105 protein-coding genes, 4 pseudogenes and 1 riboswitch (1 of these 110 running past the window's edge) are annotated in these 110,000 nt (G+C 64.5%); of the genes and pseudogenes, 74 read left to right on the forward strand and 35 right to left on the reverse strand.

The window, feature by feature from the left end; translation table 11 throughout:
- Nucleotides 1–231: 231 nt before the first annotated feature.
- The 3 genes from dnaA (at nt 232) to recF (ending at nt 4,012) form a co-directional block, all read left to right on the forward strand.
- Complete coding sequence (dnaA, locus tag ALVIN_RS00010; RefSeq protein ID WP_012969249.1) at nt 232–1,593, forward strand: chromosomal replication initiator protein DnaA; 1,362 nt, start codon at nt 232–234, stop codon at nt 1,591–1,593.
- A gap of 98 nt (nt 1,594–1,691) precedes the next feature.
- Nucleotides 1,692–2,792 (forward strand): DNA polymerase III subunit beta, encoded by a 1,101-nt coding sequence (gene dnaN, locus ALVIN_RS00015; protein ID WP_012969250.1) that lies wholly within the window; start codon nt 1,692–1,694, stop codon nt 2,790–2,792.
- 143 nt (nt 2,793–2,935) lie between these two features.
- A complete protein-coding gene (gene recF / locus ALVIN_RS00020) occupies nt 2,936–4,012 on the forward strand; it encodes a DNA replication/repair protein RecF (RefSeq protein WP_012969251.1) in 1,077 nt (358 codons plus the stop codon).
- 49 nt (nt 4,013–4,061) lie between these two features.
- On the opposite strand, the gene ALVIN_RS00025 is transcribed toward recF, so the two are convergent.
- The 5 genes from ALVIN_RS00025 to ALVIN_RS00045 form a co-directional block, all read right to left on the reverse strand.
- Entirely contained in the window at nt 4,062–4,523 is a 462-nt protein-coding gene (locus tag ALVIN_RS00025) for a hypothetical protein (protein WP_012969252.1), read from the reverse strand.
- Nucleotides 4,524–4,569: 46 nt separating this feature from the next.
- Complete coding sequence (locus tag ALVIN_RS00030) at nt 4,570–5,571, reverse strand: hypothetical protein (protein WP_012969253.1); 1,002 nt, start codon at nt 5,569–5,571, stop codon at nt 4,570–4,572.
- Between the two features lie 75 nt (nt 5,572–5,646).
- Complete coding sequence (locus ALVIN_RS00035; protein WP_012969254.1) at nt 5,647–6,762, reverse strand: lipocalin-like domain-containing protein; 1,116 nt, start codon at nt 6,760–6,762, stop codon at nt 5,647–5,649.
- Entirely contained in the window at nt 6,762–9,275 is a 2,514-nt protein-coding gene (locus tag ALVIN_RS00040; RefSeq protein ID WP_012969255.1) for an FtsX-like permease family protein, read from the reverse strand. The genes ALVIN_RS00035 and ALVIN_RS00040 overlap by 1 nt, the downstream gene beginning before the upstream one ends.
- Nucleotides 9,272–9,925, reverse strand: coding sequence for an ABC transporter ATP-binding protein (locus ALVIN_RS00045; protein ID WP_012969256.1), 654 nt, complete (start codon nt 9,923–9,925; stop codon nt 9,272–9,274). The genes ALVIN_RS00040 and ALVIN_RS00045 overlap by 4 nt, the downstream gene beginning before the upstream one ends.
- 349 nt (nt 9,926–10,274) lie before the next feature.
- Here ALVIN_RS00045 and ALVIN_RS00050 point away from each other — a divergent pair, with 349 nt between their 5' ends.
- The 10 genes from ALVIN_RS00050 (at nt 10,275) to ALVIN_RS00095 (ending at nt 20,841) form a co-directional block, all read left to right on the forward strand.
- A complete protein-coding gene (locus ALVIN_RS00050; protein WP_012969257.1) occupies nt 10,275–10,745 on the forward strand; it encodes an Hsp20 family protein in 471 nt (156 codons plus the stop codon).
- A gap of 114 nt (nt 10,746–10,859) precedes the next feature.
- Nucleotides 10,860–11,210, forward strand: a complete 351-nt coding sequence (locus ALVIN_RS00055) for a PepSY domain-containing protein (RefSeq protein WP_012969258.1) — start codon at nt 10,860–10,862, stop codon at nt 11,208–11,210.
- A 16-nt stretch (nt 11,211–11,226) separates the two neighbouring features.
- Nucleotides 11,227–11,886, forward strand: coding sequence for a response regulator transcription factor (locus ALVIN_RS00060; RefSeq protein ID WP_012969259.1), 660 nt, complete (start codon nt 11,227–11,229; stop codon nt 11,884–11,886).
- Nucleotides 11,883–13,235, forward strand: a complete 1,353-nt coding sequence (locus tag ALVIN_RS00065) for a sensor histidine kinase (RefSeq protein WP_012969260.1) — start codon at nt 11,883–11,885, stop codon at nt 13,233–13,235. The genes ALVIN_RS00060 and ALVIN_RS00065 overlap by 4 nt, the downstream gene beginning before the upstream one ends.
- 42 nt (nt 13,236–13,277) lie before the next feature.
- Nucleotides 13,278–14,522: a TolC family protein gene (locus tag ALVIN_RS00070; protein ID WP_012969261.1), complete on the forward strand. Its 1,245-nt coding sequence runs from the start codon at nt 13,278–13,280 to the stop codon at nt 14,520–14,522.
- Nucleotides 14,522–15,637, forward strand: coding sequence for an efflux RND transporter periplasmic adaptor subunit (locus ALVIN_RS00075; RefSeq protein ID WP_012969262.1), 1,116 nt, complete (start codon nt 14,522–14,524; stop codon nt 15,635–15,637). The genes ALVIN_RS00070 and ALVIN_RS00075 overlap by 1 nt, the downstream gene beginning before the upstream one ends.
- Nucleotides 15,637–18,783, forward strand: a complete 3,147-nt coding sequence (locus ALVIN_RS00080; RefSeq protein ID WP_012969263.1) for an efflux RND transporter permease subunit — start codon at nt 15,637–15,639, stop codon at nt 18,781–18,783. Before ALVIN_RS00075 ends, ALVIN_RS00080 begins: the two co-directional genes overlap by 1 nt.
- Nucleotides 18,776–19,081: a DUF3240 family protein gene (locus tag ALVIN_RS00085; RefSeq protein WP_012969264.1), complete on the forward strand. Its 306-nt coding sequence runs from the start codon at nt 18,776–18,778 to the stop codon at nt 19,079–19,081. Before ALVIN_RS00080 ends, ALVIN_RS00085 begins: the two co-directional genes overlap by 8 nt.
- A 60-nt stretch (nt 19,082–19,141) precedes the next feature.
- Nucleotides 19,142–19,543: a hypothetical protein gene (locus ALVIN_RS00090; protein WP_012969265.1), complete on the forward strand. Its 402-nt coding sequence runs from the start codon at nt 19,142–19,144 to the stop codon at nt 19,541–19,543.
- A 104-nt stretch (nt 19,544–19,647) separates the two neighbouring features.
- Nucleotides 19,648–20,841 (forward strand): cytochrome-c peroxidase, encoded by a 1,194-nt coding sequence (locus tag ALVIN_RS00095; protein ID WP_223295233.1) that lies wholly within the window; start codon nt 19,648–19,650, stop codon nt 20,839–20,841.
- 18 nt (nt 20,842–20,859) lie between these two features.
- Here ALVIN_RS00095 and ALVIN_RS00100 read toward each other — a convergent pair whose 3' ends face one another.
- Genes ALVIN_RS00100 through ALVIN_RS00110 form a run of 3 tightly spaced genes read right to left on the reverse strand, consistent with a single transcriptional unit; the run spans nt 20,860 to nt 23,024 of the window.
- Complete coding sequence (locus ALVIN_RS00100; protein WP_012969267.1) at nt 20,860–21,777, reverse strand: cation diffusion facilitator family transporter; 918 nt, start codon at nt 21,775–21,777, stop codon at nt 20,860–20,862.
- A gap of 2 nt (nt 21,778–21,779) precedes the next feature.
- Nucleotides 21,780–22,358: a diheme cytochrome c gene (locus ALVIN_RS00105; protein ID WP_012969268.1), complete on the reverse strand. Its 579-nt coding sequence runs from the start codon at nt 22,356–22,358 to the stop codon at nt 21,780–21,782.
- A 39-nt stretch (nt 22,359–22,397) separates the two neighbouring features.
- Complete coding sequence (locus ALVIN_RS00110) at nt 22,398–23,024, reverse strand: cytochrome b/b6 domain-containing protein (protein ID WP_012969269.1); 627 nt, start codon at nt 23,022–23,024, stop codon at nt 22,398–22,400.
- A 213-nt stretch (nt 23,025–23,237) separates the two neighbouring features.
- Between ALVIN_RS00110 and ALVIN_RS00115 the strand changes: the two genes are divergently transcribed.
- The 6 genes from ALVIN_RS00115 to ALVIN_RS00140 all read left to right on the forward strand — a co-directional run bounded on the left by ALVIN_RS00115 (nt 23,238) and on the right by ALVIN_RS00140 (nt 28,162).
- Complete coding sequence (locus ALVIN_RS00115; protein WP_012969270.1) at nt 23,238–23,594, forward strand: DUF1924 domain-containing protein; 357 nt, start codon at nt 23,238–23,240, stop codon at nt 23,592–23,594.
- 16 nt (nt 23,595–23,610) lie between these two features.
- Complete coding sequence (locus ALVIN_RS00120) at nt 23,611–24,159, forward strand: cytochrome c (RefSeq protein WP_012969271.1); 549 nt, start codon at nt 23,611–23,613, stop codon at nt 24,157–24,159.
- 23 nt (nt 24,160–24,182) lie between these two features.
- Nucleotides 24,183–24,512, forward strand: a complete 330-nt coding sequence (locus tag ALVIN_RS00125) for a PepSY domain-containing protein (RefSeq protein WP_148217420.1) — start codon at nt 24,183–24,185, stop codon at nt 24,510–24,512.
- Nucleotides 24,512–25,189, forward strand: a complete 678-nt coding sequence (locus ALVIN_RS00130) for a response regulator transcription factor (RefSeq protein ID WP_012969273.1) — start codon at nt 24,512–24,514, stop codon at nt 25,187–25,189. The genes ALVIN_RS00125 and ALVIN_RS00130 overlap by 1 nt, the downstream gene beginning before the upstream one ends.
- A 25-nt stretch (nt 25,190–25,214) precedes the next feature.
- Complete coding sequence (locus ALVIN_RS00135; RefSeq protein WP_012969274.1) at nt 25,215–26,594, forward strand: sensor histidine kinase; 1,380 nt, start codon at nt 25,215–25,217, stop codon at nt 26,592–26,594.
- A 122-nt stretch (nt 26,595–26,716) separates the two neighbouring features.
- The gene (locus ALVIN_RS00140; protein WP_012969275.1) at nt 26,717–28,162 is read left to right on the forward strand and encodes a potassium transporter TrkG; all 1,446 of its coding nucleotides are present in this window, start codon (nt 26,717–26,719) and stop codon (nt 28,160–28,162) included.
- Between the two features lie 17 nt (nt 28,163–28,179).
- On the opposite strand, the gene ALVIN_RS00145 is transcribed toward ALVIN_RS00140, so the two are convergent.
- Nucleotides 28,180–28,800 (reverse strand): TusE/DsrC/DsvC family sulfur relay protein, encoded by a 621-nt coding sequence (locus tag ALVIN_RS00145; RefSeq protein ID WP_223295234.1) that lies wholly within the window; start codon nt 28,798–28,800, stop codon nt 28,180–28,182.
- 159 nt (nt 28,801–28,959) lie between these two features.
- On the opposite strand from ALVIN_RS00145, the gene ALVIN_RS17735 reads away from it, so the two are divergent.
- The 5 genes and pseudogenes from ALVIN_RS17735 to ALVIN_RS18365 form a co-directional block, all read left to right on the forward strand.
- Nucleotides 28,960–29,127, forward strand: a complete 168-nt coding sequence (locus tag ALVIN_RS17735) for a hypothetical protein (RefSeq protein WP_012969277.1) — start codon at nt 28,960–28,962, stop codon at nt 29,125–29,127.
- 2 nt (nt 29,128–29,129) lie between these two features.
- On the forward strand, nt 29,130–29,771 hold the full coding sequence (locus ALVIN_RS00150) for a trimeric intracellular cation channel family protein (RefSeq protein WP_012969278.1): 642 nt from the start codon (nt 29,130–29,132) through the stop codon (nt 29,769–29,771).
- Between the two features lie 135 nt (nt 29,772–29,906).
- Nucleotides 29,907–31,481, forward strand: a pseudogene (locus ALVIN_RS18355) (DNA gyrase subunit B); the annotation flags it as partial.
- 150 nt (nt 31,482–31,631) lie between these two features.
- A pseudogene (locus ALVIN_RS18360) lies at nt 31,632–33,068 on the forward strand (LAGLIDADG family homing endonuclease); the annotation flags it as partial.
- A 27-nt stretch (nt 33,069–33,095) separates the two neighbouring features.
- Nucleotides 33,096–34,022, forward strand: a pseudogene (locus ALVIN_RS18365) (DNA gyrase subunit B); the annotation flags it as partial.
- A gap of 71 nt (nt 34,023–34,093) precedes the next feature.
- Here the strand turns inward: ALVIN_RS18365 and ALVIN_RS00160 are convergent.
- The 3 genes from ALVIN_RS00160 to ALVIN_RS00170 form a co-directional block, all read right to left on the reverse strand.
- Nucleotides 34,094–35,560 (reverse strand): glutamate synthase subunit beta, encoded by a 1,467-nt coding sequence (locus ALVIN_RS00160; protein WP_012969280.1) that lies wholly within the window; start codon nt 35,558–35,560, stop codon nt 34,094–34,096.
- On the reverse strand, nt 35,553–40,208 hold the full coding sequence (gene gltB, locus ALVIN_RS00165; protein WP_012969281.1) for a glutamate synthase large subunit: 4,656 nt from the start codon (nt 40,206–40,208) through the stop codon (nt 35,553–35,555). Before gltB ends, ALVIN_RS00160 begins: the two co-directional genes overlap by 8 nt.
- Nucleotides 40,209–40,568: 360 nt before the next feature.
- A complete protein-coding gene (locus ALVIN_RS00170) occupies nt 40,569–40,907 on the reverse strand; it encodes a hypothetical protein (protein ID WP_012969282.1) in 339 nt (112 codons plus the stop codon).
- Between the two features lie 155 nt (nt 40,908–41,062).
- Between ALVIN_RS00170 and ALVIN_RS00175 the strand changes: the two genes are divergently transcribed.
- From ALVIN_RS00175 to ALVIN_RS00250, 16 genes are all read left to right on the forward strand, one after another.
- On the forward strand, nt 41,063–42,067 hold the full coding sequence (locus ALVIN_RS00175; RefSeq protein WP_012969283.1) for a helix-turn-helix transcriptional regulator: 1,005 nt from the start codon (nt 41,063–41,065) through the stop codon (nt 42,065–42,067).
- Nucleotides 42,060–42,755 carry a 16S rRNA (guanine(527)-N(7))-methyltransferase RsmG gene (rsmG, locus tag ALVIN_RS00180; protein WP_012969284.1) on the forward strand — a complete coding sequence of 232 codons (696 nt, stop codon included), beginning with the start codon at nt 42,060–42,062 and terminating at the stop codon, nt 42,753–42,755. The genes ALVIN_RS00175 and rsmG overlap by 8 nt, the downstream gene beginning before the upstream one ends.
- A 7-nt stretch (nt 42,756–42,762) precedes the next feature.
- Nucleotides 42,763–43,557, forward strand: a complete 795-nt coding sequence (locus ALVIN_RS00185) for a ParA family protein (protein WP_012969285.1) — start codon at nt 42,763–42,765, stop codon at nt 43,555–43,557.
- Between the two features lie 25 nt (nt 43,558–43,582).
- On the forward strand, nt 43,583–44,557 hold the full coding sequence (locus ALVIN_RS00190; RefSeq protein ID WP_012969286.1) for a ParB/RepB/Spo0J family partition protein: 975 nt from the start codon (nt 43,583–43,585) through the stop codon (nt 44,555–44,557).
- 115 nt (nt 44,558–44,672) lie between these two features.
- Complete coding sequence (locus tag ALVIN_RS00195) at nt 44,673–45,050, forward strand: ATP synthase subunit I (RefSeq protein ID WP_012969287.1); 378 nt, start codon at nt 44,673–44,675, stop codon at nt 45,048–45,050.
- A gap of 13 nt (nt 45,051–45,063) precedes the next feature.
- Nucleotides 45,064–45,933: a F0F1 ATP synthase subunit A gene (atpB, locus tag ALVIN_RS00200; protein ID WP_012969288.1), complete on the forward strand. Its 870-nt coding sequence runs from the start codon at nt 45,064–45,066 to the stop codon at nt 45,931–45,933.
- Nucleotides 45,934–46,030: 97 nt separating this feature from the next.
- A complete protein-coding gene (gene atpE / locus ALVIN_RS00205) occupies nt 46,031–46,282 on the forward strand; it encodes a F0F1 ATP synthase subunit C (RefSeq protein ID WP_012969289.1) in 252 nt (83 codons plus the stop codon).
- An 81-nt stretch (nt 46,283–46,363) separates the two neighbouring features.
- Entirely contained in the window at nt 46,364–46,834 is a 471-nt protein-coding gene (locus tag ALVIN_RS00210; RefSeq protein ID WP_012969290.1) for a F0F1 ATP synthase subunit B, read from the forward strand.
- A 9-nt stretch (nt 46,835–46,843) separates the two neighbouring features.
- Nucleotides 46,844–47,383 (forward strand): F0F1 ATP synthase subunit delta, encoded by a 540-nt coding sequence (locus ALVIN_RS00215; RefSeq protein WP_012969291.1) that lies wholly within the window; start codon nt 46,844–46,846, stop codon nt 47,381–47,383.
- 13 nt (nt 47,384–47,396) lie between these two features.
- Complete coding sequence (gene atpA, locus ALVIN_RS00220; protein ID WP_012969292.1) at nt 47,397–48,938, forward strand: F0F1 ATP synthase subunit alpha; 1,542 nt, start codon at nt 47,397–47,399, stop codon at nt 48,936–48,938.
- 136 nt (nt 48,939–49,074) lie between these two features.
- Nucleotides 49,075–49,938 carry a F0F1 ATP synthase subunit gamma gene (atpG, locus tag ALVIN_RS00225; protein WP_012969293.1) on the forward strand — a complete coding sequence of 288 codons (864 nt, stop codon included), beginning with the start codon at nt 49,075–49,077 and terminating at the stop codon, nt 49,936–49,938.
- Between the two features lie 102 nt (nt 49,939–50,040).
- On the forward strand, nt 50,041–51,423 hold the full coding sequence (gene atpD, locus ALVIN_RS00230) for a F0F1 ATP synthase subunit beta (protein WP_012969294.1): 1,383 nt from the start codon (nt 50,041–50,043) through the stop codon (nt 51,421–51,423).
- A 15-nt stretch (nt 51,424–51,438) separates the two neighbouring features.
- Nucleotides 51,439–51,864 carry a F0F1 ATP synthase subunit epsilon gene (locus tag ALVIN_RS00235; RefSeq protein ID WP_012969295.1) on the forward strand — a complete coding sequence of 142 codons (426 nt, stop codon included), beginning with the start codon at nt 51,439–51,441 and terminating at the stop codon, nt 51,862–51,864.
- A 92-nt stretch (nt 51,865–51,956) separates the two neighbouring features.
- Entirely contained in the window at nt 51,957–53,321 is a 1,365-nt protein-coding gene (glmU, locus tag ALVIN_RS00240; protein WP_012969296.1) for a bifunctional UDP-N-acetylglucosamine diphosphorylase/glucosamine-1-phosphate N-acetyltransferase GlmU, read from the forward strand.
- A gap of 94 nt (nt 53,322–53,415) precedes the next feature.
- Complete coding sequence (gene glmS / locus ALVIN_RS00245) at nt 53,416–55,248, forward strand: glutamine--fructose-6-phosphate transaminase (isomerizing) (RefSeq protein ID WP_012969297.1); 1,833 nt, start codon at nt 53,416–53,418, stop codon at nt 55,246–55,248.
- A 348-nt stretch (nt 55,249–55,596) separates the two neighbouring features.
- On the forward strand, nt 55,597–57,804 hold the full coding sequence (locus ALVIN_RS00250; protein ID WP_050750258.1) for a DUF1631 domain-containing protein: 2,208 nt from the start codon (nt 55,597–55,599) through the stop codon (nt 57,802–57,804).
- On the opposite strand, the gene ALVIN_RS00255 is transcribed toward ALVIN_RS00250, so the two are convergent.
- The 4 genes from ALVIN_RS00255 to hypB form a co-directional block, all read right to left on the reverse strand.
- Nucleotides 57,761–58,795, reverse strand: a complete 1,035-nt coding sequence (locus ALVIN_RS00255; RefSeq protein WP_012969299.1) for an NAD-dependent epimerase/dehydratase family protein — start codon at nt 58,793–58,795, stop codon at nt 57,761–57,763. The two genes, ALVIN_RS00250 and ALVIN_RS00255, sit on opposite strands and share 44 nt — an antisense overlap.
- On the reverse strand, nt 58,792–59,691 hold the full coding sequence (locus tag ALVIN_RS00260; protein ID WP_012969300.1) for a glycosyltransferase family 2 protein: 900 nt from the start codon (nt 59,689–59,691) through the stop codon (nt 58,792–58,794). Before ALVIN_RS00260 ends, ALVIN_RS00255 begins: the two co-directional genes overlap by 4 nt.
- A gap of 169 nt (nt 59,692–59,860) precedes the next feature.
- Nucleotides 59,861–60,322 carry a hypothetical protein gene (locus ALVIN_RS00265; protein ID WP_012969301.1) on the reverse strand — a complete coding sequence of 154 codons (462 nt, stop codon included), beginning with the start codon at nt 60,320–60,322 and terminating at the stop codon, nt 59,861–59,863.
- Between the two features lie 96 nt (nt 60,323–60,418).
- Nucleotides 60,419–61,297 (reverse strand): hydrogenase nickel incorporation protein HypB, encoded by an 879-nt coding sequence (gene hypB / locus ALVIN_RS00270; RefSeq protein ID WP_012969302.1) that lies wholly within the window; start codon nt 61,295–61,297, stop codon nt 60,419–60,421.
- 279 nt (nt 61,298–61,576) lie between these two features.
- On the opposite strand from hypB, the gene ALVIN_RS00275 reads away from it, so the two are divergent.
- Nucleotides 61,577–62,257, forward strand: coding sequence for an SOUL family heme-binding protein (locus ALVIN_RS00275; protein ID WP_012969303.1), 681 nt, complete (start codon nt 61,577–61,579; stop codon nt 62,255–62,257).
- A gap of 53 nt (nt 62,258–62,310) precedes the next feature.
- Here the strand turns inward: ALVIN_RS00275 and dtd are convergent, their stop codons facing one another.
- The 3 genes from dtd to thiC are packed head-to-tail and all read right to left on the reverse strand — an operon-like array spanning nt 62,311 to nt 65,615.
- Nucleotides 62,311–62,748 carry a D-aminoacyl-tRNA deacylase gene (gene dtd, locus ALVIN_RS00280; RefSeq protein ID WP_012969304.1) on the reverse strand — a complete coding sequence of 146 codons (438 nt, stop codon included), beginning with the start codon at nt 62,746–62,748 and terminating at the stop codon, nt 62,311–62,313.
- The gene (pip, locus tag ALVIN_RS00285) at nt 62,745–63,707 is read right to left on the reverse strand and encodes a prolyl aminopeptidase (RefSeq protein ID WP_012969305.1); all 963 of its coding nucleotides are present in this window, start codon (nt 63,705–63,707) and stop codon (nt 62,745–62,747) included. Before pip ends, dtd begins: the two co-directional genes overlap by 4 nt.
- A 15-nt stretch (nt 63,708–63,722) precedes the next feature.
- On the reverse strand, nt 63,723–65,615 hold the full coding sequence (gene thiC / locus ALVIN_RS00290; RefSeq protein ID WP_012969306.1) for a phosphomethylpyrimidine synthase ThiC: 1,893 nt from the start codon (nt 65,613–65,615) through the stop codon (nt 63,723–63,725).
- 176 nt (nt 65,616–65,791) lie between these two features.
- Nucleotides 65,792–65,899, reverse strand: a riboswitch (TPP riboswitch).
- A 107-nt stretch (nt 65,900–66,006) separates the two neighbouring features.
- Here thiC and ALVIN_RS00295 point away from each other — a divergent pair.
- Together ALVIN_RS00295 and ALVIN_RS00300 are read left to right on the forward strand one after the other, a co-directional pair.
- Nucleotides 66,007–68,091 carry a GGDEF/EAL domain-containing response regulator gene (locus ALVIN_RS00295; RefSeq protein WP_012969307.1) on the forward strand — a complete coding sequence of 695 codons (2,085 nt, stop codon included), beginning with the start codon at nt 66,007–66,009 and terminating at the stop codon, nt 68,089–68,091.
- 7 nt (nt 68,092–68,098) lie between these two features.
- Nucleotides 68,099–68,683, forward strand: a complete 585-nt coding sequence (locus ALVIN_RS00300) for a hypothetical protein (RefSeq protein ID WP_223295236.1) — start codon at nt 68,099–68,101, stop codon at nt 68,681–68,683.
- 154 nt (nt 68,684–68,837) lie between these two features.
- Here ALVIN_RS00300 and ALVIN_RS00305 read toward each other — a convergent pair whose 3' ends face one another.
- The gene (locus ALVIN_RS00305) at nt 68,838–69,905 is read right to left on the reverse strand and encodes a class III poly(R)-hydroxyalkanoic acid synthase subunit PhaC (RefSeq protein ID WP_012969309.1); all 1,068 of its coding nucleotides are present in this window, start codon (nt 69,903–69,905) and stop codon (nt 68,838–68,840) included.
- A gap of 57 nt (nt 69,906–69,962) precedes the next feature.
- Nucleotides 69,963–71,036 (reverse strand): class III poly(R)-hydroxyalkanoic acid synthase subunit PhaE, encoded by a 1,074-nt coding sequence (phaE, locus tag ALVIN_RS00310; protein ID WP_012969310.1) that lies wholly within the window; start codon nt 71,034–71,036, stop codon nt 69,963–69,965.
- 150 nt (nt 71,037–71,186) lie between these two features.
- Here phaE and ALVIN_RS00315 point away from each other — a divergent pair, with 150 nt between their 5' ends.
- The 10 genes from ALVIN_RS00315 (at nt 71,187) to ALVIN_RS00360 (ending at nt 79,216) form a co-directional block, all read left to right on the forward strand.
- A complete protein-coding gene (locus ALVIN_RS00315) occupies nt 71,187–72,371 on the forward strand; it encodes an acetyl-CoA C-acetyltransferase (RefSeq protein WP_012969311.1) in 1,185 nt (394 codons plus the stop codon).
- Between the two features lie 146 nt (nt 72,372–72,517).
- Nucleotides 72,518–72,979 (forward strand): polyhydroxyalkanoate synthesis repressor PhaR, encoded by a 462-nt coding sequence (gene phaR, locus ALVIN_RS00320; RefSeq protein ID WP_012969312.1) that lies wholly within the window; start codon nt 72,518–72,520, stop codon nt 72,977–72,979.
- A gap of 96 nt (nt 72,980–73,075) precedes the next feature.
- The gene (locus ALVIN_RS00325; RefSeq protein ID WP_012969313.1) at nt 73,076–73,438 is read left to right on the forward strand and encodes a phasin family protein; all 363 of its coding nucleotides are present in this window, start codon (nt 73,076–73,078) and stop codon (nt 73,436–73,438) included.
- Nucleotides 73,439–73,626: 188 nt separating this feature from the next.
- Complete coding sequence (phbB, locus tag ALVIN_RS00330) at nt 73,627–74,367, forward strand: beta-ketoacyl-ACP reductase (RefSeq protein ID WP_012969314.1); 741 nt, start codon at nt 73,627–73,629, stop codon at nt 74,365–74,367.
- A 161-nt stretch (nt 74,368–74,528) separates the two neighbouring features.
- A complete protein-coding gene (locus tag ALVIN_RS00335; protein WP_043795740.1) occupies nt 74,529–75,281 on the forward strand; it encodes a Nif3-like dinuclear metal center hexameric protein in 753 nt (250 codons plus the stop codon).
- A 206-nt stretch (nt 75,282–75,487) separates the two neighbouring features.
- Complete coding sequence (gene petA, locus ALVIN_RS00340; protein ID WP_043795448.1) at nt 75,488–76,081, forward strand: ubiquinol-cytochrome c reductase iron-sulfur subunit; 594 nt, start codon at nt 75,488–75,490, stop codon at nt 76,079–76,081.
- A complete protein-coding gene (locus tag ALVIN_RS00345) occupies nt 76,081–77,325 on the forward strand; it encodes a cytochrome b (protein WP_012969317.1) in 1,245 nt (414 codons plus the stop codon). Before petA ends, ALVIN_RS00345 begins: the two co-directional genes overlap by 1 nt.
- Nucleotides 77,322–78,056 (forward strand): cytochrome c1, encoded by a 735-nt coding sequence (locus ALVIN_RS00350; RefSeq protein ID WP_012969318.1) that lies wholly within the window; start codon nt 77,322–77,324, stop codon nt 78,054–78,056. Before ALVIN_RS00345 ends, ALVIN_RS00350 begins: the two co-directional genes overlap by 4 nt.
- A gap of 69 nt (nt 78,057–78,125) precedes the next feature.
- Nucleotides 78,126–78,734, forward strand: coding sequence for a glutathione S-transferase N-terminal domain-containing protein (locus ALVIN_RS00355; RefSeq protein ID WP_012969319.1), 609 nt, complete (start codon nt 78,126–78,128; stop codon nt 78,732–78,734).
- Entirely contained in the window at nt 78,731–79,216 is a 486-nt protein-coding gene (locus tag ALVIN_RS00360; protein WP_012969320.1) for a ClpXP protease specificity-enhancing factor, read from the forward strand. The genes ALVIN_RS00355 and ALVIN_RS00360 overlap by 4 nt, the downstream gene beginning before the upstream one ends.
- A 54-nt stretch (nt 79,217–79,270) precedes the next feature.
- On the opposite strand, the gene ALVIN_RS00365 is transcribed toward ALVIN_RS00360, so the two are convergent.
- Both ALVIN_RS00365 and ALVIN_RS00370 read right to left on the reverse strand, forming a co-directional pair.
- On the reverse strand, nt 79,271–79,585 hold the full coding sequence (locus ALVIN_RS00365; protein WP_012969321.1) for a DUF3301 domain-containing protein: 315 nt from the start codon (nt 79,583–79,585) through the stop codon (nt 79,271–79,273).
- Entirely contained in the window at nt 79,582–80,052 is a 471-nt protein-coding gene (locus ALVIN_RS00370) for a hypothetical protein (RefSeq protein ID WP_012969322.1), read from the reverse strand. Before ALVIN_RS00370 ends, ALVIN_RS00365 begins: the two co-directional genes overlap by 4 nt.
- Nucleotides 80,053–80,241: 189 nt before the next feature.
- Between ALVIN_RS00370 and ALVIN_RS00375 the strand changes: the two genes are divergently transcribed.
- Nucleotides 80,242–81,444, forward strand: a complete 1,203-nt coding sequence (locus ALVIN_RS00375) for a TraB/GumN family protein (protein ID WP_012969323.1) — start codon at nt 80,242–80,244, stop codon at nt 81,442–81,444.
- A 23-nt stretch (nt 81,445–81,467) separates the two neighbouring features.
- Here ALVIN_RS00375 and ALVIN_RS00380 read toward each other — a convergent pair whose 3' ends face one another.
- Entirely contained in the window at nt 81,468–82,391 is a 924-nt protein-coding gene (locus tag ALVIN_RS00380; RefSeq protein WP_043795742.1) for a hypothetical protein, read from the reverse strand.
- A gap of 156 nt (nt 82,392–82,547) precedes the next feature.
- Between ALVIN_RS00380 and ALVIN_RS00385 the strand changes: the two genes are divergently transcribed.
- From ALVIN_RS00385 to prpF, 3 genes are all read left to right on the forward strand, one after another.
- The gene (locus ALVIN_RS00385) at nt 82,548–83,318 is read left to right on the forward strand and encodes a spermidine synthase (protein ID WP_043795449.1); all 771 of its coding nucleotides are present in this window, start codon (nt 82,548–82,550) and stop codon (nt 83,316–83,318) included.
- A 387-nt stretch (nt 83,319–83,705) separates the two neighbouring features.
- Complete coding sequence (acnD, locus tag ALVIN_RS00390) at nt 83,706–86,297, forward strand: Fe/S-dependent 2-methylisocitrate dehydratase AcnD (RefSeq protein WP_012969327.1); 2,592 nt, start codon at nt 83,706–83,708, stop codon at nt 86,295–86,297.
- A 66-nt stretch (nt 86,298–86,363) separates the two neighbouring features.
- Nucleotides 86,364–87,557 (forward strand): 2-methylaconitate cis-trans isomerase PrpF, encoded by a 1,194-nt coding sequence (gene prpF, locus ALVIN_RS00395; protein WP_012969328.1) that lies wholly within the window; start codon nt 86,364–86,366, stop codon nt 87,555–87,557.
- A gap of 85 nt (nt 87,558–87,642) precedes the next feature.
- On the opposite strand, the gene ALVIN_RS00400 is transcribed toward prpF, so the two are convergent.
- From ALVIN_RS00400 to ALVIN_RS00410, 3 genes are all read right to left on the reverse strand, one after another.
- Nucleotides 87,643–88,098, reverse strand: coding sequence for a YqaA family protein (locus ALVIN_RS00400; RefSeq protein ID WP_012969329.1), 456 nt, complete (start codon nt 88,096–88,098; stop codon nt 87,643–87,645).
- Nucleotides 88,099–88,143: 45 nt separating this feature from the next.
- Nucleotides 88,144–89,484 (reverse strand): peptide-methionine (S)-S-oxide reductase MsrA, encoded by a 1,341-nt coding sequence (gene msrA / locus ALVIN_RS00405; protein ID WP_012969330.1) that lies wholly within the window; start codon nt 89,482–89,484, stop codon nt 88,144–88,146.
- 111 nt (nt 89,485–89,595) lie between these two features.
- Complete coding sequence (locus ALVIN_RS00410; protein WP_012969331.1) at nt 89,596–89,802, reverse strand: YjfB family protein; 207 nt, start codon at nt 89,800–89,802, stop codon at nt 89,596–89,598.
- Between the two features lie 307 nt (nt 89,803–90,109).
- Between ALVIN_RS00410 and ALVIN_RS00415 the strand changes: the two genes are divergently transcribed.
- The 3 genes from ALVIN_RS00415 (at nt 90,110) to ALVIN_RS00425 (ending at nt 92,183) form a co-directional block, all read left to right on the forward strand.
- Complete coding sequence (locus ALVIN_RS00415) at nt 90,110–90,412, forward strand: hypothetical protein (RefSeq protein ID WP_223295237.1); 303 nt, start codon at nt 90,110–90,112, stop codon at nt 90,410–90,412.
- A complete protein-coding gene (locus tag ALVIN_RS00420; RefSeq protein ID WP_012969333.1) occupies nt 90,409–91,716 on the forward strand; it encodes a replication-associated recombination protein A in 1,308 nt (435 codons plus the stop codon). Before ALVIN_RS00415 ends, ALVIN_RS00420 begins: the two co-directional genes overlap by 4 nt.
- A gap of 71 nt (nt 91,717–91,787) precedes the next feature.
- Entirely contained in the window at nt 91,788–92,183 is a 396-nt protein-coding gene (locus ALVIN_RS00425) for an HIT domain-containing protein (protein WP_012969334.1), read from the forward strand.
- Nucleotides 92,184–92,251: 68 nt separating this feature from the next.
- Here ALVIN_RS00425 and ALVIN_RS00430 read toward each other — a convergent pair whose 3' ends face one another.
- The gene (locus ALVIN_RS00430; RefSeq protein ID WP_043795746.1) at nt 92,252–92,632 is read right to left on the reverse strand and encodes a YchJ family protein; all 381 of its coding nucleotides are present in this window, start codon (nt 92,630–92,632) and stop codon (nt 92,252–92,254) included.
- A 578-nt stretch (nt 92,633–93,210) separates the two neighbouring features.
- On the opposite strand from ALVIN_RS00430, the gene ALVIN_RS00435 reads away from it, so the two are divergent.
- The 6 genes from ALVIN_RS00435 to ALVIN_RS00460 all read left to right on the forward strand — a co-directional run bounded on the left by ALVIN_RS00435 (nt 93,211) and on the right by ALVIN_RS00460 (nt 96,687).
- Entirely contained in the window at nt 93,211–93,987 is a 777-nt protein-coding gene (locus tag ALVIN_RS00435) for a CHAP domain-containing protein (protein WP_223295238.1), read from the forward strand.
- 110 nt (nt 93,988–94,097) lie between these two features.
- Nucleotides 94,098–94,241, forward strand: coding sequence for a hypothetical protein (locus tag ALVIN_RS00440; RefSeq protein WP_317623699.1), 144 nt, complete (start codon nt 94,098–94,100; stop codon nt 94,239–94,241).
- Between the two features lie 218 nt (nt 94,242–94,459).
- Nucleotides 94,460–95,254, forward strand: coding sequence for a c-type cytochrome (locus ALVIN_RS00445; protein ID WP_190275508.1), 795 nt, complete (start codon nt 94,460–94,462; stop codon nt 95,252–95,254).
- A gap of 46 nt (nt 95,255–95,300) precedes the next feature.
- Complete coding sequence (locus tag ALVIN_RS00450; RefSeq protein WP_012969338.1) at nt 95,301–95,933, forward strand: hypothetical protein; 633 nt, start codon at nt 95,301–95,303, stop codon at nt 95,931–95,933.
- 62 nt (nt 95,934–95,995) lie between these two features.
- Entirely contained in the window at nt 95,996–96,352 is a 357-nt protein-coding gene (locus tag ALVIN_RS00455; RefSeq protein ID WP_012969339.1) for a hypothetical protein, read from the forward strand.
- Nucleotides 96,349–96,687 (forward strand): cupin domain-containing protein, encoded by a 339-nt coding sequence (locus ALVIN_RS00460; RefSeq protein ID WP_012969340.1) that lies wholly within the window; start codon nt 96,349–96,351, stop codon nt 96,685–96,687. The genes ALVIN_RS00455 and ALVIN_RS00460 overlap by 4 nt, the downstream gene beginning before the upstream one ends.
- Before the next feature lie 73 nt (nt 96,688–96,760).
- On the opposite strand, the gene prpC is transcribed toward ALVIN_RS00460, so the two are convergent.
- The 3 genes from prpC to ALVIN_RS00475 are packed head-to-tail and all read right to left on the reverse strand — an operon-like array spanning nt 96,761 to nt 99,647.
- Complete coding sequence (gene prpC / locus ALVIN_RS00465) at nt 96,761–97,909, reverse strand: bifunctional 2-methylcitrate synthase/citrate synthase (RefSeq protein ID WP_012969342.1); 1,149 nt, start codon at nt 97,907–97,909, stop codon at nt 96,761–96,763.
- Nucleotides 97,910–97,939: 30 nt separating this feature from the next.
- Nucleotides 97,940–98,830, reverse strand: a complete 891-nt coding sequence (prpB, locus tag ALVIN_RS00470) for a methylisocitrate lyase (RefSeq protein WP_012969343.1) — start codon at nt 98,828–98,830, stop codon at nt 97,940–97,942.
- A 46-nt stretch (nt 98,831–98,876) separates the two neighbouring features.
- The gene (locus ALVIN_RS00475; RefSeq protein WP_148217422.1) at nt 98,877–99,647 is read right to left on the reverse strand and encodes a GntR family transcriptional regulator; all 771 of its coding nucleotides are present in this window, start codon (nt 99,645–99,647) and stop codon (nt 98,877–98,879) included.
- Nucleotides 99,648–100,077: 430 nt separating this feature from the next.
- On the opposite strand from ALVIN_RS00475, the gene ALVIN_RS00480 reads away from it, so the two are divergent.
- The 3 genes from ALVIN_RS00480 to ALVIN_RS16380 are packed head-to-tail and all read left to right on the forward strand — an operon-like array spanning nt 100,078 to nt 102,377.
- Nucleotides 100,078–100,929, forward strand: coding sequence for a RepB family plasmid replication initiator protein (locus tag ALVIN_RS00480; protein WP_050750259.1), 852 nt, complete (start codon nt 100,078–100,080; stop codon nt 100,927–100,929).
- On the forward strand, nt 100,930–101,388 hold the full coding sequence (locus ALVIN_RS00485) for a GIY-YIG nuclease family protein (RefSeq protein ID WP_012969346.1): 459 nt from the start codon (nt 100,930–100,932) through the stop codon (nt 101,386–101,388).
- Nucleotides 101,385–102,377, forward strand: coding sequence for an NYN domain-containing protein (locus ALVIN_RS16380; protein WP_012969347.1), 993 nt, complete (start codon nt 101,385–101,387; stop codon nt 102,375–102,377). The genes ALVIN_RS00485 and ALVIN_RS16380 overlap by 4 nt, the downstream gene beginning before the upstream one ends.
- A 95-nt stretch (nt 102,378–102,472) precedes the next feature.
- On the opposite strand, the pseudogene ALVIN_RS00495 reads toward ALVIN_RS16380, so the two are convergent.
- The 4 genes and pseudogenes from ALVIN_RS00495 to thiD all read right to left on the reverse strand — a co-directional run bounded on the left by ALVIN_RS00495 (nt 102,473) and on the right by thiD (nt 107,244).
- Nucleotides 102,473–104,355: pseudogene (locus ALVIN_RS00495) on the reverse strand (propionyl-CoA synthetase).
- Between the two features lie 111 nt (nt 104,356–104,466).
- On the reverse strand, nt 104,467–105,753 hold the full coding sequence (gene hemL / locus ALVIN_RS00500; protein ID WP_012969348.1) for a glutamate-1-semialdehyde 2,1-aminomutase: 1,287 nt from the start codon (nt 105,751–105,753) through the stop codon (nt 104,467–104,469).
- Between the two features lies 1 nt (nt 105,754).
- Nucleotides 105,755–106,393, reverse strand: coding sequence for a thiamine phosphate synthase (gene thiE, locus ALVIN_RS00505; protein ID WP_012969349.1), 639 nt, complete (start codon nt 106,391–106,393; stop codon nt 105,755–105,757).
- Between the two features lie 32 nt (nt 106,394–106,425).
- Nucleotides 106,426–107,244, reverse strand: a complete 819-nt coding sequence (thiD, locus tag ALVIN_RS00510) for a bifunctional hydroxymethylpyrimidine kinase/phosphomethylpyrimidine kinase (RefSeq protein WP_012969350.1) — start codon at nt 107,242–107,244, stop codon at nt 106,426–106,428.
- Between the two features lie 138 nt (nt 107,245–107,382).
- On the opposite strand from thiD, the gene ALVIN_RS16805 reads away from it, so the two are divergent.
- The 5 genes from ALVIN_RS16805 to erpA form a co-directional block, all read left to right on the forward strand.
- Nucleotides 107,383–107,547 (forward strand): rubredoxin, encoded by a 165-nt coding sequence (locus ALVIN_RS16805; RefSeq protein WP_012969351.1) that lies wholly within the window; start codon nt 107,383–107,385, stop codon nt 107,545–107,547.
- Between the two features lie 95 nt (nt 107,548–107,642).
- Nucleotides 107,643–108,158 (forward strand): DUF5063 domain-containing protein, encoded by a 516-nt coding sequence (locus ALVIN_RS00515; RefSeq protein ID WP_012969352.1) that lies wholly within the window; start codon nt 107,643–107,645, stop codon nt 108,156–108,158.
- 108 nt (nt 108,159–108,266) lie between these two features.
- Complete coding sequence (locus ALVIN_RS00520; RefSeq protein WP_012969353.1) at nt 108,267–108,632, forward strand: HesB/IscA family protein; 366 nt, start codon at nt 108,267–108,269, stop codon at nt 108,630–108,632.
- 22 nt (nt 108,633–108,654) lie between these two features.
- Nucleotides 108,655–109,677 (forward strand): N-acetyl-gamma-glutamyl-phosphate reductase, encoded by a 1,023-nt coding sequence (gene argC, locus ALVIN_RS00525; RefSeq protein ID WP_012969354.1) that lies wholly within the window; start codon nt 108,655–108,657, stop codon nt 109,675–109,677.
- 282 nt (nt 109,678–109,959) lie between these two features.
- Nucleotides 109,960–110,000 carry the 5' portion of an iron-sulfur cluster insertion protein ErpA gene (gene erpA / locus ALVIN_RS00530; RefSeq protein WP_012969355.1) on the forward strand. The gene runs 310 nt beyond the window's last position, so only the first 41 of its 351 coding nucleotides appear in the window; the start codon lies at nt 109,960–109,962; its stop codon lies off the right edge, out of view.

Below are 110,000 nucleotides of genomic sequence, written 5' to 3' on the forward strand. Positions count from 1 at the left end.
AAAAGGGCTGGAAATTTAGGCAATTTTTCATCCAAAGTCAATCGAAACGCGCGTCCGATTGGTTCGGGCTGTGGATAAGTCCGCGCAAGGGCGCTAGACTTGCACGTTGGCTCAGGGAGCGAACCCACGTCCGGCCGCCCTGCTCGCCGGCGCCCTCATCCAGTTCCAGTCCTTCGCAATCATCCGGGCGGCGCCGTCGCGCGCGCCGCCGCATCCGAACCGAGACGACGCATGTCGGGAAACGCCGTGGCCCTGTGGGAGCACTGTATCAATCAATTGAAGGCCGAACTGACGTCCGCCGAGTTCAATACCTGGATCCTGCCCCTGCAGGCGCGTGTGGATGGTCCCTTGCTCAGGCTGCTGGCGCCGAATCGATTCGTGCTCGACTGGACACGCAAGCATTATGCCGATCGTCTGCTCGAGCTCTGCGCGCGCCACAGTCAGGGTGAGGTTTCGGAGATCCATTTCGAGGTCGGCGAGTTCGCACGTGAGTCCGGTCCCGCGAAAGGGAAGGGCGCGCGCGCCGGCTCGAAGGCCTCCGTGATCGACTCGGATCTCGCCACGCGCCGCGCCGCGGCCAACCTGAACGCCGACTTCAATTTCGATACCTTCGTCGAGGGCAAGTCCAACCAGCTCGCGCGTGCGGCCTCGATCCAAATCGCGCGCAATCCGGGCGGTACCTACAATCCACTGTTCATCTATGGCGGCGTCGGGCTGGGCAAGACCCATCTGATGCACGCGGTCGGCAATGTCATCCTGGCCTCCAATCCGAGCGCGCGGGTCGTCTATCTGCACTCCGAGCGCTTCGTCGCCGAGATGATCAAGGCGTTGCAACACAATCGCATCGAAGACTTCAAGAAGACCTATCGCTCGGTCAACGCGCTCCTGATCGACGATGTGCAGTTCTTTGCCGGCAAGGAGCGCTCGCAGGAAGAGTTCTTCCATACCTTCAACGCACTGCTGGAGTCCGGGCAGCAGATCGTGCTGTCCAGCGACCGCTTTCCCAAGGAGGTGACGGGGCTGGAGGAGCGTCTGCGCTCGCGCTTCGGCTGGGGGCTGACGGTGGCCATCGATCCGCCGGATCTGGAGACCAGCGTGGCCATCCTGCATTGCAAGGCCACGCAGCTCGGCGTGGAACTGCCCGAGGACGTGGCCTTCTTCGTCGGGCGGCGCATCCGTTCCAACATCCGCGAACTCGAGGGGGCGCTCAGGCGTCTGGTGGCCAACGCACACTTCACCGGCAAACCGATTACGCTGGAGTTCGCCAAGCAGGCGCTGCGTGATGTACTCGTGGCCCAGGATCGACAGGTCAGTCTGGAAAACATCCAGCGCACGGTTGCCGACTACTACAAGTTGCGCACCTCCGATCTGCTCTCGGCCAAGCGCAGTCGCTCGCTGGCACGCCCGCGCCAACTGGCGATGGCGCTCGCCAAGGAGCTGACCAAGCACAGTCTGCCCGAGATTGGCCAGGCTTTCGGTGGGCGGGATCACACCACGGTTCTGCACGCCACGCGTAAGATCAAGAGTCTGCGTGAGAGCGACGCGACGATCGAGGAAGATTACCGGAACCTACTGAGAATGCTGACGCTGTAGCGCGACTCCATCCGACTGAATCGACACACTATCCCTATACTCAATGGCTAGCCTGCCAAGCTAGCGCTATCCATCTCCGCGAGATCATGGAGCCACCGATGGAATTCGTTGCCAACCGAGAAATCGTCCTGCCCGCGCTCAATAAGGTGATCGGCGTCGTCGAGCGCCGTCAGACCCTGCCGATCCTGGGTAATCTGCTCGTGGTCGCCCGCGCGGGGCGCGTCACCCTCACGGGTACCGACCTGGAGGTCGAGGTCAAGACCAGCTTCGAGGCCGAGATCCAGCAGGAGGGCGAGACCACGATTCCTGCCCGCAAGCTGGTCGACATCTGCCGCAATCTGAGTGAGGGCGCCGAGATCCGTCTGCGCGTCAAGGATGAGCGTTGTGTCGTCACCTCGGGACGCGGACGTTTCACGCTCGGGCTGCTGCCGGCGGCGGATTTTCCGACCATGGATCTGGAGGAGGGCGGTTTCGACTTCCAGATCCAGGAAAGCCAGCTCAAGCGGTTGCTGGACAAGACCGCCTTCGCCATGGCGCAGCAGGATGTTCGTTACTATCTGAACGGTCTGCTGCTGGAGCTGCATGCGACTGTCCTGATCGCGGTGGCCACTGATGGACATCGGCTGGCCAAGTTCGTCACCCCGCTCGATCTGACCCTGGACACCGAGCGTCAGGTGATCGTGCCCAACAAGACGGTCATGGAACTGAAACGTCAGCTAGGCAGCTCGGACGATCCGATCTCTATCCGTCTGAGCGAGCGCAGTCTGCGCGTGGTGGTCGGTGCCATGACCATGACCTCCAAGCTCGTCGACGGCCGCTATCCCGAATACGAACGTGTGATTCCGGGCCATAGCGGACGCACGGCCACGGTCGAGAAGGATGCACTCAAGCGCGCGCTCTCACGCACCTCGATCCTGTCGAACGAGAAGTATCGCGGCGTGCGTCTGAGCTTCGATCCGGGCACGCTCAAGTTGCTGGCGCACAACCCCGAGCAGGAGGAGGCCGAGGAAGAGATCGAGCTGGAGTACGACGGCGAGCCGATCTCCATCGGTTTCAACGTCGCTTATTTGATGGATGTGCTCGGCGTGATCGACGAGACCGCAGTGATCATCCATTTTCAGGATGCCAACGGTAGTTCGATCTGGCGCGGCGTGGGGGGCGAGAGCGAGACCTTCGTCGTCATGCCGATGCGGCTGTGATCCGTCTCCGTGTGCTGATTCGAACGTCCTGATCCACGCTATCTGGAGGAAGGTTCCACGTGGAACATTCGGACGCCGTTTCAGAGTTTCCCGGTCCGGCGTTTCACGGATCACGCTCGATGTTCCACGTGGAACATTCGGGCGTGGATCCGGAACCTGGACTGCGCTCACTTCGAATCGAGTCGCTGCGCAACATCCGGCGGCTCGACCTTGCTCCCGATACGCGGACCCTGTTGCTGACAGGGGCCAATGGCGCCGGCAAAACCAGTGTTCTGGAAGCCATCTACCTGCTCGCGCGCGGCCGAACCTTTCGTGGAACCAAGGCCGGGCCGCTCACCACTCAGGGCGAATTCTACACGCGTGTTGAGGGACGCTATCAGCCGTCCGACCGTGACGTGGTGCGCCTGCGCTATGTCAAGGAAGGAGCCACGGCCGTGCGTGACATCCATCCGCCGCTCTGGGCGGAGACAGGCGGTGCGGATTGGCGTTCACCCTTGCAGGTCAAGCTGGTCGGCGAGAACGCCCAAATCCTGCTCGATGGCGACCCGAGTCTGAGACGTCGCTTTCTGGACTGGAATGTGTTCCACGTGGAACATCGCTTTGCCCAGGTTCAAAAGGATTTCACGCGCGTTCTGATGCAACGTAATGCGGCCATTCGTTCGGGTGGCAGTCAGCTTGGGCTATGGGATCGCCGTTTCATCGCGCTGGCCGAGTCCGTGGATCGGCAGCGCGCTGCGTTCCACGCTGAATGGCGCACGTGCTTTTTGGATCTGTGCGGCGACTATCCGTTTTTGCATGGAACCGATTTGCGCTATCGGCGCGGCTGGCCGGATGGTCGAGAGCTGGGCGAGACCCTGGTCGCGCTGGCCGATCAGGAGCTGGCGCGCGGCTACACCCTGGCCGGCCCCTCTCGCGCCGATTTTCGCATCGATCCGGGCGAGGGGCGGCGCGGCTTTTCGCGCGGACAGACCAAGATTGTGGTTGCGCTATTGCAACTAGCCGCCGAGCGCGTCCATCGCGCCCATGGGCGTGAGCCTGTGATCTGGCTGCTCGATGACCTCGAAGCCGAGCTGGACCGAACCCTGGCTGAGCGTCTGTGGAGCGCCTTTGGCGCCACGGGCAATCAGGTCATCGCGACGCGCGTTGCGACCGATGGCGATCCGGGGATTTTTGGCAATACCGAATCCTTGACGATGTTCCACGTGGAACATCCCGGCTGAGGTGTTCGAGACCATCCAGACCGAGATGGCCGAACAAGGTAGGCGAGTGCTAGCGATAGAACAGCGACACGATCGTCAGCCCCGGTGCGCTGGAATCACCGTGAACATAGTGGAGCGAGGCCGTGCGATAGTCGGGCCAGTCCCAACCATAGACCGACTGGCGTCGATCCTGACTGTGTGGTGGTCCAAGTGCGCGCGAGACCGCCGGGAGCAGGGCGCGGGTCTGATCCGGACCGGGGATCTGGAGCAGAAGCGAGGCGACACGCGGACTGTCGGGATGGGTTTCGACCTGGATGGCGACGGCGCCGTACCGCCCCTCGAACGCCGCGCATCCGGGGTTGATGGGGGCGACAGGGTGCAGATAGTCCAGTCTCGGCAACGGCTGATCCTGGCGAATGTCGCTGAGGATCCGCTCGACTTCGGCGGTGGAATCGGCCTGAACGGTCCCGAAGGTCAGGAGCATGAGCAGCAAGCCCCACAGCGCCCCGCTTGACAGTGTCGTGAATGGCATGTGTTCTGTTCTCCAGTGGTCTTGTCGTGATCGTGCGTGGAATACCTCAGCCACCCGGTCCGGTCTGATCGTCCTGATCGCGCATCAGCAGCGACAGCAGACGTCCGCGTGCCGCCCGCCACGCCAGCCAGGACAGATACCCCAGCGCCAGGAGGCCGAAGCCGAGCAACGCCCAGTCGGCGTCGGAGAAAACCTCGTAGTGACGGTAGCGTTCCGACGGGCGGATGTAGGAGACCCGCTCCTCCAGGGAGGCCATCACCAGGGACGCCAGGATACCGGCATTGACCAGCAGCACGACATAGCCGAACAGCGGAATCAGCCACAGCGTCGCCAGCGCAAAGGCCATGACCAGGATCGGCGCGAAGAGGTCCAGGTCGAATTCATCGTGCACGGTGAACAGGATGAAGGCCGCCAGCAGGATCAGCATGGAGTGCCCCAGATAGGACGGCAGGGGTGAGCGCGCCGGCGTTCGCTCGGAAGTGTGGTGCTGGCTCATGAAATGGCGTGCCAGCGCCTCGATCTGCACGAAATTCTCGGGTGTGCAGTAGACCTCCATCAGCGGTCGCCAGGCGTTGCGGAAGATCAGCCGATGGGCACGCGGTTGGACCTGGAGGCTGAAACCGCCGCGCCAATCGAGCCGCTCGCTCTCACGGGCGCGGGCGGTCAGTCCGGCGCCCGTTGGGCCGGGTTGTCCGCTCGCCGCGCCGCCGAGTACGGTGAGGCGGTTGACGAGCCGACTGGTGCGGTCGATGGTCTCCTGGTGGATCCCTTGGGCATCGAGCGTATAGCGCGTGCGCAGACGGTTGCCGAAGACGATCAGGGCGATCAGCACGAAGCTGACGAACAGACCCACGCCGACCAATGCAAAAAGTCCCGCCAGGGCCGGAATGCCGTCCCACTCTCCCTGGGCGGCCAGAATGACGCTCATGAAGAGGCTGGGAATCAGCGCCGCCAGTCCGGCGACCAGGGCCAGTGTCTTGAGCAGACGCGGGTTGGTTGCCAGTGGGATGTCGATCTCCCAGCGGATCTGGGGAGGAGGTGGTTTCATGGATTACGGGTCTCGAAGCCGATGAGCGTCATGGCGTCCTGCGAGCGGTGATGGCGTATCGGCCTGGATTGGCCGTCAACCCACCTGAATCCTGTCTCCATATCCGGTCATTTCCAGATAGCCGCGCCCGATCTCGCGTCCGGCCTCGAGAATATGAATCGCGCCCTCCCAATACAGGGTGTTCGTTGAGCGACGACTGTCGAGCTCCTGGTCGTCCATCAGCGGGCGGAGGTCGTAACGACGACCGCCGATACGCAGGCTCCACTCGACCGGGTACTCGATGCCGGTGCGTGGCGACCGCCAGCGTCGAAGCGGGAGCCATTCGACCTGCTCCGGTGCAAGCGACCGAGTACGGCCATCGGGGAAGCGCCGAGTAGCCCCCGCCCAGAGTGCTGTGCCGTCAGGTCGACGCATTCGAAAGGCCATGAGCGCGCCGCCATCATCCAGGTTCAGGCCGACCCAATCCCAGCCGTCGGCGCCTTCCGGGCTGTAGGCGCTCGACCATTCGTGATCCATCCAGGCGCGCCCGCTCACGGCGTGTCGGCGACCGTCGAGCGTCAATTGACCCTCGACCTGCAAGTGTGGCCGGCTGTAATAATAGCTGGCATGGCGTGGGTCGGGCGCCTTGCGGCTGAACCCATGGTCGCCGTTGAGCATGGGCGCTCCAGTGAAGGCCAGCCGGAGGTCATAGGCGAAGTCCTCCGCATTCACACGCGTGGCATAGTGCTGATCGCTTTGCTCGAACGACCAATCATCGAGCCAGACGTGCGTCCGATCCGTGGCGTATCCAGCGCGTTCGAAGCCCACGCGGGCGGCGCGTTGATCGTGACGCAAGCGGCCCAGTCGAGGATCGGCGATGGCCGCATGGGCCAGTAGCAGCTGGCGTGGAGCGAAGGCGCTCGGGTTGTCCTCACCGATTCCGGTACGCACGCGGAAGAAGGTGATCTGAAAGCCGAGTGGATCGTCGTCCGCTCCCTTGAGCCAACCGGTCACATACCACCATTCGGTGCGGAATCCGGGGTGGGCTCCCTCATCGTCCGGGAAGCGGAGAACGCGACCGGGGAGTACGGCGTCGAAAGCGATCGCCGGGTCGGTCTCCGCGCCGGCAGAGTCGGTGGCCGGCGCAGTCGCCGCCACGATGCGGGTCAGGGGCAGGCCGGCGAGAGCCAGCAGACAGGTGCGTCGATGCATCACCAATCCTCACGTACGGCCAGCACGGCATCCTCGCGCATGGCCTGCCGGCCAGCGAGCACGGCGGCGAGGCTGGCCAGGGTGGCGAGCGTGCCGGCAAATACCAGGAGTGACAGCCAGGGGACGCTCAGGTCCATGCTCCAGTGAAAACTCTGACGATTCACGACCTCGATCAGAATCCAGGCAATGGCGCCGCCGACCGTCAGTCCGCCAAGTATCCCGACACCGGCCGCCAGACTGCCTTCGAGAGCGAGCAGAACGCCGATCTGACCGCGCGTCAGCCCCAGGTGGCGCAGCAGACCGAACTCCCGACGCCGCGCGGCCGCGAGCGCGGCAAAGCTGGCGGCCACACCGGCCAGACCAATGATGACGGCGGCGGCCTCCAGAACATAGGTCACGGCGAAGGCGCGATCGAAGATTCTCAGGCTGATGGCGCGTATCTCACCTGGCACCGTGACCTCCAGTGCACCCGAACCGCCCGCCGCCTTGAGTGCCTCGGCCACGCTGAGCGTGTCGACACCGGGCGCCAGCCAGATGGCAGCGTCCTGCGCCGAGTGATCACCGCTCAGGCGCCGGTAGTCGGCGAGATCCAGCATGAGACTGCCGGTCTGGCGTGCATAGTCGCGCCAGATCCCGGCGACCTGGACCGGCACCTCGGAGCCGGCCAGTGGCAGCCGAACACGATCACCCGGACGCCAGCCCTGGAGGTCGTGCAGCGCCTCGGAGATCCAGATCGCCGTCTCGCCCTCGGCTACCGCGTGGGCCGAGCCGACCAGCGGGAGTTCGCGTCCATCGGGCGACACGGGTCGGGCCAGCAGCGCGACCGGCGGTTGGCCGGAGGCCAGTCGCAGACTCTCATGACGGGTGAACTCGATTCGAGCCACACCGGGTACGTCCGCGAGTCGCGCCTGTAGCGCTTCGTTCAGAACACCGCCGCTCTGGGCGCGTCCGGCGCGCAGATAGAGGTCAGCGGGAAGGATCTGGCCGAGCCAGACATCGACCGATCCACGCAGCGAATTGACCATGATCGCCATGGCGACCACCAGGGCCACACTGGCGAGGACGCCCGTGGCGGCGACCGCACTCATCCCAGGGGCGGCCCGCAACCGGGCGGCGGCAAGCCGCACAGGTACCGGTCCCCGCAGCGGCACGACCCGCGCGAGTCCGGACGCGAGCATCGGCAGCCACAGGATGCTTCCCGCCAGCAGGCCGAAGATGGCCAGGTAGCCGCCGATCGGCAGTCCCTGGATCGGAGGCAGGGCACAGAGCGGCAGACCCGCCGCCATCAGTATGAGTCCCAGTCTGGGGTATCCACGCCGCTGGGACAGGACCGAATCGTCAGTGGCTTTGAGCGCCTGGGCCGGCGCGATGCGGGCGGCCTCGCGCGCCGGGAGCCAGGCTCCGGCCACGCCCGCCCCGACACCGAGCAGGACGTACACCCCAGTGGCCCAGGGGTCGATTCTCAGGGTCGGCGACAGGCCGGCGAAGAATCCAGCCCCCAGATCGCCGCCGAGAAGCCTGAGCAGACCGAAGGCGAGACCATGACCGAGCATGACACCGACCACCGCGCCCAAGAGTCCAACGATCGCCCCTTCTGCCAGCAGCCAGGCCAAGAGCTGACGGCGGCCCACACCGATTGCGCGCAGGAACGCCAGCTCAGTATGCCGCCGCACGACCGACAGCGCTTGCGCCGAGAAGACCAGGAAGGCGCCTGTCACCAGTGCCATGGCCGCCAGCAGGGTGAGATTGACCCGGTAGGCGCGCGAGAGATTCGACGCCTGGCCCTCGGCGGCTTGCGGGACTTCCAGCCACACGCCCGCCGGCAGCCGTGGCTCCAGCACGGCGCGGGCGGCCTGGACGTCGAGACCCTCGACCAGTCTCAAATCGATGCGCGTCAGCCGCCCGATCCGGGCGAAGTGTTTCTGAACCGCCGCGATGTCCATGACGGCGAGCCGGCGATCTTCGGCGGCTCCCGGTATATCGCCGGCCACCCGTAGCTCCAATGGCTGGGAACCGGCATAGACGCTCAGCCGGTCGCCGGGTTTGACCGCGAGGGCCGTCTGAGCGGCAGCACTGAGAAAGAGGCTGTCTTCGGCGAGGGCTGCAAAGCGCGCCTCATGCCCGGATTGACCTTCGATCTCTGCCGGGCGCGGCCAGAGCGCGGGCGTGACGGCGCCGATCACGAACAGATCGAGGCCAAGGAGGCGGAGCGTATCCGTACTGCCGATGCGTTCAGTCCAGACTTCCAGCACCGGACTCGCCTGCGCGACCTCAGGGCGTGCCGCCAGTTGCGTATAGAGCGCCTCGTCGAAGCCGCCGCGCGGCCCGACGACCTGGAGGTCAGCGGCTCCCGCCAGGGTTCGCAGGCCGCGACCGAACTCAGTCAGTGCGGCTTGGTTGACCGCCTGCACCGCCATTCCGAGCGCGACCCCCAGCGCGATAGCGGCGAAGGACAGAAGCGTCGCGGCGCGACGCCGCGTCAGCGAACCGAAAAAGACGGGGGCGAGCCTCACTCGTGCAGTCCTTCTGGCGTGAGCTGCAACACGCGATCGGCGCTCCTGGCCGCTTCCGGGGAGTGCGTGACCAGGATTCCCATGGCTCCGGCGCTACGGATCCGCTCGCCCAGCAACCTCAACACGCGAGCCGCGTTGGTGGGATCCAGGTTTCCCGTGGGTTCGTCGGCCAGAATCAGGCGTGGCTTGTGTGCCAGAGCGCGGGCGATCGCGACGCGCTGCATCTCGCCCCCGGACAGCTCGCGTGGCCAGCTCTCGGCACGGTCGCCCAACCCCACGGCGTCGAGCAGATGCTCGGCCTGACGATCCGCCCGCCGGCCGCCCTGACCCTTGAGCCAGAGCGGTAGAGCCACATTCTGACGCAGTGTGAGATGCGGCAGGATATGGAACGCCTGGAAGACGAAGCCGAGTTTGTCGCGCCGCAGGCGTGTCAAGGCGTCCTCGTCGAGCGCCGCGTAGTCTTCGCCGTCGAGCACCAGACGGCCGCGATCGGGCCGATCCAGACCGGCGATCACATTCAACAGCGTGGACTTCCCGACGCCGGACTCGCCGGTGATGGCGACATATTCACCAGGCTTCAGACGCATTGAGATGCCCTGAAGGACCGGGCGGCCATTGAACTGGCGGTAAAGGTCGCAGATTTCGAGCATGGAGGCTGTGGAGAACCGGGGCGGATGGAGGGCGCTTGGCCACGACATCCCATAGGGTGGTGTCACGATCACGCAACAACAAGACCACCAGGATTTGCCGCCGTCCTCTCGTGCATAAGGTCGCGCGTTGGGTGTTGTCCAGCAGGCGACCGGAATCAACAGGGGGAGGGCGCATCAGTCATGATGCCTCCTCGACTTCGAGCAAGAACAGAATTAGCACTCCCCTTGACAGAGTGCTAACCCGTTGCTACGTTACATAATGCAAGCGGTCGCCCACATGGGGGCCGTGGAACCGGCGGTTCGACCGAACGCCAAATCGTTGTTCATATTGCTCACTGGAGAATATGTCATGTCCACACTCGACTTCTCACCGCTGTTTCGCTCCATGATCGGTTTCGATCGTCTGGCCAATGCGCTGGAGACGGCCTATCGCACCGAGCCGGGCGGCTATCCGCCCTACAACGTCGAGCTGCTCGACGAGAATCGTTATCGCATCACGCTCGCCGTGGCCGGCTTCACCGAGGCCGAACTGGGCATCGAGGCCAAGGAGAACCTGCTCACCGTCACGGGGCAGCGTCAGGCGAACGAGAGCGAGGGTAACTTCCTCTATCGCGGCATTGCCAATCGCGCCTTCGAGCGCCGCTTCCAGCTCGCCGACTATGTGAAGGTCCAGGAGGCGCGTCTCGAGAATGGTCTGTTGCACATCGATCTGGTCCGCGAGGTGCCCGAGGCGATGAAGCCGCGGCGCATCGAGATCCGCGCAGCGGGTGCGAGTCCGGCCATCGAGCATGCGTCGACTGAACGGCCGAAAGCCGCCTGAGGTCTGCGCACCTGACAGGTCGACTCATTCAGGCCGGGGTAGCCCGGCCTGTTCGCGTTTAGGCGTCAAGCTGTTCAGCGGCAATTCAGCTTGCCGGATCAGACTACTCCTCTCTTGGTCAATCATCTGGTCAACGAGGCCCTGGTCATCACCATGACGCCTGTCGCTCATCTGTCATGCCTCCTTCTCATCAGTGCGCTGACCTTCAATGTCTCGGTTCTGGCCGATCACCTGGATCACGACAGCGTCAAACGTCTGCGTGATGACGGCCGTATCCTGTCGATGTCCGAGGTGATGCGACGGGCCGCACGGATTCGGCCGGGGCAGTTGCTGGAGGCGGAACTGGATCGGGATGACGGGCGCTATGTCTACGAGATTCTCATCCTCGACGCGACAGGCCGGGTCCATGAACTCGAACTCGATGCCGCCAGTGGCGTGCTGATCGAATCGTCGTACGACGACTGAGCGGGAGACATCAGCGATGCGCTTGTTACTGGTCGAAGACGATCCCGCACAGATCGCCGCCCTGTTGCCGGCTCTGAATGCTGCCGGCTTCGCGGTCGATCAGGCGCAGGATGGTGCGATCGGCGAGCGCTTGGGCGAGACCGAACCCTATGACGTCATCGTGCTCGATCTCGGTTTGCCCAAACGGCCCGGCCTGGAGGTGCTACGGCACTGGCGTGCCCGTGGTCTGAGCCTACCGGTCCTGATATTGACCGCGCGCGATGCCTGGCCTGAGCGTGTCGACGGACTCAAGGCCGGCGCCGACGACTATCTGGGCAAACCCTTTCATGTCGAGGAGCTGATCGCACGTCTCAATGCCCTCACACGCCGCGCGGCGGGCAACCTGCGCCCGGCGCTTGCCGTCGGCGGTCTGTCGCTCGACGCGGATCGACAGCAGGTCATCTGCCCCGACGGCGAGGTTCGCGAACTGACCGGAACCGAGTTCCGGCTGTTGCGCTATCTGATGCTCAATCCAGGGCGCATCCTGTCGAAGGCGCAACTCCTGGAGCACGTCTATGAGCTGGAGGCCGAGCGGGGCGACAATCTGATCGAGGTCTACATACGGCGCCTGCGCGAGAAGATCGGTCGCGATCGCATCCAGACCCTGCGCGGTCAGGGATACCTGTTGAAACGATGACCTCTCTGGAAGGCCGACTCCATCTGGGACTGGCGCTCAGTCTGGCGCTGCTGATCGGCAGTGCCTGGTGGCTCGGGCACGCCGCCCTGCATCACACGGCCAACGCCTTCGTGCTCTCGCGTCTGGAGCACGACGCCGAGGGACTGCTCGGTGCGCTCAGGTTCGATGCGCCGGGTATCCCGCGTCTGGAATCACCGCGCCTGACGCCCGTCTATGAGCAACCCTACTCGGGACACTATTTCGTCATCGTTCCGGCGACGGGCGAGCCTCTGCGCTCACGTTCGCTGTGGGATACGGATCTCGAGAGTCCAGCGCTTCAACCCGGAGAGACACGACACTGGACGTTGCAAGGGCCGAACGAACAGTACCTCGTGGCCTGGGCGGAAGGCTACCGCTTTGGCGATCGCGATCTGGTCGTGGTCATGGCCGAGGACATCAGGCCACTGAGTGCTGAGCTGCGTCACTTCGAGCGCCTGTTCGCGATCATGGCGGTGGCAGGGTTGCTGCTGAGTCTGCTGATCCAGCGCCTCATCGTGCGCCGCGCCTTCGCCGGACTGCGGCCCATCTACCGCGACATCGAGCAGCTCGAACACGGGCGTATCGTCACCCTGAGCGAAGACGTGCCGCGCGAGATGCAGCCGTTGGTGCGCAAGCTCAACCGTTTGCTGGTTCTGCTCGGTCAGCGTCTGGAACGCTCGCGGACGGCGGCAGGCAATCTGTCGCACGCGCTCAAAGGTCCGCTGGTGCTGCTGCGCCAGTACCTGAGTGATCCCAAACTACATCTGACGCCCGAGACGCGCGCCGGACTGCTCGATCAGGTCGAGCATCTGCGCCGGATTGCTGAGCGTCAGCTCAAGCGCGCGCGTCTGGCTGGGGCGGGCGGTGTGGGTGAGTTCTTCGAGCCAGCCGCCGAGCTACCGGTGCTCAAGCGCCTGCTCGAACGCATCCATGCCGGGCGGGCGTTGCGGATCGATCTGGAGTGCGTGATCGATGCGCCCCTCGCCCTTGATCGCGAGGACATGCTGGAGCTGCTCGGCAATCTGCTCGACAACGCCTGCAAGTGGGCGCGCGAGCGCGTGCGCGCCCGACTCCATGTCGAGGCCGGGACACTGGTCTTGCTGGTCGAGGACGATGGTCCGGGCTGTTCGGAGGATGCCATCGCCGACATCACCGAACGCGGGGTGCGACTCGATGAAGAGGTCGGCGGGCATGGTCTGGGGCTGGCAATCGTCAAGGAGATCGTCGCCGGCTATCAGGGGGTTCTGGGCTTCGAGCGCGCGGGTGAACTCGGTGGGTTGCGCGTAGATGTCCGGTTGCCGCTCCAGGACCAGGGACTCGACGGACGCTGACCGATTCAGTTTGGTTTCAGCTTGGCGCTCTAGCATGGCGCCATGGACTCACATAGCCCTCTCACATCAAAGACCGGTCATCGCCGCCGAGCGCGGCTGATCCTGTTCTGCCTGCTCCTGACTTCGGCCACGGCGAGCGCCGGCACGCTGGGCGAGGCGATCGACTCGGCGCTCGATCTGGAAGGCCAGCGTGCGCGGGTCGGTGCGCTTCGCGACGAAGGCGAGGCCACGCGCCGTCAGGCCGAAAGCCTGGTGGCCGGCGATCCGGGACTGCGCGTCAAGCACCTGAGCGATCAGGCGATCGCGAACGAAGGTGCCTACGAATGGGAGGCGATGGTCGAACTGCCGCTCTGGATGCCGGGACAGCGCACGGCGCGTCAGGCCGTCGCCGCCGCGCTCGGCGAGCAGGCCGAGACGCTCGCCGGACTCCTGCGCTGGGAGATGGCCGGACGGGTGCGCGAGGCGGTCTGGAACGCGCGTCTGACCCAGGGTCGGGCCGATCAAGCGGCTCAGGCGCTGGCGAATGCACGCGCCCTGGCGACGACGGTCGACAAGCGTCTGGCGGCCGGCGATCTGGCGCGCGTCGATGCCCTGGTGGCCCATCAGGCCGTGCTCGATCGCGAGGCCGAACACCAGTCGGCGCGGATGGAGGCCGAGGAGGCGCTCGCGCGCTATCGCCATCTGACGGGACAGACGACTCTGCCTGACGACAGCGATGAGGCCGTGCCACCGGACCTGAGCGACCAGCTTCCGCCCGATCATCCGCTCATGCGCGAGGCCGACAGTGCCGTCGGGGTCGCGCGTCGTCAGCGCGACCAGGCGCGCAGCGAACGCACCGGCCATCCCGTCCTGAGCCTGGGTACCACAGTCACACGGGACGCGCGCGGTGCCGATCAAAACACCGCGCTCCAGCTCGAACTCTCCATTCCCTTTGGACTCGCCAGCCAGTCCGCGCCAAGCATCGCCGCCGCCGAACGGGTCTATACCGAGCAGGCCAGCGAACGCCAGAGTCTGCTCCGTCAGGCCGAAGCCGAGCTCATCGCCGCACATCTCGGCCGGCGCGGTGCTGCCGAATCGCTCGCGATCGCCGAACGGCGCCAGGAGGCTGCGCGCGAGGCGTTCGCCCTGGTGCGACGCGCCTTTGAACTCGGCGAGGCCGATCTCACGACCCGGCTACGCGCCGAGGACAGCGCCCGCGAGGCCAATGTCGCGCTGGAATTGCGACGCCTCGAACAGGGCCGCGCCCGCGCCCGACTCAATCAAGCCCTGGGAGTCATTCCACAGTGATGCCGACGACTCGATTCAAACGGGCGTGGCCCGGTCTGGCGCTCTTGTTCCTGCTCGCTCCGCTCGGCGGCCGGGCGGGCGACACCATCCCCATGAGCGCCGAACAGCAACAGGCGTTCAAGATCCAATGGACCGCGCCCCAGGCCGCCACCGAACAGCATTCACGCCGGTATCCCGCCGCCGTGGTCGTCCCCAATCCGCAACTGCGGGTGGTGGCCGCGCCCTGGAGCGGTGTGCTCGAACGTCTGCGGGTTGCCGAGGGCGAGGTGGTCAGCGCCGGTCAGATCCTGGCCGAGTTGCGCAGCCCCGCCTTGATCGAAGCCCAGAGCGCCTATCTGGAGTCGCTGATCCGGCTCGAACTCGCCGAGCGTGAGCGCAACCGTGACCGCACACTCCAGCGCGAGGGACTCATCGCCGAGCGGCGCTCGGTCGAAAGCGAATCCAAATACCGCGAACAGGCGACCCTGGTCGATCACAAACGCCAGTTGCTCGAACTCGCCGGACTCTCGGCCGAGGACATCGCGACCCTGACCCGGACCCGGCGTCTGACCAGCGTGCTGCCGGTCCGTGCCCCGATCGGCGGCGTGGTCCTGGAGCAATTGGTGAGCACCGGCCAGTCGGTCGACGGCGCCACCGCGCTCTATCGTCTCGGCGATCTCGATCCGCTGTGGCTGGAGATCCATGTCCCCGCCGACCAGGTCGCCGGTCTCCAGATCGGCGCGCGGGTGTGGCCGACCGCCCAGCCGGATCTCGCCGGACGGCTCATCACCATCGGTCAGTGGGTCGACGAGCGCGATCAGGGCGTGGTGGTGCGCGCCGAGATCCACGATCCGAGCGGCCAACTGCGTCCGGGGCAGTTCGTGGAGGTGCAGTTGGCGACCGCGACGGCGACCGAGGCGGCAGGCTGGCGGCTACCGGCGGCGGCCCTGGTGCGTCAGGGTGCGGAGGTCTACGTGTTCGTCGCCCGTCCCGGCGGCTTCGAGGCGCTGCCCGTGACCCTGATCGCCCGCGAGGAACAGGACGCCGTGGTGAGTGCGGCCGCGTTGAGCACCGAGGATCGCGTGGCCATCACCGGCGTGGTGGCGCTCAAGGCCGCCTGGCTGGGAGGCGAGTGATGCTCGCGCGTCTGATCCAGTTCGCGCTCACTCAGCGGCTGCTGATGCTGCTGGTCGTGGCGCTGCTCATCGGCGGCGGCTGGCGCGCCGTTCAACTCACGCCCATCGACGCCTTTCCCGACGTCTCGACCACTCAGGTCAAAATCATCGTCAAGGCGCCGGGCATGACTCCCGAGGAAGTGGCCGCGCGCATCACCAGTCTGATCGAGGTCGAGATGCTGGGTCTGCCGCGTCAGACCATGCTGCGCTCGATCGCCAAGTACGCGCTCACCGACATCACCATCGATTTTGCCGAGGGGACCGACATCGTCTGGGCACGCCAACAGGTCGCCGAGCGGCTCAACAGTGTCTGGGGCAATCTGCCCGAGGGCATCGAGGGTGGGATCGCGCCCATGACCACGCCCCTGGGCGAGATGTTCATGTTCAGCATCGAGGGCGGTTCGCTCAGTCTCGCCGAGCGGCGCGACCTGCTCGACTGGACCATCCGTCCCGCCCTGCGCTCGGTGCCCGGCGTGGCCGACGTCAACGCGCTCGGCGGTTTCGTGACCACCTTCGAGGTGGTGCCGGACAATGCGCGGCTGGCGGCGCGCAGCCTCAGTCTGGAGCAGTTGCGCGCCGCCATCGCGGCCAACAATCGCAACGACGGGGCCGGCCGGCTCGACGAGGGCGAGGAAGTCCTGCTGGTACGCAGCGCCGGCGCCATCCAGACGCTCGACGACCTGGGCGCGATCGTGGTCGGCGGCGACACCCGCCAGCCGGTGCGCGTGGCCGATATCGCCGAGGTCCGACTCTCGGCCCTGACCCGCTACGGCGCCGTGACCCGCAATGGTCAGGGCGAGACGGTCCAGGCGCTGGTGCTGGCGCTGCGCGGCGCCAATGCGCGCGCCCTGGTCGACGGTATCCAGGCCAAGCTCGACGAACTGGCGCCCAGCCTGCCCGAGGGCGTCAGGCTCGATGTCTTCTACAACCGTGGCGTACTGGTCGAGCGCGCGGTCCAGACCGTCTCCAAGGCGCTGATCGAGGCCACGATCCTGGTCATCGTGCTGCTGGTGCTCTTTCTCGGCGACGCGCGCGCCGCTCTGACCGTGGCCCTGATCCTGCCGCTGGCGGCGCTGGCGACCTTCATCCTGATGCAGCAGTTCGGACTCTCGGCCAACCTGATGTCGCTCGGCGGACTGGCGATCGCCATCGGTATGCTGGTCGATGCCGCCGTGGTGGTGGTCGAGAACGTCGTCACCCAGCTCGCTCAGAGCGGATCGGGTCGGCGTCTGCCGCGCCTGCACCTGATCTATCGCGCCACGCGCGAGGTGGCGGTGCCTGTGTCCTCGGGCATCCTGATCATCATCATCGTCTTTCTGCCGCTGCTGACGCTCCAGGGTCTGGAAGGCAAGCTGTTCGTGCCGGTGGCCCTGACCATCGTCTTTGCGCTCGCCAGTGCGCTCCTGCTCTCGCTCACTGTCATCCCCGTGCTGGCTTCCTATCTGCTCAAGGCCGGGCACGGCGAGCACGAACCCTGGCTGCCGCGCATGCTCGGGCGTCTCTATGCCCCGGTGCTGACGACGGCTCTGCGTCATTCGCGCTGGGTCATCGCCGCCGCCATCCTGCTGCTGGTGGTCGCCGGCTATGTCTACACCCTGATCGGCAAGGCGTTCATGCCGACGCTCGACGAGGGCAACCTGATCGTGCAGCTCGAAAAGCTGCCCTCGATCACCCTGGCCGAGTCGATCGCCATCGATCAGCGGGTCCAGCGCGCCATTCTCGAAGAGGTGCCCGAGGTCGAGTCCATCGTCGCCCGCGCCGGCTCGGATGAACTGGGCCTCGATCCCATGGGTCTCAATCAGACCGACAGCTTCCTCGTGCTCAAGCCGATGGAAGAATGGCGCGTGCCGGACAAGGAGGCGCTGGTCGAGTCGATCCGCCGGGTGCTCGAACGCTTCCCCGGTGTCGAGTACGCCTTCACCCAGCCGATCGAGATGCGCGTCTCGGAGATGCTCACCGGCGTGCGCGGCGATCTGGCGGTCAAGATCTTCGGCCCGGACCCGGCGCGGCTCGACCAGCTCGCCGAGTCGGTGGTCGGCGTGCTCCAGGGCCTCGACGGCGCTCAGGATGTCTACACGCCACGCAACGCGGGTGCGCAATATCTGAATCTGGTCGTCGATCGTCTGGAGACCGGACGGCTCGGCATCGACGCCGACACGCTCGCCGGGACGCTGCGCGCCCAGGTCGAGGGCGTCACGGTCGGCACCGTCTATCTGGAAGGCAAGCGGCGACCCGTGGTGATCCGCGGCCCCGAGGATCTGCGCCAGTCGCCGGTTCGCTTCGCCAGTCTGCGCGTGGCCCCGCCCGAGGGCGGCTCGGTTCCGCTGACCAATCTGGCGCGACTCGAGCGCATCGAGGGGCCGGTGGCCCTGACCCGCGAACGCGGCAACAATCTGTCGGTGGCTATCGCCAACGTCGGGGGGCGCGATCTGGTCGGTTTCGTCGAGGAGGCGCGGCGCGCCGTGAGCGCGCAGGTCGAGCTACCGCCCGGCTACTGGCTCGAATGGGGCGGCGAGTTCGAGAACCAGCAGCGTGCCGCCGCGCGTCTGGCGCTGGTGGTGCCGATCGCCCTGGGGCTGATCTTCCTGGTGTTGTTCTCGACCTTCGGCTCGGTCAGTCAGGCGTTGCTGGTGCTCTCGAACGTGCCCTTTGCGCTCATCGGCGGGGTGTTCGCGCTGGCGCTCACCGGGGAATATCTCTCGGTGCCGGCCTCGGTCGGCTTCATCGCCCTGCTCGGTATCGCGGTGCTCAACGGCGTGGTGATGCTGACCTATTTCAATCAACTGCGCGCGCTCGGGCGACCGATGGACGTGGTCGTGGTCGAGGGCGCACAGCGGCGTCTGCGTCCGGTGTTGATGACGGCCAACATCGCCGCCTTCGGACTCGTGCCACTGCTGTTCGCCACCGGCCCAGGTTCAGAGATCCAGCGCCCGCTGGCCATCGTGGTCATCGGCGGCCTGCTCAGCGCGACCCTGCTGACCCTGATCCTGTTGCCCATCCTCTATCGGCGTTTCGGTGATCGGCAGCGCGTGAAGCGCGCCTCCGCGCCGCCCGCCGTAGAGCAAGGGGCCACCGCCACCCAGCCGGGAGACATCGATCATGTCTGACACCGTGCTTTATCTGGTCATCCCGCCGCGCGCCGAGGATCTGCTGACCGAATGGCTGCTCGAACGCGAGGACGTGCCCGGATTCACCAGCCTGCCGGTGTCCGGTCATGGTTCCTCGGAGTCCTCGATGAGTCTCGCCGAACAGGTCGCGGGGCGCAGTCGGCGGGTGCTGTTCATGCTCCATCTGCCGCTGTCGGTCGCCGAGGCGCTGCTGGCGGCGCTGGCCGAGGAGTTCCGGGGCGGCGATCTGCATTACTGGCTGGTTCCGTCCTTGAAGGCCGGGCGGCTCAATGCCTGATGGGATGCGCTCGACACCGAGCCTGATCCATTCAATGACGATGACAGAAGGTAAGACACCATGCGTTTGAAGACCCACTCGATCATGGCCGGCCCGCTGGCCCTGGCCCTGCTACTCATGAGCACCACTCCGGAGGCGGCGAGTCCGAGCGCGTCGCTCAGTGTCGACCGTTCGTCATCGAGCCGCTTCACGGTCGGATTCGTCCAGGTCGACCCGGACGCGGCGGCGTCCACCCTGACCGTGCGTGGGACGGTCAGGCCACGGATTTCGGCGCGCGGCGCCATTCCAGGGCAGGTGCATATCACAGTTCTAGACGCCGAAGGGCGCACGCTGGCCGAAACCGATGCCAGCCTGATGCGTCGCAATCGTCAGGCGCAAGCGGCACATTTCCATGCGCAACTGGCCATCGATCCGCCTCCCGGCAGCCGGGTGCGCGTCGAGCATCGACTCGACCGTCCTTGAGTCGGTCGGGCTGGGAGGCCATCCTGAAGCCCGACGATGTGTTGGTGAACATGATCGACGAGGATGGTATGCAGACGACAAAGCGGACGAAGCCGATTCACTCCTTGACCCTGGCCGGCCTCCTGGCCGCCGCACCGATCGCCCAGGCCGACGCGGATCTGGTGGCGCTCGGCAAGGCGCTCTTCTTCGATGCCACGCTCTCCGAGCCGCCCGGACAGTCCTGCGCGAGCTGTCATGCGCCGATCGCCGGCTGGACCAGCCCGGACAGCGCGCTCAATGCCGCCGGCGGTGTGCATGAAGGCGCGGTCGCCGGACGCTTCGGCAACCGCCGTCCACTGATGGCGGCTTACGCCAGCTTCAGTCCGCCGCTGCATCTCGATGGCGAGGAAGACCATTTCGTCGGCGGCAATTTCTGGGATGGTCGCGCCACCGGCTGGCTGCTCGGTCATCCGACGGCCGAACAGGCACAGGGGCCGTTTCTCAATCCGGTCGAACAGAATCTGACGGATGATGCCGAACTCGTGCGGCGTGTCTGTGCCGGACCCTCGGGCGGCGCGCTGCGTGCCTGGTTCGGCGAGTCGGCGTGTGCCAATCCGACCGATGGTTTCAACGCCATCGCCCAAGCGTTGCTGGCCTTCGAATCATCGCCGGAGATGAACGCCTTCAGCTCCAAGTACGACTACCACCTCAAGGATCCGCAACGCTATCCGCTCACCGAGCAGGAACAGCTCGGTCTGATGCTCTTCGAACGCAAGGACAAGGGCAACTGTGCCGCCTGTCACCCGCACACCCCCGGATCCAATGGCGAGCCGCCGCTCTTCACCGACTTCACCTATGACAATCTCGGTGTCGGGCGTAACCCGGACAATCCCTGGTACCGGCAGAACGAGCGCAACCCCGAGGGTGCGGCCTGGCGTGATCCCGGACTCGGCGGCTTCCTCAAGACGGTGCCGCGCTTCGCCGATCGCACCGGGGAGAACCTGGGCAAGTTCAAGGTGCCCAGTCTGCGCAATGCCGATCTTCGGCCCTCTGAAGGCTTCGCCAAGAGCTACATGCACAACGGCGCCCACAAGAGCCTGGAAGAGGTCGTCCACTTCTACAACACCCGCGATACCAAGCCGGTGTGCGAGCGGATCGACGCGCCCGAGCCGGGCCAAAACTGCTGGCCCGAGCCTGAGATCGCCGCCAACGTCAACACTGATGAACTCGGCAATCTCGGTCTGAGCGCCGAGGAGGAAGCGGCCATCGTCGCCTTCATGCGCACGCTCAACGATGGCTGGAGTCCTCCGAAGGATTGAACCAAACAGCGCTGAATCTCAGGAGTCCGTCGCCTCGCGGCCGAGACTGACCGGATCCTGATGGATGAGGATGTCCGAGTCCGGGTAACGCTCCCGTATCCGAGCCTCGACCGCGAGCGCGATCTGATGGGCCTGACGCAGGGGCAGCACGTCGTCGAGTTCGAGATGCAATTGGATGATCAGCGACTGGCCGGACTGGTGCGTGCGCAGTCCATGCGCACCGCATACCTCAGGTATGGCGCGCGCCAGCTCCAGGATCCGCCAGCGCGCTTCATCGGGCAACTCGCGATCCATCAGCATCTCGACGGCGTCGCGTCCGATCCGCGCGGCGCTCCACAGGATATAGAGGCCGATGGCCAGTCCCAGGATCGGGTCGATCCACGACCAGCCGAAACCGGCCAGCCCGAGCGCGACCAGGGTGACGGAGTTCGTTGCCAGGTCCGTGGCATAGTGCAGGGCATCGGCGCGGATCGCGGGCGATCCAGTGCGCCGGATGACATGACGCTGGAGCGCGAGCAGCGCCAGCGTGACCAGGATGGCGAAGGCGATCACGCCCAGACCGACACCGATCTCGGTCAGCGGGCGTGGATGCAGGAAGCGGTCGACGGCCTGCAAGCCGAGAAACAGCGCCGAGCCGGCGATGAACGCCGATTGCCCGAGCGCGGCCAGGGCCTGCGCCTTGCCATGCCCGAAACGATGCTCGGCGTCGGGTGGCCGCAACGACCAGCGCACGGCAAGCAGCGTCAGCAGGGAGGCCATGGCATCCATCGCCGAGTCCATCAGGGAGGCCAGGACCGTGATGGACCCGGTCATCCCCCAGGCAACGACCTTGACCAGGATCAGCAGGCCGGCGGTGCTCACCGACGCCCAGGTCGCCAGTCGCAGCAGCTGGGCGGTTTCAGCCGACGTTGTCGGTGTGCGTGACTCGATGGACATGCTCAATCCTTCCAGCGTCCCAGGCCGGGGATCTCGATCTGACGCTCGTCGAAGACCCCACGGTCGGCGCCGATGTGACAGCGGTTGCACTGACTGAAGCGGCTGACCTCGGGGTTGTCCGTGACCAGACGTGCCGGAATCCGACGATGCTTGCGGATGAAATAAGGCGTCTCGGTGATGCGCGGCAGGCCGGTGTCGGATCGCGCCGCACCGGGCACGGCGAAGGCCCGCTCGCGGACGCGCGCCGATCCGTCGGCGGCGTTGGCCATCAGATAACCCCGCAACTCGGCGACCAGCGCATCCGGCAGCGAGGCGTCATCGCCATAGTGATCGGCAAGTGACTCGGGCGCCAGGATCCGGCTCCAGGACGCCGCCGGCAGGACGCCGGGCGGATAGGCCAGATGGCAGGAACCGCACTCCTGGAGATAGGCCGGCTGAGTGGCCGGAGCGATGTTCGGAAACATCCGCAGCCAACGGCGCCAATCCCGAGTCTCGTCGTCCGTGGCCGCGAGGGCGGTGCCGGTCGCGACGAGCAGCAGACCCATCAGCGCAGACCGGGCGATGAAAGGGCGGTGAGACATGGTATCGGCTCTCCTGTTCGAGTCGGGCGCGCGTGGGGTTCATTCCCGCTCTTGCCGCTTGTAGCCGCTGATCATGGAACCGATCAGGTTCTCGTGATGCAGCAGGCTGGAGACCAGCACCCCGGCCACATGGATCAGGATCAGACCGAGCGTGAAATAGGCGAACACTTCATGGGCCTCTTCCAGGGCATCGCCCCAGAACGCCGGCAGACCGCGCATCACATCCGCCAGCGGACCGGCGAATTCCTCTGCACCATAGAGCGCCAGACCGCTGATCCCGGTCGCGGCGACACTGATCAGGAGCAGTAGGATCATGGCTCCGCCGGCCGGATTGTGCCCCAGATAACGCGGTGCGCGCAGGCTCACGACATCGCGCAGATAGGCCAGCACCGCGCCCGGACTGCGCACGAAGTCGCTGAAGCGCGCATGGCGCGTGCCGATCAGACCCCACACCAGACGCACGGCGACGAGGGCGAGCACCAGATAGCCGGCCCAGACATGGACGCCGAGCAAATCGTCCTCGACGATGAAGGCAGTGGCGAATCCGGCCACCAGTGACCAGTGGAACACGCGCACCAGTGGATCCCAGACGCGAATCCGTTCAGATGTCTTCGGTTCGGAATGATTGGGCAGGGTGGTCGTGTCAGTCGGATAGTCGTTCGGCATGGTTCGGTTCTCCGTACAGGATGAATGGTTGGTTCGTCGGTTCGGGCGTGTCGAGGCCCTGGAGCGGCAGATTAACCAAGTGCGCCTGACCGAAAGCCGGCAACCGCTGTCAGCCTTTTGTCAGGCAGTCCTCCGTAAGCTGTCGGCACAGCCTGACCCAGCCGGCGGGAACCCCGACCGGCGCCAGGCCGATCACGAACGGAGAACCGACCGATGAAACGACACCTCGCCACCGTCCTGCTCAGTGCAAGCACCCTGATCCTGCCGGCCACGCTCTGGGCAGCCGATCCAGCCGCCGGCGCGGCGGGTTGGACCAAGGAATATCCGCAGGCAGACGGATCCGCACCACGCAGTTGCGTGACCTGCCATGGCCGCGATCTGACCCAGCCGGGACGTCAGGCCAATACCGGCAAGGTCATCGAACCCATGGCGCCCTCGGTGAATCCGCAGCGCCTCACCGATCCGGCCAAGATCGAGAAATGGTTGACGCGCAACTGTCGCTGGACCCTGGGACGTGAGTGCACCGCCGATGAAAAGGCCGATTTCATCGCCTACATCAAGACCCAATGAGCCGGAGGATCGACACATGAACCCGTTTCCATTGAAATCCGTCCTGACACTCCTGCTCACCGGCACGCTGGCTATGGGGAGTGCTCACATAGCGTTCGCCGACGACGATGACGACGACTGGTTCGAGTCGCCCCAAACGCTGGCACCGCCCGTCAATGCGACCTATAACCAGGAATGCGGCTCCTGCCACATGGCCTACCCGCCGGGTCTGCTTCCGCCACAGGCCTGGGCGCAGATCATGACGCCGGACGCACTGACCGATCATTATGGTGACGATGCCGGTCTGTCCGAGGAACGGCGTACCGAGATCAGCGCTTTTCTGCAAGCCGGCGCCTCCCGGGTGACGCTGCGAATGGCTCCGAGCGGTGCCGTCTCCGGTCTGCCCCGCATCACCGACAGCATCGCTTTCAAGCATGAGCACGACGAGATCCCGGCGCGCTTGGTGACGGGCAACCCCGAGGTCGGCCGTTTCAGCCAGTGCAACGCCTGTCATCGCAAGGCCGCCGAAGGCAGTTACGACGAACGCTGGATCGATATTCCGGGTCATGGACCCTGGAAGGATTGAGTCCAGACACCAAGCACCAAACCATGACGCCAACCTCCGCGATGCGCTATGCCATTCTCATGGGACTCCTGAGCCTGTTCAGCCTTCAGGTGAATGCCGATACGCGGGATGATCACGAGCGCGCGCGCGAGGCACGTCTGCGCGGCGAGATCCGACCGATCGCCGAGATCCTGCATCATATCGGCGAACAGGTGCCCGGCGAGGTGATCGGGATCGAACTCGAACGCGAGACGCGCGCCGGCCGGCCGGTCTGGATCTACGAAATCAAGATCCTGACCCCGGACGGGCGTCGGTTGGAAGTCGAGGTCGACGCCCGCAATGGACGAATCCAGGAACTGGAGGACGACGACTGATGCGCCTGCTGTTGGTAGAAGACGACGACCAGGTCGCCGAGACGGTGACGGCCGGTCTGACGGCTGCCGGTTTCCTGGTCGAGCGCGCGCGCGACGGGCGCGAGGCCTGGTTCATGGGCGACACCGAACCCTATGCCGCCGCCATCCTGGATCTCGGTCTGCCGGGACTCGATGGGCTGTCGGTCCTGCGCCAGTGGCGCGCCGCTGGTCAGCGTCTGCCGGTGCTGATCCTGAGCGCGCGCGGCGACTGGACCGAGCGTGTCGAGGGCATCGAGGCCGGCGCCGACGACTATCTGCCCAAGCCCTTCCGGTTCGAGGAACTGCTCGCGCGCGTGCGGGCGCTGATCCGCCGCGCCGCCGGTCAGCCGGCGCCCGTGCTCGTCCACGGCTCCTTCCGACTCGACACCCGGCGTCAGACTCTGAGCCGCGACGGGCTGCCCATCCATCTCTCGCCCCAGGAATACCGTCTGGTCAGCTATCTGATGCAGCAGGCCGGGCGCGTCGTCTCGCAACAGGAGCTGACCGAGCAGCTCTATGCCCAGGATTTCGAGCGCGACTCCAACGCTGTGGAGGTGCTGGTCGGTCGCGTGCGGCGCAAACTGGGGGCCGAGCTGATCCAGACCCGGCGCGGTTTCGGCTATCTGATCGAGGCGGACGACGCCTCGCATGCCCCATGATCCACGACTTCGAATCCAGCGTCACATGAGGCGCCGATCACTCCGGGCGCGACTCTGGCTCAGCGCGCTGATCTCGATCACGCTGGCCCTGCTGATCGCCTGGCTCGGGCTGGCCAATCTCTTCGAGCGCCATGTCGAGCGTCATATTGGCGTCGAACTGGAGGTGCGGCTCAATCAGCTCGCCGCCGCCGTCGAGATCGCGCCCGACGGCTCGATCCGTCTGACCCAGGAACCCCAGTCTCCCGCGTTCGCTCAACCCCTGAGCGGTCACTATTGGCAGATCGACCGTCCCGGTCAGCCGGGTGTCCGGCGTTCGCGTTCGCTTTGGGACGAGGTGCTGATCCTGCCGGATGACGACCTGGCTCCAGGCCTGATCCATGCCCATCGTCTGCCAGGACCGGCCGGACAATCGCTCCTGGTGCGCGAGCGGCGCATCCGGGTCTCGGCGGACCCCGAGCCGGTCGAACTGCGCCTAATCCTGGCCCAGGATCGGGCCGAACTGCTCGTCGCACGCGCCAACTTCACCGCCGACATGCGTCCTTATCTGGGGCTGATCGCCTTCCTGCTCACGCTCGCCACTCTGATCCAGATCCAGACCGGACTCGCGCCCCTGGAAGCGCTACGCCGTGAGGTCGGCGCCATCCGCGTCGGTCGTGCCTCACGGCTGGTCGCGCAGGGTGCCGATGAGGTCCAGCCGCTGGTCGCTGAACTCAACGCCCTGCTTGAAGCCCGCGAACGCTCGGTCGAGCGGGCGCGTGCCTGGACCGCCGATCTCGCCCACGGACTCAAGACCCCGCTCAGCGTGCTGGCGACCGACGCCGAGCGGCTGCGCCGGGCCGGTCATCCGGATCTGGCCGAGGATTTGGACCAACTGGCCTTGACCATGCGCCGTCGCGTCGAGCGCGAGCTGATCCGCGCGCGCGTGCGTTCCGGCCATCCGCCGCATGCCGCGCGCGCCGAGGTCGTCGAGAACCTCGCACGCCTGTTGCATACACTGGAGCGCACGCCCGCCGGTGAGCGGATCGATTGGCACATAACGGCGACTGAACGCATCACTGTGGCGCTGATGGCGGACGATCTGCTCGAACTGCTCGGCAATCTGCTGGAGAACGCGGCCAAGTGGGCGCGCGAGCGGGTCGAGATCCAGGTGTCGATGTCACTGGAAGCCGCGGGACAGGTCGAGATCCGGATCGCCGACGATGGTCCCGGAGTTCCCCCGGAACATTGGCCGCGACTCGGCGAGCGCGGTCTGCGGCTCGACGAGCGTCAGGTTGGCACGGGGTTGGGATTGGCGATCGTGCGCGACGTGGTCGAAGCCTATGGCGGCATGCTCGGCTTCGATCACGCCGGGCTGGGCGGTCTGCTGGTGTGGGTCCGGCTTCCCGAGGCGCACAGCCTGGATTGAGCGAGCGCGTCCAGTCGGCGACTTGACGCGCTCGGTCTATCCTGGAAGTATCCGTCGCCTTCCTCAGCGTCCGGGGCTTAGGCTCGGCGCTCATTCCATTGGCTTGATAACACGGCGGAACCATGCACTGGCGCGCCATCATCCGGCTGTTCGGCCTGTTGTTGATGCTCTACAGCCTGAGTTTTCTACCATCGCTGGCCGTGGCGCTGGTGTATCAGGACGGACAGTGGTCGGTGTTTCTGGAATCGCTCGCGGCGACCCTGAGCGCGGGGCTGCTGCTGTGGCTGCCGAACTCCCATCGTGAGAGCGAACTCTCGGTTCGCGACGGTTTTCTGATCGTGGCCCTGTTCTGGGCGCTGCTCGGTGTATTCGGCGCACTGCCCTTCATTCTCGGGCTGCATCTGAGCCTGACTGATGCGGTCTTCGAATCGATCTCGGGCTTCACCACCACGGGCGCGACCGTCATCGCCGGACTCGACCGGTTGCCGCCGTCGATCCTCTATCACCGTCAGCAGATCCAGTGGCTCGGCGGCATGGGCGTGATCGTGCTGGCGGTGGCCGTTCTGCCGCTACTGGGCGTGGGCGGGATGCAGCTCTACCGGGCCGAGGCCTCGGGCGTGGCCAAGCACGAAAAACCCACGCCGCGTATCGGCGAGACGGCGCGCGTGCTCTGGTCGCTGTACTTCGGCCTGACGGCCGCCTGTGCGCTGGCCTTCTGGCTGGCCGGGATGACGCTGTTCGATGCGGTTGGACACGCCTTCGCGACCGTGGCCACCGGCGGCTTCTCGACCCATGACGCCAGTCTGGGACATTACGACAGTCCGCTGATCGAGGCGATCGCCATCGTCTTCATGCTGGCCGGCGCCGTGAACTTCGCCATCCATTTCGTCGCCTGGCGCGATCTGGATGTCCGGGCCTATCTGAACGATCCGGAGACCCGTGTCTTCGGGCTGACCATCCTAGGCGGCTCGCTCTTCATTGCCGCCAGTCTGTACTGGGCGCAGGCTTATGCCGATGTCGGCTCGTCGCTACGGCATGGCACCTTCCAGGTCGTCTCCATCATGACCAGTACCGGGTTCGGCACCGCGACCTTCGGCGACTGGCCGCTGCACATTCCCCTGGTGCTGGTCATCCTCTCCTTCACCGGCGGCTGTGGCGGCTCGACGGCGGGCGGACTCAAGGTGCTGCGCGTGATGCTGCTGGTCAAGCTGGGGGTTCGCCAGTTGTTCCAGTTCGCCCATCCGCGCGCGGTGCTGGAGGTCAAGATCGGCCGACGTGTCATCAAGGAGGATGTGCTGCTGTCGGTCTGGGGCTTCTATGTGCTCTATATCGCGACCTGTCTGCTGCTGACGGTGGCCATGATGGCCGCCGGGCTGGATCTGGAATCGGCGTTCGGCGCCGTCTTCACCACGGTCAATCTCTGCGGGCCGGGATTGGGCGAGGTGGCCGTCACCTTCGCTACGGTCGACCCGGTGGTCAAGTGGCTGGGGGTCTTCGGGATGCTGGCGGGGCGGCTGGAGATCTTCACGCTGCTGATCCTGTTCATGCCGGCCTTCTGGCGGCAGTGAGTTCAGGCCGGTGGCGATCAATGCTCGCCCTTGGTACGCAGCAGTCCCGCCAGCCGGTTGCCCTGCTTCTGCGGACCGCCGCGCGGAAACAGCCGGTGCAGACCCCGGTTGCCGCCGGCCTCGGCGCCCCATAGACGCCGGAAGTGCGCGATCATGTCGCGCACCGTCGCCTGGGTGCCACGCCGGGCGAAGTGTTCGCGCAGAAAGCGGATCACCTCCCAGTGCCGCTCGGTCAGGGTCAGCCCCTCGTGCCTGGCCAGGGCGCGCGCGAAGTCCTCCGACCAGTCGGCGGGATCGACCAGATAGCCCTCGCTGTCGGTCAGCACCTCGCGCCCGCCGACCGCGATCGTCTGGGTGGTCATGCCGGCATAGGCATTGCTGCCGCTCGGAAACTCGCCGGGCATGCCCAGTGAGCTGTGTTCGGATTGGGTGATCGACCAGAGCTCGATCGGAATCCGCCCATCCAAACGCCCGTGGTAGCGCTCAACGCCCGAGACCAGCACCTTGCCGCTGGTCGGCGGGAGATCGAAGCGCGCCACGCCGTCGCGATCGGTCAGAACCGGCGCGGTCTGGCTGTCTTCGGTATCGAGCCAGAGCGTGACCGGGGTCCGCTTGAGCGGCTCGTTGGTGACTTTCATGAAGACTGTGATCTCGATCATAAGGCTCCTCGGCAAGGATGACTGGAGGCGGATCCGCCGTGCCGGTCAGAGCACGGCCGTCGGCACGGCTGAGACTCCAGCGGCCAGGACTTCCGCTACCATGTTAGTCCACCATTCGCCATCGAGGAGTCCAAGACCATGCGCGAGCGCATCCATCCGCCGAACCGCCACGGCATTCGCGATGGACGACTGGCCCACATCCACGTACAGCGCGCCACAGCCGCCCGCCATGATCCAGGCGGACCGGACGGTTGGCGTTCGGTTCGGCGCCTGATCAGTGACTTGCCGGCTGATGCGGGAGTCTGAACATGGATCTCTCGGTGCTATCCGATCTTGCGCTCGACCGTCTGATGTATGGCATCAGTCTGGGCGCGGTGGCCATGATGGCCGCCGCCGGTGTGCTGGAGGCCGGACGCAAGTGCTTCGATCTGTTCGGTATGGTCGTCGTCGCGCTGGCGGCGGCGCTCGGGGGCGGGTCGCTGCGTGATGTCCTGCTCGACCGGCCGGTGTTCTGGGTCGCCGATCAGACCTATCTGATCGCCGCACTCATCGCCGCGATGCTGACCTTTTTCCTGGCACGGATCTTCGCGTTGCCGGCCCGACTGTTCCTGATCCCGGATGCCGCCGGGCTGGCGCTCTTCACCATCAGCGGCACAAAGGCCGCGCTGGCGTGGGGCGCGCCCTGGCTGGTCGCGAGTTTCATGGGGGTCATCACCGGCGTGGTGGGCGGCATCCTGCGCGATGTGCTCTGCAACGAAGAACCCCTGGTCTTTCAGGGTACGCTCTACGCGACAGCCGCCTGGGCCGGGGCACTCGTATTCCTGGGATTGATGACCGTGGAGATCGATCCAGGACAGGCTGCCGTGGCAGGCGGGGCGCTGATCTTTCTGCTGCGCGTGGCGGCGATCCGCTGGGACATCGCATTGCCGCGCTTCACGTCACGGTTGTAGGCGACGCCGGCCAGGCCGCCCCGCCTGCGTCGGTGCATCAGGGCAGGGTCCGGCAATCGCGTATAATGGAGCGCTCGCCTGCCGCTCGCACAGGGCGTCCAGCTTCTCCTCAAATCACGAACGACTCAGAATCCCATGACCTACGACTCCACGAATATCAAAGTGCTCCGGGGACTGGATGCGGTTCGCAAGCGTCCGGGCATGTACATCGGCGACACGGACGACGGCACCGGTCTGCACCACATGGTCTTCGAGGTCGTGGACAATTCGATCGACGAGGCGCTCGCCGGCTACTGTTCCACGGTCTCGGTGACGCTCCACGCCGATGGCTCGGTCTCGGTGGTCGACGACGGGCGCGGCATCCCGGTCGACATCCATGCCGAGGAGAACCGCTCGGCCGCTGAGGTCATCCTCACCGTGCTCCACGCCGGCGGCAAGTTCGACGACAACTCCTACAAGGTCTCGGGCGGTCTGCACGGCGTGGGCGTGTCCGTGGTCAACGCGCTCTCGGAGCGGCTGTATCTGCGCATCCGGCGCGGCGGTCATCTCCATGAGCAGGAATACCGTCTCGGCGAGCCGGTCTATCCGTTGCGCGTCATCGGCGACACCGAAGAGACCGGCACCGAGATCCGCTTCTATCCCTCGGGCGAGATCTTCTCCAATCTCGATTTCCACTACGACATCCTGGCCAAGCGTCTGCGCGAGCTGTCGTTCCTCAACTCGGGCGTGCGCATCGCCCTGAGCGACGAAGCCAGCGGGCGGCACGATGTGTTCGAGTACGAGGGCGGCATCCGCGCCTTCGTCGAGAATCTCAACCAGAACAAGGAGCCGATCCACCCGACGGTCGTCTATTTCAGCACCGAGCGTCAGGACATCGGCGTCGAGCTGGCGATCCAGTGGAACAACAGCTATCAGGAAACCATCTTCTGCTACACCAACACCATCCCGCAGCGTGACGGCGGCACCCATCTGGCCGGTCTGCGCGCAGCACTCACGCGCACGCTCAACGGCTACATCGAGCGCGAGGGACTGGACAAGAACCAGAAGATCCGCCCGATCGGGGATGACGCGCGCGAGGGATTGACGGCGGTGCTCTCGGTCAAGGTGCCGGACCCCAAGTTCTCGTCGCAGACCAAGGACAAGCTGGTGTCCTCCGAGGTCAAGGCGGTGGTCGAGTCGCTGGTGGTCGAGCATCTGGGCACCTTCCTGGAAGAGCAGCCCAACGAGGCCAAGGTCATCGCCGGCAAGATGCTCGAAGCGGCGCGCGCCCGCGAGGCCGCCCGCAAGGCGCGTGAGATGACACGGCGCAAGGGCGTGCTCGACATCGCCGGACTGCCGGGCAAGCTTGCCGACTGCCAGGAGAAAGACCCGGCCAAGTCCGAGCTCTATCTGGTCGAGGGCGACTCGGCCGGCGGCTCGGCCAAGCAGGGCCGTGATCGCGCTTTCCAGGCGATCCTGCCGCTCAAGGGCAAGATCCTCAACGTCGAGAAGGCGCGCTTCGACAAGATGCTGGCCTCGGCTGAGGTCGGCACCCTGATCACCGCGCTCGGCTGCGGCATCGGACGCGAGGAATACAACCCGGACAATCTGCGTTATCACCGCGTGATCATCATGAGCGTCGATGCCGAGGAGCACGTCTTCGTGCGCGATCCGGGCGGGCACGTGCGCATGACCCGTATCGGCGACTTCATCGACGCGGCCCTGCCTGAAGCGTCTGGCGACGACTATTGCAAGCGCGCCGATGCCGACTTGGGCGAAGTGCTGTGCTTCGGCATGGAGGATCGGTTGACCCGCTTCCGCCCCATCAAGGCTGTGATCCGTCATCCGCTCCACGAGCCGCTCTATGAGGTCAAGTCGGCCTATGGTCGCTCGGTGCGTGTGACGGCCAGTCACAGCGTTTTCGTCTACGAGGATCAGCAGATCCGGCTCAAGCGTGGCGATGAGCTGTGCGCGGGCGACCGGATCGTCGCGCCTCGTTCGCTATCGTTCCCGGTCACGGCCCCAGAGCGTCTCGATGTCCTGAGTGTGCTGCATGCCATTCCTGAAGCGGCGGCTCAGATCTGGGTACGCGGCGTGGCGGTCGAAGCGTGTCACAAGGCGCGCGTGCTGGCCCAGTACGCAGACGATGCCGAACTCGTCTCGCCGCGTGTCGAACTGCCGGTCGCCGTTGGCGCTGAGGTTGCCGCCTTGCGCCGGGCCAGCGGTCAGACTGTTCGTTCGATCTGCGAAAAGATCGGCATCCGCCAGCCCGTGACCATCCATGCCTGGGAGAACGGCCAATCCAGACCGAGATTGGACCGCTGGGTCGCCTATCTGGAGGCCGTCGGTGCGGATGTGGACCGGATCATGGATCAGGTCAAGGTCGTTCCGGGCCGTCTGGAGCAAACCTGGTCGACGCAGTATCGTGGTGCACCGGCCAATCAGGTTCGTCCCTATGTCAGACTGAGTGATCTCGATGGCGAGGCCGTGAGCGGCTTCGGTACGCGCACGGATCTCGAACTGACACCCAAGCATTACGCCGACCGTGGCATGGCACGTTTCATCAATGTGAACGCCGATCTGCTCTGGCTGCTCGGGTTCTATCTGGCCGAGGGTTCCTGCTCTGAGCGTGGCGGCATCCGCTTCGCCATCGGCGCGCGTAATCAGGCGATTCTGCCCGAATTGCGCCGTGTGCTGGAGCAGACTTTCGGCCTGCAAGCCCAGGTCTACACCAGTCAGGATCGCGTCACCGAATTGCGTCTGACCAACCGGGTCGCGGTGCTGGCCTGGCGCCATCTGTTCGGTTTCACCAATACCAATGCCATCGACAAGGCTATTCCGGATCTGGTGTTCAGCGTCGACGAGCCGCTGCGTCTGGCCTTTATACGCGGCTATCTTCAGGGCGACGGCACGCTTGCCGCCGGTCGGTTGGGCTTTGCGACCTCCTCGCGCGATCTGGCGAGCGGTCTGTCCTATCTGTTGTCGTCCTTCGGGGTCGTGGCGTCGCTGTCGCATTACGAACCCGATGGCGTGGTGCGCGAGATCCGTGGTCAACCCTGTGTCACACGCCATCCGCACTGGATCTTGACCGTCAGCGCGCGCGAGGATCTGGCGCGTTTGCGCGCTGTCTGGGCCGATCTGCCGGGCGCCGAGGCGCTGGAAGCGCGTTTGCAGAGTACCGCTCCCTCGGTCAACCGTCGCTTCGAAGCACTCGATGGCGACCTGATCGCGTTGCCGATCGAGTCCATCACTCCAGTAGAAGCCAGCAACGGCCAGGTCTACGATTTCTCGGTCGAGGACGACGAGAACTTCATCGCCGGCTTGGGCGGACTCTGCTGCCACAATACGGACGCGGACGTAGACGGAGCACACATCCGCACCCTGCTCCTGACCTTCTTCTACCGTCAGATGCCCGAGCTGGTCGAGCGTGGCCACATCTACATCGCTCAGCCGCCGCTCTACAAACTCAAGAAGGGCAAGCAGGAGGACTATCTGCTCGACGAGACGGCGCTCAATGGGGCCATGCTGCAATCGGCGCTCGACGGGGCCGAACTGCATGTCAATGCCGAGGCTCCCGCGCTGGCGAATACCGCTCTGGAGGCACTGGCCAAGGATTATCAGGTCACGGTCAATATCGTGCGTCGGCTGGCATCGCGTTATGACGCGACCTTCCTGGACGAATTGGTCCGCACGCCGCCGGTCGATGCCGCGCTCCTGTCCGACGGCGAGCGCCTGGCCGACTGGTGCCGGATCATGGAAGCACGGCTGAATGCCGCCGAATCCGTCTCCCTGCGCTATGTCCTGCGCCTCAGTGAACCGACTGAAGGCCAGTCACGCGGACTCGAACTGATCCGGCTCATCCACGGCATCCCCGAGACGCGAATCATCCCGCTCGATTTCTTCAACACCACCGATTACGCCCGACTGCGCGAGTTCGGTCTCAAGCTCGATGGCCTGATCCAGCCGGGTGCCTTCGTACGACGCGGTGAGAAAATCAAGGAGATCGGTGATCTCGGCGAGGCCATCCGCTGGCTGCTGGCCGAGGCGCAACGTGGATACAGTATCCAGCGGTACAAGGGCTTGGGTGAGATGAACCCGGAGCAGCTCTGGGAGACCACCATGAATCCGGAGATGCGTCGTCTGCTGAAGGTGACTATCGAGGACGCGGTCGCCGCCGACCAGATCTTCACCACCCTCATGGGCGATCAGGTCGAGCCGCGCCGCGAGTTCATCGAGCGCAATGCACTGAACGTCGGCAACCTCGATATCTGAGCAATACCAGACGATTACAACGAAAAAGGCGGCCAAATGGCCGCCTTTTTCGTTTTGCAGGATCAGTCAGCCTATCGGGGCAGATCCGAGCGTCCCATCAGCCACTCATCGACGGCGCGCGCGCACTGACGGCCTTCGCGAATGGCCCAGACCACCAGCGACTGCCCGCGGCGCATGTCGCCGGCGCAGAACACACCATCGACCGTGGTCTTGTAGGCGTCCGATCCTTCGGTCGTACCCTGGACGTTCCCGCGCCCATCGAGCTTCAGCCCAGCCTCGTGCTCCAGCTGCTCCAGCATCCCCTCGCGCACCGGATGCACGAAGCCCATGGCCAGCAGCACCAGATCGGCCTTCAGTTCGCCCTCGCTGCCCGGCACCTCTTCCATCCGCCAGCGGCCCTCGGCGTCCTTCTCCCAGCGCACCAGACAGTACTTGACCGCCTTGACCCGCCCCTGATCGTCGCCGACGAAGCCCTTGGTCGCGAAGTTCCACATCCGGGTGCAGCCTTCCTCCTGCGAGCTGGAGGTGCGCATCCGGTTGGGCCAGTTGGGCCAGGTCAGCGCTTTGTTCTCCTTCTCCGGCGGACGGTCGAGGATCTCGACCTGAGTCACCGAGGCCGCGCCATGCCGGTTCGACGTTCCGATACAGTCCGATCCGGTATCGCCGCCGCCGATGACCAGCACATGCTTGCCCTGGGCATTGATGAACTCTTCGTCCGGCACATAGGAACCCTGCACCCGCTGGCTGTTGCGTCGCAGGAAATCCATCGCGAAATGGATACCCTGGAGCTCACGCCCCGGCACCGGCAGATCGCGCGGCTGCTCCGCGCCGCCGGCCAGTACCAGCGCGTCATACTCGGCGCGCAGCGCGCTGACCGGGATATCGACGCCGACATGAGCGTTGGTATGGAATTCCACGCCTTCGGTGCGCATCTGCGCCATGCGCCGGTCGATCAGCTTCTTGTTGAGCTTGAAGTCCGGGATGCCATAGCGCAGCAAGCCGCCGATGCGGTCGGCCTTCTCGTAGATGGCCACCTGATGTCCGGCGCGTGCCAACTGCTGGGCGCAGGCCAGCCCGGCCGGACCCGAACCGACGACCGCCACCCGCTTGCCGGTGCGACGCTCCGGCACCTGCGGCTTGATCCAGCCTTCATCCCAGGCGCGATCGACGATGGCGCACTCGATGGTCTTGATCGTGACCGGGCTGTCGTCGATGTTGAGCGTGCAGGACGCCTCGCAGGGCGCCGGACAGATACGTCCGGTGAACTCCGGGAAATTGTTGGTCGAGTGCAGCACCTCGATCGCGGCCTGCCAGTCGCCCCGATACACCAGATCGTTCCAGTCCGGAATGATGTTGTTGACCGGACAGCCCTGATGGCAGAAGGGAATGCCGCAATCCATGCAGCGCGCTCCCTGCTGGCTGAGCTCCGGCTCGCTCAGAGGAATGACGAACTCGTCGTAGTGGACCACCCGATCCCCAGCCGGTGCATAGCGCCGGTCGCGACGGGCGTATTCCATGAAACCGGTCGGCTTACCCATGTTCAACGATCCCCTTCAAAGGCTTGTTCGTACGCGGTGGACGGCTCTGATTGGCCTGCATCTCCTGGAGTGCACGCCGATAATCGACCGGCATCACTTTTACGAACTTTGGCAGATAGCTCGCCCAGTCGTCCAGGATGCGACGCGCCACCGCCGAATCGGTGTACTCCAGATGGCGCTCGATCAACAGCTTGAGTCGCCGCGCATCATGACGGGTCATGTCGTGCGTGATGTCGACCCGCCCATGCGTCTCCAGGTCTCCGCCCTGATGGTCGAACGCCTCCAGCGCCGCATCTTCCTCGGCGATCGGCTCCAGCTCCACCATCGCCAGATTGCAGCGATCGGCGAAGTCTCCGGCCTCGTCGAGCACATAGGCCACGCCGCCCGACATGCCGGCCGCGAAGTTGCGCCCGGTCGGACCCAGCACCACGGTGATGCCGCCGGTCATGTACTCACAGCCGTGATCGCCCACGCCTTCGACCACCGCCGTCGCACCCGAGTTGCGCACGCAGAAGCGCTCGCCCGCCACGCCGCGGAAGAAGCACTCGCCCGTGATCGCCCCATAGAGCACGGTATTGCCGACGATGATGTTGTCCTCGGCGCGTCCGATCGCGGACTCGGCCGGCGGATAGATGATGATCCGACCGCCCGACAGGCCCTTGCCGACATAGTCGTTGCCTTCGCCTTCCAGCTCCAGGGTCACGCCCCGCGCCAGCCAGGCGCCGAGCGACTGACCCGCCGTGCCCTTGGCCTTGATGTGGATGGTGTCGTCCGGCAGGCCGGCATGACCATAGCGCTCCGCCACCCGGCCCGAGAGCAGGGCGCCGAAGGTGCGGTTGAAGTTGCGGATCGGGGTTTCGATGCGCACCGGCTCACCACGTTCCAGTGCCGGCGCCGCCTGACGGATCAGCGTGTGATCGAGTGCCTTGTCGAGACCATGATCCTGGAGTTCGGCGTGACGGATCGCCACCTCTGCCGGCACCTGCGGACGGGCCAGCAAGCGGCTGTAATCCAGCCCATGCGCCTTCCAGTGCTCGATGGCGCGACGCATCTCCAGCCGATCCGACTGCCCGATCATCTCCTCGATCGTCCGGAAACCGAGCTTGGCCATCAATTGGCGCACTTCCTCGGCGACGAAGAAGAAATAGTTGATGACATGCTCGGGCTTGCCGGTGAACTTCTTGCGCAGTTCCGGATCCTGAGTCGCCACGCCGACCGGACAGGTGTTGAGATGACACTTGCGCATCATCAGACAGCCCTCGACGATCAGCGGCGCGGTGGCGAAGCCGAACTCATCGGCCCCCAGCAGCGCCCCGATCACCACGTCGCGTCCGGTGCGCAAGCCCCCATCGACCTGAACCGTAATCCGCCCGCGCAAGCGGTTGAGCACCAGCGTCTGCTGCGTCTCGGCCAACCCGATCTCCCACGGCGAGCCGGCATGCTTGATCGAGGTCAGGGGGCTCGCGCCCGTACCGCCGTCATAGCCCGAGATGGTCACATGATCGGCATGGGCCTTGGACACGCCCGCCGCGACCGTGCCGACGCCGACTTCGGACACCAGCTTGACCGAGATGCGCGCCTTGGGATTGACGTTCTTCAGATCATGGATGAGCTGGGCCAGATCCTCGATCGAATAGATGTCGTGATGCGGCGGCGGCGAGATCAGCCCCACGCCCGGCGTCGAATGGCGCACGCGCGCGATCTGCGCATTGACCTTGTGACCCGGCAACTGACCACCCTCGCCGGGCTTGGCGCCCTGGGCGATCTTGATCTGGATGTCGTCGGCATTGACCAGGTACTCGGTGGTGACGCCGAAGCGACCCGAGGCCACCTGCTTGATCGCCGAACGCTCCGGGTTCCGCGATCCGTCCGGCAGCGGATTGAAGCGCTCAGGCTCTTCGCCGCCCTCGCCGGTGTTCGACTTGCCGCCGATGGCGTTCATCGCCTTGGCCAGGGTCGAATGCGCCTCATAGCTGATCGAGCCGAACGACATCGCCCCGGTGGCGAAGCGCTTGACGATCTCGCTCGCCGGCTCGACCTCTTCGAGCGGAATCGGCGTCTCGGCGAACTTGAACTCCATCAGCCCGCGCAGGGTCAGCAGATGCTCGTTCTGCTCGTCGACCAGACGCGAGAACTCGGCGAAGGTCTTGGCATCGTTGGCGCGCGTGGCGTGCTGGAGCTTGGAGATGGTCTCCGGCGTCCAGATGTGATCCTCGCCGCGCACCCGATAGGCATAGTCGCCGCCGACGTCCAGATGCCGACTGTAGATCTGCTCGTTGCCATAGGCCTGACTGTGCCAGCGCACCGCTTCGGCCGCCACTTCGGGCAGACCCACGCCCTCGATCCGGCTGTGGGTACCGGTGAAATAGCGCTCCAGGAACGCATTGCTCAGACCCACCGCATCGAAGATCTGCGCTCCGCAATAGGACTGGAAGGTCGAGATGCCCATCTTGGACATGACCTTGAGCAGACCCTTGCCGACCGCCTTGATATAGCGGTACTGCGCCTCCTCGAACGTCAGCTTCTCGGCCAGCGACGGCAGCAGCGACTGAATGGTATCGAAGGCCAGATAGGGATTGATCGCCTCGGCGCCATAGCCGGCGAGCGTGGCGAAGTGATGCACTTCGAGCGCCGCGCCCGTCTCGACCACCAGACCGGAGCTGGTCCGCAGCCCGCGCCGGATCAGATGATGATGCACGGCCGAGGTCGCCAGCAGCGCCGGGATGGCGATGTTGTCGCGGTTGGTGTTGCGGTCCGACAGGATCAGGATGTTGTAGCCGGCCAGCACCGCCGCCTCGGCCTCCAGACACAGCCGCTCCAGCGCCCTTTCCATGCCCGCCGCGCCCTCGCCGGCGGCATAGACCATGTGCAGGTTCTTGGTCCGGAACGCGCCGCCCGAGTTGTCCTCGATATGGCGCACCCGCTCCAGATCCTGATTAGTCAGGATCGGCTGACTGACCTCCAGCCGCCAGTGCTTGCCGGCCTCATTGATGCCGAGCAGATTCGGGCGCGGCCCGATCAGCGACACCAGCGACATCACCAGTTCCTCGCGGATCGGATCGATCGGCGGATTGGTGACCTGGGCGAAGTTCTGCTTGAAATAGGTCGAGAGATGCTTGGCACGGCTGGAGAGCACCGAGGGCGGATTGTCCGCGCCCATCGAGCCGACGGCCTCCTGGCCGGTGAGCATCATCGGCGTGAGCAGGAACTTGATGTCTTCCTGCGTGTAGCCGAACGCCTGCTGGGCATCGAGCAGGGTGTCGGCATCCGGTGCCATGGGCGCGACATTGGTCGGCAGCTCATCGAGATGGATCTGAGTCTTGGCCAGCCACTCGCGATAGGGCTTGGCGGCGGCCAGATCGGCCTTCAGCTCGGCGTCATCGATGATGCGGCCCTGCTCCAGATCGATCAGGAACATCTTGCCCGGCTGCAGGCGCCACTTCTTGACGATGCGCTCCTCGGCGATGTCGAGCACACCCATCTCCGAGGCCATGATCACCATGTCGTCGTTGGTGACCAGATAGCGCGCCGGACGCAACCCATTGCGGTCGAGCGTGGCGCCGATCTGACGCCCGTCGGTGAAGGCCACCGCTGCCGGTCCGTCCCAAGGCTCCATCAGCGCCGCGTGGTATTCGTAGAAGGCGCGCCGCTGGGCGTCCATCTGCTTGTTGCCCGCCCAGGCTTCCGGGATCAGGATCATCATGGCGTGGGCCAGCGAATAGCCGCCCATCACCAGGAGTTCCAGCGCGTTGTCGAAGCAGGCCGAATCCGACTGCCCCTCAGGGATCAGGGGCCAGATCGAGTCCAGATCCTCGCCCAGGATCTCCGAGCGCATCGTATGCCGGCGCGCGGCCATCCAGTTGACGTTACCGCGCAGGGTATTGATCTCGCCGTTGTGGCAGATCATGCGGAACGGCTGGGCCAGATCCCAGGTCGGGAAGGTGTTGGTCGAGAAGCGCTGATGCACCAGTGCCAGCGCCGAGACGAAACGCTCGTCGCTCAGATCCAGGTAATACTTGCCGACCTGATCGGCCAGCAGCATTCCCTTGTAATTGAGCGTGCGCGAGGACATCGAGACCACGTAATAGGCGGTCTTGTCGAAGCCGGCGGCGCGGATCTCGTTGTCCATGCGCTTGCGGATGACGAACAGACGGCGCTCGAAGCTGTCCTGATCCGGACAGTTCTCGCCGCGTGCCACGAACACCTGACGCACCATCGGCTCGGAGGGCAGCACGCTCGGCCCCAGGTCGCTGTTGTCGACCGGCACGTCGCGCCAGCCGAGCACCCGCTGACCGCCCTCGGTCAGATGCCGCTCGACGGTTTCGATCATGCGTGCGCGCGCCTCGGCGTCACGCGGCAGGAACACCAGGCCCACGCCATAGTCACCGACCGCCGGCAGCTCGAAGTCGAGCACGGCGCGGAAGAAGGCGTCCGGGATCTGCACCAGAATACCCGCGCCGTCGCCGGCCTTGGGGTCGGCGCCCACCGCGCCGCGATGGTGAAGACGCTCCAGGATCTCCAAGCCCTGCCGGACGATCGCGTGGCTCTTGTGATTCTTGATATGACAGACGAAGCCGACGCCGCAGGCGTCGCGCTCCAGGGTTGGGTCATAGAGACCCTGTGCGGGTGGTAGGGCACGAAGGCTCATCGCTGACCTCGTTTGATACCTGGGATGAAAGGATGCCGATCTGGAAGCGGTTCGAACGCAGGGTCTGTCTTGGCCGCTGGGGTTTCGGGGGTGACCGAAGCCGCTCGATCCAGGGTGATCAGACTTCAGCGAACAGGCTGTGAGGGCGCCGAATGGCGGGCGCTCGGGTCGCGCGGACCCTTGAGTACCTGAACGGATTGAAATCGCGAACCGCGAATCATAACCCCGTTGCACTGGTCATGCCAGCATTCATCGCGTCGGCCGGGCGAAGAGCGGCGCGGCATGTGTCGGCAGGCGGTCGAGGTCGACATCGAATCTCAGAGCCTTGTGCACGATAAGTCGGGGCCATGCTCCGCGCTATCAATCCAGGATGCCGGCCTCGGAATCATCATCGTCCGGTATGGTGTGCCTGCCGTAGAAATTGGTGATGTCGAAGAAGTAAGACAGTTTTTCGCCGCTGCTCAATACGATATCCAATCGATCGTAGCGTCTCTCTCCGTCTAAGAAAACGTGCTGCGACGCCAGTGTCCAGCCCTCATGCATCTGGCCATGTTGGGCGATCACATGGTCGTATTCCATCCTGACACCGTCCCAGGCGTCTTCCGCCAGGATCACGAGCGCGGTGGCGAGACTGAGACCATCGCGGCGGCTGTCGTCGATGTCCTGTTGGGTGAGATCGCGCGAATTGGAGTCTGACATGGTCCGTCCTCAGAGTGGATTCAGCCGTGAACGTGTGGTCCGGGGCGCGCTACATTGCGGGAGACTGCCGAAGTTGCTTGCCGGATCGATCCGGGATCGTTAGCCTTGAGTAAATCACACTCAGGCGTCAGACCCTGTCGCACGCGATACATCCCATGAGCGCCGCCCATCTCAGCCGCATCGAGCGGCTCAAACAGCTCGAAGCCTGCTTGCCGATAGAGGGGCGCGCTGAGCGCTGCCCGGACGTGGGGTGCCTGCTCGATCGGATCGGCGGCATCTATGGAGGTGCGAGCGAATCGGCGACCCGTCGCGCCCTGCAGCGCGATCTAAAGGAGTTGGTGTGTGATGGCCGGATCGCGATCGTCAACCCGAACGGCAAGCCGTTGCGCTATCGGCGCCTGATGGACGACCCGGACGACGATCCGGCGGTTTGGGATTGGCTGTGGCAACAGGTGCTCACCCAGGCCGGCGCCACACTGACACGGCGTCAGCTCGATCGGGTCTGGCGCCATCTGCTCACCACCACCGACGGCCCCCGGCTCGATGAGTCGCGCCTGCGCATCCTGCCCGATACCCTGCGCTTACAACCGGTGGAACTCCATGACGGTGTGCTGCGCGCGGTGATCCAGGCGCTGATCCAGCGCCGTGTGCTGCGGGTGCACTACCTCAAGCCCACGGGCGAGCGTCGTGAATCCGATCTGCATCCACAGGCCCTGATGCAGCGCGGACCGATTCCCTATCTGTTCGCGCTCAAGGACGACGAGGCTGAACCCATCCGCCTCTACGCCCTGCATCGCATGACGCGCGCCGAGCTTCTGCCGGAGGTCGAGGCGCGTGTGGCCGATGGCTTCGATCTGGACGCCGCCATCGCTGACGGTCGGGCCGATTTCGGTGCGGGCGAGACGATCGCCCTGGAGCTGCGGGTACGCGGCTATCTGGCCGAGTTGCTGCGCGTCTGTCCGCTCGCACCCGGCCAGAGGATCGAGGACGAACCGCCGGATTCGGACTTCGAGCAGCGGGTCAGCGCCCAGGTGCCGTCGACCGGACAATTGCTGCGCTGGCTGCTGGGAGCGGGTGATAATCTGGAAGTGGTGGCCCCGCCGGATCTGCGCCGCATCGTCGCGGCCCAGACACGCAAGGCGGCGGCCCTGTATGGATAATGACCGTAAACGATCTGATGGGGATTCCGTGAAGCAGGCTGTACATTCTCCAGATGCCGCCGACTGGCCGGTCATCGAAGCGCGGCTGTCCCACGGCTGTGCCGCGCTCGGACTGGCGCCGACGCCCGAGCAACAGGCGCGTCTGGTCGCCTTGCTCGGCCTGCTCACGCGCTGGAACCAGGCCTACAACCTGACCGCCGTGCGCGATCCGCTGGAGATGGTCGCCAAGCATCTGCTCGACAGTCTGGCGATCGCGCCCTTTCTGTTCGGTGAGACGGTGCTCGATGTCGGCACGGGTGCGGGCCTGCCGGGCCTGCCGTTGGCGATCCTGGTGCCCGAGCGCCGCTTCTGGCTGCTCGACAGCAACAACAAGAAGGTGCGCTTCGTCCGCCAGGCGGTGCTCGAACTCGGTCTGACCAACGTCGAGCCGGTGCAATCGCGCATCGAAACGTACCGACCGGGACGAAAATTCAGTACCATAGTCAGCCGCGCAGTGGCCGCCGAATCCGTGCTGCCCGTGCTGACCGCCGATCTCTGTGATCGACCGGGCCGGCTGCTGCTCATGAAGGGGCGCGCGGACGAGGCCGCCGACGAGACCGCCTGGGCCGCGCTGAAGCCGATCGTCCATCGGCTGACGATCCCCTTTCTCGATGCCCCACGTCATCTGATCGAACTCCGGAGTGACTGAGTCGACCATGGTCAACATCATCGCGATCGCCAACCAGAAGGGCGGGGTCGGCAAGACCACCACGGCGGTCAATCTCGCCGCTGCGCTGGCGTTCATGCGCCGTCGCGTGCTCCTGATCGATCTCGATCCGCAGGGCAACGCGACCATGGGTTGCGGGGTCGACAAGCATCAGGTCGAGCATACGACCTGCGATCTGCTGCTGACCGAGGTGCCCATCGCCGACTGTCTCCAGCGCGTCACCGAACCCGCGCCCGGATTCGACCTGCTGCCGTCGAACGCCGATCTGACGGCGGCTGAAATCGGGCTGCTCGACTCGCCCGACCGCGAGCAACGCTTGAGCAAGGTACTGGCCACGGCGGTTGGGGCCTATGAGATGGTCATCATCGACTGTCCGCCCTCGCTCAACATGCTCACGCTCAACGCCCTGGTCGCAGCGCACGGCGTGCTGATCCCGATCCAGTGCGAGTATTACGCGCTCGAAGGTCTGTCCTCGCTGCTCGACACCATCGAACAGGTGCGCGAGAGCCGCAACGCCGGTCTGCGCATCGAAGGTATCCTGCGCACCATGCACGATCCGCGCAATAACCTGGCCAATCAGGTCTCGACCCAGCTCGTCACCCATTTCAAGGATCAGGTCTACCGCACCATCATCCCGCGCAACGTCCGCGTGGCCGAGGCGCCCAGTCATGGTCAGTCGGCGCTGGTCTACGACCCGCAGTCGCGCGGGGCGCTCGCCTATCTGGCGCTCGCCAGCGAGGTGCTGCGCCGTCAAGAAAAACGCCGCCAGGCCGAAGCGGCCTGATCCGCCCCAATCGATCCCAAGACGCATGGACACGAGCGAACAGAAGAACACGCCGCGCAAGAAGGGACTCGGACGCGGACTCGATGCCCTGTTGGGCGCCGCCCGCCCGCCGGCATCCCGACTCGACCCAGTCAGTGACGGAACCCCGACGACGCTCTCCGGGGGCGGTGTCGGTCCGAATCCGGGCCTGTCCCCCGTCGAGACGGTCCGCCGTCTGCCGCTGGAATACATTCAGCGCGGTCGCTATCAGCCGCGACGCGACTTCGATCCTGAGGCGCTACGCGAGCTGGCCGACTCCATCCGCGCCCAAGGCGTGATCCAGCCGATCGTGGTGCGTCCGCTCGCCGAGCCGGGCGCGACCGGCGCGCGTTACGAGATCATCGCCGGCGAGCGTCGCTGGCGTGCCTCGCAGCAGGCGGGGCTGGCCGAGATTCCGGTGGTCGTGCGCGAGGTCGACGAGCGCACCGCCCTAGCCATCGCCCTGATCGAGAACATCCAGCGCGCCGACTTGAACCCACTGGAAGAGGCCGGCGCACTCGAACGTCTGATCACCGAGTTCGATCTGACCCATCAGGACGTCGCCGAGGCGGTCGGCAAGTCGCGCGCCACGGTCAGCAATCTGCTGCGCTTGCTCGAACTCAATGCGGACGTCAAGGAGCTGGTGGCGCAGTCACAGTTGGAGATGGGCCATGCGCGCGCCCTGCTCGGACTCAAGGGCGACATCCAGAGTCAGACTGCGCATCAAGTGGTCGCCGCCGGACTCTCTGTGCGCGAGACCGAGCGTCTGGTGCGCCGAGTCCAGCAGGCCGACGAGCCGTCGCGCGCAACCCCCAAGCCATCTTCGGCGGACGATCCCAACATCCGCCAGCTCCAGAACGACCTGACCGACCGTCTCGGCGCGCACGTCTGGATCCAGCATGGCCAGCGCGGTTCGGGCAAGCTGGTGATCGCCTACAACACCCTGGACGAGCTCGATGGCATCCTGTCACGCATCCAGTGATACACCGACGCCGCGCTTCCGGACGAACGGCGTTCACTGACGTTGACCCTGTGTTCACGAATACTTATAATTGCGGACTTGTGAGTGCCGAATCCACTCCACTCACGTCGATTCAATGCAACAGCCGAACGCGCTTCAAGCCAGACAGATCCTGAAAATCCAGTCGATCTTCGGTTTGATCCTGACAATCATCGCCCTGCCGTTCGGCAGTCCAGTTGCGATTTCAGTCCTGATCGGGGCCGGAACTTGCTGGCTGGCTAACGCCTTACTGGTGGTCTGGGTCTTTCGCGCCTATCGCGCCCAGGCACCGGAGAGGCTGGTTTTGCGTTTTTACAGCGCCGAGGTCGCGAAGATCGCTCTGATACTCGCGCTCTTCGGGGTTGCGTTCGCGATCTATGACGAATTGAACATACCGGCCTTGCTTGGCGCCTACTTCCTGGTCCAAGTGATTCCGACCCTGATTGCCGCTCAAACGGGCAGCCGAACCCAGTAGCGAGAGATGATCGATGGCTTCTTCTGAAACCCTGACCTCCCAAGAATACATCCAGCACCATCTCACCAACCTGACGCTCGGTTGGCATCCCGAGCATGGTCTGGGCTTCGCGCACAACAGCGCCGAAGCGGCTGAGATGGGCTTTTGGGCCATCAACGTCGATACCATGTTTTTCTCGATCCTGCTCGGATCGCTGTTTCTGTGGTTCTTCAAGGGCGTGGCCGAGCGTGTGAGTGCCGGTGTGCCGGGTACGGCACAGAACTTCGTCGAGTGGATCGTCGATTTCGTCGAAGAGAACGTGCGCGGCTCCTTCAGCCACAAGAACGACATGGTCGCCCCCCTGGCGCTGACCATCTTCTCCTGGGTGTTCCTGATGAACCTCATGGACCTGGTGCCGGTCGATCTGATCCCGCATCTGTTCGCCCAGCTGTTCGCCGTCTTTGGCGCCGATCCGCATCACGTCTATCTGAAGGTCGTGCCGACCACCGACCCGAACGCCACCTTTGGCATGGCGCTGACCGTCTTCCTGCTGGTGCTCTACTACAGCATCAAGATGAAAGGGATCGGCGGCTTCCTCGGCGAGCTGACCCTGCAACCCTTCGGTAAGTGGGGTCTGCCCGCGAACCTGATCCTGGAAGGCATCAGCCTGATCTCCAAGCCGATCTCGCTCGCCCTGCGACTCTTCGGCAACATGTACGCCGGTGAGATGATCTTCATCCTGATCGCGCTGCTCTACGGCGGCGGCATGGTCCTGGCCGGGACCGCCGGTGTGCTGCAATTCGTCTGGGCCGTGTTCCACATCCTGATCATCACGCTGCAAGCCTTCATCTTCATGGTGCTGACCATCGTCTATCTGGACATGGCGCATCAGGAGCATCACTGATCGTCCGCCAGGGTGTCGAGCCGCCGACGGCTCGACACCCGGCCCGTTTTCGTCAACCAACAGTTCGTCTTTTTTACTCAAACCCCTGGGGGATCTCATGGAACTCGAAGTCGCACAAGCATTCGCAATGGCCATCAAGTTCATCGGCGCGGGCCTCATGCTCGGTCTGGGCGCGGTCGGCGCCGGCGTGGGCATCGGTGTCCTGGGCGGTCGCTTCCTGGAAGGCGCCGCACGTCAGCCGGAGCTGATCCCGATGCTGCGCACCCAGTTCTTCATCGTCATGGGTCTGGTCGACGCCCTGCCGGTCATCGCGATCGCCATGGGTCTGTACCTGATGTTCGCTGCCTAAACATGCATCCGGCTCCGGCCGGGTCGAGGACACTCGCCTGTCACCCTGACTAGGTCCGAGGCAAAGGCACGAGGCAACGCTATGAACATCAATCTGACCCTGTTCGCCCAGATGATCACCTTCGCGGTGTTCGTCGGGTTCTGCATGAAGTACATCTGGCCGCCCATCGTGAAGGCGTTGGCGGAGCGCAAGGCCAAGATCGCCGAGGGTCTCGCCGCCGCGGAGCGTGGTCACCAGGAGAAGGCGCTCGGCGAGCAGCGCGCGCTGGAACTGATGAAGGAGGCCAAGACCAACGCGGCCGAGATCGTCGGTCAGGCCCAGAAACGTGCGACCGACATCGTCGAAGAGGCGAAGTCCGACGCGCGTTCCGAGGGTGAGCGGCTACTGGCCGCCGCCAAGGCGGAGGTCGAGCGTGAGACCAATCGCGCGCGCGAAGAGCTGCGCGAGAAGGTCGCTACGCTGGCCATCGCCGCCGCCGAGAAGATCCTCCAGAAAGAGATCGACGTCGCGGCCCATCGCTCGATCGTCGACGATTTCGCCAAGCAGCTCTAAGGGAACACCATGGCCGGAGAACTCACCACCATCGCGCGCCCTTATGCCGAGGCCGCCTTCGCGCACGCCAAGGAATCCGGGCGGATCGACGCCTGGGCCGACGCGCTGACGCTGCTGGCGACAGTGACCTCGGATCCGCACATGGCCGCGCAGATCGGCAATCCGACCGTGCCGCGCGAGCGGATCCGCGACCTGCTGCTCGAAATCTGTGGCGACGCGCTGGCGGCGGGTCCGGCCAATCTGGTGCGTCTGCTCGCGGACAACGCGCGGCTCGCGGCCATTCCCGAGATCGCGCGCCTCTTCGAGGAGCGTCGCGTCGCCGATCAAGGCGTGCGTCACGTCCTGGTGCGCAGTGCGTTCGAAGTCGAAGACGCGCAGCGCTCGGCCTTGGCCGACGCGCTCGCGAAGCGCCTGGGCGCTCAGGTCGATCTGAGCTTCGAGATCGATACCGCCCTGCTCGGCGGACTCGAGATCCGCGCCGGCGACTTCGTCATCGACCACTCCGTGCGCGGCAAGATCAAGCAACTGGCCCACGCTCTGCAATTCTGAACTGGACACCGCCATGCAACTGAATCCATCCGAGATCAGCGATCTCATCAAGCAGAAGATCGAGAAATTCGAGCTTCAGACCGAGGCCCGCACCGAAGGCACCGTGGTCAGCGTGACCGACGGCATCGTGCGCATCCACGGGCTGTCCGACGCTCAGTACTATGAGATGCTCGAGTTTCCGGGAAACACCTACGGATTGGCGCTGAACCTGGAGCGTGACTCGGTGGGCGCGGTGGTCCTGGGCGACTACACCCATCTGTCCGAGGGCGATTGGGTCCGTTGCACGGGGCGCGTCCTGGAAGTGCCGGTCGGCGCAGGTCTGCTGGGTCGCGTCGTCGATGCGCTGGGCAACCCCATCGACGGCAAGGGTCCGATCGAAGCCGAAGGCACCTCGCCGATCGAAAAGGTCGCGCCGGGCGTCATCGAGCGCAAGTCGGTCGACCAGCCGGTGCAGACCGGCCTCAAGGCCATCGACGCCATGGTGCCGGTCGGTCGCGGTCAGCGTGAGCTGATCATCGGCGACCGTCAGACCGGTAAGACGGCTGTCGCCATCGACGCCATCATCAACCAGAAAGACACCGGCGTTAAGTGTATCTACGTCGCCGTCGGCCAGAAGAACTCCTCGATCGCCGCCATCGTGCGCAAGCTCGAAGAGCACGGCGCCATGGATCACACCATCATCGTCGCCGCACCCGCCGCTGATTCCGCCGCCATGCAGTTCCTGGCCCCCTATGCCGGCTGCACCATGGGCGAGTACTTCCGCGACAAGGGTGAAGATGCGCTGATCGTCTATGACGACCTGACCAAGCAGGCCTGGGCCTACCGTCAGGTGTCGCTGCTGCTGCGTCGTCCGCCGGGCCGCGAAGCCTATCCGGGTGACGTCTTCTATCTGCACTCGCGTCTGCTCGAGCGCGCCGCGCGCGTCAACGCCGACTACGTCGAGAAGATGACCGACGGCAAGGTCAAGGGCCAGACCGGCTCGCTGACCGCGCTGCCCATCATCGAGACCCAGGCCGGCGACGTGTCCGCCTTCGTTCCGACCAACGTGATCTCGATCACCGACGGTCAGATCTTCCTCGAGACCGACCTCTTCAACGCAGGTATCCGTCCGGCCATCAACGCCGGTCTGTCGGTGTCGCGTGTCGGTGGTGCGGCTCAGACCAAGATCATCAAGAAGCTCGGCGGCGGTATCCGTCTGGCACTGGCGCAGTACCGCGAGCTGGCGGCCTTCTCGCAGTTCGCCTCCGACCTGGACGAGGCGACCCGCAAGCAGCTCCAGCGCGGCGAGCGCGTCACCGAACTCATGAAGCAGTTCCAGTACTCGCCCATGAGCGTCGGTCAGATGGCCATCTCGCTGTTCGCGGCCAACGAGGGCTACCTCGACGACGTCGACGTCAAGAAGGTCGTCGACTTCGAGCGTGCACTCCAGAGCTATGTGAAGTCCGCCCGCGCTGAGTTGCTGGCCAAGATCGATTCGACCGGCGACTTCAACGACGAAATCGCCCAGGCCATGCACGCCGCGATCAAGGACTTCAAGGCCAACAACACCTGGTAAACAGCCGCCGGCGACCGGCCGCCCGCCTCCTGCCGGAGGCCGGCGGGCCGGCGTGGTGCGTTTTGACATCTATCGAACCTCCTCGACCACCGGCCGATCGGCCGGCGGCTGGAAGCTGGAGGCTGGGAGCTAAAGAATGGCAGGCGCCAAAGAAATCCGCACCAAGATCGCGAGCATCAAGAGCACGCAGAAGATCACCAAGGCCATGCAGATGGTCGCGGCCTCCAAGATGCGCAAGGCCCAGGACCGCATGGCCGCCTCCCGTCCCTACGCGGAGAAGATGCTCCAGGTCATCAGTCATCTGGCCAACGCCACGCCCGAGTATCGGCACTCGTTCATGGCGATGGAGCGTCCGCGCAAGCGCGTCGGTTACATCGTCGTCTCGTCCGATCGCGGACTGTGCGGCGGTCTCAACAGCAACCTGTTCCGCCGTCTGATCGCCGAGATCAAGGAGCAACGCGCCGCCGGCATCGAGCCGGTGTTCTGCACCATCGGCAGCAAGGCGCTCGGCTTCTTCAAGCGCTTCGGCGGCGAGGTCAAGGCGCAGGCGACCCATCTGGGCGACAAGCCGCACGTCGAGGATCTGGTCGGCACGGTCAAGGTCATGCTCGATGCCTTCGAGGCCGGCGAGATCGACGCCATCTATGTGGTCGGCAACGAGTTCGTCAACACCATGACCCAGCGTCCGGTGATCCGCCAGCTGGTGCCGCTGGTGCCGGGCGAGCGCGAAGCCATGCCCTATCACTGGGATTACATCTACGAGCCGGACGCCAAGACGGTCCTGGATGCCCTGTTGACGCGCTACATCGAATCACTGGTCTATCAGGCTGTGGTCGAGAACAGCGCCTGTGAGCAGGCCGCGCGCATGGTCGCGATGAAGGCCGCCTCGGACAACGCCGGCAACCTGATCGGTGAGTTGCAGCTCGTCTACAACAAGGCGCGTCAGGCCGCCATCACCCAGGAGATCTCCGAGATCGTCAGCGGCGCCGCCGCCGTCTAACCGACCGGCCGGCCGCGCGCTCGATCCGTGATCGCTCCGGGCGGGGCACGGGATCCAAACAGAATCGCTTAAGTGGCTGTGAGGCCAAAGAGGATAAAGACTATGAGTTCCGGTAACGTGGTGGAAATCATCGGCGCCGTGGTGGACGTGCAGTTCCCGCGCGGCGAGATGCCCAAGGTCTATGATGCGCTCAAAATCGAGTCGACGGGTCTGACGCTGGAAGTCCAGCAGCAGCTCGGCGACGGTGTGGTGCGTACCATCGCCATGGGTTCGACCGACGGTCTGCAGCGCGGCGTCGACGTGACCGCCACGGGCGCGCCCATTCAGGTGCCGGTCGGTCAGGCGACCCTGGGCCGCATCATGGACGTGCTGGGCAATCCCATCGACGAGCAGGGCGAAGTCAAGAGCGAAGCGCGCTGGTCGATCCACCGTCAGGCACCCAAGCTGGAAGATCAGGCCGCCTCGACCGAGATCCTGGAGACCGGCATCAAGGTCATCGACCTGATCATGCCGATCGCCAAGGGCGGTAAGGTCGGTCTGTTCGGCGGCGCCGGCGTCGGCAAGACCGTCACCCTGATGGAGCTGATCCGTAACATCGCTGTCGAACACTCGGGTTTCTCGGTGTTCGCGGGCGTCGGTGAGCGTACGCGTGAGGGTAACGACTTCTATCACGAGATGAAGGACGGCGGCGTTCTCGACAAGGTGGCCCTGGTCTACGGCCAGATGAACGAGCCGCCGGGCAACCGTCTGCGCGTGGCCCTGACCGGCCTGACCATGGCCGAGTACTTCCGCGACGAAGGCCGTGACGTGCTGATGTTCATCGACAACATCTACCGTTACACCCTGGCCGGTACCGAGGTGTCCGCGCTGCTGGGCCGTATGCCGTCCGCCGTGGGTTATCAGCCGACCCTGGCCTCCGAGATGGGCGCCCTGCAGGAGCGCATCACCTCGACCCGCACCGGCTCGATCACCTCGTTCCAGGCCGTCTACGTGCCCGCCGACGACTTGACCGACCCCTCGCCGGCCACCACCTTCGCGCACCTGGACGCCACCCTGGTGCTGTCGCGTCAGATCGCCGAGCTGGGTATCTATCCCGCCGTGGATCCGCTCGACTCCACCAGCCGTATCCTCGACCCCAACGTCGTCGGCACCGAGCACTACGAGACTGCGCGTGCCGTGCAGGGGACGCTCCAGCGCTACAAGGAGCTCAAGGACATCATCGCGATCCTGGGCATGGACGAGCTGTCGGAAGAAGACAAGCTCACCGTCAACCGTGCGCGTAAGATCCAGCGCTTCCTGTCGCAGCCGTTCTTCGTCGCCGAAGTCTTCACCGGCGCGCCCGGCAAGTTCGTGTCGGTCAAGGACACCATCAAGGACTTCAAGGCCATCGTCAACGGCGAGTACGACCACCTGCCCGAGCAGGCGTTCTACATGGTCGGCGGCATCGAGGAAGCGGTCGAGAAAGCCAAGAAGATGGCCAACTAAGGGGGACTTTTCCCAATGGCAATGACAGTCCACGTCGATATCGTCAGTGCCGAAGGCGCCATCCACTCAGGTCAGGCGGCCATGGTCTATGCCACGGCCGAGATGGGTGAAGTCGGTATCGCGCCACGGCACACCGCCTTCATCAGCCGTCTGCGTCCGGGCGACGTGCGGGTGGAGAACGAGCAGGGCGAGCAGGAGCATTTCTATGTCTCCGGCGGCATGCTCGAAGTCCAGCCGCACAAAGTGACGGTGCTGGCCGATACCGCCATCCGCGCACGCGATCTCGACGAGGCCGCCGCGCTGGAAGCCAAGCGGCGCGCCGAGGATGCGCTCTCCGGTCAGAAGGCCGAGTTCGAGTACGCCAAGGCGCAGGCCGAGCTGGCCGAGGCCGTGGCGCAACTGCGGGCGATCGAGAAGCTGCGCAAGATGAAGCGTGGCTGATCGGTTCAGCGGTCAGCGCTGAGCGATTCGATCCGAACAGACGCCCCCGATCAGTGATGACGGGGGCGTTTTTCTTTGATGGAGTCTGAGCGATGAAGACAGGTGTCGTGATCCTGGCGGCGGGGCAGGGCAAGCGGATGCGTTCGCGTCGGCCCAAGGTGTTGCATCCACTCGCGGGACGTCCGCTGCTGGCGCATGTGCTGGCGGCGGCGCGCGCGCTCGATCCGGCGCGGATCGTCGTGGTCCACGGGCATGGCGGGGAGCAGGTGCGCGCGGCACTGGCCGACGAGGATTGCCTTTGGGTCGAGCAGGCCGAGCAGCGCGGGACGGGGCATGCCGTCATCCAGGCCATGCCGGCGCTGACCGACATGGATCGGGTGCTGGTGCTCTATGGCGATGTGCCGCTGATCACGCCGGAGACGCTGGAGCGACTGGTCGCGCTGGCGGGTTCGACGCCGCTGGCGGTGCTGACGGCCGAGCTGGACGATCCGAGCGGCTATGGCCGCATCCTGCGCGATGCCGAGGCTCGGGTGGTCCGCATCGTCGAGGACAAGGATGCCACGTCCGACGAACGCGCGATCCGCGAGATCAATACCGGCTTCCTGGTCGCCGATCATGCACGCCTGGTCTCCTGGCTGGACCGGATCGATGACGACAATGCTCAGGGCGAATACTATCTGACCGATGTCATCGAACTGGCGGCGCGTGAAGGTGTGGCGATCGCGACCACGCAACCGGAGGACTTGCACGAGGTCGCTGGTGTGAACGATCGCGTCCAGCTCGCCGAGCTGGAGCGGATTCATCAACGCCGGCAGGCCGAGTCGCTGATGCGATCCGGCGTGACGCTGGCCGATCCGGCGCGTTTCGACCTGCGCGGGCGGCTTGACACGGAGCCGGACGTCTTCATCGACGTCAATGTCGTCATCGAAGGCGAGGTCCGTCTAGCCTCCGGTGTGCGCGTCGGTCCCAACTGCGTGCTCAAGGATTGCGTCATCGGTCCCGATACCGAGATCCAGGCCAACTGTGTCATCGAATCGGCCGAGGTCGGCGCCAACGCGCGCATCGGCCCCTTCGCCCGTCTGCGCCCCGAAGCGCGGCTGGCCGACGACACCCATGTCGGCAACTTCGTCGAGATCAAGAAGACACAGGTCGGACGCGGCAGCAAAGTCAATCATCTGACCTATCTAGGCGATGCCGAGGTCGGAGCCGGAGTCAATGTCGGCGCCGGCACCATCACCTGCAACTATGACGGTGTGAACAAGTTCAAGACCCGGATCGGCGATGGGGCTTTCATCGGCTCCAACACGGCGCTGGTGGCACCGGTCACGGTCGGCGCGGGCGCGACCATCGGCGCCGGCTCGGTCGTCACGCGCGAGGCGCCGGCCGATCAGCTCACGCTCACGCGCGCGCGTCAGACGACGATCCAAGGCTGGAAGCGACCCACGAAGAAGACTTGAACGGCTTGAATCCATGACACGGGGTCGACGCCTCGATCGTTTCGACCCGCTCGCCAATGCATATTGAACTCAAGGATCAAGGGGGCCATCGCCCATGTGCGGAATCGTCGGTGCCATCGCTCAACGTCCAGTCGCGGCCATCCTGCTGGAGGGGCTGCGTCGGCTCGAATATCGCGGATACGACTCGGCGGGACTGGCCGTGCTCGATGAGTCGGGCCGGCTTGATCGGCGGCGCGAACTCGGCAAGGTCGCGCGTCTGGCCGAGGCGGTCGCGGCCAGTCCGCTGCCGGGCACGCTCGGCATCGCTCACACACGCTGGGCGACCCACGGTGAGCCGGCGACCCACAATGCCCATCCGCACGTCAGTCACGATCGTTGCATGCTCGTTCACAACGGCATCATCGAGAACCACGAGGAACTGCGACGCGAACAGCTCGCCGCCGGATACGTCTTCACGTCCGAGACGGACACCGAGGTCGTGGTCCATGCCATCCATGCCGAGCTCGACCGTGGTCAATCACTGATCGAGGCGGTGCGCGCGGCCACTGGACGCTTGCGCGGAGCCTATGCGCTGGGTGTGATCGATGCGGCGGATCCCGAGCATCTGGTCGCGGCGCGCGAGGGGAGTCCATTGGTGATCGGGGTCGGTTTCGGCGAGCACTTCATCGCTTCGGACGTCTTTGCGCTGCTGCCGGTCACGAATCGCTTCATCTTCCTGGAGGAAGGGGATCTGGCCGAGCTGACGCGCGATCAGGTCCGCATCTGGGATCGCGCCGGCCAGCGCGTCGAGCGCCCGATCAAGACCTCCACGGTCGCGGCCGAGGCCACCGAACGCGGTCCGTATCGCCACTACATGCAGAAAGAGATCTTCGAGCAGCCGCGCGCCATCGCCGATACCCTGGAAGGTCGGTTGACGGGTGAGCGGGTGTTGCCCGAGACCTTCGGCAACCAGGCCAGTGAACTCTTCCAGGGTATTCGGAATGTAACGATCGTCGCCTGTGGCACCAGCTTCCATGCCGCGCTGGTGGCGCGTTACTGGATGGAGGCTGTCGCCGGTCTGCCCTGTCAGGTCGAGGTGGCGAGCGAGTATCGCTATCGCCGGCACGTGGTTCCGGAGCACGCGCTGTTCGTGACCATCTCTCAGTCTGGCGAGACCGCCGACACCCTGGCTGCCCTGCGTCAGGCCAAGGCGTCCGGCTATGCCGCGACGCTGGCCATCTGCAACGTGCCCGAGAGTTCGCTGGTGCGCGAGTCGGATCTGGTCTTTCTCACCCATGCCGGACCCGAGATCGGCGTGGCCTCGACCAAGGCGTTCACCACCCAGCTGGTGGCGCTGCTGCTGCTGACCATCGCGCTTGGACGCTTCCATCGTCTCGACGCGACGACCGAAGCCAGGCTGGTGGCACTGCTGCGCGCCCTGCCGGGCAAAATCGAAGACGTGCTGCGTCTTGACGAGACCATCGCCGCACTCGCCGAGCGCTTCATCGACAAACAGCACGCCCTCTTTCTCGGGCGCGGCGAACAATATCCGATCGCCATGGAAGGGGCGCTCAAGCTCAAGGAGATCTCCTACATCCATGCCGAAGCCTATGCTGCGGGCGAACTCAAGCATGGCCCCCTGGCGCTGATCGACGAGCAGATGCCGGTGGTGGCGGTTGCGCCCAACAACGCGCTGCTCGAAAAGCTCAAGTCCAATCTGGAGGAGGTGCGCGCCCGTGGCGGTCAGCTCGTGGTTTTCGCCGATTTTCAGGTGCCGCTGGAGGAAGGCGAGGGCGTGACGGTCGTGCGTCTGCCCGAGACCGATGATCTGATCGATCCGCTGATCTTCACCATCCCGCTGCAACTGCTGGCCTATCATGTGGCCGTACTCAAGGGGACCGATGTCGATCAGCCGCGCAATCTGGCCAAATCGGTGACGGTGGAGTAGGCTCGGCTTGCTGTCAGTTGAAGGACTGTCTCACGCGGAGCATCGTGAGCGGTCGACATTTTGTCGACGGCCTGGGGCGCGCTATTTTTGTCAGAGTGTGACGGAGTTTGCAAACAGACATGAATGAAACCCCTAGACTTCAGCGTTGTCGAAACTTGCCCGCCGTGATCTGTCGTATCCCTGAGCACTAAATTGCAAGCCGCCTCGGCGTTTGCGATCCCGAGGCGCTTGAACTTTGGCTTGTGGACTTGGCCTATTGCCATAGGGTTCACATCGTCCACCATGTTCAAACAGCCTAACTCAAATGTCATCCCCTTTGGGGGACGGGAACCCCGCCCGTCCGATGCCATGCAGGCGGATACGCTCGCCATTCTCCATACGTGCCGGGAACGTCTGATCGACACCGTGCGGGCGGTCTTTACACGCCGCCTCGGACGTGCGAACGACGAATTGCTCGCGATGATGGATCAGGCGTTCGAGCAGGAGCAGCGCCAGCTGTGTTTCGATGCCATGTCGCTCCTGGCCAATCGCGCACCCCTGCTATTGCAGCACTTCCGTGAGGCCTATGTGAGCCTCTTCGATGAATCCATCGAGCGTCTTGCCGATCAAGATCGGCACACGCGGGTCGAGTTGCCCGATGAACTCAGGCTGATCGACGAAGAAGACTTCGAACTCGATCTGGCGATGACCAAGCTGACGACACGCGCCTCATTCAATTGCGCCCAACCCCTGGTGGCGCTCGACCGGCGCCTGGCGGTCTTGTTGAACGGGCCGCGACTCACCCCGGAAGACAACCCACTGCATCCGATCGGCCTCTACCGAGCCTTGTTCCAGGCGTTGACAGCCCTGGACGCGAGCCGTGAACTGGCGATCTTTCTGATGCAAGCGTTCGAGCGTCAGACATCCGCCGAACTGCCGGGCATCTATAACGATATCAATCGCTATTTGATCGAGTCGGGAATCCTGCCCAAGATTCCACTGACCGAACCCGGCATGCAGACATCCGAGGTTCGGTCGAGCATTCCGGGGGCCATGTCCGCTTCCGTGATGCCGACCGCGCCAATGATGCCTGCGGCCTCGGTGATCTCAAACGAACAATCGTCGCCGGCGAATGACGTCTTTGCTCAATTGGTCGCCGCGTTACAGCGGCTGGCCGGCAACCCGGTGCAGCCGGCCACTGTCGCCGGATCGGCTGTCTCTCCCCCTGGAACGCTCGCGACGCCGCCACGGTTTGGCCATGAACAGTTGATACAGGCACTGGGCAGTCTGCAACGTGGGCCACTCGCTCCGGGAGCGGTGCCGGGTCTGGGAATGGCGCCTCTCGATCCCCGGGCCGGCAATGTCGTCGCTCAACTGCGCGCCACACCCATGGCCACCGGGTCGCCGCCCGTGGATGCCGTGACGATCGACATCGTGGCCATGCTCTTCGAAGCGATCTTCGATGATCCCGAATTGCCGGCGGCGATTCGTGCTGAAATCGCCAAGCTCCAGATTCCGGTGCTGAAAGTCGCGTTGCTCGACAAGGGGTTCTTTTCCGACCGTAAACATCCGGCACGACGCCTGCTCGATGTCATCGCTCAAGCGGGCGTCGGACACGGCGAGCACGAGAACCCGAGGTTGTTGGAAACGATTCGCGCGATCGTCACGGCCGTGATCACGGAATTCGAGTCCGACATCGGAATCTTCGCCAGCCAGGTCGAGAGGCTCGAAGCCTTTCTGGCCAAGGAGGACGCCCGGTCGTATGACAAGGCGACCGGAATCGTCGAAGAACTCGCCCGGCATGAACGCCAGGAGCTTGCCCTCGGTCGCGTCGCGGCTGAGATCCAAGGGCGCATCACCCGACCGGGTGTCCCGGGCCTGATCGTGGATTTCATCGAGCGGGGCTGGAGTCAGGTGCTCAGCGAGGTGTTCGTGAGCCAGGGTGAAGCCAACCCGCAGTGGACCCAAGCGCTCCAGCTCATGGATGAATTGATCTGGAGTGTCGAGCCCAAGATCCATCCAGCGGACCGCGAGCGCTTCATCGGCAGGCTGCCGCACCTGATCCAGGGGTTGCGTTCGGGACTGGCGCGCCTGGGTCTGGAGGAGGCGTGGAGCGAGTTCTTCAGTGTGCTCATTCAGCGCCATGTGGCCGCTTTGCGGGGTGAAGGCGCCATGCTGAACGGGGCGGCGACGTCGACGTCGACTCCTCCGATCGCTCCAGTGACGGACCGCGCACCGGCACCGTCCAAGTCGCCTTCAGCAGGCCAGGGTGTATCGGCGACCGCTGATCCGCATCTCGATCTGGTGCGGGCCCTCGAACCAGGTGCCTGGATCGAATTCCAGACGGAGCGCGGAACCCGTAACACCTTGCGTCTGAGCTGGGTGAGCGAGTTCAAGGGCGTCTATCTCTTTACCAATCGTCAGGGCGAGAATGCCATGACCCTCGCCGCCGCGAGTCTGGCGACGCATCTGCGCAAGGGAACCGCGCGTCTGCTGAGCCAAAACCCACTGACCGAGCGTGCCGTGGCGCGTGTCATGGAGCGGATGCAGCCGACGACCGCCGAGTCAGGCGCTTGATCTCGTCCATCAGCCCCTGTCGGGGCACGAAACCCAGGGCCGTGATGGCACTGGAGTCATACCAGGCATCCTGCGTCAGCTTCGCGAGCGAATCGCGTGTCAGCGGCATACGCTGCCCCAACCCGCGCTCGACGAGCGTACCGCCGAGCGCGGCTCCTTGCAGTATCCACAGCGGTAGCGTCCAGCGCGGAACCGATTGCCCGAGTGCGAGCCGGATCTGCTCGTAGATCCAGCGGGTCGAATAGGGCTGGCCGTCGGTGGCGATATAGGTCCGGTCACCGGTCTCGGGATGACGGGCGATCAGGAGCGCGGCGGCGATGGCATCCTCGACATGGATCGCCGAACGTCGGTTGTGTTGGTGCGGCCAGGGCGGAAAGCGTCCGGTAGCCACCGCCTCGACCATTCGCACGATGTTTCCGGCTCCGTCGAGTCCATAGACCATCGGCAGACGCATCACGCTGACCTTGGTCCGGTGCGCGCGGCCGAATTCGAGCACGCTGTGCTCGGCAGCGAGCTTGGCGCGGCCATAGAGACAGTCCGGCTCGGGTGGCGTGTCGGCGCCGGCCGGCCGGCCGAGCGCGCCTGCGCGATCGCCCATCGCCTTGACGGTGCTGACATAGACCAGCCGTTCGATCGTTGATCCGGTGAGTGCCGCGACCAGATTGGCCGTACCCTCGGCGGTCACGCGCCAGTGATCCGGCGCGTTGTAGAGATCCGGCTCATCGGGACGCGGCGCATAGCTGGCGAGATGGAAAACGGTCTTCAGACCTTCGCCGAGTCCGGCGAGCGTCGCGGCCTCGGTCAGGTCTCCCGCATGTACCGCGACCCGGTCGCTCGGCCACAGTCGTCGCGCGGCCGCAGGCGAGCGGGTGAGGATGGTCACCGGATGCCCGGTTTCGAGCAGGGCCGAGACGAGGCGCCGCCCGACCTGGCCGGTCGCTCCAGTCACCAGGACAGGTCCGAGATGAGCGGCCTGAGTCGTGTTCGTCATGCACGGCTCCTGGAGCCAAGCCGAATCACGACGGCCTTGAGTCCGAAATGAACCCAGATGCCGACGATCACGAACCCGCCGAACAGCCGTGAATACCGCTGCATCTGATGCTTGCGGAAGAAACGCACCATGCCGCGATGTTTGTGACGCTCGACGGCCAGCGGATCGCCGGTGCTACAGGCGCCCTTGTGATGGATCACACTGACGTTCGGTACGAACAGGATCTTCAGCCCGGCGGACTGGAAGCGCACGAACCAGTCGAGATCCTCGCAATGCAGGAAATAGCCCGCGTCGAGCGGGCCGACCTGTTCCAGCGCCCGACGGGTCGTCAGCATGAAGGAACCCGAGATCGCCTCGACCTCGACCGGTTCGGTCGGCAACGGCTGATGGCGTTGGTCCAGACGCCGTCCGGCGGCCGATCGGTTCAGACGATCCAGGCGCAGGAGGCGCTGGAGCGCGATCCAGGGATCCGGGATTGCGCGCCGGCAGGCGACCTGTTCGGTGCCGTCCGGATCGCACACCAGACAGCCGATCATCCCGACCTCGGGGTGGGCGTCGAGAATGGCGATCAGACGTTCGAGCGTATCGGGCGCAACGAGACAGTCAGGGTTGAGGAACAGCAACCGCTCGGCGCGTGCGAGGGGCAGGGCGCGATTGTTGGCGGCGGCAAAGCCGAGATTGGCGCCGTTTTCCAGTATCCGCAGGCGCTCGTCCCGGCCATGTGTCCGTCTCAGTCGTTCCAGGCTGTCGTCGCGCGAGCCATTGTCACTGACGATGACTTCGACCGGAACGCTGGAGGCGAGCGCCGCGCCGACCGCGTCCGTAAGCAATGGACCGGCGTTGTAGTTGACCAGGATGAGGCTGACGGCTGGGACAGGTGAGTGGGACTCGGTCACGCACTGGACTCCGGACTGAAATAGCCTTCCGTCACGACCAATCCGCCGCCGCCAGAGATTCGTATCTCCATGCAGGCGGACGGGTCGTTCGAACCGCGTTCGGCGCCGCCATGTGAACGGGCTGGACGGCGTGGCGGTGTCCTGAACGCAGTTCGAGCACGGATCGGGTTCAGTATTGATTCATGGGGCGGAAGGCCGGAGCAGCCGGCCATTCAGGGTTTGGCGGCTGCGACGGACCTTGCTGGCGTGACTCCAGTTCCTCGATGCGGCGCTTGAGAGCCTCCACCTCACTTGGATCGACCTTGGGCTGTGTCGAGGGCACCGGCGTCTGGGCTGGAACCGCGCCATAGCCGGCCGGCGGCACGCCGAACCCTGGGACGCCATACGGCAGGCCATAGGGTGCTCCATAGACTCCGGGATAGCCATAGCCGCCATAGGGACCGGGCGCATAGGGTCCGCCCCAGTAGGGATCGTCGTAGCGGTCACGATCGCCGCCGAACCAGCGGTTCGGGTTCATCATGTTGCCGAAATTGAAGGCCTGACTCACGGGCGTATAGACCAGGATGGCCGCCACTGTGCTCAAGGCGAGTATGGCGCGTGTTGACTTGGGCTTAACAGACGACACTGACATGAATCCTCCAGATCGGGTTTTTATGGTGTTTTGGAACATCCTGGTCCTGGCTCTGGCGAGGGGCGCCAGGTGGCCGATCCATGTGTCTGTGACCTGTCAGCCGTGCGTATGAGCCGGCTCGTGATGGTGGTGATGATGGTGTCCGGGCGCCGCCATACCCGTCAGGCCCGAGCGGTGCTCACCGTCGCGCTGATGGTTGGGGCGAATCGTACGCCCGAGTTCCAGCCGTGCGCGCTGGGCCTGTAACTCGTCGCGCAGCCAGTGTAGCCAGGGTTCCAGGTCCGCATGGGAGCGTGCCGAGATGCTCTCGAACGGGGCCGTGCTGGCGAGTGCGCGCAGATGGCGCTCGGCGCGTTCGGGGTCGAACTCCGGCATCAGAGGCAGCAGATCGGATTTGGAGCAGAGCACCAGATCGGCAGCGCGGAACATGACCGGATACTTCGCCGGCTTGTCGTCGCCCTCGGGGACCGAAATCAGGATCACATTGCGATGCTGCCCCAGATCAAAACTGGCCGGACAGACCAGATTGCCGACGTTCTCGATGAAGAGCAGGTCGATCTGACTGAGGTCCAGGCGATGCAGTGCCTGATGGACGAGATGGGCGTCGAGGTGACAGGCGCTGCCGGTGGCGATCTGGATCGCCGGGACACCCTTGGCGCGGATGCGCTCGGCGTCGTTCTCGGTCTCCAGATCGCCCTCGATCACGGCGATGCGCAGTTCCGGGCCGAGCGCCTCGATAGTGGCTTCCAGCAGGCGGGTCTTGCCGGCGCCGGGTGAGGACATCAGGTTCAGTGCCAGGACGCCATGATGGTCGAGATGCTCGCGATTGTGCGCGGCCTGGTGGTCGTTTTCGGACAGCAGTCCCTGAAGCACCTCGACGGCCGCCTTGCCGTCCGTGGTTTGGGCATGGCGTCCATCGCCCTGGACGAGGTGTTCGTTACCGGGTGTGATGTTGCAGCCGCAGGTATTGCACATGGATGACTCCCTCCCAGCGAAAGCTGGCAGTGTACGTCATCCGGTATCCAGGGTCAGTCCCTTTGTGAGGTGGGTTGTCGAGTCACTGATGGACGCCTTGCCGTCGGATTCGGGCCTGTGAATGTGCGACATCAGGTTGCTTGATCTCCGGCGCCTACCGACGCCGGCATCCTCCCGAGAGCCTTGCACCCGAACCACGGCTCCCCCATCTCCAATCCGATTGCGCGCCGCGCGCGCCAACCGAAACAGCACAGTCGCCATATGGCCACGAGATCCAACATGACCACTTCCAAGACCTGGACGGCCCGCGCCTGGCTCGGCGCCGTTCTATTGCTTTCAGGAGCCTTTGCCATGGCCACCGAGGAACCGCGTTACCAGATCCTCAAGACGACCGAGGACTACGAGTTGCGCGACTACGAGCCCTATCGCGTCGCCGAGGTCGAGGTTCGGGGCGCCTTCGAGGAGGTCGGCTCACAGGCCTTCAGGATTCTGGCCGGATACATCTTCGGCGACAATCAGGGCGAGGCGAAGATCGCCATGACCGCGCCGGTCAGCCAGCGTCCGGGCGAGATGTCCTCAGGAGCCGATCCAGGCGCCGGCACGCGCCTGGAGATGACCGCCCCCGTCACCCAGCGCCCGGCGGCCGCCGAATCCGACACCTACGTCATCAGCTTTGCGATGCCCGAGTCGTTCACCCTGGAGGCGCTGCCCCGACCCAACAATCCGCGTATCCGGCTGCGCGAGGAACCGGCTGGCCGTGTGGCCGCGCGTCGCTATTCCGGCTCCTGGAGCGAGTCGCGCTACCGCGACGAGGAGCGGCGCCTGCTCGATGCCTTGCAGCGTGACGGACTCCAGCCGCATGGCGTGCCGATCTATGCTCGTTACAACGGGCCGTTTTCACTGCCGATGCTGCGACGCAACGAGATCCTGGTTCCGCTGGCGGGGAGTCCCGATTCCTGATCGGCGACGGCCGAAGACGGCGCCACTACGGCTCACCCGCCCTGAGTCTGTCCTCAGGTTTCGAGCCAGAAGGTGACGGGTCCATCGTTGATCAGGCCGACCTGCATGTCGGCGCCGAAGCGCCCTGTGGCGACTCTGGGATGGGCTTTGCGCGCGCGCTCGACCAGATGATCGAACAGCCGTTGGCCCTCATCGGGCGGTGCGGCCGAGGTGAAGCTCGCGCGCGTGCCCTTCCTGGTGTCGGCAGCGAGCGTGAACTGCGGCACCAGCAGCAGACCGCCGTCGATGTCGCGCAGACTCAGGTTCATGCGATCCTGGGCATCGGGGAAGACCCGATAGCCGAGCAGCCGCTCCAGAAGCCGCTCGGCACGTGCCTCGTCATCCCCACGCTGCACGCCGACCAGCACCAGCAGCCCGCGCTCGATGGACCCGACCGTCTCGCCCGAGACCACCACCCGCGCCTCGCTGACCCGTTGCAGCAGGCCGATCATGCCAGCTCGCGCGCGAAGCGATCGGTCGCCGCCACCAGCGCGCGACGAATCCCCGGCTCGAAGGCCGAATGCCCGGCGTCCGGAACGACCTGCAACTCAGCCGTCGGCCACGCCTGATGCAGCTCCCAGGCCGAGCGCATGGGACAGATGAGATCATAGCGCCCCTGGACGATCACGCCGGGGATCTCGGCCAGCCGATGCGCGTCGCGCAGCAGTTGATCCGGCGCCAGAAAGGCCCCGTTGACGAAATAATGACTCTCGATGCGCGCCAGACTCAGGGCCACGTGCGGATCGGCGAAATGGGCCTGGACGTTGGGATTGGCGAGCAGGGTCGCGGTACGTCCCTCCCAGATCGACCAGGCGCGCGCGGCCTCCAGCCGAACGGCTTCGTTCTCGCCGGTGAGGCGCGCGTGATAGGCGCTGAGCAGATCCGCGTGCTCGTCCTCGGGAATGGGCGCCAGGAAGTCCTCCCAGAAATCGGGAAACGCCCAGTTCGCCCCCTCCTGATAGAACCAGCGGATCTCTTCAGCGCGGCAGAGAAAAATCCCGCGCACCACCAGTGCAGAAACACGTTCGGGATAGGTCTCGGCATAGGCCAGTGCCAGCGTCGATCCCCAGGAACCGCCGAACACCAGCCAGCGCTCGATCCCGAGTTGCTGACGAATCAGCTCCATGTCCGAGACCAGATCCCAGGTGGTATTGGCCATGAGCGAGGCATGCGGCGTCGAGCGCCCGCAGCCGCGCTGATCGAAGAGCACCGCCCGATAGCGCTCGGGATCGAAGAAACCGCGATGCGCCGGCTCGCAGCCCGCGCCCGGCCCGCCGTGCAGAAAGATCGCGGGCACCCCGTCGGGGCGGCCGCATTCCTCCACATAGAGCCGATGGCCGTTGTCGACGATCAGCTCATGGACCGCGAAGGGTTCGGTGATGGGATGGAAATCGGTGGCCTGGGTGTCCATGCGTGCCTCCCTCGGTCAGACCGCCTTGTAGATCGCCGCGCCGTCCTCGCGGAACTCGCGCGCCTTCTCGCGCATCCCTTCCGCGACGGCGGTATCCAGGTTCTCGATGCGCTGATTGGCGGCATAGTCGCGCACGTCCTGGGTGATCTTCATCGAGCAGAAGTGCGGGCCGCACATCGAACAGAAGTGCGCGACCTTGTGCGACTGATGCGGCAGGGTCGCATCGTGATACTCCCGCGCGCGCTCGGGATCGAGCGAGAGATTGAACTGATCCTCCCAGCGAAACTCGAAGCGCGCCTTCGACAGCGCATTGTCCTGGATCTGCGCGCCCGGCAGCCCCTTGGCGAGATCCGCCGCATGGGCCGCGATCTTGTAGGTGATGATGCCCTCGCGCACGTCCTCCTTGTTGGGCAGGCCCAGATGCTCCTTGGGCGTGACATAGCAGAGCATGGCGGTGCCGTACCAGCCGATGTTGGCCGCGCCCATGCCGGATGTGATGTGGTCGTAGGCCGGTGCGATGTCGGTGACGATCGGGCCAAGGGTGTAGAAGGGGGCTTCGAAGCAGTCGGCCAGCTCCTTGGTCACGTTCTCCTGGACCATCTGCAAGGGCACATGCCCCGGTCCTTCGATCATGACCTGGACGTCGTGTTTCCAGGCGACTTGGGTCAGCTCGCCCAGGGTCTCCAGCTCCGCGAACTGCGCCGCGTCGTTGGCATCGGCCAGCGAACCGGGGCGCAGCCCGTCGCCGAGACTGAAGGCGACGTCATAGGCCTTCATGATCTCGCAGATCTCCTCGAAATGGGTGTAGAGGAAGTTCTCCTGATGATGCGCCAGACACCACTTGGCCAGGATCGAGCCACCGCGCGAGACGATGCCGGTGAGTCGGTCGGCGGTCAGCGGCACATAACGCAGCAGGACGCCGGCATGGATGGTGAAATAGTCCACTCCCTGCTCGGCCTGCTCGATGAGCGTATCGCGCACGATCTCCCAGCTCAGTTCCTCGGGCTTGCCGTCGACCTTCTCCAGCGCCTGATAGATGGGCACGGTGCCGATCGGCATGGGCGCGTTGCGCAGGATCCATTCGCGCGTCTCATGGATGTGCTTGCCGGTCGAGAGGTCCATGAGCGTATCGCCGCCCCAGCGCGCCGACCACACCATCTTCTCGACCTCCTCCTCGATCGACGAGGTCAGGGCCGAGTTGCCGATGTTGGTGTTGATCTTCACCCGGAAGTTGCGCCCGATGATCATCGGCTCCAGCTCGGGGTGATTGATGTTGGCCGGGATGATGGCGCGCCCGCAGGCGATCTCGTCGCGCACGAACTCGGGCGTGATAGTCTCGGGGATGGCGGCGCCGAAGGACTGCCCCGGATGCTGGCGCAGCAGCTTGGCGTAACGTGGATCGGCGCGCAGTTCGTCCAGGCGCATGTTCTCGCGGATGGCGACGTATTCCATTTCGGGCGTGATGATCCCCTGACGCGCATAGTGCATCTGGGTGACGTTGCGCCCGGACTTGGCGCGGCGCGGGGTGCGCAGATGCTCGAAGCGCAGATGGGCGAGCTGAGGATCGTTCTGTCGCCCGCGCCCGAAAGCCGAGGTCGGGCCGTCGAGCTGTTCGGTGTCCTCGCGCTCGGCGATCCAGCCCGAACGGATGTCCGGCAGACCGGCGAGCAGATCGATGCGCGCTTCCGGATCGGTATAGGGACCGGAGGTGTCATAGATCAGGATTGGGGGATTCTCCTCCGGTTCCTGATTGGTCTGAGTCGGCGTCAGCGTCACTTCGCGCATCGGCACCCGGATGTCGGGACGCGAGCCGGTCACATGGACCTTGCGCGAGTTCGGAAACGGCCGTGTCACCTCCTCGGAGAGCTGGGCGGTCTTGCGGACGAAGTCGTGCGGGATGGCGCTCATCGGAATTCCTCGGCGGCGGCTGGCTTGGGCGACGCGCGCGGGCGTCTGGGATTGAATCGGGATCGCTGGCGGGTCTGTCTCCAGACCAGGATCTGCCTGAACCGACCTGGAGGCGACAGTGAAGGCAGGGGGAGCGCAGCCGGGTGCCGAGACACCCGAGACCGTGATCGATGGATCGAAGCTCACGCCGGCTTTCCTGCGCCGGCATGATCCGGGTCAGGTTCGAAGGGTCTGCTCTCAGCCCGTGATGCATGATGGCCTCACGGACACCCCCAGCGGCATTTCATGGACTGGGAAGCTAACGAAAGGAGATCGCGATTTCAATAGACATCCGAATCTCTCTACAATTTCCGGGATATCGACTCAATCCGTTTCAGGTGACAGAGCGCCGATGACCCGTACCGGACCCAGTGGTCACGTTTATGTGCTGAGCACACAGACCACGCTGACCGAATCCTTGTGTCCCCTGCTCGAATCGCACGGTGTCCAGCTCGTCCTGTTCGAGACGGTCGAGGCGCTCATGCAGGCCATACTGACGCTCGCTCCCGAGGTCATCGTGCTCGACCTGGGCCTGATTCCGGACGAGCCGGGACTCTCGGGTCTGTGCACGCGGATCGCCGAATCCACTCACCGGCGTCCGAGTCTGATCGGTCTGGCCGCCGGCCAGGAGCGTGGCGAGGAGGCGCTCGTGCGTCGCCTGGCCGCTCGGCGTGCCGGTCTCGCCAGTTATGTGTCCGGCCCCGTCTCGGCACGCCGGCTCGCCAGTCGCATTCTGGCGCTGTGCGGGTTCCTGGAGTCTTCCCGCTACCATATCCTTCTGCTGGTGGAGCATCCCGACGAGGGACGCCGTCTCGCGCTCATGCTGGCGGCCGTCGGCATGAAGACCCTGGTCGTCAGCGATCCGATGAAGCTTCTGGCGCGTCTGATGGTCTTCAAGCCGAACCTGTTGCTGATGGAGATGCAGTTCTCCCAGGTGTCGGGCATCGAATTGGCGGCCATCATTCGCGATGACGATCAGTTCCATGCCCTGCCAATCCTCTTTCTGACCGATGAGACCGATCCGGTGCGGCAACTGTGGGCGCTCAGGGCCGGCGGCGATGGCTTCATCCCCAGACCGGCGCGCCGTGAAACACTGGTCAGTGCGATCGAACAGCAGTTGCGTCTGTCGCGCTGGTTCCAGGACCGTTTCACACTGTCCAACCGCCGCGAGAATGCGCGCGGCTTCCTGCCACGCGATGTCTTCATGTCCCATCTGGAACACCTGCTGCGCACCTGGGTTCCAGGCAGTGAACGACAGGGACTGCTGCTGCTCGATCTGGATGCGGGTCAGACGCTTCTGGAGCGACTGGGCCACGGCGGACTCGAGCGCCTGCTGCGCGAGCTGGAACAGTGTTTGGGACGCCATCTGAACGTGAATGAAGCCGCCACGCGGCTGGACGATTTTCGCTATGCCATCCTGGCGCGGCGCGACGGTTCGGCGAAACTCCAGGCACTGGCTGATCAACTGCATCAACATATCCAGGCGTTCGCATTGCAGGATTCGGCGAACACGCGATCGTTGACGTTGAGCATCGGTGTCGCCTCGCTCAATCCACCGCCGGCGGATCTCCAGTCGCTGCTGTCGCGTGCCGAGCTGGCGGTTCGAAGTGCCGGCCAGGCGGGCGGCGACCGTGTCCATGTCTGGTCGCCCGTCACCCTGGAGAGTGCGACGGTCATGACCGAGACGGTGGTCAGGCGTCTGGTGAAGACCGCGCTACAGCAGGACGGTCTGCGATTGCTGTTTCAGCCGATCCTGCCGGTCGACCCCTATGTCGAGGGGTGTTACGAAGCGCAGATCCGCCTGCACACGCTGGGCGGTGATGAACTCTCGCCGGCCGATTTCCTGGCCGTGGCGGCGCGCGCCGAACTCATGCCGAAGATCGACCGCTGGGTGTTGCAACGCACGTGGCGGACCATGCTGGAACGGCAGGAAGCCGATCAGCCGCCACGGTTGCTGGTGCATCAACACATCACGACTTTGGCGGCGTCCGACTGGTTCGACTGGCTCAGGGCTCAGCAGACCCGGATTGCGCCGCTCAAGACCCGAACTGTGCTGGAGTTCCAGATCGACGAGATTCGGCGCCGGCGCCGTGAGGCGGAATCCATTTTCGGTCGCCTGGCCGAGCAGGGCATCGCGGTATGCGCCGCCACTGTCACGGGCAACGAGGATGAGGCGCTGTTACTCACGCAGCTCGGCGTGAAGCTGGCCAAGTTGACCATCGAGGCCGGTCGGACGGCCGATCCGGCGCGCCTGGGGAACGCGATCCAGGCACTGCGTGCCCAGGGGATCGCCGTGATCGTGCCGGGCATCGACGGTCCGGACGATCTGCGGCGTGTCTGGATGTGTCGGCCGGAATTCATCCAGGGCCACTATCTCCAACTGCCGAGTTCGGACTTGAACTTCGATTTCCAGACCCTGTCACATGAAACCCGATAGTCTGCTCATGAGTACGGCGCTTCACACGGGACGGCTGATCCTGACTCCATCCGATCCGCATCTCGCGCCGGATGTCGATTTGTTGATCGAAGGACTGAGCCGGCCTGGATTCCTGAGTGCTCCATTGATCCTGGAGAATCCACAGCCGGGGGCGGGCGACCGAGCCTTTGCGACTGGCGCCGGCTTCCTGAGTCTACTGACCTTTGCCGGCTGCGCCGTCCGGATTCGCGATGACGTCAGAGCGGGGCGTTTCTCGCATATTCGCATCCCGCCAGTCAGTCAGCATCCAAGGTTGATGGTTGGCCGTAACACGCGCCCACCCCGATGTGTCGGGTGTCGCGCGCCCCTGTCGGGCTGGCGCGCGCTGGTGGAACACTGGGCCACGCATCCGCATGCCGGCGTGCAATGTCCGGCCTGCGGCGAGACACGTCCGCCCTGGCTCTGGGACTGGAAACAGCAAGGAGGATTCGGACGCGCCTTCGTGCAGATCGAAGAGGTCTTTCCGGGTGAGGCAGTGCCGACGCCGATGTTCTTCGAGCAGCTCATTCGGGTCAGTGGGATCGGCTGGCGACATTTCTACATCCAGGATTGAATCAAGCCTGGTATAGGGGCGCCTTAACGTGAAGCCCAGCTCCAAGTCCGCTCGATGAGCGACGACGCCCGGTGAGTCCCGAGCGTCATCGTGGATGCCGTTCGACGGCTGACGACAGCGAGCCGCCGGAATTGCTCCGGCGGCTCGGGAAGCGTTATCGCTCGTTGAGCCACTTACCGATGGCCGGCGTGACTTCTTTCTGCGCCTTGCCGCTGACATAGATGCCGATGTGACCGCCGGGGAAGGCCAGCTCGGTGTAGTCCGGGCTGCTGGTCAGTCCCTTGAGCGCCCTAGAGGCATCCGGCGGCACCAGGTGATCCTGGAGCGCGAAGATGTTGAGCACCGGGCAGGTGATGTCCTTCAGGTCCACTTCCTGTCCGCCCAGCACCACGCCGCCATTGAGGAAGCCGTTGTTCTGGTAGAAGTCCTTGATGAACTGACGGAAGGTCTCGCCGGCCTGATCCGGGCTGTCGAAGATCCATTTCTCCATGCGCAGGAAGTTCTTGACCTTGTCCGGGTCGTCGAGCAGATCAACCATGTTGACGTACTTCTGACCCGTCAGGCTGAAAGGCTTGAGCGACAGGAAGGTCCAGTTCAGCAGCTCACCGGGGATGTTGCCCATGGTGTCGACCGCCAGATCGATGTCGACGTTCTGCACCCAAGCCGAGAGCAAGTTGTCCGGGGTCTTGAAGTCGACCGGCGTGACCATGGTCACGAGGTTGCGCACCTTGTCCGGGTGCAGCGCGCTGTACATCAGGCTGAAGGCGCCGCCCTGACAGATACCGAGCAGATTGACCTTGTCGACGCCGTGGGCCTCGCGCAGATAGTCCACGCAGCGGTCGATGTAGCCGTTGATGTAGTCGTCGAGCGTGAGCGCGCGGTCGGCCTGATCCGGATAGCCCCAGTCGATCAGATAGACGTCCTGGCCGGTGGCCAGCAGTCCCTTGATGGTGGAGCGGTCTTCCTGGATGTCGGTCATGTAGGGTCGGTTGACCAGGGCGTAGACGATCAGGAGCGGCACGGGCTGGGCTTCGGGCGCACCCTCGGGTCGGTCATAGCGATAGAGGACCAGCTTGTCCTCGCTGTAGACGGCCTGCTTGGGGCTGACGCCGGTGTCGATGGCCTCGGCGTTGAGCAGATTCTCCATGCCCTGACCCAGCTTGCGGCTGTAGTCGAGCATCTCCTGGGTGAGTTTGTCCGGCCGGATGTCGATGGGGAACATGATCGCTGTCCTCTGATTCTGTCTGGTGAGCCTGCTGTTCGATCAGCCGCTTGACGCTCAATCGGCCGGATTGGTCTTGGTGGTGCGCCGGCGTGCCGGAGCCTTGGCGGCCGGGGCGGGCGACCGGAGCGCGGTGGCGGGCTTGGTGGCCGGCTCCTCGCCGGCCAGGGCCGCGACGCGACGTTCCAGACTGTGCAGGCTGTGACGCAGGGCCTTGTTCTCGCGACGGGTCTCCTGGAGACGGTCCTGGAGGGTGCGCAGTTCGCTGCGGGTCGGCATGTTCAATGCACCCAGGTTCTCGTCGACCAGGATCGACATGCGCTTCTTGAGCGCCATCTGGGCGTTGACCAGCCGGCCGTGGATGCGGGCGTACTCCGGGGTGGCGACCTCGTCGGCATAGGCGCCTTCGCAGCAGGCGACCCAGTTGTCATAGAGCGCGCGCGCCGAGTCGATGGTTTTGCCGCTGTCGATGACACCCTGGATGTAGGAACCCATGTGCTCGACCGACTTCATGCCGAGCTTGGTGTAGACGTTGGTGTATTCCTGGAGCGCGGCCTGGTACTCCATGGCGCTGCGCATCAGCTCCTGATACTGGCTCTGCTCCTCGCGGGTGTAGCCGAGACCGGGCGCCGAGAGGGCTCGATCAAGACTGTCCTTGAACTGCTCGTGGGGCATGTTGCGCAGCATGTCGCCCGGCATCGGCGACATCGAGGACATCATGCGCTGCCAGTTGTCGAGCGGCAGCTCCCAGAACGACATCAGGCGCTGCATGGTGTTGCCGCCGTCGTCGAGCGAGCCGCTGAAGCGCTTCTGCATGTCTTCGAGCGTCTTGGTCCAGAGCTCCAAGCCGTTGCCGGCGTTGCCCTCGTCGGCGCGTTTGGCGAAGGTGTCGGCGAGACGGAAGAAGTTCTTGCCCTGCTCCATCATCTTCTCCATGAACGAGCGCGACAGATCCGGGGCGGCGGGCGCCATGGCTTTCCACCACTGATCGATGGCCGCCTCCCAGGGCGTGGTGGCCGAACTGGAGGCGCTGTCCAGACCCATGGCCTTGCGGCTCATGTCGGTCCAGTTGTCCCAGTACTTGCGTTGCAGTTCGAGCCAATCGTCATTGAAGAAATTAGTGTTGCTCATGGACGTACCCTCCTCGTGGCGCGTGGTGTTGGGCGAACGGTATCATGCGGATTTGTGCACTGCAACAAAGATGCGTAGAATCCACAGGCCGCGACCCCATATCGGGGACGCCCGTCCATTTCCAATCAGAATCCAGAGGACATCCACGCCATGAACGAGAACATCGTCATCGTCGACGCCGGCCGCAGTGCCATCGGAACCTTCAGCGGCAGTCTGTCGTCACTCTCGGCCACCGAAATCGGCACCGCCGTGCTCAAGGGGCTGCTGGCGCGTACCGGACTCGCGCCGGAACAGATCGACGAGGTGATTCTCGGCCAGGTGCTGACCGCCGGCGTGGGCCAGAACCCCGCCCGTCAGACCACGCTGAAGGCCGGTCTGCCGCACTCGGTTCCGGCCATGACCATCAACAAGGTCTGCGGCAGCGGTCTGAAGGCGGTGCATCTGGCGATGCAGGCCATCGCCTGCGGGGATGCCGACATCGTGATCGCCGGCGGTCAGGAGAGCATGAGCCAGTCCTCGCACGTCCTGCCGCGTTCGCGCGACGGTCAGCGCATGGGCGACTGGTCGATGAAGGACACCATGATCGTCGACGGTCTCTGGGATGCCTTCAACAACTACCACATGGGCACGACCGCCGAGAACATCGCCCAGAAGTACGGCTTTACGCGCGAGCAGCAGGACGCCTTCGCCGCCGCCTCGCAGCAGAAGACCGAGGCCGCGCAGAAGGCCGGTCGCTTCCAGGACGAGATCATTCCGATCGAGATTCCGCAGCGCAAGGGCGATCCGAAGGTGTTCGATGCCGACGAGTTCCCGCGTCACGGGACCACGGCCGAGAGTCTGGGCAAGCTGCGTCCGGCGTTCTCCAGGGACGGCAGCGTCACGGCGGGTAACGCCTCCGGCATCAACGACGGGGCGGCCATGGTCGTGGTGATGAAGGAGTCCAAGGCCAAGGAACTGGGTCTGAAGCCGATGGCGCGTCTGGTGGCCTTCGCCAGCGCCGGTGTCGATCCGGCGATCATGGGGACGGGTCCGATCCCGGCGTCGACCAAGTGCCTGGAGAAGGCCGGCTGGACCCCGGCGGATCTGGATCTGATCGAGGCCAACGAAGCCTTCGCCGCGCAGGCCATGTCGGTCAACCAGGACATGGGCTGGGATCTGTCCAAGGTCAACGTCAACGGCGGCGCCATCGCCATCGGTCATCCGATCGGCGCCTCCGGTGCGCGTGTGCTCGTGACCCTGCTCTATGAGATGCAGAAGCGCGACGCCAAGAAGGGTCTGGCGACGCTGTGCATCGGCGGCGGCCAGGGCGTGGCGCTGGCGGTCGAGCGGATGTGAGCCGTCGTCCGCCGGTCTGAATCGCCGGCGGACCGAGCCTCCTGAATCGCTCCAGGCACTGAACGCCCTGCCGATCCCGGATCGGTGGGGCGTTTGCGCGCTTGGGGTAGACTTGCCGAACGACCAGCCGAACCGCCCGGGTGCCCATGAACAGCGAGCGCATCATCAAGAAGTATCCGAACCGCCGCCTCTACGACACCGAGGTCAGCCGCTATATCACCCTCGCCGATGTGCGCGATCTGGTGATGAGCGGACAGCCCTTCCGCGTCCTCGACAGCGCCAACGACAGCGATATCACCCGTTCCATCCTGCTCCAGATCATGCTGGAGGAGGAGACCGGCGGTCAGCCGCTGTTCAGCGCCAACATGCTGGCCCAGATCATCCGCTTCTACGGCGGCACCCTTCAGGGCACCTTCGCCCGCTATCTGGAATCTTCACTCGACCTGTTCGCCAAGCAGCAACAGGAAGTGACCAAGGCACTCACCGACAATCCCTTCGGGACGGTGACACGCCTGACTCAGAAGAACGTCGAGATCTGGGCTGATCTCCAGGACGAACTCATGCGCGCGGCTGGCTTTCCGGTCGCGCCGCGCAAGAAAAAAGAATAATGAGGATTGCGAAAATTGCGCTTGACGGCCGTCGGTCACAGCTTTATTGTGCAATGCAACATTGCTGCACTGCACAAACCTTACGGAGAGATGATCATGAACACCACCGACAGCCTCAAGACCGTCAACGAGTGGACCAACAAGAGCGTCGAGCGCATGACCAGCTTCGGTGAGCTGAACGTGCGTCTGTTCGAGAAGCTGGCCGCCCGTCAGATGGACGCCGTGAACCTGTACATGGATCACAGCATGCGCCTGATGAAGCTGGCCACCGAGTCCAAGGGTTACAATGACCTCTTCAAGGGTCAGGTCGACGCTACCAAGGAACTGAGCGAGCGCGTCATGGCCGAGAGCAAGGCCACCATGCAGTTCTTCGGCGATGCCCGCGACGAATACCGCGTGTGGTTCGAGAAGAGCCTGAACGACGTCAGCGAAGATCTGCGCAAGAGCGTCGCCGTCTAAAGACGCCGACCTCTGGGCCATCGCGATCCAGGGATGGATCGCCATTGGTCATGCTTCCGGATCGGCCGGGAGCACGCCCAATGGAACCAACGCTTCACCTTGCCTGCCGCTTGGTAGTAAAGTGGCCTTGAAGTTCGACGACACTGTTCAACGTTCTCAATAATTCCAAAGATTCCTGGAGGAACCCCATGGCTCGTATCGCACTCGTCACCGGCGGCATCGGCGGCATCGGCACTTCGATCTGCACACGCCTGGCAAAGGATGGCTGCACCGTCGTGGCGAACTGCCATCCGTCCGAGGCGGCCGCCGCCGAAGAGTGGAAGCAGGCCCGTGCCGCCGAGGGGTTCGACATCGCCGTCTTTACCGCTGACGTGTCCTCGTTCGACGACAGCGCGCGCATGGTTCGCGAGATCACAGAGCAGGTCGGTCCCATCGACATCCTGGTCAACTGTGCCGGCATCACCCGCGACAAGACCTTCAAGAAGATGGAGCAGGCGCACTGGGAGGCCGTGATCAACGTCAACCTCAACAGCGTCTTCAACGTCACCCGTCAGGTGTGGGACGGGATGCTGGAGCGCGGCTTCGGGCGTATCATCAACATCTCGTCGGTCAACGGTCAGCGCGGCCAGTTCGGTCAGGCCAACTATTCCGCCGCCAAGGCCGGTATGCACGGCTTCACCATGGCTCTGGCTCAGGAGGGTGCGTCCAAGGGCGTGACCGTCAACACCATCTCGCCCGGCTATGTCGAGACGGCCATGACCCTGGCGATGAACGACGATGTGCGCAACAGCATCATCAGCGGTATTCCGATGCGTCGCATGGCTCAGCCTGATGAGATCGCCGCCGCCATCGCTTTCCTGGCCGGCGACGAGAGCGGTTATATGACGGGCGCCAATCTGCCGGTCAACGGCGGTCTGTTCATGCATTGATTTAGATCATACCGGGCCGAATACGAAACACTGACAATGGCCCGGTGTTTCAGGATCTCACCGAGTCCTCCTCGTCTCTCTCATCATGAGACGTTTACAGCCCGGCGCCAGCCGGGCTTTTTTTTGTGTAGAATCGAATCGCCCATCCGATGAACGCTGTGATGACCGACGTACGCGATCTGATCCGCTACTGCGATGACGTGCTCGACGCGGCGCGCTTCGCCGACTATGCGCCGAATGGTTTGCAAGTGGAGGGCGAACGGCCGCTCCAGCGGCTGGTGTCGGGCGTGACGGCCAGCGCCGCGTTGATCGAGGCCGCGATCGCGGAGCACGCCGACGCCATTCTGGTCCATCATGGCTGGTTCTGGAAGAACGAGAATCCCTGCCTGATCGGCATCAAGGGGCAGCGCGCAAGGACATTGCTCAGCGCGGGTGTGAGTCTGATCGCCTATCATCTGCCGCTCGATGCCCATCCCGAACTCGGCAACAATGCCACACTCGGTCGCCGGCTCGATTTCATCGACATGGAACCGACCGCACTGGCCAATGGTCTGCTGTGGGTCGGTCGATTGGCTCAGCCCATGACGCCTGCGTCCTTCACGGAGCATGTCTCGCAACGGCTTGCACGCCCGGCGCTGCGGGTTGGGCGCGAGACGGGATCAATCGAACGCGTGGCGTGGTGTACGGGCGGCTGTCAGGGTTATATCGAACAGGCCGCCAGCCTCGGCGTCGACGCCTTCCTCAGCGGCGAACTCTCCGAGCAGACCACGCATCAGGCGCGTGAACTGGGGCTTTGTTATCTGGCCGCTGGCCATCATGCCACCGAACGCTATGGCGTTCAGGCACTTGGCAAGCATCTGGCCGAACGCTTTGGGCTGTGGCATCGATTCGTCGAGATCGACAATCCAGCGTGACGGGCGTCCGGCGTGGCGCTGTTGGGGGTGGTCGTATTCGCACCGTCCTTGACCAATCCCGCTGAAATCACGGAGAATGCGCGGTCGATTTTGCATCGATCGTCCTATTCTCAAAATTTTCCACCTGAAGTTTCATCCAAGCTGCGTGGGGCTTCGCCTGGGGCTTGCCGTGGGCGATGCTTGCATCAGCCGGGGGATATTGGCCTATGAGCGCGCAAGGCGTGAACAAAATGAGGCGACGAGTGCTCGTTGCCGCGACCAGCGTGGTCGGTGCCGTTGGTGCCGGCTACGCGCTCGTCCCGTTCGTCGCATCGATGAATCCGAGTGCCCGTGCTCGGGCGGCCGGTGCACCAGTCGAGGCGGACATCAGCAAACTGGAGCCGGGCGCCCTCCTGCGCGTCAAGTGGCGCGGTAAGCCGGTATGGGTGGTGCATCGCTCGCCCGAGATGCTGGCAGCGCTGTCCAGTAATGATCCCAAGCTGGTCGACCCCACCTCCGAAGTGCCCCAGCAGCCGGACTACTGCAAGAACCCGACGCGCTCGATCAAGCCCGAGTATCTGGTCGCCATCGGTATCTGCACCCATCTGGGTTGCTCGCCGACCTATCGCCCCGAGTTCGGACCCGATGACCTGGGTTCCGACTGGAAGGGCGGCTTCCACTGTCCCTGTCACGGCTCGCGGTTCGACCTGGCGGCGCGCGTGTTCAAGAACGTCCCGGCGCCCACCAATCTGGTGATCCCGAAGCACGTTTATCTCAACGACACCACCATCCTCATTGGTGAGGATCGAGGGAGCGCCTGATGAGTGCTGAAAAGACCGAAAACCTCAGTTGGATCGACAAGCGATTCCCGCTGTCGGAGACCTGGCGTAACCATCTCTCCGAATACTATGCTCCGAAGAACTTGAACTTCTGGTCGTTCTTCGGCTCGCTGGCCATCCTGACGCTGGTCATCCAGATCGTCACGGGCGTGTGGCTGGCCATGAGCTACAAGCCGGATGCCGGTCTGGCCTTCGCCTCGGTCGAGTACATCATGCGTGATGTCGACTGGGGCTGGCTGATCCGCTACATGCATTCGACCGGCGCCTCGATGTTCTTCATCGTCATCTATCTGCACATGTTCCGCGGGCTGCTGTGGGGTTCCTACCGCAAGCCGCGCGAGCTGCTGTGGATGATCGGTGTCGTCATCTATCTGGTGATGATGGCCACCGCCTTCTTCGGTTATCTGCTGCCTTGGGGTCAGATGTCCTATTGGGGCGCGCAGGTCATTGTCAACCTGTTCGCGGCGGTTCCGGTCGTCGGTGAGGATCTCTCGGTCTGGGTGCGCGGCGACTTCGTCATCTCCGACGCGACCCTCAACCGCTTCTTCGCCTTCCACTTCCTGCTGCCTTTCCTGCTCGCCGGGCTGGTGTTCCTGCACATCGTCGCTCTGCATCACGTCGGTTCCAACAACCCCGACGGCATCGAGATCAAGGAAGGCCCCAAGGGCAACCGCTGGAGCGACAAGGCCCCGGCCGACGGCATCCCCTTCCATCCCTATTACACCGTCAAGGATCTGATGGGCGTGGTGGTGTTCCTGGCCATCTTCGGCTACGTCATGTTCTTCAACCCGACCATGGGCGGGTTGTTCCTGGAGGCGCCGAACTTCCAGCCGGCCAACCCGATGCAGACCCCCGCGCACATCGCGCCGGTCTGGTACTTCACGCCCTTCTACGCCATGCTGCGCGCGGTGCCGCCCATGTATGGCTCGCAGTTCCCCGGCGTTGTGGTGATGTTTGCGGCCATCCTGATCCTGTTCGTGCTGCCCTGGCTCGACCGTAGCCCGGTGAAGTCGATGCGCTACAAGGGACCGATCTTCAAGTGGGCGACCGGCATCTTTGTCGTCTCCTTCGTGGCCCTGGCCTGGTTGGGCATCCAGCCGGCGTCCGATTTCTACACCCTGCTGTCGCAGATCTTCACCGTGCTGTATTTCGCCTACTTCCTGCTGATGCCGATCTACAGCTCGCTGGACAAGACCAAGCCCGTTCCTGAGAGGGTGACATCATGAGAAAGCTGATCCTGGCCACCTTCTTGCTCCTGGCGCCTACGGCCCTGCTGGCCTCCGGCGGGGGCGAGCACTTGGAATCCGCCAACATCGATCTGCGCGATCAGGCCTCCTTGCAGCGCGGCGCCAAGTACTTCATGAATTACTGCACGGGTTGTCACTCGCTGCAGTACATGCGCTACAACCGTCTCGCCAAGGATCTTGGCATCGACGAGATCGCACTGCGTCAGAACCTGCTCTTCGGCGACGCCAAGCCGGGCGACCTCATCACCAAGGCCATGACCGACGATGATGCGCTCAAGTGGTTCGGCGTGGTTCCGCCGGATCTGACGCTGGTGACGCGCTGGCGCTCGCCGGATTGGGTCTACACTTATCTCAAGAGCTTCTATCTGGACGACACGCGCCCCTATGGCGTCAACAACGTGCTCTTCCCGCTGGTTGGTATGCCGCACGTCCTGGGTGATCTCCAGGGACGTCAGGAGGCCGTCATGGAGCCGTCGCACGAGCCAGGCGGCGAGCCGACCATCAAGGGTGTGAAGCTGGTCGAGGAAGGCGGACTGTCGCCGCAGGAATACGACACCATGGTGCGGGACATCACCAACTTCCTGACCTATGCGGGTGAACCCTTCCAGCTCGAACGTGAGCGCATCGGTCGTTATGTGCTCCTGTTCCTGGGCTTCCTGTTCATCCTGGCCTATCTCCTCAAGAAGGAGTATTGGAAGGACGTCCACTGATCGGACGCCACGGCGGCGGTCTAGGACTAGACCGCCGCTTTCGTTCCCGCCTTGTCAATCGGTACTGCAATGACCCTCTATTCCGATCCTACCTGTCCCTATTGTCATCGGGTCAGAATGGTCCTGGCCGAGAAAGGAATCGCGGTCGACGTGGTGGACGTCGATGCCAAGGCCCTGCCCGACGAGGTGATGGACTTCAACCCCTATGGGACGGTCCCGACCTTTGTCGATCGCGATCTGCGTCTCTATGAGTCGCGGATCATCATGGAATATCTCGACGAGCGCTTCCCCCATCCGCCGCTGCTGCCGGTCGATCCGGTCTCGCGCGCGAATGCACGGCTGTTCATGTACCGCGTCGATCGCGACTGGTATTCGCTCATGGGCCGCATCCTCCATGGCGAGGGCGGCGAGGTGGAGCAGGCGCGCAAGGAACTGCGCGAGAGCCTGACCGCCACCGCGCCCGTGTTCGGGGCCCACGCCTTCTTCATGAGCGAGGAGTTCTCGCTGGTGGACTGCTGTGTCGCGCCGCTGTTGTGGCGTCTGCCGGTACTCGGCGTCGAACTGCCCAAGCAGGCCGATCCGATCCGGGTCTACATGAAGCGGATCTTCACCTGGGAAGCCTTCCGTCGCAGCCTCACCGAGGCCGAAAAAGAGATGATCGCGGATATCCGCCGATGAACGACACCACCGATGACCGCATGACATCCAGCAAGCCCTATCTGGTCCGGGCCATCTACGAATGGATCCTGGACAATCAGATGACACCGCATCTGGTGGTGGACGCGGATTTCCCCGACACGCGCGTGCCGATGGAGTTCGTCGCCGACGGGCGCATCGTGCTCAATATTGCACCGGGCGCGGTGCGCGGACTGGTCATCGGCAACGAGTGGATCGAGTTCGGGGCGCGCTTCGGCGGCACGGCGCGCGAGGTGCTGGTGCCGACCGAGGCGGTCGTCGGTATCTTCACCCGCGAGAACGGGCAGGGCATGGTCTTTCCCGACCCAACGTATCCCGAGCCGACCCAGGCGGCCAACGCGCCAGCCGCTTCCGGTCCCAGGTTGACGTCATTGCCCAATACCCAGGGTAGCGCGGGCGACAAGCCCTCACCCGATCGTCCCAAGGGTAAGAAGGGTGCTCCGACGCTCAAGGTCGTCAAGTAAAGCGCGACCTCTCCCCGCATTCGAGCGGTATGGTGGCGCCCGTAGCCTTTGCCTTCAGGCGTCCGACACCTGTTCGGGCAACCCGAAGCTCAGATCTTCCAGGTGCAGTCCGCGCATCACGATATAGCCCTGGCGCCGTCCCATGCCTTCTTCACTGAAGTCGAAGCGATAGACACGCCGCAATCGCACGCCCTCTGAACGCCAGCTCAGTCCGAGCCGGCGCAGGGCCACGGCCTGATCGAGGAATTGCAGCTCGCGCTGCCGGCAGGCGGCCTGACAGATTCCGATCGCGATCTCGCGTGCGCGCAGACTGTCGAGCCAGAACCAGCCGAGCAGCAGCAACAGGCAAACGGTGAGCAGATGACTCATCGCTTGAAGGCGGGCAGGCCGGATTCGAGCCACCAGGTCTTTTTCTCGGCGTCATAGCGCCAGAGCTGGCGATCCTTGAGCTGCTTGACGACCTGCCGGTCCTCATAGAGATAATCGATGGCCACGACCTGGGTAGCCGTCTCCGACTCGGCGTTCATCACCGGCGGCTGAATCACGTCATACCCCGTCAGACGCAGACCCTCAAGGATTTCGGGTGGGATGGCTTCGTCGCGCCGGTCAGGGGGGAGATAGCTGTAGGCGTTCTCGAAATATCCCCAACGCAGCGCATTCTGATAGCCGTTGGTCGCATTCTGGAGCGTATCCGTCATCCGATCCTGTTTGACTGGATTGCAGCCGACCAGCATCGCGACCGCCAGTGCCCCGGCGATCACGGATTGCAAGCGACGGTCGGCGGACGGCAGGGCGATCGAGTGGATCCGGAACGGTCCAATGGCTGTGGTGCTCATGGCGGCTCGGCGTCGACTGAAAAAGGCTGGACGGTATCGCTGAGAGCGACGTTCGGGCGCGATGATACGGCATGGGTGCGATCCGGACCAAGGCTCGGCGACGATGCTGCTCCAGCGGCTCGGTTTGGGAAACGCGCCCGAGTCTCGGTATGATGCCCGCCCTTTGTCCAATACGAGTCACGAGAAACCATGGCCGATTCGATGGAACCACGGCGCGATCTGGTGATCGATGGGGTCGAGCTGACGGTGCTCGGCACGGCCCACGTCTCGCGCGCCAGCGCCGATCAGGTACGCAAGCTGATCCAGTCCGGCGACTACGACAGCGTGGCCGTCGAGCTGTGCCGCAGCCGTTTCAATGCCCTGATGGACCCGCGCACCCTGGCGCAGATGGATCTGTTCTCGGTCATCCGCCAGAACCGCGTCTATATGGTTGTGGCCAACCTGGTGCTCGCCGCCTATCAGCAACGGCTCGCCGATCAGTTCGGCATCGAGCCGGGCGCCGAGCAACGCACGGCACTGCGCTTGGCCAAGGATCAGGGGCTGAATCTGCTGCTCGTCGATCGCGAGATCGGCATCACGCTCAAGCGCATCTCGGCCAATCTCGGCTGGTGGAAGCGCTATGGGCTGTTCGCCGGATTGTTGGCGGCCATGGTCAGCTCCGACGAAGTGACCGAGGAGGAGGTCGAACGGCTCAAGGAGGGCGACGTGCTCGAAACGGCCTTCGCCGAGTTTGCCGCCGAGCGTCGGGATCTCTATGTCCCCCTGATCGAGGAGCGCGACCGCTACATGGCCGCCAGGCTGCGGCGTGAGCTGGCGCGCGTCGGGGCCAGGCGCGCTCTGGTCGTGATCGGCGCTGGTCATCTCAAGGGTGTGACTGAGGCGCTGGAGACCGACCGCACCGATCCGGCCGAGGTGCTCGGCGATCTCGAACGGGTGCCGCCGCCGAGTCGCTGGCCGGCTGTGTTCGGCTGGACGCTGTTGATCCTGATCCTGGCCGGCTTCGGCTATGGGTTCGCCGTCAGTCCCGAGCTGGGGCTGGATCTGCTGATCGGTTGGGCGCTGATCACGGGCGGACTCTCGGCGCTCGGCACCCTGCTTGCTGCCGGGCATCCGCTCACCATCTTATCGGCTTTCCTCGCCGCCCCCCTGACGACGCTCAACCCCGCCATCGGTGCCGGGATGATCACGGGTGCCGTCGAACTCTATCTGCGCAAGCCCAGCGTGGGTGAGTTCAGCCGTCTGCGCTCCGACGTGGCCACCTGGACCGGCTGGTGGCGCAACCGGGTCTCGCGCGTGCTGGTCGTCTTCGTCCTGAGCAGTCTGGGAGCCGGGATCGGAACCTATGTGGCCGGCCTGCACATCGCCGAGCGGCTGATCCGCGCCGGTGGGTGACGCGGCCATCGCCGGTCGACGGCTCAAACGGAGGTGCTCAGATAAGGCTCGATATAGGCGCGTCTGAACTGCTGACAGCGGTCGACGTATTCACGCGCGCTCTTGGGCATGGGCACGCGCGCGCGTACGATGAAGCTGATCAGGTCGGTGCCATCACGCAGTAGCCGCGAACCCTCGACCGCCTCGCGCACATCGACGGCGTCGTGGACAGCGGGCATGATCGGTTCGACGTTGCGCACCCGGTCGCTGGCGACGACATAGGTCGGCCAAACGTCGAAGACCTCCGGATCGGTGCGCAGGATTTCGCACTTACGCTTGGCTGTCACATTGAGTTCGTCGAGCCGTGAGTCAAGTCCGAGGATCTGACGGCTGCCGGCGAAGGTCGCCTTCATGGCCCCAGTGATGCGGTCGATGTCGTGCATGGTCATGGCGATCTTGAGGTAGCGACTCGAATAGAAGGCCTCGATCGGCATCGAGAACGCCTTGAACGGCTCGCCCCATAGCTCGTCGATACCCTCGTCGCCGCTGCGGTGGCGCACCATCTTGCCCAGTTCGAGCGCCTCGATCAGACAGTGGCCGCACTCACGCATCAGCGCATGGTCGGGCGCGATCTCGACCCCGGCCGTTTGCAGATCGACTAGGCTATGGAAGATGTCGGCGGCGCGGTTGAAGAGCGCGCCGGCCAGCATGGCGCCGTTGACGCGCTTGCGCTCGGTGTCGGTCTCGGCCTCGTAGGCGGCGCGTGCTTCCTTGAGCCGCGAGCCGGGGATGTTGATGCCATGCTCGACATGGTTGAACAGGCGGCGCGTGAGCACCTGGATGAGCTGGCGCCGCACTTCGAAACTGTCGGGCGGCGGTTCGTAATATTTGATCCAATAGCCGTCATAGTAGACGCGTATGACGCCATCGATCTTGCGTTTACTGCCGTTGAGAGGGGACTGATACATGCCGCGCATCAATGTCCGGAACCATGGAAGAGGCTAGTGTAGGCCATGATGAGCTGTGATACGCGTCTGGAGCGCGTGACGGACGCGACCCTGTGACCTGTGTCATGGCGTGTCGTTCGAGTCGGAGTGCCGTTCAACATCGCCGGGTATTCAATCATGCAATCCAAGGACCGTTTCACTGCGATCATTCTGGCGCTGCTCGTCTGGGGATTCGCCGGGGCGCTGTTCGGCGCACTCTTTGCCGGCCTGCATCAAATCCTGCTGGTACTGGGGCTGGCGGGGTGGCTGCCGCTGGTGATCGCTGCGGCCGCGGCCGCCATGACGACCACGGCCTTTTATAGCGCGATGCCGATCGCGCTGGTAGGCTGCATGGCCGGTGTCCTGGCTTCGATCGGGTATTTGATCGTCATCGGGCACGACATCGACTTGGTGATGATCGCCAGTCTCGCCGGTGGAGCCGGCATGCTGGCCGGTGGATTCTATTCCTGGATGGTCGCGGGCGGTAGCCGTCCACTGGCCGAGACGCTCACCGGGTTGTTCGCGGGGCTGCTGGCGGGAGGGCTGTTGAGTCTGGTGCTCGGGTTTGTGGCCGAGCCGGTCGGTGTGTTCGTGCTGGCCGCCGGCGTGGTCGCGTTGGTCGGCGCCCTGTTCGAGATCTCCGAGCGCTGGCTGGTCAGGCTCGGTATCGCTTGGCTGCCGGGTGTCGTCTCCGCGCCGCTGGTGGCGGGGCTGGTCGCCGCCGTCGTGGCCGGGAGCGTCTGGATTCTCGGCAGCACTACGGCGACTGTGCTGGATACACGCACCCAGCAGGCCATCGCCGAGGTTTTGAACGATATCCCACCGGGTCTCTTGGGTGGGATGCTCGGTGGCGCCCTGAGCGGCATGGTGCTCGAACTCTTCGGGTTTCGTCTCGAAGACGATATCTGAGCGATGCCCCGCAGCGCTGGCTTAAAAAATTGATTTTCTTATATTAAACCCTGTTTGGGCGATATGGGATAATGTTGATTTCCGGTCCGGATCTCGGTTCGGACGGTATGCCCGTCTTCAACATCAAAGAGAGGAAACGCGCATGGTTCAGCTATTGATTGGCATCGCAATCGGAATCGTGATCGGCTGGAATTGGTCACAGCCGGCTTGGGCACGTGGTCTCCAGGCCCGTTTCGTCAAGCTGGTGCATGTCCCTGAAAAACACGACTGAGCCGTGTCCCGACCTGACAAGTCCTACTCGCCGCGCGCGACCCTGGATTCGGTCGCGGTCACGAGCGGTTTGGATGAAGCCGTTCAGTGATTTCACATCAAAAAACTAGAGCATCGATGAATACCACCAACCGCAAGCCCCTGCCTGGAACCGATCTGGACTATTTCGACGCCCGCGCCGCGATTGAAGCGATCGCGCCCGGCGCCTACGACAGACTGCCCTATACCGCGCGCGTGCTGGCCGAGAATCTGGTCCGGCGCTGTGATCCGGCGATCCTGAGCGATTCGCTCCGGCAGATCGTCGAGTGCAAGCGCGAGCGCGATTTCCCCTGGTTCCCGGCGCGCGTGGTCTGTCATGACATCCTGGGCCAGACCGCGCTGGTCGACCTGGCCGGGTTGCGCGATGCCATCGCCGATCAGGGCGGCGATCCGGCCAAGGTCAATCCGGTGGTGCCGGTGCAGCTCGTCGTCGACCATTCGCTGGCGGTCGAGTGCGGTGGCTATGATCCGGATGCCTTCGCCAAGAACCGCGCCATCGAGGATCGGCGCAACGAAGATCGCTTCCACTTCATCGAGTGGACCAAGCTGGCGTTCGACAATGTCGACGTGATCCCGGCCGGCAACGGCATCATGCACCAGATCAACCTGGAGCGGATGAGTCCGGTGATCCAGGCGCGTGACGGCGTGGCCTTCCCCGATACCCTGGTCGGCACCGACAGCCACACCCCGCACGTCGATGCGCTGGGCGTGATCGCCGTCGGCGTCGGCGGGCTGGAGGCCGAGAACGTGATGCTGGGCCGCGCGTCCTGGATGCGTCTGCCCGAGATCATTGGCGTCGAGCTGACGGGTAAGCCGCAACCGGGCATCACCGCGACCGATGTGGTCTTGGCCCTAACCGAGTTCCTGCGCAAGGAGAAGGTCGTCGGCGCTTATCTCGAATTCCACGGCGAAGGGGCGGCAGCGCTGACCATTGGGGACCGCGCCAGCATCTCCAACATGTGCCCCGAGTATGGCGCCACGGCGGCGCTCTTCCACATCGATGCTCAGACCATCGACTATCTGCGACTGACCGGCCGCGACGATGCGCAGGTGAAGCTGGTCGAGACCTACGCCAAGCAGACCGGACTCTGGGCCGAGACGCTGAAGAACGCGCAGTACGAGCGCACCCTCAAGTTCGACCTGTCGAGCGTGGTCCGCAACCTCGCCGGCCCGTCCAATCCGCATGCGCGCGTGGCGACCGCCGATCTCGCCGCCAAGGGCATCGCCGGCCAGTGGGACGAGGTTCCGGGTCAGATGCCGGATGGCGCCGTCATCATCGCCGCCATCACCAGTTGCACCAACACCAGCAATCCGCGCAACGTCATCGCGGCTGGACTCCTGGCGCGCAACGCCAACCGGCTCGGACTGACGCGCAAGCCCTGGGTCAAGAGCTCGCTCGCGCCCGGTTCCAAGACTGTCCCCCTGTACCTGGAGGAGGCCGGGCTGCTGTTGGAGCTGGAACAGCTCGGCTTCGGCATCGTCGGTTTCGCCTGCACCACCTGCAACGGCATGTCCGGCGCGCTCGATCCCAAGATCCAGCAGGAGATCATCGACCGCGATCTCTATGCGACCGCCGTGCTCTCGGGCAACCGCAACTTCGACGGCCGCATCCATCCCTATGCCAAGCAGGCGTTCCTGGCCTCGCCGCCGCTGGTCGTCGCCTATGCCATCGCCGGCACCATCCGCTTCGACATCGAGAAGGACGTGCTCGCCGTGGCCGACGGGCGTGAGATCCGGTTGAAGGACATCTGGCCGTCGGACGAAGAGATCGACGCCGTCGTTGCCGCCAGCGTCAAGCCGGAGCAGTTCCGGCAGGTCTACGAGCCGATGTTTGCTGTCCGGGCCGAGACCGGCGAGAAGGTCAGCCCGCTCTACGACTGGCGTCCGCAGAGCACTTACATCCGCCGTCCGCCGTATTGGGAAGGGGCGCTGGCCGGTGAGCGGACGCTGAAGGGCATGCGTCCGCTGGCCGTGCTGCCGGACAACATCACCACCGACCATCTCTCGCCGTCCAACGCCATCCTGCCCAACAGCGCGGCGGGTGAGTATCTGGCGCGCATGGGTCTGCCCGAGGAGGACTTCAACTCCTACGCCACCCATCGCGGCGACCATCTGACCGCCCAGCGCGCGACCTTCGCCAATCCCAAGCTCATCAACGAGATGGCCGTGGTCGACGGTCAGGTCAAGCAGGGTTCGCTGGCGCGGGTCGAGCCGGACGGCACGGTCATGCGCATGTGGGAAGCGATCGAGACCTACATGAACCGCAACCAGCCGCTCATCGTCATCGCGGGCGCCGACTATGGTCAGGGTTCCTCGCGCGACTGGGCGGCCAAGGGCGTGCGTCTGGCCGGGGTCGAGGTCATCGTCGCCGAGGGCTTCGAGCGTATCCACCGCACCAACCTGATCGGCATGGGCGTGCTGCCGCTGGAGTTCAAGCCGGGCGTGAACCGCAAGACGCTCGGCATCGACGGCACTGAGACCTATGACGTCATCGGCGAGCGCCGTCCGCGCGCCGATCTGACCCTGGTCATCCAGCGCAAGAACGGCGAGCGCGTCGAGGTGCCCGTAACCTGTCGGCTCGACACCGCCGAAGAGGTCTCGATCTACGAGGCCGGCGGCGTGCTGCAACGTTTCGCCCAGGACTTCCTCGAATCGACCAAGGCGGCTTGAGAGCCGCGCCCCTCTCTCCGCGTGAGAGAGGGGACACAGCGCCACAGTGTTGCGGAATCCCATTCAATGAGCCACACACCCCAAATCAAGATCCCCGCCACCTACATGCGTGGCGGGACCAGCAAGGGCGTCTTCTTCCGTCTGAAAGACCTGCCAGAGTCCTGCCAGACACCGGGCGCGGCGCGCGATGCGCTACTGCTGCGTGTCATCGGCAGTCCCGACCCCTACGGCAAACAGATCGACGGAATGGGCGGGGCGACCTCCAGCACCAGCAAGACCGTCATCCTCGCCAAGAGCAGTCGGCCGGACCACGATGTCGACTATCTCTTCGGTCAGGTGTCGATCGACACCGCCTTCGTCGACTGGAGCGGCAATTGCGGCAACCTGTCGGCGGCGGTCGGCTCGTTCGCCATCGCCTCCGGATTGGTCGATGCCGACCGCCTCCCGCAGAATGGCCTGGCGACCGTGCGGATCTGGCAGGCCAACATCGGCAAGACCATCATCGCGCACGTCCCCATCACCGATGGTGCCGTGCAGGAGACCGGCGACTTCGAGCTCGACGGCGTGACCTTCCCGGCCGCCGAGGTGCAGCTCGAATTCCTCGATCCGGCCGATGAGGGTGAAGGGGAGGGCGGCGGTTCCATGTTCCCGACCGGCAACCTGGTCGATGACCTCGACGTGCCCGGTGTCGGCACGCTCAAGGCGACGCTGATCAATGCCGGCATTCCGACCATCTTCGTCAACGCCGAGGCGATCGGTTATACCGGCACCGAGCTGCAGGAGGCCATCAACGGTGATCCCAAGGCGCTGGCCATGTTCGAGACCATCCGCGCCCATGGCGCGCTACGCATGGGGCTGATCCAGGACATCAGCGAGGCGGCGACCCGTCAGCACACGCCCAAGGTCGCCTTCGTCGCCCCGCCGACCGACTATGTCGCCTCCAGCGGCAAGCCGGTCGCGGCGAGCGAGATCGATCTGTGCGTGCGTGCGCTCTCGATGGGCAAGCTGCATCACGCCATGATGGGCACAGCGGCGGTGGCCATCGGCACGGCGGCAGCCATTCCCGGAACGCTCGTCAATCTCGCGGCCGGCGGTGGCGAACGCACGGCGGTGCGATTCGGTCATCCTTCGGGTACGTTGCGGGTCGGCGCTGAGGCCAAACAGGTCGATGGAAACTGGACCGTGACCAAGGCCATCATGAGCCGTAGCGCACGGGTGATCATGGAAGGCTGGGTGCGCGTGCCTGGGGATGCGTTCTGAGCGATCGCTCATGCAGGTGCCGATCGTGCTGTCTGAGCGGCCAATTGGACGCTGCGCCGCTCAAACAGCGCTCAATGACAATCGGTCAGGACAGCGCCCCCGGCGTCAGCGCCGCGAGCACCAGATAGCGCCCGCTCTTGGCCAAAGCCACCAGCAGTACGAAGCGCCACAGCGGTTCACGCAACACCCCGGCGACCAGGGTCAGCGGATCGCCGATGATCGGCATCCAGCTCAGCAGCAACGACCAGTAGCCGGTACGCACATAGAAGCGCTGGGCCTGTTCCAGCCGGGTGGGTGTGGCCGGAAACCAGCGCCGTTCGCGATAGCGCTCCAGCGAGCGCCCGAGCAGCCAGTTGAGCATCGAACCCAGCACGTTGCCGAAACTGGCGACGGTCAGCAGCGCCCAGACTGCCTGATTCCGGTCGAGCAGGAGCGCCACCAGCAGCACTTCGGACTGCAACGGCAGCAGCGAGGCCGCTCCAAACGCTGATGCGAAGAGTCCGAGATAGACGCCGAGATCGTTCACCGACAACAGATACACCTAAAACCCCTCTCCCCTGGCGGGAGAGGGGAAAGTCCGCCGGTCTCAAGGATCGGGCACGAAACTGAGCACACGGCTGTTGATACAGTAGCGCTTCCGGGTCGGCGGCGGTCCATCCTCGAAGACGTGCCCCAAGTGGATGCCGGAACTCGCGCTACGCACCTCCACACGCCGCATCCCATGACTCACGTCCTCGTGGAAGGTGATGGCCCCATCGACAGGATCGAAGAAACTCGGCCAGCCGCTACCGCTCTCGAACTTGGTTTCGCTGCGAAACAGCGGCGCACCCGTGATCGGATCGACGAAGGTTCCGGAGCGTTTCTCATCCAGCAGTGAGCCGGTGAAGGCCCGCTCCGTGCCCTGCTCGAAGGCGATCCGGCGCTGTTCGGGGGTGAGGATCTGCCCGCCAAGCCAAGACCAGAAGCGCGTCGCGTCGCCATCATAGCCGGTATAGCGCGAGACCTCGCGACCGTCCTCGAACAGCACCAGCGTCGGCGTGGCGAACAGCGGCTTGTCCAGCGTCCAGCCGGTCGGTGCGCTGAAACTCAGACTGCGCGCGACCGGCACCGGAGACTGCCAGTGATCCAGCACCTCGGCCTTGAATTGCTTGCAGGCCCCGCAGTACTCCGCCTCGAACATCACCAACTGTCGCGCGCGCTCCAGGGTCGCGCCGTCCAGCGGGTCGGGGGAGGGCGACTCGGCGGCCTCATCGACACCTGAGGCCGTGCCCGGATAGGCGACGCCCGTGCCGCCGAGTCCACAGTAGCCGCGCGGATTCTTGCGCAGATAGTCCTGATGCGCTTCTTCGGCGCGGAAATAGGCCGACAGCGGGGCGATCTCGGTGGTGATGGCGCCGCGTCCGGCCTGCGTGAGCGCTGCCTGATAGCGTGCGCGCGTGCGTTCGGCCACGGCGGCCTGCTCGGGACTGCTGGTATAGATGGCGCTGCGATAGTTGCTGCCGACATCATTGCCCTGACGATCGCCCTGGGTCGGATCATGGCTTTCCCAGAACTTCGCCAGCACCTGTTCGAGGCTGACGCGCGCCGGATCGAAGCGCACCTTCACGACTTCGGCGTGATTGCGTTTCTCATCGGCGCCACGTCGCCGGGCGCGCTCGTGGGCGAGGATCGCCTCATAGGTGCCTTCGATCTCGCCATTGGCATAGCCGCTCTCGACATCGATGACTCCGGGCAGCTCGCTCATGCGCTTCTCCGCGCCCCAGAAACAGCCCATGCCGAGGACGATGGTGTCGGCGGTTGGATCTGGGGCGACGCCCGATGGATCACGAGCGGGATTCTGGGCGGCCGTGGCTTGGTTGTCCGTCCCGGTATGCAGGAGCGCGCTCAATCCTAATGCGATGAGCGGCCAGCGATGTGTCTGTCTCATACGATCGACCCTCTTGCACGTGCGAATGACGGACTATTGGGTCGAGACAGGCTGTCTGCAATCCTGTGCACAGGATTGGGCCGGGGCGCGATCTCCGGTCTCGATCCGCCCTCAGGCCGTGGTATCGATCCGGCCGCCGACGCCATCGGGCAAGGCCGCCGCAGGCGTGGACAGGCTCTGAAGCAACTGTGCGGCGGACTCCTCCTGCATATCGAGCGCCTTCTTGAATACGGCGACATCCACTGCGCCCTCGAGCTTGGTCCGACTCATGGCCGTGGCCAGTGTGGCCAGACCTGTCGTTGAAGTGGGAATCTCCATGGGCGTAACCTCTCGCATTGTGGATGAATCGCATGCAAAGGCGCGATCGGATCTCGGCGCCGATGTCGGGCCGAACGCGGCGCCAGACTGTCGGCTAACGGCCGGATGACGCTTTTCTGGAGGTATGGGCGTCATCTGATTGTTCCCGTGGCCGGAGCGCGGCTCCCGGTGTGGCACAATCTGTCCGGAACCATGTTGGCGGTGTAGTGGTCGCCTCGAGTGCGATCGAGCCGTTTCCTGACTCCGCATTGATCGATCAGACGACTGAACTCCAGAGGACACAACGATGGATGGTACGCGCCCCACGATGTCGGCCTGGCCTGGCGTGCTCTATGGGCTACTGCTCGCACTCGCCGTCGCTCCAGCCAAGGCCCAGTTGGCTCAACAAGCGTTTCAGATCGTCATCACCCGTGCCGGGGGGGCGTGTCAGAACATCGAGACCACGCGCGCGCTCGGAACCGGCTCGAACGGGGATGCACTGGTGGCCGTGGCCTGCGCCGGCGGCGGGCGTCATGTGGTGTCCATCCACAGTGACAACAGTGTCTCCTACATGAGTTCGTGCCAAGCATTCGAGGCCGGCACGGGACTGGTGTGTTTCAACGCTCGATGACGGACCTCTTTGCCAATACGCCGGTTCCGCCGCTGGCCGAAGCCCTCAGACCCAGGGTGTTGGACGAGGTGATCGGGCAGTCTCATCTACTGGGTGAGGGTAAGCCGTTGCGACTGGCGTTCCAGTCGGGTCAGGCGCATTCCATGATTCTGTGGGGTCCGCCCGGAGTCGGCAAAACGACGCTGGCCCGACTGACCGCGCAGGCGTTTGCCGGCGAGTTCATTGCCCTGTCGGCGGTCTTTGCCGGCGTCAAAGACATCCGGGCCGCCATGGAACAGGCCGAACACCACCGATCCCGGGGCCGGCGCACGATCCTGTTCGTCGATGAGATCCATCGCTTCAATAAGGCACAGCAGGATGCGCTACTGCCCTATGTGGAATCCGGGCTGGTGACGCTGATCGGTGCCACGACCGAGAATCCATCGTTCGAAGTGAACGCGGCCTTGCTGTCGCGCGCTCAGGTCTATGTGTTGCAGTCGCTCACCGACGCGGAGTTGCGGCAGCTGCTGATGCGAGCGAGAGATCAGGTACTGACGCATCTTCAATTCGATGCGGCGGCGGTGGACACCCTCATCGGTTATGCCGACGGCGATGCCAGACGGTGTCTGAATCTGCTCGAACAGTGCCACATCGCCGCCGGAACGGCGGGCGTGACCTGCATCGACGCCGGTTTCATCGAGAATGCCCTGACCCTCAACAGCCGGCGATTCGATCAGGGCGGCGACGGCTTCTATGATCAGATCTCGGCGCTCCACAAGTCCGTCCGAGGCTCGAATCCGGATGCGGCGCTCTACTGGCTCACCCGGATGCTGGACGGCGGGGCGGACCCACACTATCTGTCACGACGCATCGTGCGCATGGCCTGGGAAGACATCGGGCTGGCCGACCCACGAGCCTTACAGATCGCCAATGAGGCGGCAATGGCTTATGAGCGGCTGGGTTCGCCGGAGGGCGAACTGGCCCTGGCGCAAGCGGTCATCTATCTGGCGATCGCGGCCAAGAGCAACGCGGGCTACACGGCGTACAAAGCGGCACGCGCCTTCGTCAAACAGGACAGGAGCCGCGAGGTTCCCAGGCATCTGCGCAATGCCCCGACACGGCTGATGAAGGATCTGGGTCACGGACAGACCTATCGTTACCCGCATGATGAACCCCAGGGCTATGCTGCCGGCGAAACCTATCTTCCCGACGGGATGTCGGATCCGCACTGGTATCGACCCGTGCAGAGAGGCTTGGAGATCAGGATCGCGGAAAAAATGGCGCGTCTCAAGCAGCTCGATGAGGAAGCCAAAAACAAGGCATAGCTGTGCCGGCTTCCCCTGTGCGCGCCTCCCGTTCAACCATATCCGACACTATCCACACCTGCGAGAGCCGTATGCCGCCCTTCGCCCTCCATCCCCAGCTCCGCGCCGACTGCCATGTCCTCGGGCGTTTGCCCGCGACCCATCTGCTGCTGCATCGCAACGGCGCCGCGCCCTGGTTCATCCTGGTTCCTGAAACCGATCTGGCCAACCTCCTGGATCTGCCGGCCGCGCACCGTGATGCCGTCCTAGCCGACTGCACGCGCGTTTCGGATGCACTGGGCACGCTGGGTTATCCCAAGATCAACGTCGCCTGGATCGGTAATCTGGTGCCACAGCTCCACATCCATGTCATCGGGCGTCGTCCCGGCGATGCCTGTTGGCCGCGACCGGTGTGGGGGCATCTGCCGGCAGAGCGGGACTATGCCGAGCACGAAATCACGGCGCTCCGCGCGGCGGTCCTGGATTGAGAGCGCCGGCTCCATCGTCCACTGACCTGTTCAGACGCAACGGAGGAACCGCGCGTTCTGACCGGCCATCACCCCAGCTCGCCATCGAGATAGAACCAGCGCCCGTGCTCGCGCACGAAGCGACTGCGCTCCTGGAGGCGCTGGGCACGGCCCTGGAGCTTGGAGCGGGCCACGAACGTCACCCAGCCCTCCTGGTCCGTTGCGCCTCCGGCTTCGGTGCTCAGGATCTTGAGACCGAGCCAGCGAAGTCCCGGCTCCAGGGTCAGCGTGGCCGGACGGGTTGTCGGATGCCAGGTGGCGAGCAGATAGTCAGCCTGCCCGGTGGCAAAGGCGCTGTAGCGCGAGCGCATCAGGGCCTCGGCTGTCGGTGCGATGGTACGGGCGGACAGATGAGGACCGCAGCAGTCGTCGAAAGGGCGGCCGGAGCCGCAGAGACAGGGATTGAGCATGGTTGACTCTTCGCTCTTGCGTACTGACTTGATATCCGGAATCGGGTGCTCATTCCAGGCGTCGAGGCTGTCGATCCGGATGGATGTTCCTTCGATGTCCAGAGGCGGCCGTTCATCCACCACGCCCACCCTCCCGATGGGTGTGACTCTGATAGAGTGGCCTGTCGTTCGGTTCGCCCATTAGCCGTAACGGCCAGAAGCGCGCCGTTGAGATCACGATCGACGGTGACACCGTGGCTGATGATCTTCGCGCCGCCAATTTGTTTGATCTCGCTGGCCCAGTTGGCCGTCTTCGAGGTGTAGGCTTCGTTGCTTCGAGTATTTCAGGCTTTGGGGAAGGTGAATGCTTCGCCGGCACTCAGAACGCGCCATAGTCGCCGTCGGCGCGGCTTTGCTCGATCCCTTGCACCGGAACTGCCATCGGCCAGGATACAACCTACTACCCCTGATCGAGACCGAACGCGCACATGATATCCGCCCCTGATCGCTCTTGGCGCCGACGGCTAATACCCATCCTCGCCACTATCCTGGTAGCCGTCGTTGTGTTCGTCTGGACGCTGAATCTGACCGACTGGCTGATGCGCCCACCGCCAGCCTCCACGGTCGAGTATCTGCCACATACCGACGGCGCCGAGAGGCTGGTTCCGCCACCCGTCAGCGAAGCCCTGAGCCTGGAACGCTTCCAGGCCGCCCGGCGCGCGTGCGATGGTCCTTGTGTCACCGACTTCGGCACACCGCTGGGTCGCGCCAACGGCGTCGAGGCCCGCTCCAACTGTGCCTCGCTCTGCGTGCGGCTCGAATCGAGCTTTGTCGATCCCGACTCTGGCCGGATCTGGATCGCCCGCTCGGGCGAGCACCCCGAGCCGCTGGAATATTCCGGTCTGGCCTATCAGTGCGTCGAGTATGCGCGGCGCTGGTGGATCCAGACGCTCGGCCTGACCTTCGGCGACGTGCCGACGGCCGCCGACATCCTGCGCCTCACCGAGGGCCGGCGTCTGTCCGATCAGGCGGTCATTCCGCTCGGTCGGTCGCTCAACGGACACGCCCGCCGCGCCCCCGAACGCGGTGATCTGGTGATCTATGCCGCCGATCCCAACGACCCGGAGTGGCGCGCCGGGCATGTCGCCGTTGTGGTCGACACCGATCTCGAACAGGGCTGGGTCGCACTGGCCGAGCAGAACTACGACAACCGTCCCTGGAGCGATCCGGAGTACCATGCCAGGCGTATCCGAATCGTGCGTATAGGCGAACGCTATAGCCTGCTCGACGTCGCCCAAGATCGGGTCGATAATCCCGAGGGTGGATCCATTGTCGGCTGGGTATATCCGCTTCCCGATTCAATGTTGGTGCGCTGATCCGTGATCAAACGATTCGACATCTGGAGACGAGGAGCTAGGGCATGAGTCGATACACCATTCGGCTGGATGATACTGAGCGAACATAATGTGGAACATGGGCGCGCGTCATGGACTATCACCGGCCCATCGACAGCTTCAATGCCAGCAAGCAGGCCGAGCGCGCTGAGCGGTGTTACTTCCGCGAGCCAGGCGAGCGCCGTGAATGCACGCCCTACCTGAACCGCGCCGCAGGACTCCAGCAAGCGGCTTGAGGCGGTGATTTCAGCGGGACAGCAGACGACACGCCACAGTCGGGATCTATACTTGAAGCAACAGTCTCGCCCGTGCGCCCGCTCAGCGGCTCCAAGGTGAGGCGGTGTCGCGTCGCCGTCGTGCGGAGGCGCGACAATCTCCAGGCGATGGACGAGGAGTCAGGCCATGTCGAAACCCCACGAAAACCACAAAGAAACCAATGCGCGGTGATGTAAGGGTGCATACCGCGAGTCCGATCGCCGCCGCGTGGCTGCTCGCCGTCGGTCTGGTGGCCCACGCCGAAGAGCCGCCGACCGTCGCTCTGACGGTTCCGGCGGCCGCGCTGCTCCCTGACGGCGCACTCGGTGAGAGCATCGTCCGTGGTCGGCGCTATCTGTCGGATACGCCGGCTCAGTTGCCCGACTTCGTTGGCAATGGACTGGCCTGCCGACACTGCCATCCCGGCCGAGACGGGGAGGTCGGCACCGAAGCCAATGCGGCCCCCTTCGTCGGCGTCGTCGGACGCTTTCCGCAGTACAGCGCCCGACATGGCCGCCTCATCACGCTCGAACAGCGCATCGGCGATTGTTTCGAGCGCAGTCTCAACGGTCGAGCGCTCGCGCTCGATCACCCCGCCCTGATCGACATGCTGGCCTACATGAGCTGGCTGTCGCAGGGCGTGCCCGTGGGCGCTGTCGTAGCGGGACATGGCATCCCGACGCTGACGCTGGAGCGCGAACCGGATGGGGTGCATGGGGAGGCGCTCTACCAGGCCAGGTGTCTGGCCTGTCATGGAGCCGACGGGAGCGGCACGCTGGACGCCGATGGACGCTATCTTTTCCCGCCTCTGTGGGGGCCGCGTTCGTTCAACACCGGCGCGGGGATGAACCGTCAGGCCACGGCCGCCGGGTTCATCAAGCACAAGATGCCGTTAGGCGCCGATGACTCGCTCAGCGATGAAGAGGCGTGGGACGTGGCCGGTTTCGTGCTCACGCATCCGCGTCCACTGTTCCAGGAGCCGACGGGTGACTGAGCGTCGGTGCGAGTCACAGCCTGAAATCGATGACTGGGAGCGTGCAATGAAGATAAGCCCAAGCCTGAGACGACGTTACGCGCTGGCGGTCAGCCTGACCGGCCTGGCCTTTCCGGTCGCCGCTTCCGATGCATTACTGACCGGCCTTGAGCGCACCATTACCTGGAATCACCCTGAAAACATCTTTGCGGAATCCGTGCTCGACCTCGAGTTCGACACAGCCGTCAAACCGGACACCTTGATCATCAAGAGAGCCACCCAAGCCGGCATGGACTACAGGGTGGTGTTCGAGGCACTGAGCGTAGCGAGCAATCTGCCGGTCGAGTTCGATGGCACATGCATCGATGGCGACAGGTCTGTTTCCGGCGGCGGTGAAGTGGCCGGAAGCTGTTTCGTGCAGGCCGGCACGCATGATTTCGATGCCGACGGTCTCCCAGAGCTCATCATCGCCCTCGGCGACGGGAGGATGCGCCTTGAAGTCAACGTCTTTTCCTATCATCCGCCGGCGCGTCCCGCCGATGCCATCCGACCGGAAAACTGGGGGCTGATCGGTCACTTTTCCGGCCAATCGAACGCCGTGATCGATGGGCAATCAGTTGCATTGCCGTTCGGAAGCCAGGGCTTCGAGCAAAAAATGGTTTTTGTCGACGGGCGATTCATCGAGTCGGCGCCCCAATGAGGGGATCGGCTTGGCCGGCCAGTTCAACCCAGGTTGACTCCAAACTGATCGAGTACTCGGCTATGTCCAAGATGATCGCTCCTGTCCGTTGGCTGCTGGCCCTTTCGATCCTGATGCTCGGCTGGACAGCCGGTGCACTGGCTCAGACCAGTCAGCCCGTCTGTGCTCAAGAGGCCCGCGAACAGGCCCAGCGTCTGCTGGACTTCCATGTCGGTGGCGATGACCGGATCTTCATCGAACCCGACGTCGTGGAAAAAGCCCCCTTGCGCAACCCGGCCAATCCGAAACAACAGTTCCAGGTACTGGAAGTGCGAGGCATGATCCTGAAGGGGCAGTACCGAATGCGCCTGATCTACTATCGACTCGAGGATTCCTGTGTGTTGATGGGGCAGGAGATCCTGGAGCACGCGAGCCTGTGAAGAGCGCCGGGCGGATCGTGCACAATCTCTTCGCCGACCTTCCGACGCTCACCAGCGGCGAGTTCTTCGAGGAACTGGTGGTCTTTCGGGATGTGCGCATCGAGCGCATTCTGAGCAGCGACCAGCCCGAATCCGTGCTCTACGATCAGGAGCAGGACGAGTGGGTCTGCCTGCTTCAGGGTGAGGCGCGGCTGTGGATCGCGGGCGATGAAGTCGAACTCCGGGCGGGCGATCATCTCCTGATCCCGGCCCATACGCCGCATCAGGTATTGGACACCTCGCGCGAGCCGCCCTGTCTGTGGCTGGCGGTGCATATCCATCCGCATGAGCGATGACCGTCACGATGCTCACCGGCGTGCCTGACGAGCGGGTCGGCGAACCCACTCGACCAGGCAGCACGGCGCCCGATCAGCGTGCCTCGATCGGCACCCAGCTCAGATTTTCCGGCCCGACATAGTTGGCGCTCGGGCGGATGATCTTGCCGTCCTGGCGTTGCTCGATCACATGCGCGACCCAACCCGTGGTGCGCGAGATGACGAAGATCGGCGTGAACAGCGGGGTCGGTACGCCCATCTGCGCATAGGACACGGCCGAGAACCAGTCGAGGTTGGGGAACATCTTCTTGAGCTCCCACATGACGCTTTCGAGCCGGTCGGCGACGTCGAACATGCGCCGGTCGCCGTTGGTGTTCGACAGACGCTCGGCGACGGCCTTGATGACCTTGTTGCGCGGGTCCGAGATCGTGTAGACCGGATGACCGAAGCCAATGATGATCTCCTTGCGCGCCACCCGCTCGCGGATGTCGGCCTCGGCCTCATCCGCCGTAGCGTAGCGTTCCTGGATCTCGCAGGCGACCTCGTTGGCCCCGCCGTGCTTGGGACCGCGCAGCGCGCCGATGGCGCCGCTGATGGCCGAGTACATATCCGAGTTGGTGCCGGCGATCACGCGCGCGGTGAAGGTCGAGGCGTTGAACTCGTGCTCGGCGTAGAGGATGAGCGAGGTGTGCATGGCGCGCACCCATTCCTCGGACGGCTTCTCGCCATGCAGCAGGTGCAGGAAGTGACCGCCGATGGTGTCGTCGTCGGTCTCGACCTCGATGCGCCGGCCGTGATGCGCGAAGTGATACCAGTACAGCAGCATCGAGCCGAAACTGGCGATGAGCCGATCACCGATCTCGCGCGCGCCGACCACGGACATATCGTCCTTCTCCGGCTCCAGCGTGCCGAGCAGCGAACAGCCGATACGCAGCACGTCCATCGGATGCGCCGAGGAGGCCGGGATCTGTTCCAGCGCGGTCTTGACCGCCGCCGGCAGACCGCGCATGGATTTGAGCTTGCGCTTGTACGCCTCCAGTTCGGCGCGGGTCGGCAGACGCTCGTGGATGAGCAGGTGCGCGACCTCCTCGAACTCGGCCTGATCGGCGAAGTCGAGGATGTCATAGCCGCGATAGTGCAGGTCGTTGCCGGTGAGGCCGACGGTGCAGATGGCGGTGTTGCCGGCGACGGTGCCGGAGAGGGCGACCGACTTCTTCGGCTTGGGCTGGTGGGTCTCGGTCATCGTTTCCTCGCTTGTTTTTCTAGAACGGTCTTATTCGCCGGAGCGTTCCTGCGCGAACAGCGCGTCGAGTTTCTGCTCGAAGTGGTGGTAATCGAGATAGTCGTAGAGCTCCATGCGCGTCTGCATGGTGTCGACGACATTGGCCTGGGTGCCATCACGGCGGAGCGCCTGATAGACGTTGAGCGCGGCCTTGTTCATGGCGCGGAAGGCCGACAGCGGGTAGAGCACCAGCGACACGCCCACGGCGCCCAGCTCAGTGGTGGTGAACAGCGGCGTGGCGCCGAACTCGGTGATGTTGGCCAGCACCGGCACCTGGACAGCGGCGGTGAAGCGCTCGTACTGCGCCAGCTCGGTCATGGCCTCGGGGAAGATCATGTCAGCGCCGGCCTCGACGCAGGCTTGAGCGCGCTCGATGGCCGCGTCCAGTCCCTCGACGGCGAGCGCATCGGTGCGGGCCATGATGACGAAGTCATCGGTGCGCGCATCCACGGCGGCCTTGATGCGGTCGACCATCTCGGCCTGCGAGACGATCGCCTTGCCGGGACGGTGTCCGCAGCGCTTGGCCGCGACCTGATCCTCGATGTGGCAGCCAGCCGCCCCGGCGCGGATCAGTTGCTTGACGGTGCGGGCGATGTTGAAGGCCCCGCCCCAGCCGGTGTCGGCATCGACCAGCAGCGGCAGGTCGGTGATATAGGTGATGCGGCTGACGTCCTCCAGCACATTGTCCAGACTGGTCATGCCCAGATCCGGGATGCCGTAGGAACCGGCCGCGACACCGCCGCCGGACAGATAGAGGGCGCGATAGCCGGTGCGCTCGGCCATGCGGGCGTGATAGGCGTTGATGGCGCCCACCACTTGCAAGGGGCGTTCTTCCTGGACCGCGAGGCGCAGCTTGGCGCCGGGTGTCATGGCTTGGGTCATGGTCTGTGCTCGTCTCGGTTGGTGGAGCCGGATGGACTCGGGTCGTTCAGTTCGGGGTGGCCGGGGGCCGTGTGGTCGGGCGTCGCGGACGGCGAACCCGTGGCCCATTGATTGCCGACGGCGGGTGGCCGGCCGTGCTCAGGGCCAGTTGCTGCTCGGTGGCCTGGCGCGAGGCGCGGATATGACGGCGCATCAGCCACTCGGCCAGCTCGCCGTCGCGCGCGGCGATGGCCTCGACGATCAATTCATGTTCGCGCAGCGCCTCGCGGGTGCGATGGCTCTTCATGCCAAACTGGCAGCGGTACAGGCGCGTGAGGTGATAGAGATCGTTGCACAGGATCTCGATCAGACGGCGGTTGCCGCTGCCCCGGGCGATGCGGAAATGGAAGTCGAGATCGCCTTCCTGCTGGAAGTAGCGTTGCCAGTCCTCGTGCGCGAGTTCCTGGCGGTGGCGTTCGAGCAGAGCCTTGAGTTCGGCGATGCCGGCGTCCGACATGCGCTCGGCGGCCAGACGCGCGGCCATGGCTTCCAGTCCCTCGCGCACACTATAGATTTCCAGCAACTCGGTGCTGCTGAGCTGGACGACGCGGGCGCCGACATTGGCGCGCCGTTCGATGAGCTTGATGGCTTCGAGCCGTTGCAGCGCCTCGCGCAGCGATCCGCGGCTGACGCCGTAACGCGCTGCCAGCGCCGGTTCGCTGATCTTGCTGCCCGCCGGGATCTCGCCCTCGACGATGGCCTGACGCAGTTGGTCGAACAGGCGATCGGCGATGGTGAGCGAGGGAGCGTCTTCGAGGTCCAGGGCCGCGAGTGTCATGGTAAATATGTCGACAGTCATCGGGTCGGTGCACGCTAAAATAGTCGATTCATCGATAATGTCAAGATGGATTGTCGACAATAAAGCGCGAATTGGTCGGGGCTGGCTTGAGGGTGTCGGTCTTGTTTCGACCGGATCCCGGATGATCCGCGACCATCAAAGGCCGCGTGAGACGGCTTTTTCTCGTCGTGATCGATAGGTGCTGAGTGTGCATTTTGGAAGCTGGCAGCGTCTTTTCTGTTCTGATGTTTTTTATCTTGTTTTAAGGTGAAAAAATATTGATTTTTAATGTATTTTTGCGTTTTTAAGTGACGAATTCCGAGTATTCTGAGACAAATTCCGGGTCTTGATGTGACAAATTCAGCGTTTCAGTGAGACAAATGCCGTGTATTATGTGGCACGTTTAAAATATGTGTCTCATTATAAAACGATGCCACGGTCAAGCGCTCTGATTGTCACCAAGCACAACCACCTGATCGAGGCAACCTACATGCTCAGTTTGTCTGAGCAACGGCTGTTGCTCCTGACGATTGCGCGGATCGACAGTCGGGCGATTCTGGAACCCGGAATTTGTCACACAATCACGGCGAGCGAGATCGCAGATTCTTACAGCCTCCCGCGTGATCAGGCTTACGAACTGTTGATCAATGTTGCCGAGCGCCTCTATGAGCGATCCGTAGTCATCTGTGATCCGGATCCGGATCGCCCCGATGTCTCGCAACTGCGAACGCGCTGGGTGGCCAGCATCCGCTATCTACCGAGCCGTGGATCCATCGAGCTGATCTTTGCTCCGGCCATCCTGCCGTTCCTGAGCCAGCTCAAGCGCAAATTCTCCAGTTACCGTCTGGAGCACGTTGCACCCATGACGTCGATCTACGCCATCCGGCTGTACGAGTTGTTGATTCAGTGGCGCGAGTCGGGGACGCGCACGGTCGAGATCGATTGGTTGCGTGAACGCTTCGAGCTTGGCGACAAGTACCCTAATATCCGCGACCTCAAGGCCCGTGTCCTGAATCCGGCCATCGACCAGATCAACGCCCACAGTGATCTCTACGTGAAGTGGGAACAGCATAAGCGCGGTCGTGTTGTTCACGCTCTGACCTTCACCTTTGGTCCCAAGGCCGGGCAGACGTCCGAGGCCGAGGCCAAGCCCCAGTCCCCGGCCAAGTCCGCCAAGCCGAAGCTCTCGCGCGCCTACATCGAACAGCATGCCCAGCCTGGAGAGAGCTGGGAGGAGGCCACGGAACGCTGTCGCCGGAAGCTGGAGCAGGAGAGTGCCTGATTGAGCGATGACCATGGCACCTATCTGGTTCGGCTGATCCCTGAGCAATCGGGGCCGGTGCTCATCGGGCGACTCGGCACCCTCACGCTCGCCGGCGGAGAGCTGCTCTATGTTGGCAGTGCGCTGGGTCCGGGCGGACTGGCGGCGCGCTGTCGCCATCACGGGCGACTGGCGGCGCGTCCGCATTGGCATTTGGACTATCTGCGCCCGCACTGTCGGGTGGCGGGCTGCTGGGTTGCACGGGGACTGGAACGGCGCGAGCATGTCTGGGCACGCGCACTCGGTACGCTGCCGGGCGCCTCCTGGCCTCTGGCGCGCTTCGGAGCGAGCGACTGCGATTGTCCGGCGCATCTGATCCGGCTGGATCGGGTGCCGGAGACAGCGGCGTTGAGCGTGCTGTTGGGCGTGTCGCTCGTCTGGCGGGCGGCGCCGGATCAGTTCGAGGAGCCTGAACCATGACGGAGACATCGATGGATATCGCACTGTGGCCGGCGGATGAGGTCAACGCCGAGGCCGAGCCTTCGCCCGGCTTCGAAGATGAGGGATCGCCTCCGGATGAGAGAGTGTCCACGCCTGTCGTGGCTGGCGAGTCGGCGGGCAAGCTCGCCGAGCGGCCCGAAGGGTGCGCACCGGCCATCGAGATCATGGCCCCGCTCCAACCACCCCGCTCCGTCGCCCTCTACATCGACGGCGACAACCAGTCACCGGCCATCGCGCACGATCTGCTGGCGAGCGTTCGTCACGATTGGGGGCTGGAGGTCTCGCGTGTGGTGCTGGCCGGCAATGATCATGGTCACACGGTGCCGCGCTGGCTGACGGCGTTGGCCAATGAGGCGGTGCATGAGGATCGGATCCTGGCGTTGCGCGTGCAGAGAAAGCCGGAGGCGGCGGATCTGGCCGTGATCCTGGAGCTGGGAGCGAACATGGAGCAGCATCGTCAGGGGCCGGATCTGGTGGTGGTCGTCTCGCGTGACGAGTGGCTGATCGGAGCCGCTGAGGCCGTACGGGCGCGCGGCTGTCGGGTTTGGGTCGCCTATGCCGAGAATGAGGCGGTGGCGGCTCACACCCAGTTGCCGACGCTGCTCTTGCCGGCGGTCAATCGCGCCCAGGCCCAGGCCAGAGCGGCAACCGCCACCCCCAAGACGCCGGTCGAAGGCGTGACGCCGACGGTGCCTGCGTCCTCAGTAACGTCTACAGCGGCTGCACCAAGGGTGAAACCAAAAGAGGCAGCACCGCCCAATCAATCGACACCATCGCACAAGGCGCTGCTTGCTCAGGTACGTGCACAGTGCAAGGTACAGCCGGGCGGCGGGTATCTGGCGACGGAGGTCGGACAGGCGCTCTACACGCTGGGCCTGACCGACAAGGCGGCGCGGAACCGGTTTCTGAAGGCTGTTGCGGACTTGCGGGAAGTCGGGGCAGGAGGCGCTAAACGACTGATGTTCTGACCCAAGCCATTGAGCATGATCAGCCGTTCTGATCGCGCCAGGCTTTTCCCCGCGCTCCTGCGCTCTGAGGCACAAGAGACGCGGGGACAGCGCGATCAATGCTTGGCGTACCCGATGGCTTCCAGCGCCTTCTGGATCTCATCGAGGATGGCCGGATCATCGATGGTCGCCGGCAGGTTGTAGTCCTTGCCGTCGGCGATGGCCTTCATGGTGCCGCGCAGGATCTTGCCCGAGCGGGTCTTGGGCAGACGGTCGACGATGGCCACCATCTTGAAGGCCGCGACCGGGCCGATCTGATCGCGCACCAGATCGACCAGCTCCTTGATCAGCATCGTCTTGTCGCGCTCGACACCCGATTTGAGCACCACCAGCCCCACTGGCAGCTCGCCCTTGAGCTGATCCGCCGCGCCGATGACGGCGCACTCGGCGACATCCGGATGCGAGGCCAGCGCCGCTTCCATGCCGCCTGTCGACAATCGATGCCCGGCGACATTGATGATGTCGTCGATGCGGCTCATGACGAAGATGTAACCGTCCTCGTCCATGTAGCCGGCATCCCCGGTCAGATAGTAGCCGGGCTGGGTCGAGAGATAGGACTGCACGAAACGCGCGTCATTGCCCCAGAGCGTTTGCAGACAGCCGGGCGGCATGGGCAGCTTGATCAGGATGCGCCCGACTTGACCGGCTCGCCCTCGTCGTCGAGCACGCGCACGTCGTAGCCGGGCACGGCGCGAGTCGGCGAGCCGGGCTTGACCGGCAGCGGCTCGATGCCCAGACAGTTGGCGGCGATGGCCCAGCCGGTCTCGGTCTGCCACCAGTGATCGATCACGGGCACGCCGAGCGTGCGCTGCGCCCATTCGAGCGTATCCGGATCGCAGCGCTCACCGGCCAGGAAGAGCGAACGGAAGCGTCCGAGATCATAGCGCTTGAGATGCTCGGCCCTGGGGTCTTCGCGCTTGATGGCGCGGAAGGCGGTGGGCGCGGTGAAGAGCACCGAGACCTGATGCTCCTGGATCACGCGCCAGAAGGCGCCGGCATCGGGCGTGCCGACCGGCTTGCCCTCGTAGACGATGGTGGTGCAGCCGGCCAGCAGCGGTGCATAGACGATATAGGAGTGCCCGACCACCCAGCCGACGTCCGAGGCGGCCCAGAAGACTTCGCCCGGCTCGACGTCGTAGATATGGCGCATGCTCCAGGCCAGGGCAACCGCATGACCGCCGTTGTCGCGCACCACGCCCTTGGGCTGACCCGTGGTGCCCGAGGTGTAAAGGATGTAGAGCGGGTCCGTGGCCTCGACCGGGACGCAGTCGGCGGGTTCGGCGCCGGCCATGGCCTCCGCCCAGCTCAGGTCGCGCCCCTCGATCAGCACACCCAGTTCCTGCGGACGTTGCAGGATGACGCAGTGTTCCGGCTTGTGCGCAGCCTGATCGATGGCCGAGTCCAGCAGCGGTTTGTAGTGAACGATGCGGTTGGTCTCGATGCCGCACGAGCCGGCGACCATGACCTTGGGTTTGGCGTCGTCGATGCGGGTGGCCAGCTCGTGCGCCGAGAAACCGCCGAAGACCACCGAATGGATGGCGCCGATGCGCGCGCAGCCGAGCATGGCCACCAGCGCCTCGGGCACCATCGGCATATAGATGATGACCCGTTCGCCCTTTTCGACGCCCAGCGACTTCAGCACCCCGGCGAAACGCGCGACCTGATCCTGCAACTCGGCATAGGTGATGACGGTCTTGGAATCCGTGACCGGGCTGTCGTGGATGATGGCCGGCTGATCGCCGCGTCCGGCCTTCACGTGGCGGTCGACGGCGTTGTAACAGGTATTGAGCCGGCCGCCCTTGAACCAGCGGTAGAAGGGCGGGTTGGAGTCGTCCAGCACCCGGTCCCAGGGTCGATCCCAGTCGATCAGCTCGGCGGCCTCGGCCCAGAAGGCCGATGGATCCTGCATCGAGCGGTCATAGAGGGTTTGGTAGCCCATTTTTCGTTCTCCGATGGTGGCCCAACAGTGATGGAGTGCCCCTGGGACATGGCTATCCCAAGGGACACCTTAATGGGATAGCGCTTGACCGAACGGCTCGCGACGCTCCAATCAGCGCGCAGCGATGGCCGCGAAGGTGTCGGCGGCGGCGTCGAGCGTCGCTTGGATGTGCTCATCCGTATGCATGATGGAGACGAAGCCCGCCTCGAACGCCGAGGGCGCCAGATAGACGCCGCGCTCCAGCATGCCGTGGAAGAAGGCCTTGAACTGATCCTGATTGCAGGCGGTGGCCTGCTCGTAGTTCGTCACCTGCTGATCGGTGAAGAAGATCCCGAACATGCCGCCGGCCTGGTTGGTGGTCAGCGCAATGCCCGCCACCGCCGCACGCTCCTTGAGGCCGGTCATCAGGGTCGTCACCTTGGCCGCAAGCTGGTCGTAGAAACCGGGCGCCGAGATCAGCTCCAGGGTCTTGAGCCCGGCGGCCATGGCGATCGGGTTGCCCGACAGGGTGCCGGCCTGATAGACCGGACCGAGCGGCGACAGACGCGACATGATTTCCTGCTTGCCGCCGAAGGCGCCGACCGGCATGCCGCCGCCGATGACCTTGCCGAGCGCGGTCAGGTCGGGCTTGATGCCGAAATGCGCCTGAGCGCCGCCGAGCGCGACGCGGAAGCCGGTCATGACTTCGTCGAAGATCAGCACCGAACCGTACTGGTCACAGACCTCGCGCAGACCTTCCAGGAAGCCGGGCACGGGCGGGATGCAGTTCATGTTGCCGGCGACCGGCTCGACGATGATGCAGGCGATCTCGGAGCCGATCTCGGCGAAGGTCTCGCGCACCTGATCGATATCGTTGTAGCGCAGGGTGATGGTCAGTTCAGCCAGCGCCGCGGGGACACCGGGTGAGCTGGGTTCACCGAAGGTCAGCGCGCCCGAGCCGGCCTTGACCAGCAGCGAGTCGGCGTGCCCGTGGTAGCAGCCCTCGAACTTGACGATCTTGTCGCGCCCGGTATAGCCGCGCGCCAGACGCAGCGCGCTCATGGTCGCCTCGGTGCCCGAGCTGACCATGCGCACCATGTCCATGCTCGGCACCAGCTCGCAGACCTTGTCGGCCATGACGGTCTCGAGTTCGGTCGGTGCGCCGAACGACAGCCCCTTGTCGAGCCGCTCGCGCACGGCGGCCAGCACCTCGGGGTGGGCGTGACCGAGGATCATCGGACCCCAGGAGCCGACATAGTCGATATAACACTTGCCGTCGGCATCGATGGCATGGGGACCGGAGGCGCTCTCGAAGAACACCGGGTCGCCGCCCACTCCGCGGAACGCCCGCACCGGCGAGTTGACGCCGCCGGGGATGTGACGCTGCGCGGCGGCGAAGAGGTCGTGGGATCGGCTCATCTCAATGGGTCTCCTTCGGAAACAGGTTGGTATAGGCACGGGCGGCGGCGGTGATGTCGGCTTGGGCGAAGACGCCCGTGACGACCGCGAGCATGTCGGCCCCCGCCGCGATCAAAGGCCCGCCATTGTGTGGCGTGATGCCGCCGATCGCAACCAATGGCAACGTAACCCGCCGACGGGCCTCGGTCAGCAGGCCGGGATCGGGGCGCACGGCCTTGGGTTTGGTCGTCGAGGGGAAGAAGCTGCCGAAGGCGACGTAACTCGCGCCGTTAGCAGCAGCCGCTTCGGCCAGTGCGAGCTGGTCGTAGCAGGAGACGCCGATGATGGCGGTCTCGCTGAGCCGTTCACGTGCGGCGCGCGGGTCCGGATCGTCGCGGCCGAGATGTACGCCGTCGGCACCCAGCTCGACCGCCAGATCGAGATCGTCATTGATGATGAGCGGCACACCGGCCGCGCGGCAACGGGCGAGCAGGGCGGCGGCGCGCCGGCGACGCTCGTCGCGTTCGTAGGTCTTGTCGCGATACTGGATCACACGCGCCCCGCCGTCGATGGCCGCATCGACCTGATCGACGAGCGTCGCGATCGTCAGCGGCGCATCGGGCGTGATGGCATAAAGACCTCGGAGAGATGTGTTCGACATGCGACTGTTTCGATTGTGTTGATTCTGTGTGTTCAATCGGCCGACGCTTGGCTGTAGAGCCGGTTGGGTGTCAGTTGACAGCGCCCCGTGCGCAAGGCCCGTTCGAGCGCCGTCCAGGTATAGGCCTGAGCCGACTCGACGGCCTGTATCAGCGTCATTCCATGCGCCAGACGCGCGGCGATGGCACTGGCCAGGGTACAGCCCGAGCCGTGGTACTCGCCGGGCAGACGTGGCCAGTCCCAGGCGTGGCGTTCGCCGTTCGAGCCGAACAATCGGTTGGTGACAGCCTCGGTCGCGTCATGGGTGCCGGTGATCAGTACCCAGGGCGCGCCGGCCGCGAGCAGACGCTCGGCACAGTCTTCGGGCGCATCGGCGCCGGTCAGGGCGCGCGCCTCGGGCAGATTGGGCGTGACCAGCGTGCAACGTGGAATGAGCGCCTCACGCACGGCCTCGCGCAACGCGGCATCGGCGACCGACTGGCCGGCACCTGTCGCCAGTACCGTATCCAGCACGACCGGAACGCGCGCACGCTCAGCCGTCGCGAGCGTGTCGATGAATCGGGCCAGCATCCGGGCGATGTCAGCGCCGCCGATCAGACCGATCTTGAGTGCGCTGGGCGGACTGTCGCTCAGCAGGCGTCGGCAGTGCGCCTCGATCTGCTCAGGCGGCTGCGGATGGATCTGAGCCAGTCCGCAGGTATCCTGCTCGGTCAGCGCCGTGATCACGGTCAGCGGAAAAGCGCGCGCCGCCTGCACCACCTCGGCATCGGCGAGGATGCCGGCCCCGCCGCTCGGATCATGTCCGCCGACACAGAGCACCAGCGGTCGATCGGGTCGTTGGGCCTCCGTCATGGCGTACCCCAGGCTTCAGCCGTGGCTTGAACTGCTCGACCACGCCCCGATTCTGTCCGCCAGATCATCGTGCGCTTCGCCGGCCTATCGGTCGGGCAGGCGCCGAATTTACCCAGACTCAGGAAGCTGTAACCGTACATGAATACCTATCAATGTCTCGTTTGCGGGCTGATCTACGATGAAGCCCAGGGTTGGCCGGATGACGGTATCGCGCCCGGCACCAAATGGGAAGACGTCCCATCTGACTGGAAGTGCCCCGAATGCGGCGTCGGCAAGGACGATTTCGAGATGGTCAGGCTCTGAGCCGACGTCGCCGCGACGGTGATTCGAAGCCATGGAACGGCAAGCCGCGAACGTCGTTCCGGCCAAGTCGTTTTTTCTCGACTACACTCCTTCGCATGGACGCCATCACATCTCCCACTCGGGTTCTGGAGACTGGCTTCGATCATGATCTGGCCAGACTCGCCAGGCGTTATTGCGAACTCATCGAGACACGCGCGACCAAGCGCGGTCTCTGGCTGGCGCGGATCGCCGAGTTGTTGCCGCGACTGCATGCCGGCGTCAGCTCGCTCGTGGCCGCCGAACCGCCGCCCGGCGATCGGCCGGAGCCTGTCGATCTGGATGCGCGTTTCGAACTCTTCAGTCAACTGCGCCACCTGCTGGCCGACTGCGATCCCTACTGGCTCGAATTCGACTCGGTGGCCGACGGCATGACCGCCATGACCGGCAGCCTCGCCGACGATCTCACCGACATCTATTGCGAACTCAAGCAGGGTCTGACGCTGTTCGAGTTGGACCCGGACCGTGCGGTCACGGCCTGGGCGTTGGGCTACAGGCAGCATTGGGGACAGCACCTGGTCGATGCCGAACGCCATCTGGCCATGCTCCAATCACAATCACGGCTCGATCTCTAATACCGTGCATTTTACGCTGGCATTCCCGGTCGGCTTTCTGCTACGCTCCCGCGCTGATTTTTCGCGTGATATCCCACGTATTTTCGAGTTTTCGAGAGGATTCCACCCATGTCCCTGGCGATCACCGAAGCGGACCTGACACTGACCGGCCCGGCTCAGGCCAAGATGAGCGATCTGTTCCAGCAGGTCGACGACAGCGTGCAGGGCGTGCGCGTCTTCGCCACTGCCGGCGGCTGTAGCGGCGTCAGCTTCGGCATGACCTTCACCGACGTCATCAACGAGGACGACGGCGTTCTGTCCTTCGACGGCTTCAAGGTCGTCGTCGACGACGGCACGCTCGAATATCTGCGCGGCGTCGAGATCGATTTCGTCGATCAGGGCGACGGCAACGCCACCTTCATCTTCAACAACCTGCCCCAGATGGGCGGCGGCTGCGGCAGTTGCGGCTCGTCCTCGGGCGGCGGTTGCTCCTGATCGACAGCGGAGTCCTTCGCGCATGATCCGAGTCGGAATCGTCGGCGGCACGGGCTATACCGGAGCCGAGCTGCTGCGTCTGCTGGCGCGTCATCCTCAGGCTGCGCCTGCCGTCATCACCTCGCGCAGCGAATCCGGTCTGCCGGTGGCCGAGATGTTTCCGCACCTGCGCGGCCGGCTGGATCTGTGCTTCAGCGAACCGGATACCGGCGCCCTGGCCGAGTGCGATCTGGTCTTCTTCGCCACGCCCAACGGCACGGCGATGCAGTCCGTGCCCGAGCTGCTCGAACGCGGCACGCGCGTCATCGATCTGGCCGCCGATTTCCGCTTGAAAGACCCCGCACTCTGGGAACGCTGGTACGGGATGCCGCATCAGTGCCCGGATCTGCTCGCAGAGACCGTCTATGGCCTGCCCGAAGTCAATCGTGACGCGATTCGTCGCGCGCGGCTGATCGCCAATCCCGGCTGCTATCCGACGGCTGTGACCCTGGGCTTTCTGCCGCTGCTCGAACGGCGCGCAGTCGATCCGTCCTGGCTGATCGCGGACGCCAAGTCGGGCGTGAGCGGTGCCGGTCGCAAGGCCGAGACCAGTCTGCTGATGGCCGAGGTCGGCGAAAGCTTCAAAGCCTATTCGGTGAGCGGCCATCGTCATCTGCCCGAGATCACCCAGAATCTCCAGACCTTCGCCGGGATCGAGGTCGGCCTGACTTTCGTCCCGCATCTGGTGCCCATGATTCGCGGCATCGAGGCTACGCTCTACGCACGCCTGACCGATGACGGCCTGGATCTCGCCGCCCTGTACCAGTCGCGCTATGCCGACGAACCCTTCGTCGATTTCATGGTAAGCGGCAGCCCGGACACCCGCTCGGTGCGCGGCTCCAATGACTGCCGGATCGCCGTGGCACGCCAGGGCGACATCGTCATCGTGCAGTCGGTGATCGACAATCTGGTCAAGGGTGCGGCCGGACAGGCGGTGCAGAACATGAACCTCATGTTCGGATTCGACGAGACGCTCGGTCTGGAAGCCCTGGCCATGTTGCCTTGAGGTGTGTGGCGGTTCGCGGAATATCCTCCGCGATCTGCCGCTCGCTGATCGGGTCGATGCACCCGAACCGACGCAAGTCACCGCTCCGCCCGGCTTGAACATCGCCCGTAACAGACGCATGTTTCGTCCCTGAACAGTTTCAGTCTGGGTCGGATTCGAGCCTGTTTGGAATTCGAGACCAAGGAAACCCAGATTCAGTCGCTACCGGGCGTCAGCATCACTGGACGCCCGGTCCTGTCTTTGACCCGGGTCCGAAAAGTCCGGGTTCTTGCGGAGAAACCGATGAACGCCGAAGCCGATCTCGAAGCACCACTCGTCTTTAC

The organism is Allochromatium vinosum DSM 180, assembly GCF_000025485.1.
Classification (GTDB): domain Bacteria; phylum Pseudomonadota; class Gammaproteobacteria; order Chromatiales; family Chromatiaceae; genus Thermochromatium; species Thermochromatium vinosum.

What these genes read in the sequence shown, in the direction of transcription:
- ALVIN_RS00115 (WP_012969270.1), top strand. Translation starts at nt 23,238, where the DNA reads ATGAAACGACACCTCGCCACCGTCCTGCTCAGTGCAAGCACCCTGATC.
- thiD (WP_012969350.1), bottom strand. Translation starts at nt 107,244, where the DNA reads ATGACGGAGGCCCAACGACCCGATCGACCGCTGGTGCTCTGTGTCGGC.
- ALVIN_RS00435 (WP_223295238.1), top strand. Translation starts at nt 93,211, where the DNA reads ATGCGCCCACCGCCAGCCTCCACGGTCGAGTATCTGCCACATACCGAC.
- hypB (WP_012969302.1), bottom strand. Translation starts at nt 61,297, where the DNA reads ATGTGCAATACCTGCGGCTGCAACATCACACCCGGTAACGAACACCTC.
- ALVIN_RS00365 (WP_012969321.1), bottom strand. Translation starts at nt 79,585, where the DNA reads ATGAGTCATCTGCTCACCGTTTGCCTGTTGCTGCTGCTCGGCTGGTTC.
- ALVIN_RS00035 (WP_012969254.1), bottom strand. Translation starts at nt 6,762, where the DNA reads ATGCATCGACGCACCTGTCTGCTGGCTCTCGCCGGCCTGCCCCTGACC.
- ALVIN_RS00355 (WP_012969319.1), top strand. Translation starts at nt 78,126, where the DNA reads ATGACCCTCTATTCCGATCCTACCTGTCCCTATTGTCATCGGGTCAGA.
- ALVIN_RS00045 (WP_012969256.1), bottom strand. Translation starts at nt 9,925, where the DNA reads ATGCTCGAAATCTGCGACCTTTACCGCCAGTTCAATGGCCGCCCGGTC.
- prpF (WP_012969328.1), top strand. Translation starts at nt 86,364, where the DNA reads ATGAGCCACACACCCCAAATCAAGATCCCCGCCACCTACATGCGTGGC.
- prpC (WP_012969342.1), bottom strand. Translation starts at nt 97,909, where the DNA reads ATGACCGAGACCCACCAGCCCAAGCCGAAGAAGTCGGTCGCCCTCTCC.
- ALVIN_RS00160 (WP_012969280.1), bottom strand. Translation starts at nt 35,560, where the DNA reads ATGGGTAAGCCGACCGGTTTCATGGAATACGCCCGTCGCGACCGGCGC.
- ALVIN_RS00380 (WP_043795742.1), bottom strand. Translation starts at nt 82,391, where the DNA reads ATGTATCAGTCCCCTCTCAACGGCAGTAAACGCAAGATCGATGGCGTC.
- ALVIN_RS00385 (WP_043795449.1), top strand. Translation starts at nt 82,548, where the DNA reads ATGCAATCCAAGGACCGTTTCACTGCGATCATTCTGGCGCTGCTCGTC.
- ALVIN_RS00410 (WP_012969331.1), bottom strand. Translation starts at nt 89,802, where the DNA reads ATGGAGATTCCCACTTCAACGACAGGTCTGGCCACACTGGCCACGGCC.
- rsmG (WP_012969284.1), top strand. Translation starts at nt 42,060, where the DNA reads ATGGATAATGACCGTAAACGATCTGATGGGGATTCCGTGAAGCAGGCT.
- ALVIN_RS16380 (WP_012969347.1), top strand. Translation starts at nt 101,385, where the DNA reads ATGACGGAGACATCGATGGATATCGCACTGTGGCCGGCGGATGAGGTC.
- glmS (WP_012969297.1), top strand. Translation starts at nt 53,416, where the DNA reads ATGTGCGGAATCGTCGGTGCCATCGCTCAACGTCCAGTCGCGGCCATC.
- ALVIN_RS00450 (WP_012969338.1), top strand. Translation starts at nt 95,301, where the DNA reads ATGAAGATAAGCCCAAGCCTGAGACGACGTTACGCGCTGGCGGTCAGC.
- ALVIN_RS00190 (WP_012969286.1), top strand. Translation starts at nt 43,583, where the DNA reads ATGGACACGAGCGAACAGAAGAACACGCCGCGCAAGAAGGGACTCGGA.
- ALVIN_RS00145 (WP_223295234.1), bottom strand. Translation starts at nt 28,800, where the DNA reads ATGAAAGTCACCAACGAGCCGCTCAAGCGGACCCCGGTCACGCTCTGG.
- ALVIN_RS00050 (WP_012969257.1), top strand. Translation starts at nt 10,275, where the DNA reads ATGTCCACACTCGACTTCTCACCGCTGTTTCGCTCCATGATCGGTTTC.
- glmU (WP_012969296.1), top strand. Translation starts at nt 51,957, where the DNA reads ATGAAGACAGGTGTCGTGATCCTGGCGGCGGGGCAGGGCAAGCGGATG.
- thiC (WP_012969306.1), bottom strand. Translation starts at nt 65,615, where the DNA reads ATGAGCGCCATCCCGCACGACTTCGTCCGCAAGACCGCCCAGCTCTCC.
- ALVIN_RS00120 (WP_012969271.1), top strand. Translation starts at nt 23,611, where the DNA reads ATGAACCCGTTTCCATTGAAATCCGTCCTGACACTCCTGCTCACCGGC.
- pip (WP_012969305.1), bottom strand. Translation starts at nt 63,707, where the DNA reads ATGGACACCCAGGCCACCGATTTCCATCCCATCACCGAACCCTTCGCG.
- ALVIN_RS00065 (WP_012969260.1), top strand. Translation starts at nt 11,883, where the DNA reads ATGACCTCTCTGGAAGGCCGACTCCATCTGGGACTGGCGCTCAGTCTG.
- prpB (WP_012969343.1), bottom strand. Translation starts at nt 98,830, where the DNA reads ATGACCCAAGCCATGACACCCGGCGCCAAGCTGCGCCTCGCGGTCCAG.
- dtd (WP_012969304.1), bottom strand. Translation starts at nt 62,748, where the DNA reads ATGATCGGCCTGCTGCAACGGGTCAGCGAGGCGCGGGTGGTGGTCTCG.
- ALVIN_RS00295 (WP_012969307.1), top strand. Translation starts at nt 66,007, where the DNA reads ATGACCCGTACCGGACCCAGTGGTCACGTTTATGTGCTGAGCACACAG.
- ALVIN_RS00455 (WP_012969339.1), top strand. Translation starts at nt 95,996, where the DNA reads ATGTCCAAGATGATCGCTCCTGTCCGTTGGCTGCTGGCCCTTTCGATC.
- petA (WP_043795448.1), top strand. Translation starts at nt 75,488, where the DNA reads ATGAGCGCGCAAGGCGTGAACAAAATGAGGCGACGAGTGCTCGTTGCC.
- ALVIN_RS00060 (WP_012969259.1), top strand. Translation starts at nt 11,227, where the DNA reads ATGCGCTTGTTACTGGTCGAAGACGATCCCGCACAGATCGCCGCCCTG.
- ALVIN_RS00110 (WP_012969269.1), bottom strand. Translation starts at nt 23,024, where the DNA reads ATGCCGAACGACTATCCGACTGACACGACCACCCTGCCCAATCATTCC.
- ALVIN_RS00415 (WP_223295237.1), top strand. Translation starts at nt 90,110, where the DNA reads ATGTCGGCCTGGCCTGGCGTGCTCTATGGGCTACTGCTCGCACTCGCC.
- ALVIN_RS00275 (WP_012969303.1), top strand. Translation starts at nt 61,577, where the DNA reads ATGACCACTTCCAAGACCTGGACGGCCCGCGCCTGGCTCGGCGCCGTT.
- ALVIN_RS00300 (WP_223295236.1), top strand. Translation starts at nt 68,099, where the DNA reads ATGAGTACGGCGCTTCACACGGGACGGCTGATCCTGACTCCATCCGAT.
- ALVIN_RS00185 (WP_012969285.1), top strand. Translation starts at nt 42,763, where the DNA reads ATGGTCAACATCATCGCGATCGCCAACCAGAAGGGCGGGGTCGGCAAG.
- ALVIN_RS00515 (WP_012969352.1), top strand. Translation starts at nt 107,643, where the DNA reads ATGGACGCCATCACATCTCCCACTCGGGTTCTGGAGACTGGCTTCGAT.
- ALVIN_RS00265 (WP_012969301.1), bottom strand. Translation starts at nt 60,322, where the DNA reads ATGTCAGTGTCGTCTGTTAAGCCCAAGTCAACACGCGCCATACTCGCC.
- phbB (WP_012969314.1), top strand. Translation starts at nt 73,627, where the DNA reads ATGGCTCGTATCGCACTCGTCACCGGCGGCATCGGCGGCATCGGCACT.
- ALVIN_RS00235 (WP_012969295.1), top strand. Translation starts at nt 51,439, where the DNA reads ATGGCAATGACAGTCCACGTCGATATCGTCAGTGCCGAAGGCGCCATC.
- ALVIN_RS00105 (WP_012969268.1), bottom strand. Translation starts at nt 22,358, where the DNA reads ATGTCTCACCGCCCTTTCATCGCCCGGTCTGCGCTGATGGGTCTGCTG.
- ALVIN_RS00085 (WP_012969264.1), top strand. Translation starts at nt 18,776, where the DNA reads ATGTCTGACACCGTGCTTTATCTGGTCATCCCGCCGCGCGCCGAGGAT.
- hemL (WP_012969348.1), bottom strand. Translation starts at nt 105,753, where the DNA reads ATGAGCCGATCCCACGACCTCTTCGCCGCCGCGCAGCGTCACATCCCC.
- ALVIN_RS00345 (WP_012969317.1), top strand. Translation starts at nt 76,081, where the DNA reads ATGAGTGCTGAAAAGACCGAAAACCTCAGTTGGATCGACAAGCGATTC.
- ALVIN_RS00175 (WP_012969283.1), top strand. Translation starts at nt 41,063, where the DNA reads ATGAGCGCCGCCCATCTCAGCCGCATCGAGCGGCTCAAACAGCTCGAA.
- ALVIN_RS00170 (WP_012969282.1), bottom strand. Translation starts at nt 40,907, where the DNA reads ATGTCAGACTCCAATTCGCGCGATCTCACCCAACAGGACATCGACGAC.
- ALVIN_RS00375 (WP_012969323.1), top strand. Translation starts at nt 80,242, where the DNA reads ATGGCCGATTCGATGGAACCACGGCGCGATCTGGTGATCGATGGGGTC.
- ALVIN_RS00135 (WP_012969274.1), top strand. Translation starts at nt 25,215, where the DNA reads ATGAGGCGCCGATCACTCCGGGCGCGACTCTGGCTCAGCGCGCTGATC.
- atpA (WP_012969292.1), top strand. Translation starts at nt 47,397, where the DNA reads ATGCAACTGAATCCATCCGAGATCAGCGATCTCATCAAGCAGAAGATC.
- ALVIN_RS00335 (WP_043795740.1), top strand. Translation starts at nt 74,529, where the DNA reads ATGACCGACGTACGCGATCTGATCCGCTACTGCGATGACGTGCTCGAC.
- ALVIN_RS00100 (WP_012969267.1), bottom strand. Translation starts at nt 21,777, where the DNA reads ATGTCCATCGAGTCACGCACACCGACAACGTCGGCTGAAACCGCCCAG.
- ALVIN_RS00370 (WP_012969322.1), bottom strand. Translation starts at nt 80,052, where the DNA reads ATGAGCACCACAGCCATTGGACCGTTCCGGATCCACTCGATCGCCCTG.
- ALVIN_RS00080 (WP_012969263.1), top strand. Translation starts at nt 15,637, where the DNA reads ATGCTCGCGCGTCTGATCCAGTTCGCGCTCACTCAGCGGCTGCTGATG.
- ALVIN_RS00250 (WP_050750258.1), top strand. Translation starts at nt 55,597, where the DNA reads ATGCAGGCGGATACGCTCGCCATTCTCCATACGTGCCGGGAACGTCTG.
- ALVIN_RS00315 (WP_012969311.1), top strand. Translation starts at nt 71,187, where the DNA reads ATGAACGAGAACATCGTCATCGTCGACGCCGGCCGCAGTGCCATCGGA.
- phaR (WP_012969312.1), top strand. Translation starts at nt 72,518, where the DNA reads ATGAACAGCGAGCGCATCATCAAGAAGTATCCGAACCGCCGCCTCTAC.
- ALVIN_RS16805 (WP_012969351.1), top strand. Translation starts at nt 107,383, where the DNA reads ATGAATACCTATCAATGTCTCGTTTGCGGGCTGATCTACGATGAAGCC.
- atpE (WP_012969289.1), top strand. Translation starts at nt 46,031, where the DNA reads ATGGAACTCGAAGTCGCACAAGCATTCGCAATGGCCATCAAGTTCATC.
- atpB (WP_012969288.1), top strand. Translation starts at nt 45,064, where the DNA reads ATGGCTTCTTCTGAAACCCTGACCTCCCAAGAATACATCCAGCACCAT.
- ALVIN_RS00195 (WP_012969287.1), top strand. Translation starts at nt 44,673, where the DNA reads ATGCAACAGCCGAACGCGCTTCAAGCCAGACAGATCCTGAAAATCCAG.
- atpG (WP_012969293.1), top strand. Translation starts at nt 49,075, where the DNA reads ATGGCAGGCGCCAAAGAAATCCGCACCAAGATCGCGAGCATCAAGAGC.
- ALVIN_RS00130 (WP_012969273.1), top strand. Translation starts at nt 24,512, where the DNA reads ATGCGCCTGCTGTTGGTAGAAGACGACGACCAGGTCGCCGAGACGGTG.
- ALVIN_RS00075 (WP_012969262.1), top strand. Translation starts at nt 14,522, where the DNA reads ATGCCGACGACTCGATTCAAACGGGCGTGGCCCGGTCTGGCGCTCTTG.
- ALVIN_RS00070 (WP_012969261.1), top strand. Translation starts at nt 13,278, where the DNA reads ATGGACTCACATAGCCCTCTCACATCAAAGACCGGTCATCGCCGCCGA.
- ALVIN_RS00480 (WP_050750259.1), top strand. Translation starts at nt 100,078, where the DNA reads ATGCCACGGTCAAGCGCTCTGATTGTCACCAAGCACAACCACCTGATC.
- ALVIN_RS00210 (WP_012969290.1), top strand. Translation starts at nt 46,364, where the DNA reads ATGAACATCAATCTGACCCTGTTCGCCCAGATGATCACCTTCGCGGTG.
- ALVIN_RS00325 (WP_012969313.1), top strand. Translation starts at nt 73,076, where the DNA reads ATGAACACCACCGACAGCCTCAAGACCGTCAACGAGTGGACCAACAAG.
- ALVIN_RS00125 (WP_148217420.1), top strand. Translation starts at nt 24,183, where the DNA reads ATGACGCCAACCTCCGCGATGCGCTATGCCATTCTCATGGGACTCCTG.
- ALVIN_RS00430 (WP_043795746.1), bottom strand. Translation starts at nt 92,632, where the DNA reads ATGCTCAATCCCTGTCTCTGCGGCTCCGGCCGCCCTTTCGACGACTGC.
- dnaA (WP_012969249.1), top strand. Translation starts at nt 232, where the DNA reads ATGTCGGGAAACGCCGTGGCCCTGTGGGAGCACTGTATCAATCAATTG.
- ALVIN_RS00305 (WP_012969309.1), bottom strand. Translation starts at nt 69,905, where the DNA reads ATGTTCCCCATCGACATCCGGCCGGACAAACTCACCCAGGAGATGCTC.
- ALVIN_RS00140 (WP_012969275.1), top strand. Translation starts at nt 26,717, where the DNA reads ATGCACTGGCGCGCCATCATCCGGCTGTTCGGCCTGTTGTTGATGCTC.
- ALVIN_RS00090 (WP_012969265.1), top strand. Translation starts at nt 19,142, where the DNA reads ATGCGTTTGAAGACCCACTCGATCATGGCCGGCCCGCTGGCCCTGGCC.
- ALVIN_RS00030 (WP_012969253.1), bottom strand. Translation starts at nt 5,571, where the DNA reads ATGAAACCACCTCCTCCCCAGATCCGCTGGGAGATCGACATCCCACTG.
- thiE (WP_012969349.1), bottom strand. Translation starts at nt 106,393, where the DNA reads ATGTCGAACACATCTCTCCGAGGTCTTTATGCCATCACGCCCGATGCG.
- atpD (WP_012969294.1), top strand. Translation starts at nt 50,041, where the DNA reads ATGAGTTCCGGTAACGTGGTGGAAATCATCGGCGCCGTGGTGGACGTG.
- ALVIN_RS00475 (WP_148217422.1), bottom strand. Translation starts at nt 99,647, where the DNA reads ATGACACTCGCGGCCCTGGACCTCGAAGACGCTCCCTCGCTCACCATC.
- ALVIN_RS00440 (WP_317623699.1), top strand. Translation starts at nt 94,098, where the DNA reads ATGGACTATCACCGGCCCATCGACAGCTTCAATGCCAGCAAGCAGGCC.
- ALVIN_RS00150 (WP_012969278.1), top strand. Translation starts at nt 29,130, where the DNA reads ATGGATCTCTCGGTGCTATCCGATCTTGCGCTCGACCGTCTGATGTAT.
- dnaN (WP_012969250.1), top strand. Translation starts at nt 1,692, where the DNA reads ATGGAATTCGTTGCCAACCGAGAAATCGTCCTGCCCGCGCTCAATAAG.
- msrA (WP_012969330.1), bottom strand. Translation starts at nt 89,484, where the DNA reads ATGAGACAGACACATCGCTGGCCGCTCATCGCATTAGGATTGAGCGCG.
- ALVIN_RS17735 (WP_012969277.1), top strand. Translation starts at nt 28,960, where the DNA reads ATGCGCGAGCGCATCCATCCGCCGAACCGCCACGGCATTCGCGATGGA.
- phaE (WP_012969310.1), bottom strand. Translation starts at nt 71,036, where the DNA reads ATGAGCAACACTAATTTCTTCAATGACGATTGGCTCGAACTGCAACGC.
- ALVIN_RS00360 (WP_012969320.1), top strand. Translation starts at nt 78,731, where the DNA reads ATGAACGACACCACCGATGACCGCATGACATCCAGCAAGCCCTATCTG.
- ALVIN_RS00425 (WP_012969334.1), top strand. Translation starts at nt 91,788, where the DNA reads ATGCCGCCCTTCGCCCTCCATCCCCAGCTCCGCGCCGACTGCCATGTC.
- ALVIN_RS00520 (WP_012969353.1), top strand. Translation starts at nt 108,267, where the DNA reads ATGTCCCTGGCGATCACCGAAGCGGACCTGACACTGACCGGCCCGGCT.
- ALVIN_RS00255 (WP_012969299.1), bottom strand. Translation starts at nt 58,795, where the DNA reads ATGACGAACACGACTCAGGCCGCTCATCTCGGACCTGTCCTGGTGACT.
- ALVIN_RS00350 (WP_012969318.1), top strand. Translation starts at nt 77,322, where the DNA reads ATGAGAAAGCTGATCCTGGCCACCTTCTTGCTCCTGGCGCCTACGGCC.
- gltB (WP_012969281.1), bottom strand. Translation starts at nt 40,208, where the DNA reads ATGAGCCTTCGTGCCCTACCACCCGCACAGGGTCTCTATGACCCAACC.
- ALVIN_RS00215 (WP_012969291.1), top strand. Translation starts at nt 46,844, where the DNA reads ATGGCCGGAGAACTCACCACCATCGCGCGCCCTTATGCCGAGGCCGCC.
- acnD (WP_012969327.1), top strand. Translation starts at nt 83,706, where the DNA reads ATGAATACCACCAACCGCAAGCCCCTGCCTGGAACCGATCTGGACTAT.
- ALVIN_RS00025 (WP_012969252.1), bottom strand. Translation starts at nt 4,523, where the DNA reads ATGCCATTCACGACACTGTCAAGCGGGGCGCTGTGGGGCTTGCTGCTC.
- argC (WP_012969354.1), top strand. Translation starts at nt 108,655, where the DNA reads ATGATCCGAGTCGGAATCGTCGGCGGCACGGGCTATACCGGAGCCGAG.
- ALVIN_RS00420 (WP_012969333.1), top strand. Translation starts at nt 90,409, where the DNA reads ATGACGGACCTCTTTGCCAATACGCCGGTTCCGCCGCTGGCCGAAGCC.